This is a genomic window from Paraburkholderia sp. (assembly GCF_028283785.1).
Lineage (GTDB): Bacteria > Pseudomonadota > Gammaproteobacteria > Burkholderiales > Burkholderiaceae > Paraburkholderia.
Genome location: NZ_JAPWKB010000014.1, coordinates 115,344 through 230,686 on the forward strand (window position 1 = coordinate 115,344; position 115,343 = coordinate 230,686).

90 protein-coding genes, 3 tRNA genes, 3 rRNA genes and 1 pseudogene (2 of these 97 cut by a window edge) are annotated in these 115,343 nt (G+C 63.1%); 55 read left to right on the top strand and 42 right to left on the bottom strand.

The window, feature by feature from the left end:
- From trpA to PW947_RS16585, 7 genes are all read left to right on the top strand, one after another.
- Positions 1-228: the end of a tryptophan synthase subunit alpha gene (gene trpA / locus PW947_RS16555; RefSeq protein WP_299633430.1), read on the top strand. Its footprint begins 588 nt before the window's first position; the window shows 228 of its 816 coding nt (coding positions 589-816); the start codon falls outside the window, past its left edge; it ends in the stop codon at positions 226-228.
- An 85-nt stretch (positions 229-313) separates the two neighbouring features.
- Positions 314-1,186 (top strand): acetyl-CoA carboxylase, carboxyltransferase subunit beta, encoded by an 873-nt coding sequence (accD, locus tag PW947_RS16560; RefSeq protein WP_299633431.1) that lies wholly within the window; start codon positions 314-316, stop codon positions 1,184-1,186.
- 235 nt (positions 1,187-1,421) lie between these two features.
- On the top strand, positions 1,422-2,732 hold the full coding sequence (gene folC / locus PW947_RS16565) for a bifunctional tetrahydrofolate synthase/dihydrofolate synthase (protein ID WP_299633432.1): 1,311 nt from the start codon (positions 1,422-1,424) through the stop codon (positions 2,730-2,732).
- Between the two features lie 22 nt (positions 2,733-2,754).
- Positions 2,755-3,672 (top strand): SPOR domain-containing protein, encoded by a 918-nt coding sequence (locus PW947_RS16570; protein ID WP_299633433.1) that lies wholly within the window; start codon positions 2,755-2,757, stop codon positions 3,670-3,672.
- Positions 3,673-3,679: 7 nt separating this feature from the next.
- Positions 3,680-4,174 carry a CvpA family protein gene (locus PW947_RS16575; RefSeq protein WP_299633434.1) on the top strand — a complete coding sequence of 165 codons (495 nt, stop codon included), beginning with the start codon at positions 3,680-3,682 and terminating at the stop codon, positions 4,172-4,174.
- Positions 4,175-4,279: 105 nt separating this feature from the next.
- A complete protein-coding gene (gene purF, locus PW947_RS16580) occupies positions 4,280-5,830 on the top strand; it encodes an amidophosphoribosyltransferase (protein WP_299633435.1) in 1,551 nt (516 codons plus the stop codon).
- 379 nt (positions 5,831-6,209) lie between these two features.
- Complete coding sequence (locus PW947_RS16585; protein ID WP_299633436.1) at positions 6,210-7,394, top strand: O-succinylhomoserine sulfhydrylase; 1,185 nt, start codon at positions 6,210-6,212, stop codon at positions 7,392-7,394.
- Between the two features lie 1,067 nt (positions 7,395-8,461).
- Here PW947_RS16585 and PW947_RS16590 read toward each other — a convergent pair.
- Positions 8,462-9,262, bottom strand: a complete 801-nt coding sequence (locus PW947_RS16590) for an AraC family transcriptional regulator (RefSeq protein ID WP_299633437.1) — start codon at positions 9,260-9,262, stop codon at positions 8,462-8,464.
- Positions 9,263-9,311: 49 nt separating this feature from the next.
- A complete protein-coding gene (locus tag PW947_RS16595; protein ID WP_299633438.1) occupies positions 9,312-9,653 on the bottom strand; it encodes an FKBP-type peptidyl-prolyl cis-trans isomerase in 342 nt (113 codons plus the stop codon).
- Positions 9,654-9,969: 316 nt separating this feature from the next.
- On the opposite strand from PW947_RS16595, the gene PW947_RS16600 reads away from it, so the two are divergent.
- Both PW947_RS16600 and PW947_RS16605 read left to right on the top strand, forming a co-directional pair.
- Positions 9,970-10,689, top strand: a complete 720-nt coding sequence (locus tag PW947_RS16600; protein ID WP_299633685.1) for a HAMP domain-containing sensor histidine kinase — start codon at positions 9,970-9,972, stop codon at positions 10,687-10,689.
- Positions 10,690-10,775: 86 nt separating this feature from the next.
- Positions 10,776-12,122 carry a hemolysin family protein gene (locus PW947_RS16605; RefSeq protein WP_299633439.1) on the top strand — a complete coding sequence of 449 codons (1,347 nt, stop codon included), beginning with the start codon at positions 10,776-10,778 and terminating at the stop codon, positions 12,120-12,122.
- 9 nt (positions 12,123-12,131) lie between these two features.
- On the opposite strand, the gene treY is transcribed toward PW947_RS16605, so the two are convergent.
- The 8 genes from treY to PW947_RS16645 all read right to left on the bottom strand — a co-directional run bounded on the left by treY (position 12,132) and on the right by PW947_RS16645 (position 31,847).
- Positions 12,132-14,987 (bottom strand): malto-oligosyltrehalose synthase, encoded by a 2,856-nt coding sequence (treY, locus tag PW947_RS16610; protein ID WP_299633440.1) that lies wholly within the window; start codon positions 14,985-14,987, stop codon positions 12,132-12,134.
- Positions 14,984-17,179: a 4-alpha-glucanotransferase gene (gene malQ / locus PW947_RS16615; protein WP_299633441.1), complete on the bottom strand. Its 2,196-nt coding sequence runs from the start codon at positions 17,177-17,179 to the stop codon at positions 14,984-14,986. Before malQ ends, treY begins: the two co-directional genes overlap by 4 nt.
- Positions 17,176-19,086, bottom strand: coding sequence for a malto-oligosyltrehalose trehalohydrolase (treZ, locus tag PW947_RS16620; RefSeq protein ID WP_299633442.1), 1,911 nt, complete (start codon positions 19,084-19,086; stop codon positions 17,176-17,178). The genes malQ and treZ overlap by 4 nt, the downstream gene beginning before the upstream one ends.
- A gap of 189 nt (positions 19,087-19,275) precedes the next feature.
- Positions 19,276-21,390, bottom strand: a complete 2,115-nt coding sequence (gene glgX, locus PW947_RS16625; RefSeq protein WP_299633443.1) for a glycogen debranching protein GlgX — start codon at positions 21,388-21,390, stop codon at positions 19,276-19,278.
- A gap of 230 nt (positions 21,391-21,620) precedes the next feature.
- Positions 21,621-23,834 carry a 1,4-alpha-glucan branching protein GlgB gene (gene glgB / locus PW947_RS16630; RefSeq protein ID WP_299633444.1) on the bottom strand — a complete coding sequence of 738 codons (2,214 nt, stop codon included), beginning with the start codon at positions 23,832-23,834 and terminating at the stop codon, positions 21,621-21,623.
- Positions 23,827-27,306, bottom strand: coding sequence for a maltose alpha-D-glucosyltransferase (gene treS / locus PW947_RS16635; RefSeq protein ID WP_299633445.1), 3,480 nt, complete (start codon positions 27,304-27,306; stop codon positions 23,827-23,829). Before treS ends, glgB begins: the two co-directional genes overlap by 8 nt.
- The gene (locus tag PW947_RS16640) at positions 27,303-30,731 is read right to left on the bottom strand and encodes a maltotransferase domain-containing protein (protein ID WP_299633446.1); all 3,429 of its coding nucleotides are present in this window, start codon (positions 30,729-30,731) and stop codon (positions 27,303-27,305) included. Before PW947_RS16640 ends, treS begins: the two co-directional genes overlap by 4 nt.
- Before the next feature lie 450 nt (positions 30,732-31,181).
- Positions 31,182-31,847, bottom strand: a complete 666-nt coding sequence (locus PW947_RS16645; RefSeq protein ID WP_299633447.1) for a DUF1345 domain-containing protein — start codon at positions 31,845-31,847, stop codon at positions 31,182-31,184.
- Between the two features lie 330 nt (positions 31,848-32,177).
- On the opposite strand from PW947_RS16645, the gene PW947_RS16650 reads away from it, so the two are divergent.
- The 5 genes from PW947_RS16650 to PW947_RS16670 all read left to right on the top strand — a co-directional run bounded on the left by PW947_RS16650 (position 32,178) and on the right by PW947_RS16670 (position 36,829).
- Complete coding sequence (locus PW947_RS16650) at positions 32,178-32,822, top strand: sugar dehydrogenase complex small subunit (protein WP_299633448.1); 645 nt, start codon at positions 32,178-32,180, stop codon at positions 32,820-32,822.
- A 70-nt stretch (positions 32,823-32,892) separates the two neighbouring features.
- Positions 32,893-34,494: a GMC family oxidoreductase gene (locus PW947_RS16655; RefSeq protein ID WP_299633449.1), complete on the top strand. Its 1,602-nt coding sequence runs from the start codon at positions 32,893-32,895 to the stop codon at positions 34,492-34,494.
- A gap of 25 nt (positions 34,495-34,519) precedes the next feature.
- A complete protein-coding gene (locus PW947_RS16660) occupies positions 34,520-35,164 on the top strand; it encodes a c-type cytochrome (RefSeq protein ID WP_299633450.1) in 645 nt (214 codons plus the stop codon).
- Between the two features lie 26 nt (positions 35,165-35,190).
- Positions 35,191-36,003, top strand: coding sequence for a cytochrome c (locus PW947_RS16665; protein ID WP_299633451.1), 813 nt, complete (start codon positions 35,191-35,193; stop codon positions 36,001-36,003).
- 88 nt (positions 36,004-36,091) lie between these two features.
- Positions 36,092-36,829: a metallophosphoesterase gene (locus tag PW947_RS16670; protein ID WP_299633452.1), complete on the top strand. Its 738-nt coding sequence runs from the start codon at positions 36,092-36,094 to the stop codon at positions 36,827-36,829.
- A gap of 11 nt (positions 36,830-36,840) precedes the next feature.
- On the opposite strand, the gene PW947_RS16675 is transcribed toward PW947_RS16670, so the two are convergent.
- The 4 genes from PW947_RS16675 to PW947_RS16690 all read right to left on the bottom strand — a co-directional run bounded on the left by PW947_RS16675 (position 36,841) and on the right by PW947_RS16690 (position 39,467).
- The gene (locus tag PW947_RS16675; RefSeq protein WP_299633686.1) at positions 36,841-37,506 is read right to left on the bottom strand and encodes an RES family NAD+ phosphorylase; all 666 of its coding nucleotides are present in this window, start codon (positions 37,504-37,506) and stop codon (positions 36,841-36,843) included.
- A 71-nt stretch (positions 37,507-37,577) separates the two neighbouring features.
- Positions 37,578-38,006: an MbcA/ParS/Xre antitoxin family protein gene (locus tag PW947_RS16680; RefSeq protein WP_299633453.1), complete on the bottom strand. Its 429-nt coding sequence runs from the start codon at positions 38,004-38,006 to the stop codon at positions 37,578-37,580.
- Between the two features lie 204 nt (positions 38,007-38,210).
- Positions 38,211-38,552, bottom strand: a complete 342-nt coding sequence (locus tag PW947_RS16685) for a hypothetical protein (protein WP_299633454.1) — start codon at positions 38,550-38,552, stop codon at positions 38,211-38,213.
- A gap of 63 nt (positions 38,553-38,615) precedes the next feature.
- The gene (locus tag PW947_RS16690) at positions 38,616-39,467 is read right to left on the bottom strand and encodes a LysR substrate-binding domain-containing protein (RefSeq protein WP_299633455.1); all 852 of its coding nucleotides are present in this window, start codon (positions 39,465-39,467) and stop codon (positions 38,616-38,618) included.
- Positions 39,468-39,564: 97 nt separating this feature from the next.
- Here PW947_RS16690 and PW947_RS16695 point away from each other — a divergent pair, with 97 nt between their 5' ends.
- Together PW947_RS16695 and PW947_RS16700 are read left to right on the top strand one after the other, a co-directional pair.
- Positions 39,565-39,948, top strand: a complete 384-nt coding sequence (locus PW947_RS16695) for a tautomerase family protein (protein WP_299633456.1) — start codon at positions 39,565-39,567, stop codon at positions 39,946-39,948.
- 83 nt (positions 39,949-40,031) lie between these two features.
- A complete protein-coding gene (locus tag PW947_RS16700; protein ID WP_299633457.1) occupies positions 40,032-40,874 on the top strand; it encodes a TOBE domain-containing protein in 843 nt (280 codons plus the stop codon).
- Positions 40,875-40,900: 26 nt separating this feature from the next.
- Here the strand turns inward: PW947_RS16700 and PW947_RS16705 are convergent, their stop codons facing one another.
- From PW947_RS16705 to PW947_RS16720, 4 genes are all read right to left on the bottom strand, one after another.
- The gene (locus tag PW947_RS16705) at positions 40,901-41,608 is read right to left on the bottom strand and encodes an ATP-binding cassette domain-containing protein (RefSeq protein WP_299633458.1); all 708 of its coding nucleotides are present in this window, start codon (positions 41,606-41,608) and stop codon (positions 40,901-40,903) included.
- 48 nt (positions 41,609-41,656) lie between these two features.
- On the bottom strand, positions 41,657-42,331 hold the full coding sequence (gene modB / locus PW947_RS16710; protein ID WP_299633459.1) for a molybdate ABC transporter permease subunit: 675 nt from the start codon (positions 42,329-42,331) through the stop codon (positions 41,657-41,659).
- A 20-nt stretch (positions 42,332-42,351) separates the two neighbouring features.
- Complete coding sequence (gene modA / locus PW947_RS16715; RefSeq protein ID WP_299633460.1) at positions 42,352-43,134, bottom strand: molybdate ABC transporter substrate-binding protein; 783 nt, start codon at positions 43,132-43,134, stop codon at positions 42,352-42,354.
- 136 nt (positions 43,135-43,270) lie between these two features.
- Positions 43,271-43,972, bottom strand: a complete 702-nt coding sequence (locus PW947_RS16720; RefSeq protein WP_299633461.1) for a phosphatase PAP2 family protein — start codon at positions 43,970-43,972, stop codon at positions 43,271-43,273.
- Positions 43,973-44,324: 352 nt separating this feature from the next.
- Here PW947_RS16720 and PW947_RS16725 point away from each other — a divergent pair, with 352 nt between their 5' ends.
- A complete protein-coding gene (locus tag PW947_RS16725) occupies positions 44,325-45,497 on the top strand; it encodes a PHB depolymerase family esterase (protein WP_299633462.1) in 1,173 nt (390 codons plus the stop codon).
- A 164-nt stretch (positions 45,498-45,661) separates the two neighbouring features.
- Positions 45,662-45,838, top strand: coding sequence for a DUF3563 family protein (locus PW947_RS16730; protein WP_299633463.1), 177 nt, complete (start codon positions 45,662-45,664; stop codon positions 45,836-45,838).
- Between the two features lie 67 nt (positions 45,839-45,905).
- On the opposite strand, the gene PW947_RS16735 is transcribed toward PW947_RS16730, so the two are convergent.
- The 7 genes from PW947_RS16735 to PW947_RS16765 form a co-directional block, all read right to left on the bottom strand.
- Positions 45,906-46,364, bottom strand: coding sequence for a TspO/MBR family protein (locus tag PW947_RS16735; RefSeq protein WP_299633464.1), 459 nt, complete (start codon positions 46,362-46,364; stop codon positions 45,906-45,908).
- Between the two features lie 125 nt (positions 46,365-46,489).
- Complete coding sequence (locus PW947_RS16740) at positions 46,490-47,989, bottom strand: deoxyribodipyrimidine photo-lyase (protein ID WP_299633465.1); 1,500 nt, start codon at positions 47,987-47,989, stop codon at positions 46,490-46,492.
- Between the two features lie 300 nt (positions 47,990-48,289).
- Positions 48,290-48,709, bottom strand: a complete 420-nt coding sequence (locus tag PW947_RS16745) for an organic hydroperoxide resistance protein (protein WP_299633466.1) — start codon at positions 48,707-48,709, stop codon at positions 48,290-48,292.
- Positions 48,710-48,876: 167 nt separating this feature from the next.
- Positions 48,877-49,335 carry a MarR family transcriptional regulator gene (locus PW947_RS16750; protein ID WP_299633467.1) on the bottom strand — a complete coding sequence of 153 codons (459 nt, stop codon included), beginning with the start codon at positions 49,333-49,335 and terminating at the stop codon, positions 48,877-48,879.
- Between the two features lie 134 nt (positions 49,336-49,469).
- A complete protein-coding gene (locus PW947_RS16755) occupies positions 49,470-50,270 on the bottom strand; it encodes a BPSS1780 family membrane protein (RefSeq protein ID WP_299633468.1) in 801 nt (266 codons plus the stop codon).
- Positions 50,261-51,256: a homoserine kinase gene (locus PW947_RS16760; RefSeq protein ID WP_299633469.1), complete on the bottom strand. Its 996-nt coding sequence runs from the start codon at positions 51,254-51,256 to the stop codon at positions 50,261-50,263. The genes PW947_RS16755 and PW947_RS16760 overlap by 10 nt, the downstream gene beginning before the upstream one ends.
- Positions 51,257-51,467: 211 nt before the next feature.
- Entirely contained in the window at positions 51,468-51,863 is a 396-nt protein-coding gene (locus tag PW947_RS16765; protein WP_299633687.1) for a hypothetical protein, read from the bottom strand.
- Positions 51,864-52,062: 199 nt separating this feature from the next.
- Here PW947_RS16765 and PW947_RS16770 point away from each other — a divergent pair, with 199 nt between their 5' ends.
- Positions 52,063-53,589: an AMP nucleosidase gene (locus tag PW947_RS16770; RefSeq protein WP_299633470.1), complete on the top strand. Its 1,527-nt coding sequence runs from the start codon at positions 52,063-52,065 to the stop codon at positions 53,587-53,589.
- Between the two features lie 775 nt (positions 53,590-54,364).
- On the opposite strand, the gene PW947_RS16775 is transcribed toward PW947_RS16770, so the two are convergent.
- The 3 genes from PW947_RS16775 to PW947_RS16785 are packed head-to-tail and all read right to left on the bottom strand — an operon-like array spanning position 54,365 to position 55,763.
- The gene (locus tag PW947_RS16775; RefSeq protein WP_299633471.1) at positions 54,365-54,661 is read right to left on the bottom strand and encodes a hypothetical protein; all 297 of its coding nucleotides are present in this window, start codon (positions 54,659-54,661) and stop codon (positions 54,365-54,367) included.
- Complete coding sequence (locus PW947_RS16780; RefSeq protein ID WP_299633472.1) at positions 54,658-55,182, bottom strand: chromate transporter; 525 nt, start codon at positions 55,180-55,182, stop codon at positions 54,658-54,660. Before PW947_RS16780 ends, PW947_RS16775 begins: the two co-directional genes overlap by 4 nt.
- A complete protein-coding gene (locus PW947_RS16785) occupies positions 55,179-55,763 on the bottom strand; it encodes a chromate transporter (protein WP_299633473.1) in 585 nt (194 codons plus the stop codon). The genes PW947_RS16780 and PW947_RS16785 overlap by 4 nt, the downstream gene beginning before the upstream one ends.
- A 94-nt stretch (positions 55,764-55,857) precedes the next feature.
- On the opposite strand from PW947_RS16785, the gene PW947_RS16790 reads away from it, so the two are divergent.
- On the top strand, positions 55,858-56,769 hold the full coding sequence (locus PW947_RS16790; RefSeq protein ID WP_299633474.1) for a transcriptional regulator GcvA: 912 nt from the start codon (positions 55,858-55,860) through the stop codon (positions 56,767-56,769).
- Positions 56,770-56,955: 186 nt separating this feature from the next.
- On the opposite strand, the gene PW947_RS16795 is transcribed toward PW947_RS16790, so the two are convergent.
- Positions 56,956-57,699, bottom strand: a complete 744-nt coding sequence (locus PW947_RS16795) for a TIGR00730 family Rossman fold protein (RefSeq protein WP_299633475.1) — start codon at positions 57,697-57,699, stop codon at positions 56,956-56,958.
- A gap of 1 nt (position 57,700) precedes the next feature.
- Here PW947_RS16795 and polA point away from each other — a divergent pair, with 1 nt between their 5' ends.
- The 3 genes from polA to PW947_RS16810 all read left to right on the top strand — a co-directional run bounded on the left by polA (position 57,701) and on the right by PW947_RS16810 (position 62,899).
- Positions 57,701-60,454: a DNA polymerase I gene (polA, locus tag PW947_RS16800; protein ID WP_299633476.1), complete on the top strand. Its 2,754-nt coding sequence runs from the start codon at positions 57,701-57,703 to the stop codon at positions 60,452-60,454.
- A gap of 131 nt (positions 60,455-60,585) precedes the next feature.
- Positions 60,586-61,935 (top strand): NAD(P)/FAD-dependent oxidoreductase, encoded by a 1,350-nt coding sequence (locus tag PW947_RS16805; RefSeq protein WP_299633477.1) that lies wholly within the window; start codon positions 60,586-60,588, stop codon positions 61,933-61,935.
- 88 nt (positions 61,936-62,023) lie between these two features.
- Positions 62,024-62,899, top strand: coding sequence for a dienelactone hydrolase family protein (locus PW947_RS16810; protein ID WP_299633478.1), 876 nt, complete (start codon positions 62,024-62,026; stop codon positions 62,897-62,899).
- Between the two features lie 141 nt (positions 62,900-63,040).
- On the opposite strand, the gene PW947_RS16815 is transcribed toward PW947_RS16810, so the two are convergent.
- Both PW947_RS16815 and PW947_RS16820 read right to left on the bottom strand, forming a co-directional pair.
- Positions 63,041-63,910 (bottom strand): sulfurtransferase, encoded by an 870-nt coding sequence (locus PW947_RS16815; protein ID WP_299633479.1) that lies wholly within the window; start codon positions 63,908-63,910, stop codon positions 63,041-63,043.
- A 160-nt stretch (positions 63,911-64,070) separates the two neighbouring features.
- Complete coding sequence (locus PW947_RS16820) at positions 64,071-65,177, bottom strand: aromatic ring-hydroxylating dioxygenase subunit alpha (RefSeq protein ID WP_299633480.1); 1,107 nt, start codon at positions 65,175-65,177, stop codon at positions 64,071-64,073.
- A 299-nt stretch (positions 65,178-65,476) separates the two neighbouring features.
- Between PW947_RS16820 and PW947_RS16825 the strand changes: the two genes are divergently transcribed.
- The 4 genes from PW947_RS16825 to folE2 all read left to right on the top strand — a co-directional run bounded on the left by PW947_RS16825 (position 65,477) and on the right by folE2 (position 69,623).
- On the top strand, positions 65,477-65,782 hold the full coding sequence (locus PW947_RS16825) for an exodeoxyribonuclease VII small subunit (RefSeq protein WP_299633481.1): 306 nt from the start codon (positions 65,477-65,479) through the stop codon (positions 65,780-65,782).
- Positions 65,779-66,672 carry a polyprenyl synthetase family protein gene (locus PW947_RS16830; protein ID WP_299633482.1) on the top strand — a complete coding sequence of 298 codons (894 nt, stop codon included), beginning with the start codon at positions 65,779-65,781 and terminating at the stop codon, positions 66,670-66,672. Before PW947_RS16825 ends, PW947_RS16830 begins: the two co-directional genes overlap by 4 nt.
- Before the next feature lie 88 nt (positions 66,673-66,760).
- The gene (gene dxs, locus PW947_RS16835; RefSeq protein ID WP_299633483.1) at positions 66,761-68,659 is read left to right on the top strand and encodes a 1-deoxy-D-xylulose-5-phosphate synthase; all 1,899 of its coding nucleotides are present in this window, start codon (positions 66,761-66,763) and stop codon (positions 68,657-68,659) included.
- A gap of 154 nt (positions 68,660-68,813) precedes the next feature.
- Positions 68,814-69,623, top strand: coding sequence for a GTP cyclohydrolase FolE2 (gene folE2, locus PW947_RS16840; RefSeq protein WP_299633484.1), 810 nt, complete (start codon positions 68,814-68,816; stop codon positions 69,621-69,623).
- 77 nt (positions 69,624-69,700) lie between these two features.
- Here the strand turns inward: folE2 and tsaD are convergent, their stop codons facing one another.
- Positions 69,701-70,729, bottom strand: a complete 1,029-nt coding sequence (tsaD, locus tag PW947_RS16845; protein ID WP_299633485.1) for a tRNA (adenosine(37)-N6)-threonylcarbamoyltransferase complex transferase subunit TsaD — start codon at positions 70,727-70,729, stop codon at positions 69,701-69,703.
- Between the two features lie 142 nt (positions 70,730-70,871).
- On the opposite strand from tsaD, the gene PW947_RS16850 reads away from it, so the two are divergent.
- The 8 genes and pseudogenes from PW947_RS16850 (at position 70,872) to PW947_RS16885 (ending at position 78,914) form a co-directional block, all read left to right on the top strand.
- Positions 70,872-72,089: an NAD(P)/FAD-dependent oxidoreductase gene (locus PW947_RS16850; RefSeq protein ID WP_299633486.1), complete on the top strand. Its 1,218-nt coding sequence runs from the start codon at positions 70,872-70,874 to the stop codon at positions 72,087-72,089.
- Positions 72,090-72,166: 77 nt separating this feature from the next.
- Positions 72,167-72,369, top strand: a pseudogene (gene rpsU / locus PW947_RS16855) (30S ribosomal protein S21).
- 243 nt (positions 72,370-72,612) lie between these two features.
- Positions 72,613-73,059, top strand: a complete 447-nt coding sequence (locus tag PW947_RS16860; protein ID WP_299633487.1) for a GatB/YqeY domain-containing protein — start codon at positions 72,613-72,615, stop codon at positions 73,057-73,059.
- 125 nt (positions 73,060-73,184) lie between these two features.
- A complete protein-coding gene (dnaG, locus tag PW947_RS16865; protein ID WP_299633488.1) occupies positions 73,185-75,047 on the top strand; it encodes a DNA primase in 1,863 nt (620 codons plus the stop codon).
- A gap of 108 nt (positions 75,048-75,155) precedes the next feature.
- Positions 75,156-77,549, top strand: coding sequence for an RNA polymerase sigma factor RpoD (gene rpoD / locus PW947_RS16870; RefSeq protein WP_299633489.1), 2,394 nt, complete (start codon positions 75,156-75,158; stop codon positions 77,547-77,549).
- Between the two features lie 174 nt (positions 77,550-77,723).
- Positions 77,724-77,811 (top strand) — tRNA-Ile (locus PW947_RS16875).
- A gap of 293 nt (positions 77,812-78,104) precedes the next feature.
- A complete protein-coding gene (locus PW947_RS16880; RefSeq protein WP_299633490.1) occupies positions 78,105-78,368 on the top strand; it encodes a PepSY domain-containing protein in 264 nt (87 codons plus the stop codon).
- A 15-nt stretch (positions 78,369-78,383) separates the two neighbouring features.
- On the top strand, positions 78,384-78,914 hold the full coding sequence (locus tag PW947_RS16885; RefSeq protein ID WP_299633491.1) for a cytochrome b/b6 domain-containing protein: 531 nt from the start codon (positions 78,384-78,386) through the stop codon (positions 78,912-78,914).
- Positions 78,915-79,164: 250 nt separating this feature from the next.
- Here the strand turns inward: PW947_RS16885 and PW947_RS31260 are convergent, their stop codons facing one another.
- Positions 79,165-79,590: a DUF4148 domain-containing protein gene (locus PW947_RS31260; RefSeq protein WP_366146128.1), complete on the bottom strand. Its 426-nt coding sequence runs from the start codon at positions 79,588-79,590 to the stop codon at positions 79,165-79,167.
- A 695-nt stretch (positions 79,591-80,285) separates the two neighbouring features.
- Between PW947_RS31260 and PW947_RS16895 the strand changes: the two genes are divergently transcribed.
- From PW947_RS16895 to rrf, 5 genes are all read left to right on the top strand, one after another.
- A 16S ribosomal RNA gene (locus tag PW947_RS16895) occupies positions 80,286-81,816 on the top strand.
- Between the two features lie 66 nt (positions 81,817-81,882).
- Positions 81,883-81,959: transfer RNA gene (locus tag PW947_RS16900), tRNA-Ile, on the top strand.
- Between the two features lie 55 nt (positions 81,960-82,014).
- Positions 82,015-82,090, top strand: a tRNA-Ala gene (locus tag PW947_RS16905).
- 340 nt (positions 82,091-82,430) lie between these two features.
- A 23S ribosomal RNA gene (locus PW947_RS16910) occupies positions 82,431-85,311 on the top strand.
- Between the two features lie 220 nt (positions 85,312-85,531).
- Positions 85,532-85,644: ribosomal RNA gene (gene rrf, locus PW947_RS16915) — 5S ribosomal RNA — on the top strand.
- The 16S, 23S and 5S rRNA genes sit together here with 2 tRNA genes alongside, the layout of an rRNA operon.
- Before the next feature lie 70 nt (positions 85,645-85,714).
- On the opposite strand, the gene PW947_RS16920 is transcribed toward rrf, so the two are convergent.
- Positions 85,715-86,491 carry an ABC transporter substrate-binding protein gene (locus PW947_RS16920; protein WP_299633492.1) on the bottom strand — a complete coding sequence of 259 codons (777 nt, stop codon included), beginning with the start codon at positions 86,489-86,491 and terminating at the stop codon, positions 85,715-85,717.
- A gap of 175 nt (positions 86,492-86,666) precedes the next feature.
- Between PW947_RS16920 and PW947_RS16925 the strand changes: the two genes are divergently transcribed.
- Positions 86,667-87,617, top strand: a complete 951-nt coding sequence (locus tag PW947_RS16925) for a LysR substrate-binding domain-containing protein (RefSeq protein WP_299633493.1) — start codon at positions 86,667-86,669, stop codon at positions 87,615-87,617.
- Positions 87,618-87,713: 96 nt separating this feature from the next.
- Here PW947_RS16925 and argG read toward each other — a convergent pair whose 3' ends face one another.
- The 5 genes from argG to PW947_RS16950 all read right to left on the bottom strand — a co-directional run bounded on the left by argG (position 87,714) and on the right by PW947_RS16950 (position 93,527).
- Positions 87,714-89,051: an argininosuccinate synthase gene (gene argG / locus PW947_RS16930; RefSeq protein WP_299633494.1), complete on the bottom strand. Its 1,338-nt coding sequence runs from the start codon at positions 89,049-89,051 to the stop codon at positions 87,714-87,716.
- A gap of 234 nt (positions 89,052-89,285) precedes the next feature.
- Positions 89,286-90,311: a LysR family transcriptional regulator gene (locus tag PW947_RS16935; protein WP_299633495.1), complete on the bottom strand. Its 1,026-nt coding sequence runs from the start codon at positions 90,309-90,311 to the stop codon at positions 89,286-89,288.
- A gap of 115 nt (positions 90,312-90,426) precedes the next feature.
- A complete protein-coding gene (locus tag PW947_RS16940; RefSeq protein ID WP_299633496.1) occupies positions 90,427-91,641 on the bottom strand; it encodes an MFS transporter in 1,215 nt (404 codons plus the stop codon).
- 57 nt (positions 91,642-91,698) lie between these two features.
- Positions 91,699-92,868, bottom strand: a complete 1,170-nt coding sequence (locus tag PW947_RS16945) for an FAD binding domain-containing protein (protein WP_299633497.1) — start codon at positions 92,866-92,868, stop codon at positions 91,699-91,701.
- Entirely contained in the window at positions 92,865-93,527 is a 663-nt protein-coding gene (locus PW947_RS16950; protein ID WP_299633498.1) for a DsbA family oxidoreductase, read from the bottom strand. The genes PW947_RS16945 and PW947_RS16950 overlap by 4 nt, the downstream gene beginning before the upstream one ends.
- Positions 93,528-93,645: 118 nt before the next feature.
- Between PW947_RS16950 and PW947_RS16955 the strand changes: the two genes are divergently transcribed.
- The 14 genes from PW947_RS16955 (at position 93,646) to PW947_RS17020 (ending at position 112,526) form a co-directional block, all read left to right on the top strand.
- Entirely contained in the window at positions 93,646-94,578 is a 933-nt protein-coding gene (locus tag PW947_RS16955) for a LysR family transcriptional regulator (RefSeq protein ID WP_299633499.1), read from the top strand.
- A 203-nt stretch (positions 94,579-94,781) separates the two neighbouring features.
- Positions 94,782-97,025, top strand: coding sequence for an FUSC family protein (locus PW947_RS16960; RefSeq protein ID WP_299633500.1), 2,244 nt, complete (start codon positions 94,782-94,784; stop codon positions 97,023-97,025).
- Complete coding sequence (locus PW947_RS16965; protein ID WP_299633501.1) at positions 97,022-98,524, top strand: efflux transporter outer membrane subunit; 1,503 nt, start codon at positions 97,022-97,024, stop codon at positions 98,522-98,524. Before PW947_RS16960 ends, PW947_RS16965 begins: the two co-directional genes overlap by 4 nt.
- On the top strand, positions 98,514-98,714 hold the full coding sequence (locus tag PW947_RS16970; protein WP_299633502.1) for a DUF1656 domain-containing protein: 201 nt from the start codon (positions 98,514-98,516) through the stop codon (positions 98,712-98,714). Before PW947_RS16965 ends, PW947_RS16970 begins: the two co-directional genes overlap by 11 nt.
- A gap of 43 nt (positions 98,715-98,757) precedes the next feature.
- Positions 98,758-99,717 (top strand): HlyD family secretion protein, encoded by a 960-nt coding sequence (locus PW947_RS16975; protein ID WP_299633503.1) that lies wholly within the window; start codon positions 98,758-98,760, stop codon positions 99,715-99,717.
- A gap of 135 nt (positions 99,718-99,852) precedes the next feature.
- On the top strand, positions 99,853-101,448 hold the full coding sequence (locus PW947_RS16980) for an ATP-binding protein (protein ID WP_299633504.1): 1,596 nt from the start codon (positions 99,853-99,855) through the stop codon (positions 101,446-101,448).
- Positions 101,438-102,103 (top strand): response regulator transcription factor, encoded by a 666-nt coding sequence (locus tag PW947_RS16985; protein WP_299633505.1) that lies wholly within the window; start codon positions 101,438-101,440, stop codon positions 102,101-102,103. The genes PW947_RS16980 and PW947_RS16985 overlap by 11 nt, the downstream gene beginning before the upstream one ends.
- A gap of 174 nt (positions 102,104-102,277) precedes the next feature.
- Complete coding sequence (locus PW947_RS16990; RefSeq protein ID WP_299633506.1) at positions 102,278-103,891, top strand: winged helix-turn-helix domain-containing protein; 1,614 nt, start codon at positions 102,278-102,280, stop codon at positions 103,889-103,891.
- A 59-nt stretch (positions 103,892-103,950) separates the two neighbouring features.
- Positions 103,951-104,136, top strand: a complete 186-nt coding sequence (locus PW947_RS16995) for a LuxR C-terminal-related transcriptional regulator (protein WP_299633507.1) — start codon at positions 103,951-103,953, stop codon at positions 104,134-104,136.
- 110 nt (positions 104,137-104,246) lie between these two features.
- Positions 104,247-104,603: a response regulator gene (locus PW947_RS17000; protein WP_299633508.1), complete on the top strand. Its 357-nt coding sequence runs from the start codon at positions 104,247-104,249 to the stop codon at positions 104,601-104,603.
- Complete coding sequence (locus PW947_RS17005) at positions 104,600-110,224, top strand: ATP-binding sensor histidine kinase (protein ID WP_299633509.1); 5,625 nt, start codon at positions 104,600-104,602, stop codon at positions 110,222-110,224. The genes PW947_RS17000 and PW947_RS17005 overlap by 4 nt, the downstream gene beginning before the upstream one ends.
- 147 nt (positions 110,225-110,371) lie before the next feature.
- On the top strand, positions 110,372-111,343 hold the full coding sequence (locus PW947_RS17010; protein ID WP_299633510.1) for an AraC family transcriptional regulator: 972 nt from the start codon (positions 110,372-110,374) through the stop codon (positions 111,341-111,343).
- Between the two features lie 107 nt (positions 111,344-111,450).
- Positions 111,451-111,819, top strand: coding sequence for a DUF3331 domain-containing protein (locus tag PW947_RS17015; RefSeq protein ID WP_299633511.1), 369 nt, complete (start codon positions 111,451-111,453; stop codon positions 111,817-111,819).
- A 74-nt stretch (positions 111,820-111,893) separates the two neighbouring features.
- Complete coding sequence (locus PW947_RS17020; RefSeq protein ID WP_299633512.1) at positions 111,894-112,526, top strand: sce7726 family protein; 633 nt, start codon at positions 111,894-111,896, stop codon at positions 112,524-112,526.
- Here PW947_RS17020 and PW947_RS17025 read toward each other — a convergent pair.
- The 3 genes in view from PW947_RS17025 to PW947_RS17035 are tightly spaced (at most 37 nt apart) and all read right to left on the bottom strand, a layout consistent with a single transcriptional unit that may run on beyond the window.
- A complete protein-coding gene (locus tag PW947_RS17025) occupies positions 112,483-113,331 on the bottom strand; it encodes a hypothetical protein (protein ID WP_299633513.1) in 849 nt (282 codons plus the stop codon). The two genes, PW947_RS17020 and PW947_RS17025, sit on opposite strands and share 44 nt — an antisense overlap.
- Positions 113,332-113,343: 12 nt before the next feature.
- The gene (locus PW947_RS17030) at positions 113,344-114,333 is read right to left on the bottom strand and encodes a cytochrome d ubiquinol oxidase subunit II (protein WP_299633514.1); all 990 of its coding nucleotides are present in this window, start codon (positions 114,331-114,333) and stop codon (positions 113,344-113,346) included.
- A 37-nt stretch (positions 114,334-114,370) separates the two neighbouring features.
- Positions 114,371-115,343: the 3' portion of a cytochrome ubiquinol oxidase subunit I gene (locus PW947_RS17035; RefSeq protein WP_299633515.1), read on the bottom strand. It continues 461 nt past the right edge of the window; the window shows 973 of its 1,434 coding nt (coding positions 462-1,434); the start codon falls outside the window, past its right edge — the gene reads right to left on this strand; the stop codon is at positions 114,371-114,373.

Consider the following 115,343-nt stretch of genomic DNA (forward strand, 5'->3'; position numbering starts at 1 on the left):
ATCCCGGCCATCAAGTCGCGCGTCCCGCTGCCCGTGGGCGTCGGTTTTGGCATCCGGGATGCTGGAACGGCGCGTGCGGTGGGCGAGGTGTCGGACGCTGTGGTGATCGGCAGCCGGATCGTGCAATTGCTCGAAAAGGCCGCGCCGGGCGAGGCCGCCGAGTCGCTGACGCGCTTCGTCGCCGAAGTGCGCGAGGCGCTGGACAGCATTGCCGCGCCTGCCCGATAACTGTCATTTTTTGTCTGCTGTACGCTGCGCGGCGGGGAATTTTCCCGCCGTCTTTGCGTGCTGACGACATTCAGAAGGAAATATCATGAGCTGGCTCGACAAGCTGTTGCCGCCGAAAATCAAGCAAACCGATCCGAAAAGCCGCAAGGGCATTCCGGAAGGCCTGTGGATCAAATGCCCGTCGTGCGAAGCGGTGTTGTACCGCAACGACGTCGAGGCGAATCTGCACGTCTGCCCGAAGTGCGATCACCACATGCGGATCGGCGCGCGGGAACGTCTGGACAGCCTGCTCGATCCGGAAGGCCGTTACGAGATCGGTCAGGAAATCGTGCCGGTCGACGCGCTGAAGTTCAAGGACAGCCGTAAGTACCCGGACCGTATCAAGGAAGCGATGGAAGATACGGACGAGACCGACGCGATGGTCGTGATGGGCGGCGCAATCTGCACGCTGCCGGTGGTCGTCGCGAATTTCGAGTTTTCGTTTATGGGCGGCTCGATGGGCTCGGTGGTCGGCGAGCGTTTCGCGCGCGGCGCGCAAAACGCGCTCGAACAGAAAGTGCCGTTCATCTGCTTCACCGCTTCGGGCGGCGCGCGGATGCAGGAAAGCCTGCTTTCGCTGATGCAGATGGCCAAGACCACGGCCATGCTGACCAAGCTCGCGGAAGCCAAGCTGCCGTTTATCTCCGTGCTGACCGACCCGACGATGGGCGGCGTATCGGCGAGTTTCGCGTTCCTCGGCGACGTCGTGATCGCGGAACCGAAGGCGCTGATCGGCTTTGCCGGCCCGCGCGTGATCGAACAGACGGTTCGCGAAAAACTGCCGGAAGGTTTCCAGCGCGCCGAATTCCTGATGCAGAAGGGCGCGATCGACATGATCATCGATCGTCGCAGGATGCGCGAAGAAATCGCCCAGTTGATGGCGCTTCTGACGCACCTGCCGGCCGACGCCGTCGCTTAACGCGCGTCCGCGTCACTGCCGCAACGCGGGTCCGGCCGTCATTCCAAACGCCTGTCGGTCTCGCCACTGGCAACCGGGCCAGCCACAAAAAACGCGCCGCGAGATTCACTTCAAGCGGCGCGTTGTCATTTCCGCGATAATCTCGGTCTCGCTTGCCGGTGTCCGGACTCAAGCCGGTCCGCGCGCCGCAGTTGAATAACCCGCATTCGTCGCCACACGCCTACCGATTCATCCGATGACCTCACTTCCCACCCTCGACGCGTGGCTCACGCATCTCGAATCCGCGCATCCGGTCGGTATCGACATGGGGCTCACCCGTATCGGCAAGGTGCGCGATGCGCTGCAACTGTCGTTCACGTGCCCGATCTTCACGGTCGGCGGAACGAACGGCAAGGGCTCGACCTGCGCGATTCTCGAAACGATCCTGCTGCGCGCCGGTTATACGGTCGGCTGTCATATGTCGCCGCATCTGCTCGCATTCAACGAGCGCGCGCGGATCAATGGCGCGAACGCGACCGACGACGAGTTGCTGCCGCACTTCGATGCGGTGGAAACGGCGCGCAACAGTTTCGCCGAACCGGTTTCGTTAACGTATTTCGAGTTCACGACGCTTGCGATCATGCATCTGTTTGCATCTCGTGGTCTTGATGCCGTTATCTTCGAAGTGGGTCTCGGCGGACGTCTCGACGCGGTCAATATTCTCGACGCCGATTGTGCGATCGTCACCAGCATCGACATCGACCACACGGATTATCTCGGCGACACGCGCGAAAAAATCGCCTACGAGAAAGCCGGCATTTTCCGTGCAGATCGACCCGCAATCTGCGCCGATCCCGTCGCGCCGCAATCGCTGATCGATCACGCCGAAAAAATCGGCGCTGACTTGTGGCTGTTCGGCCGCGATTTCCGCTACGAGGGACAAGCGGGCAGTGAGCGGCAGCAATGGAGCTACGTCGGACGGAACATGCGCCGGTCTGCGCTGGCTTATCCGGCGCTGCGCGGCGCGAATCAGCTGATCAACACGTCGGCCGCGCTGGCCGCGCTCGAAGCGATGCGCGACCGCTTGCCCGTGTCGGCGCAGGATATTCGCCTCGGGCTGGCGAACGTCGAACTGCCGGGCCGCTTCCAGGTGTTGCCGGGCAAACCGGCAATCGTGCTGGACGTCGGACACAATCCGCACGCCGCTGCCGTGTTGACGCAAAATCTCGGCAACATGGGCTATTTTCCTTATACGTACGCGGTTTTCGGCGCGATGGCGGACAAGGATATTGCCGGCGTTCTCGAACATCTGAAGGGCGAAGTCGATCACTGGTGCGTGACCGATCTGCCCACGCCGCGCGCCGCATCGGCCGTCGATCTCGAAGCGGCTTTGCGTGAAGCCGGAGTCGAACAGACCGCCGACAGCACCGTGACCCGCTTCGCGTCGCCCGCCGACGCATTCAAAGACGCGCTCGAACGGGCGTCGGAGAATGATAGAATCGTGGTCTTCGGAAGTTTCTATACGGTAGCAGGGGTCATTTCCTACCGTAAATCGCAGCAACACTGAACGCGCGGCCGCTAAGCCATTCATGGGAATTTTCTCGTTCGGCAAGAAAGACGACGATACGCCTACCCGGCGTGGCGCCAATACCCGCACGTCGCGGAATGTCCGTACCGAGCGTGTCGAACGCCGACCGCGCCGCACGGAGCGGACGGCGGACGCCGATGCGATGCTGCTCGACCCCACGCTCCCGGAAAAACAGCGCGCCCGTCGCCGGCTGGTCGGTGCGATTGCACTGGTGATCGCCGCGGTGATCGTGCTGCCGATGGTGCTCGATTCGCATCCGAAGCCCGTCACCGACGACATCGCGATCGATATCCCGAGCCGCCCGGCACCGAAGGTCGCCGCCGCAGACAATGACGACGCGCAAGCCGGCGTCGCTCCCGACAATCCCGCCGCGCCGGAAGCCGCGCCAGCCGCATCGGCTTCGGCTACGGCCAACACCGCCGCAAAGCCCACGCAACCGACGCAAACCGCACAGACATCGGCCAATGCCGCTGCAGCTGCAGCCGCGAAGCCGGGCAAAGCGCCGGCATCGTCCGCGACGGCATCGAATTCGTCGAACCAGACGGTCGCATCGGTGAAACCGGCGGCGAGGCCTGACGTCAAAGCCGACACCAAGTCCGCCAAACCGGCGCCCACGCCCGCTCAAAGCACCGCCCAGACTTCGCCCGACGCCGATTCCGGTTCGCCCGCGTCGCCGCCGGGTAGCCGTTTCGCGGTGCAACTCGGCGTGTTCCCGGACGAAGCGAACGCACGAACCTGGGCGACGCGGTTGAAAGCAGCCGGAGTACCCGCATATACCGAACACAGGAGGTCGGCGGACGGCACGACGCAAACGCTATTGCGCGCCGGACCATTCGCCGACCGGGCGCAAGCCGCGGCGGCGATCGCGAAGGTTCGCGAGGCCGGGCTGACGTCGGGCGCGAACAGCGCGGCACAGTAAGCCAGCGATGTTCACTGCATTCGACTACGCTGTAATGGCGGTTATCGGTTTGTCGGCGCTGCGGGGCACGTGGCGCGGGTTTTTGTCCGAGGTATTCGGGCTGATTGGCTGGATCGCGGCGTTTCTGATCGCGTGCCGCTTCGTCGGGCGCGTCGTGCCGTACATTCCGGACCATTGGCCGGGCGGCGCGCTGACGCAATGGCTGATCGCTTTCGTGCTGATCGCCGTCGGCGTGGTGCTGGTGGCAAGCGTGGCGAATGCGCTGCTGAGCCGGCTGGTCCAGGTCAGCGGCCTCGGCGGTGTCGATCGCTCGCTCGGCCTGATGTTCGGCCTCGTACGCGGGGTCGTGCTGGTGCTGGTTCTGGTCGCCTTCGCAGGCTTGACCGAACTGCCCCAGCAGGAATTCTGGCGCAACGCCTTGCTGCGGCCTTACGCGGTCGAAGGCGTGCACGAACTGAAACCGCTGCTGCCTGAGACGCTCGCTGCCTACGTCCGTGTGTGACGATAAGGCGGGCAATCGAAGGCGCATGCAGGACACCGGCGCACACCGGATGCTTCCCCAGGCACCGGCCGCCGTATCGAATTTCGTACCTTTGAAGGACATGCCATGTGCGGCATCGTAGGCGTAGTTTCGCAAACCCCCGTCAATCAGCTGATCTATGACAGCTTGCTGCTGCTGCAGCACCGCGGTCAGGACGCAGCCGGCATCGCAACCGCGAACGGCAGCAATTTCCACATGCACAAGGCCAACGGCATGGTGCGCGACGTGTTCCGCACGCGCAACATGCGGAGCCTGCCCGGCACCAGCGGCATCGGCCAGGTGCGTTATCCGACGGCCGGTTCGGCGTCGAGCGAAGAAGAAGCCCAGCCGTTCTACGTGAACGCGCCGTTCGGCATCATCCTCGCGCACAACGGCAACCTGACCAACTGGCAGCAACTGAAAGACGAGATGTTCCGCGTCGATCGCCGCCACATCAACACGAACTCCGACACCGAAGTCATGCTGAACGTGTTCGCGCACGAACTGCAACTGTCGAGCTCGGGCCTGCAACTCGATCCGAACGCATTGTTCAAGGCTGTTTCCGGCGTGCATCGCCGCGTGCGCGGCTCGTACGCGATCGTTTCGCTGATCGCCGGTTACGGCTTGCTGGCGTTCCGCGACCCGTTCGGCATTCGTCCGTTGTGTATCGGCAAGCAGGAAACCGCGTCGGGCACCGAATGGATGGTGGCGTCGGAATCGGTGGCGATCGAAGGGATCGGTTTCGAGTTCGTGCGCAACGTGATGCCGGGCGAAGCGATCCTCATCGACCTCGAAGGCAACTTCCACTCGCAGCAATGCGCGGAAAACCCGAGCCTGAACCCGTGCATTTTCGAACTCGTATACCTCGCGCGTCCGGACTCGATCCTCGACGGCGTGCCGGTCTACAACGCGCGTCTGCGGATGGGCGACTACCTCGCCGAGAAGATCAAGCGCGAATTGCCGGACGTCGCGATCGACGTCGTGATGCCGATTCCCGATTCGTCGCGTCCCGCGGCCATGCAGGTCGCGAAAAAGCTGGGCGTCGAATATCGTGAAGGCTTCTTCAAGAACCGTTATGTGGGCCGCACCTTCATCATGCCGGGCCAGGCTGTGCGCAAGAAGTCGGTGCGTCAGAAGCTGAACGCGATGGGTATCGAGTTCAAGGGCAAGAACGTGTTGATCGTCGACGATTCGATCGTGCGTGGCACCACGTCGCATGAAATCGTGCAGATGGCGCGCGATGCCGGCGCGAACAAGGTGATCTTCGCGTCCGCCGCGCCGCCGGTGAAGTTCCCGAACGTCTACGGCATCGACATGCCGACGCGCGGCGAGCTGGTCGCTCACGGTCGTACGGACGAAGAAGTGGCGAGCATGATCGGCGCTGATTATCTCGTTTATCAGGACGTCGACGCGTTGAAGCAAGCCGTGCGCGACATCAATCCGGAACTGGGCGAGTTCGAAGCATCGTGTTTCGACGGCAACTACATCACCGGCGACATCACGACCGAGTACCTCGATCACATCGAATCGGCGCGTCTCGCACCGTCCGCGCAATCGGACCGCGACGCGGCGAGCGAAGCGCTCGATGCCGGTGGCATTGCACGCTCGCAGTTGCATCTGCAATTGTCGGTCGAGTGAACGACGCGTGAAGCTGCGGTGGACGTAGCGGAAACGGGTGGCGTGGAGTGGCACTGCACGCGAAGCGCCACGCGTGATAGCATGATGGCTTGCGTCGATTTGAACTCAGCTTGCGGACGCGGGGCAACCCAAAACAGCTAAAGCGAATGGTGGTGACGCTTCGGCACACTACCGCCGCTCAAAGCTTTCCCCGCATGAAAAGCCCGCTTATGCCGACGCAAAGCGGGCTTTTTTGTTGCCGTCGCAAACGTGACGGACGCAGTTGCGAACGCACGGCACTCTGCGTCATGACGCATCGCCGGCGAACGGAAGACGGCGCACTTACGTGAGTAGACACGTTGATAGACACGGCATAACGGACCACGGAACAACACAGAACATGGACGACTCTCTGAACTTCGACACGCTGGCAGTCCGCTCGGGCACGCTGCGCAGCGACCTCAACGAGCATTCGGAAGCGCTCTTTCTCACGTCGAGCTTTTGCTTCGGCAGTGCAGCGGAAGCGGCCGAGCGTTTCGCCAATTCCGAGGACTATTACACGTACTCGCGCTTCACGAATCCGACGGTCTCGATGTTTCAGGATCGTCTTGCCGCGCTCGAAGGCGGCGAGGCGTGCATGGCGACCGCATCGGGGATGAGCGCGATTCTGGCGGTGATCATGGCGGCGATGCAGGCGGGCGACCATCTGGTCAGTTCGCGGAGTCTGTTCGGTTCGACGCTGGGCATGTTCTCGAACATCCTGACGCGTTTCGGCATCACCACGACCTTCGTCGACGCGACGGATCTCGACGCGTGGAAGAGCGCCGTTCGTCCGGAGACGAAGATGTTCTTCCTCGAAACGCCGTCGAATCCGATGACGGAAGTGGCGGACATCGAAGCCGTTGGCCGGATCGCGAAGTCGTTCAATGCGCTGTTCGTGGTGGACAACAGTTTCGGCAGTCCGGTGATGCAGAAGCCGTTGAAGTTGGGCGCTGACGTCGTGATGCATTCGGCGACGAAGTTCCTCGATGGTCAGGGTCGTGTGTTGGGTGGCGCGCTGGTCGGCTCGAAGAAATTCATCATGGAGAAGGTGTTTCCGTTCGTGCGAAGCGCCGGTCCGACCTTGTCCGCGTTCAACGCGTGGGTGTTGCTCAAGGGCATGGAGACGTTGTCGTTGCGCGTGAACAAGCAGTCGGAGAATGCACTGGAAGTCGCGCGCTGGCTGGAGGCGCATCCGGCCGTGAAGCGGGTGTATTACCCGTGGCTGGAGTCGCATCCGCAGTATGCGATTGCGAAGCGTCAGCAGACGTCGGGTGGCGCGGTGGTGTCGTTCGAGGTGAAGGGCGACACGCCGGAAGAGCAGCGTGCGAACGCGTGGAAGGTGATCGACGGGACGAAGATCTGTTCGATCACGGCGAACGTCGGCGATACGCGGACGACGATTACGCATCCGGCTACGACTACGCATTTGCGGGTGACGGCTGAGGCGCGGGCCGCAGCGGGGATTACCGAGGCGTTGTTGCGGTTGGCAATTGGGTTGGAGGATCCTGCGGATATTCGGGGGGATTTGGGGCGGGGTTTGTAAAGGTTCTGGTTTTGCTTTTTGGTTTTAGGGTCGTTGCTCTGGCTCATCGTGCGTGGCCTGTTTTTGCGCTGGTTTGGTCGGTCTTACGCTGGCGTGCGCGGCCTGTTTTCGCGTCGGTTTGCCTGGATCGTCCCTGTGCGGGACCGGGTGCGTTTTCCGGTTCGCATGGTGTTGGTTTGGTTGCTCTTGGCGTGGCGTGCGCGTCCTGTTTTCGCGGTGGTTTGCCTGGATCGTCCCTGTGCGGGACCGCACCTACTTTTCTTTGCTCGCGCAAAGAAAAGTAGGCAAAAGAAAGCGCGTTTACACCGACACTTCGTAGCGAGTGGCGTCCTTCCGGAACGGGTAGTGGTCCGCGCACGATTTGAGTTGTCGCACCGCCTGACTTGGTGGCGAGGCAGTCATTCGTTCCGGCTGTTCGCTCCGCGACAGCCGACGGGCACAGCCCCGTCTTTTTCTCTTGGCGCCATTCGCGCGCTGCACTCCGTCGGCCACAAAACCCACTTTCCTGGCATGCGCCGGTCTGGTTTCGCGCGCAAAATTCCAGGCCAGGCTTAACGTCGAAACCATCGTGAAGGTGGGTGAACTCCGTGGCGCAAACGGGGTGTTGAGTCGGGCGCGGGAACGGTCGTGAAAGCGGGCGAACGCCGCGGCGCAAACCCGGCTTCGGGCCGAACGCTGGAACCGTCGAAGATGCGGCCAAAGGGCGTGGCGCAAACGGGGTTTTGAAGTGGGCTACCGCCGCGCAGCGGGCGGGATGTGCGGGTGCGGACCACCGGGAAAAACGGACCGGCAACTCAAAACGTGCGCGGTCCACTACCCGAAAAATACTAGACGCCACTCGCTACGAAGCGCGAGGTAAACGCGCTTTCTTTTGCCTACTTTTCTTTGCGCGAGCAAAGAAAAGTAGGTGCGGTCCCGCACAGGGACGATCTTGGCAGACCACCGCGAAACCGGGACAACCAAGCAAAACCAGGCAAACCACCGCGAAACCGGGACAACCGAGCAAAACCAACCAAACCAGCGTAAAACCAAGCCAACGCAGGCAAAGCCAGAACAACCAAAAACAACTACTCCCCCCTCCATCCCCCAGGCGCCACCCCAAACCGCCTGGTAAAAGCATGATTAAACGCACTCTGATCCCCAAACCCAACCTCAAGCGCGACCTCGCTCAACGACAACTTCCGATCAGCAAGCAAAGTCACCGCCACATCGAGCCGAAGCCGCTGCAAATACCGGCCGGGAGTCTCACCGAATGCATCGTTGAATAACTGGTGAAAGCGCCGCATCCCGAAACCGCAATGCGCGGCGAGATCGGCGATTCGAAGCGGCTCGGACAGATGCGCCCGCATCCATCGGTCGATCCGCGCAAAATCGAGCCCGACGCCGTTCGTCGCAGCGCTCGAAGTCGATCGGTCATCGGCAAGAATAGCCGCGCACAAACGCGCTGCCGCATCCCAATGAAAGCGCCGCATGGCGCCTCCAGCAATTCCTGCAAATCCAGCGCTCGCAGTATCGCCACCCGCCCGCGCAGCAATGCGCTGAACCAGTTGCGTGACGGCCGGGTCCACACTCACCGCCCGCGCCCGATCGAACAGCCGCTCAGGCACCGCCACCGATGTCGCCGGCAAATCCAGCACCAGTTGCCGGTTGTCGCCCAACCCCGCGTAATCGTGCCGCGCGCCAGCCGGAATCAGCCACGCGGACCCTGCATCGATCTGCTGGCCAATTCCGTCCACGGTCATCACCATCGCACCGTCGAGACCCAGCACGACCTGATGGAAGTCGTGCACATCTGTCGCCTCGACGGCGCCGTAGCGACGCAAGGCAACACAGGGCGCCGTGACGGCGGGGTGATGATCGATGGTCATAAGACATTTGCACACGGGCCCGCCAATGCGATCCCGCGCGCGTCCGGACTTAAACGTCCAGCAGTTCCACTTCGAATACCAGTGTCGCGTTCGGCGGAATCACGCCACCCGCGCCGCGCACGCCGTAACCGAGTTGCGGCGGAATCGTCAGACGGCGCACGCCGCCCACTTTCATGCCCTGCACGCCTTCGTCCCAACCCTTGATGACCATGCCGCCGCCCAGCACGAAGGCGAACGGATCATTGCGGTCCTTGCTGGAATCGAACTTCTGGCCGTCGGTCAGCCAGCCGGTGTAGTGGACGCTCACCGTCTTGCCCGCTTGCGCTTCAGCGCCGGTGCCTTCGGTCAGCTCTTCGTATTTGAGGCCGGATTCGGTCGTCACAGTCGTCATGGTTTCTCCCTCGTTAAATCTTCGAAACCGTCATTGTAGGCGCGTTGCGTGACGATCGCCCAGCGCGCGCAGCCCATCGGCAGGCGTGCGGTTTGCTGGTGTTTGCGCACGGCCGGATCGCCTGGCCGCGCGTACCCCGCCGTGCCTATAATGGGGGCCTGTGTCACATTCCGCATCCAACTTGATGGCTTTGCCTGTGAGGGCCCCGATTGTGACAACGTCTTCCCCCGGTAACGGCAACGCCGCCGACGCGGCCAGCGCAACCGGCAACGCGCCGGCCCATGCCGGTTCCCCTGTCTCCGAACGCACCGCGCATCTGCGCGCCGAAACCGCGCTGTTCATGCGCGATCACGTGCTGTCCCTCGTCTCGCACGATCTGCGCGGTCCGTTGAATGCAATCCATAGCTGGGCTTACGTCCTCGAACGCAAGCTCGACGCGAACGATCCCACCGCGCAACGCGCGGTCGGCGGCATCCGCAGCGGCGTGGAACAGCAGGTCAAGCTGCTCGAAACCATCGTCGATTCGACGCGCGCGGAAACCAGGACGCTGGCGCTGACGCGCGCGCCGTTCTCGCTGCATCCTCTGCTCGACGAAACACTGGGCGAAGTGCGCGCCGCGCTGGCGGTCGCGCGCAATGTCGAGGTCTCGTTCGACTCGCAACTGTCCACGCAACAGATGAACGGCGACGGCGAGCGTATCGCCGCAGCGGTCTGGCTGATGCTCACGTTCGCGGTCGAAGCCAGCGCGCGCAACACGGCCGTGACGCTCAGTTCGCGTGCCGATGCCTCGATGTGGCACACGGTCGTCACGCTCCACGCCGCCACCGCCGCGCTCGACGATCCCACTGTGCCGCATCTGCTCGAAGCATTCGCCCGCAAACAGGCCGGAGAGCCCCGTGAAGCCGGTCGCATCTCGTGGGTGCTCGCTATGTGCAAGCGCGTTGCCGAGGCGCATGGCGGTACCTTCGAGCAAGCCGAAATGCGTGACAACGAGCCGATGACGCTGACGTTGCATGTGCCTCTCGCGGGAGCCTGACGCGGCATCGTCCGTCGCACAGGTTCGCCTTTCGTCCAGCTTGCGCCGTCTATACTGACAACTTTTCGTTGCCGGAGCCCTCTGCTTTGACCCAGGTTGTCGCCCTCATCGGTGCGCTGTTGCTTGTCGCGCTCAATGGTTTTTTCGTCGCCGCGGAATTCGGCCTGGTCAAGCTTCGGCAGACCCGCGTGCAGAGTCTCGCGACGCAGCACGGTCTGCGCGGGCGTCTGCTCGCCAGGGTGCATGGCCGCCTCGACGCCTATCTGTCCGCGTGCCAGCTCGGTATTACGCTGGCGTCGCTGGGGCTTGGCTGGATCGGCGAGCCCGCGTTCGCCGCGTTGCTGACGCCGCTGTTTGCGCTGGCCGGCATCGAGTCGGAGCACGTGATCCACGCGGTTTCGCTGTTCTTCGCGTTTTCGTGTATCTCGTTCCTGCATATCGTGGTGGGCGAACTCGCGCCCAAGTCGCTCGCCATCCGCGAATCCGAAAAGGTGTCGCTGTGGGCCGCGATGCCGCTCTACGGTTTTTACTGGGCCATGTATCCGGCCATCTGGGTGCTCAACAGCAGCGCGAACGCGGTGTTGCGGCTCGCCGGTCTGTCCTCGGAGCACGGCGGCGACACCCATTACTCGACTGACGAACTGAAGCTGATCCTGCGCGGACGCCGCGCGAACGTCGCGAGCGAACTCGGCGGCGCCGGCGACGGCGCGTATAGCCAAGACGAGTGGAACACGATCGCGCATTCGCTCGATTTTTCGCGCATGACCGTGTCCGACCTGATGCGCCCGGCCCACGAAATGATCGGCCTGCGCCGCGACCTGCCGTTGCGCGACAACATGCAGGTGGTCGCGCGTCATCGCTTCAGCCGCTATCCGTTGTTCGAGGACGAATCGGGCGAGCGCGTCGCGGGAATGATCCACCTGAAAGATCTGCTGCTGGCGCGTCAGGCGGGCAGCACGCTCGACGACCTGTCCGAGTACGCGCGGCCCGTGCAATACGTGAAGCCGAACATGCCCGCGCTCGAACTGTTCCGCCGTTTCCGCAAGGGCGCGCCGCATCTGGCGCTGGTCGGCGACAAACACGCCGCGCCGATCGGTTTTCTGACGCTCGACAATCTGCTCGGCGCGCTGGTCGGCCAGATTCACGACGAGTTCCGTCAGGGCGACGCCGACTGGACGCGAATGGACGACGGCACGCTGATGGGCAAGGGTAGCTTGCCGGTGGTGTCGCTGGAACGCGCACTCGGTATCGACATCGACGAAGGGCGCGCGGAATCGGTCGGCGGTCTTGTGATCCAGGCGCTGAACGACCTGCCGTCCGAAGGCCAGCGCATCGTGTTCGACCGTTTCGACGTGGTCGTTAAGAAAATGAAGGGGCCGCGCATCGTGCTGGTGCGCGTCTACCCGAAAGAGTTCGAAGACGAGGGCGGTTGATCCCGCCCGTCAATCGCGCGGCATCCCTTCCTCGACCAGCAGCGCGATTGGCATCGTCTTCAGCGTATCGCGCAGATACAGCCGCGCATCGCCATCCACCTTCCGCTCGGCGGGACTCAACCAGTCGAACAGCGCGCGCGACTTCAACTCGTCCGGAAGCTCGATCGCCGTATCGCCCCAACGGTCCGGATCGACGTGCGGCACGCCGGACGCATCGCCCATCAAGCCCGCCGCCAGCCGCGTCGCCACGACCACCGCCCACGTACCCGATTGCCGCCGCGCGAACGCGATCACGCTCGACGCGTGTTCGCCATGTACGGTCAGCGGCACATACACGCCTTCGCACAGCAGTCTCGGCAGATGCGCGCGCAACGCCAGCACGCGTTGCACGACCGCCATCTTCACGCGGCCGCTGTGCCACTCCGGCAAGAAGTCCGATGGCGGCGCTTCCGTGAGCCACGCGTTACGCTGCGCGAAGTCCACCGGCCGCCGGTTGTCGGGATCGACGAGGCTGAAGTCCCACAACTCAGTGCCCTGATATAAATCCGGCACGCCCGGCGACGACATCCGCAACAGCGTTTGCTGCAAGCTGTTGACGGCGCCGACCGGCGCGATCCGCTTCACGAAATCGCTCAGTTGCTGCAGGAAACCGTCGCGGCGCTGCGGCGCGAGAATGTCGAACAGGAACGCGCGGCACGCGTTCTCGTACGCTTCGTTCGGCGCGAACCAGCTGGTGTGCAGTTTCGCTTCGCGCAGCGCCTTCAACTGCCAGCCCGCGACGCGTTCGGCCAGCGCCTTGACACCGGCTTCGTCATCCGGCGACAAGGTCAGCGGCCAGCAACCGACCAGCGTCTGATACAGCATCGCTTCGTCGCCCGGATAAGGCGCGGCGTCGTGACCGACCGCCGCCGACGGATCGCTGTGCTTCGCCGCGCCCGCATCCGTCCCGCCCGCGGCTTCGCGCGACGTGCGCCGCAGCGGCGCATTCAACGCCGACCACGCCTTCAACGTCGCGCTCCAGTCGTGCGCAATCTCGCTGAGCACCGCGAGCCGCGCGCGTACGTCTTCCCCGCGCTTGTGATCGTGCGTCGCGGTGGCGAGCATCGCGTACGGAAAATGCCGCGCGCGATCGCGATTGGTCGCATGAAACCGCTCGACCGACAACGCAAACTCGCCCGGATCGGCACCGACTTCATTGCGCGACAAAAGCCGTCCATAGCGATAGCACGCGGTATCTTCGATCGCCTTCGCGGCGACTGGCGCGGTCAGTTGCGCGAACAGGGTTTGCGCGGTGCGTCGGGATGAACCGTTCTGATTCGTCGGCGAGCCGGGCGGCGCTTCTTCGACACCGCGTCCGCCGAGCCATTGCGCGACCCGTTCCAGCAACGCATGATCCGCGCGCGCCAACGCGCGCTTCGCGCCGTCGTAGGCCTGGTCGAAATAGACGTTGTCGGCATCGGTGCGCACACCGTTGACCGGATACACGCGATATACCGGAAAATGCACGACCAGTTCGGTCAGCACGCGTCGCAACGACGTGAAGGTCAGGTCGCGCGTGTTGAGAGAATCGCGTGCAATCCGATGCAGCGCACGGGTCGCGCGATCGAGTTCGGCGGCGAGGTTTTCGGCGAGGATCTTGCGACGCGCAATGGCTGCTTCGTCGGCGAACGACGCGCTGCGTCCGCTCAGTTCCGCCCACGTCGCGGCCAGCGGTTCGGCACCCGCCGGGTCGTGCAGCAACGCGCCGACATCGTTCATGAAATCGTAGCCGGTGGTGCCTTGCACCGACCAGTCGTCGCGCAGCGGCTCGCCGCGTCCGAGAATCTTCTCGACCACGATATACGGCTCGCTGCCGGCGCGCTGATCGTGCATCCGCGCGGTCAGCCGCTGACAGTATTCGCGCGGCTCGGCCAGGCCGTCCACGTGATCGACCCGTACGCCGTCAATCACATTCTCCATATACAGCCGGAAAATCAGCGCGTGCGCCGTGTCGAACACTTCGGGGCGTTCCATCTTGATGCCCGCCAGCGTCGAAATATCGAAGAAGCGGCGCCAGTTGACCTCGTCTGCGGCGGTGCGCCACCACGCGAGCCGATAGTGTTGCCGCTCGATCAGGCGGTGCAGCTTGTCGCGCGTTCCCGGCTCGGTGGACGCGTACGCGTCGAGCACTTTGTCGATCGACGTCTTGCCGTTTTTCGCGACGAAGTCGCGCAACGCGTCACGGGCGTCGGCGGCGCGCGGCTGATCGGCGGGCTGCGTCGTCAGGCCGACGAAGCGTTCGGCCAGCGCGGCGAGATCGGCATGTTCGGCGCTTTGCAGCAGCGTCGCGTAATCGGTCGGACAGACCGGGAACACGTGCGGCCCGTAACCGACGAAGAAGCGGCCTTCGTCCGCGTCGAACTGCAACGCGATGCGCCCGGCCGCGAGTTCGTCGCCGTACGGCGCGCCGAGAAACGGCGCGAGCACCTTGCCGCGCAGGGCAGGATCGGGCGAATGCCAGTCCACGTCGAAATGGCGCGCATAGGCGCTATGGCGTCCCCATTCGAGGATATCGCGCCACCATCCATTGCTCGATCCGCCGACGCCCATATGGTTCGGCACGATATCGACAATCAGACCCATGCCCGCGTCGTGCAGCGCGTCGGCCAATCGCCTGAGCGCCGGCTCGCCGCCGAGTTCCGGATTGACCCGGGTGTAATCGACCGTGTCGTAACCGTGGGTGGAACCCGGTTCAGCCGTCGTTATCGGCGACGCATAAAGATGGCTGATGCCGAGCGTGGCAAAGTAGTCGACGTGCTCGATCGCATCGTCGAACGTGAAGTCACGATGGAACTGGAGTCGTAACGTGGAGCGCGGGACGGTCATGGCGTGTCGGGCACCAGAGAGGTGATGGAGGTGGCACTGCGCGCGCGATCTACCGCGAGCAGCCTGTCGATGAAACTGTCGTCCGCAAACAGGTCGTCCACCGGCAACGACATGCGGCGCCGCCAGTTCGGGTGCTCGTCGATCGAACCGGGCAGATTCGGCTGATCTTCCAGCGCCAGCAGATCTTCGAGCGGGTAAGTCACCAGCGGGGTCGGCGTGGCGGCAACGAAAGCGAGCGCTTCATCGACCGGCGCGCTTTCGGGTTCCGCCAACGGCGGCGGCACGTCGTGCGCGGCGACGCCGGCTTGCTGAAACGCATACCACAGCGCCGCGCGATCAACCGCCCGTTCTTCCATCGCGACTTCGACCGCATCGCGGCCGTCGGCGCGCGCCATCGTCTGACCGATCCGGTTGCGCCACTCGATATCGTGGCCGCACCACCATCCGGCGACGGTCGGCAGATCGTGCGTCGTCGTCGTTCCGACCACGTCGCGATCCCATTGCGCGGGCGACTTGAAACCGCCGCCGTCCGCCTGCTCGCGCTGCTCGAACCACAGCACGCGAATGCCCGCGATGCCATGCTCGGAGAGCCGCTCGCGAAAGCCCGGCGGCACCGTGCCGAGATCCTCGCCGATCACGACCGCGCGATGCCGCCACGACTCCAGCGCGATCAGCCGCAGCATGTCTTCGAGCGGATAGCGCAGATACGCGCCGTCGCGCGCGCTTTCGCCTTCAGGCACGAGCCACAGCCGACGCAAGCCGAGAATGTGGTCGATCCGCACGCCGCCTGCATGCGCGAACGCGGCGCGCACCATGTCGATAAACGCGCTGAAGCCCTGATTGCGCATCGCGCGCGGCGAGAACGTGGTGAGTCCCCACGCCTGACCGGCCTGGTTGAAAAGATCGGGCGGCGCGCCGACCGACACGCCTTGCAGCATGTCGTCGCGATACGACCACGCGTGACTGCCCGCGCTGTCGCAACCCACGGCGAGATCGGCGATCAGACCGACCGCCATGCCGGTGTCGCGCGCCGCATGTTGCGCATGCGACAGCCCTTTCGCGGCGAGCCATTGCAGGAACAGATGAAACTCGACCTCGTGACGGTTTTCGTTGGCGAACGCTTCGACTTCCGGACTCCGTGGATCGCGCAACGCTTCGGGCCAGTTGCGCCAGAAGCCGTCGCCGCCTTGCGCGAGTTGCGCGGCCTGGATCGTTTCGAAGCGCGCGTGATCTTCGAGCGCGCGACCGCCGCGTGTGCAGAAGCCGTGGAATTCGAGTGCGCGCGGCAAATCCTGCGCGCGATCGTGCGCGCAGAAGCGCTCGAACAGCACGCGCAATACCTTCAGCTTCATCGTGACCGCGCGCGGCCAGTCGATCAGCGAGAGCGCTTCGAGTTGCGGCCATGCGTCGAGCGCACCCGCGTCGGTCATTGCGGACCGCGCGAGTTCGTCGCCGAAGACCGCGGCCGGGTCGATATGCGTGACGTTCAGCCATAAACGCGACGACGGCGAATACGGGCTGAATTGCTGCGGCCGCGCGCTGAACATCGCGTGGGTCGGGCTGATCGCAAGCGCGTGCGCGCCACGTTTGGCACTTTCCACGGCCAGATGCGCGAGCGCCGAGAAATCACCGATCCCGCCGTCGCCATTGCGGCGCAAGCCGTACAACTGCGCGGCGATGCCCCACATCGGCGGCGCAGGCCGGTCGCTGACGCCCAGCGATTGCCACGCGTCGGCGATCGTGTAGCTGCGCGACGGCGCGACCGCGAGCGTCACGCGCTGCTCGTTGATCACCAGCGTGTGATAACCCGGCTCGCTGATCGGCGACAGCAATGCCGTTTCGCCTTTAGGCGCGGTAAACCGGCCGTCGATAATCGAGCCGCTTTCGAGTTCGATCCGGTAGCGGCTGCCGGATTTGATCGCGGCGGGCGGCAATGCAATGCCGCGCTCGCATTCGGCGGTCATCAGCAGCGGCAGTTTCTTGCCGGACAGTTCGGCTTCGAGCGCGGCCGCGCTTTGCTTGATCTGCGCGGGGCTGCTGCATGGCAAGCCCATCCGTTCGAGCAGCACGGCGAGCGTGCTGTCGGGTACGCGCTGGATAGTGCGATGCGCGTTTTCCCATTCGACTTCGAACCCGGCTTGCAGCGCGAGCCGCGCGATTGCTTCGGAATGCTGGACGGGAGGTGTACTCACGCGCGCGTCTCCTGCTGGCTGGTCTTGCGTGTGTGGTGATCGTTCGCGTAGGTGCTGATGTCGCCCGTCAGCCACGCGACGAACGCGTTCGACGGCAACACCTGCGTGCCGATTGTGTCGCGCACGCGCGGCGGCGTTTCGAAGATCAGCTTGCCGTCGGGCACGTCGGGAAACGGCAGTGCATCGCCCGACAGATTCAGCGCCACCGACAGCGTTTCGCCGTCACCGAGCCGCCAGCGCGCGACCAGCGCATTCGCGTCGGTGCCGGCGGCGGTTTGCAACACGGTTGCGCCGAGCGATTTCGCATGCGCGAGGCGCGGCGCGATCAGTTTCGCGCGCACGGCCAGCGCCGATTTGTAAAAGTGCATCCAGTCGAGCCGGTCGGCGGCGTCGGGGCCTTGCGTGGGTTCGGCGCGCGGCGACGACATCGCGAAAGTCTTTTCGTCGTTCGGATCGGGAATTTGCGCGCGACGCGACGCATCGTTGAACGCGGAGAACTTCGAGAATTCGCGACGACGTCCTTCGCGAACCGCATCGGCGAGCTGGCCGGTGTAATCGGTAAAGAACAGGAACGGCTGGTCGGAGCCGTATTCGTCGTCCATGAACATCATCGGAATTTGCGGCGACAGCAGCAGCAGGCCGGTCGCGGCGCGCAACGCATCGGGCGCGCACAGCGTGCGCAGCCTCTCTCCAAACGCGCGATTGCCGATCTGATCGTGATTCTGCAAAAACATCACGAATGACGACGGCGACACATGCGCGCTCGGTTCGCCGCGCGGCTTGCCGTCGTGAATCGGCGACGGCTCGCCCTGATACGCGAAGCCCTCGCTCAGCACGCGCGCGAGTTTGTGAATCGACTGGTCGGCGAACGCGTGATAGTAGCCTTCGTGCTCGCCGGTCAGCAGCACGTGCAGCGTGTTGTGCGCGTCGTCGTTCCATTGCGCGTCGAAATGCGTTTCGAGCAGATTGGCGGTGTTGCGCTCGTTTTCGAGCACCAGATGCACGTGACGGCCATGCTGGACCTTGGCGCGCACATGGTCGGACATCTCGCGCAGCCAGTGGTCGTTGTCGATCGCGTGGACGGCGTCGAAACGCAGTCCGTCGAAGCGATATTCGTTGAGCCAGTAGATCGCGTTGTCGACGAAATAGTCGCGCACTTCCGGGCGTTCGAAATCGATCGCCGGACCCCACGGCGTATGCGTGCCCGCCCGAAAAAACGACTCCGCGTATTCGTGCAGGTAATTGCCGTCGGGTCCGAAATGGTTATAGACCACGTCGAGAAACACGCTCAGCCCTTGGCCGTGCGCCGCGTCGATCAACGCCTTGAGTTCGTCCGGCCGGCCGTACGCGGAATCCGGTGCATACGGCAGAACGCCGTCGTAACCCCAGTTATGACGCCCGACGAAATCGTTCAGCGGCATCAGTTCGATGGCCGTCACGCCGAGTTCGGCGAGCGCGGGCAGACGCTGCTGTACGCCCGCATAGCCGCCGAGCGCGCCGACGTGTAATTCGTACAACACGGTCTCTTCCCACGGACGACCGTGCCATTGCGTGTGCTCCCAGCGATACGCGCGCGGATCGATCACTTCGCTCGGGCCGTGCACGTCTTGCGGCTGGAAGCGCGATGCCGGATCGGGCACCACCAGCTTGCCGTCGAGCTTGTAGCGGTACAGCGTACCCGCGCCGCCTTCGGCTTCGGCTTCGAACCAGCCGTTGCCGGTTGGCGTCATGGCTACGGCGCCGGCGGCGGGGCCGTTGTCGATCTCCACGGTCACGCTTTCACACGACGGCGCCCAGAACCGGTAGCGCGTGCGAGGCTGCGCGCCGGATGCGCCGAGCAGTTGCGCGCCGAACGGCAAGCAATGCGCATGATGGCGTGCGTGAGGATCAATCGGCGTGTCGGACATATTCACTACCCTGAAATGTATCGCTAGCGTGCGGATCGGGCGCGGCGCTCGACATACGGTTATCGGTACGGGTCACGTGCGTTGTCTGTCAGTCGTAAGGCTACCTTAGCTGGACGATCGGCGGGAGGCCGGTGTCGTGCAGCGGGACAGCCATTCATTCATCGACGGACTGAACGCATGCGCGACGCGCTATTCGGGCGCGTTCGACTCCGGTTTCGCCACCAGAATCACGAGGCCGTGCGCGCCTACCTCGACGTCGGATGCCGCCAGCTTGCCAGGCGGCGCGTCCGGCGCAACGGTATCGATCAGCACTCGCCATTCCTGAAACGGTGACGGAGGCGTAAAGCGCAACGCGCCGCCCGATGCGTTCAACATCAGCAGCAATACTTCGATGTTTCCGTCGATGCCGGTTCCCGCGCGTCGCAACGTAAACGCGCGGCCTTCCGGGTCCTGCCACGCTTCGATCGTCAGCGGCGTGCCGCGTTCGTCGAACCACGCGATGTCGGACACACCCGGCAACACCTTGCGGTCGCCGAACAGAAAGCGGTTCTCGTGCAGCAGCGGGTGCTGCTTGCGCAACGCGATCATCCGCGCGACGAAATCCGTCATCTGACGACCTTCTTCCGACTTCGCCTGAATCCAGTCCATCCACGAAATCTCGTTGTCCTGGCAATACGCGTTGTTGTTGCCGTTCTGGCTGCGGCCGAATTCGTCGCCGGCCAGCATCATCGGTGTGCCGAGCGCGACGAACAGCGTCGCAATCAGCGAACGCGCGACCTGGTTGCGGGTATCGACGATCGCGGGATCGTGCGTGTCGCCTTCGGCGCCCCAGTTCGCGCTGCAATTTTCGTTGTGACCGTCGTTGTTGTTTTCGCCGTTCACCTCGTTGTGCTTGTGCTCGTAGGCGACGAGGTCCGCGAGCGTAAAGCCGTCGTGCGACGTGACGAAATTCACCGACGCCCACGGCTTGCGGTGCCGGTGATTGAACAGATCGGCCGAGCCGGTCAGCCGCGCGGCCAGATCGGGACGCATGCCGGCGTCGCCGCGCCAGAAACGGCGCACGGTGTCGCGGAAACGATCGTTCCACTCGCCGAAACCGGGCGGGTGATTGCCGAGCTGATAGCCGCCCGGTCCTATATCCCACGGCTCCGAAATCAGTTTGCGCTGCGACAGCACAGGGTCCTGGCGCAACGCATCGAAGAAACCCGAGCCCTGGTCGAAACCGGTGTATTCGCGTCCCAGGGTCACGCCGAGATCGAAACGAAAGCCGTCGATATTGAACGCCGTCGCCCAATAGCGCAGCGAATCCATCACCATTTGCAACACGCGCGGATGCGGCAGATTCAGTGTATTCCCGCACCCGGTGTCGTTGATATGGTGACGCGGATCGCCCGGCACCAACCGGTAATAGCTCGCGTTGTCGAGGCCGCGCCATGAAATCGTCGGTCCGAGTTGATCGGCCTCGCACGTGTGGTTGTAGACCACGTCGAGGATCACTTCAATGCCGGCTGCATGCAGTTGCCGTACGGCAATCCGCATTTCGTCGAGCCGGTGGGTATGCAGATACGACGGTTCCGGCGCGAAAAACGACGCGGTGTTGTAACCCCAGTAGTTGCGCAGACCGCGTTCGACGAGAAAACGGTCGTTCAGAAACGCGTGGATAGGCAGCAGTTCGACGGCGGTGACGCCGAGTTTCAGCAGATGCTCGATAAACGCCGGCGATGCCAGCGCCGAAAACGAACCGCGTTCGTGCGGACGCAGATCGCTGCGCAGCATCGACGCGCCGCGCACGTGCGTCTCGTAGATGACCGTGTCGTTCCACGGTACGTTCGGACGCGTGTCGTGGGTCAGATCGAAGACTTCGTCGATGACGACGCACTTCGGCATGGCCGGCGCCGAATCGCGCCGGTCGATCGACAGATCCAGCCGGTTCGAATGTCCGCGATAGCCGAACAGCGCATCCGACCAGCGAAACTGGCCGACGAGTTTGTGCGCGTACGGATCGAGCAGCAGTTTGTGCGGATTGAAACGGTGGCCGTGTTGCGGCTGATAGGGGCCGTGCGCACGGAATCCGTAGACGGTGCCGGGATGCGCGTTGGGCAGATAGCCGTGCCAGACTTCGTCGGTGCATTCGGGCAGCGCGAAGCGCTCGACCTCCTTGCGGCCGGTGGGCTCGAACAGGCACAGCTCGATCTTGTCGGCGTGCGCCGAGAACACGGCGAAATTCACACCGAGGCCGTCCCAACTGGCGCCCAGCGGATACGGCGAACCCGGCAACAGGCGATCGGGTAATCCTTGCGTCATGATTTCCGGCCCCTTGTTCTGATTGGTGGTGAGCGGAAGCGATGGCTGGCGTGGCAGTCGATGCTAGGGGCAGTGTAGTACCAAGTCGGGGCAGTTGATAAGGACGGTGACACGGCGTGTCCGGCGACGCGAGACGGGCCGACGCGCGGCCCGTCTCCGGCTCGTTGCCGACTCGTCCGTCAACGGATGCGAACCCGCCCGGTGCATCAACCGGCGCAGCACCGGTCCCGTCAATCGGCCCGCAACACGATGGTCGCAAGCGGCGGCAGGATCAGCGACGCCGAGAACGGCTTGCCGTGACTGGCGATCTCTTCCGTGTAGACGAGCCCGCCGTTGCCGACGTTCGATCCGCCGTACATGCCCGCATCCGAATTGAACACCTCGTGCCAGCGACCTGGGCGCGGCAGGCCGAGCCGGTAACCGTGGCGCGGCACCGGCGTCAGGTTGCAGACCACCACGACCTCGCGGCCGCTGCCGTCGGTGCGACGCCACGCGAACACGCTGTTGCCGCTGTCGTCGCCGATCAGCCATTCGAACCCGCCCGGCTCGCTGTCGAGTGCATGCAATGCGGGCTCCTGCACGTACAACGCATTCAGGTCGCGCACGACCTTTTGCACGCCGTGATGGAGCTCGTCGTCGAGCAGATGCCAATGCGGCGACGTGTCGTGATCGAACTCCGCCATCTGGCCGAACTCGCCGCCCATGAACAGCAGTTTCTTGCCCGGATGCGTCCACATAAAGGCGAAGTACGCACGCAGGTTCGCGAAACGCTGCCAGCGGTCGCCGGGCATCTTGCCGAGCAGCGAGCCTTTGCCGTGCACCACTTCGTCATGCGAAAGCGGCAGGACGAAGCGCTCCGAATACGCGTAGACCATCCCGAACGTCATGTTGTGATGGTGATACTGACGGTAGACCGGGTCTTCCTCCATGTAATGCAGCGTGTCGTGCATCCACCCCATGTTCCACTTGAAATCGAAACCGAGGCCGCCGTCTTCGAGCTTCGCGGTGACGCCCGGCCATGCCGTCGATTCTTCCGCGATGGTGATCGCGCCCGGCGCGCCCGGCACATAACGGACTTCGTGATTCAGACGTTTGAGGAACGCGATCGATTCCAGATTTTCGCGTCCGCCATAGATGTTCGGCACCCATTCGCCGGCGGCGCGCGAGTAGTCCCGGTACAGCATCGACGCAACCGCATCGACCCGCAAGCCATCGACGTGGAAGCGCTTCAGCCACGCCAGCCCCGACGCGATCAGGAACGCGCTCACCTCGTTGCGGCCGAGGTTGTAGATCATCGTGTTCCAGTCCTGGTGATAGCCTTCGCGCGGGTCCGCGTGCTCGTACAGCGGCGTGCCGTCGAACTCCACGAGGCCGTGCGCGTCGTTCGGGAAATGGGCGGGCACCCAGTCCAGGATCACGCCGATGCCTTCCTCGTGCGCGCGGTTCACGAACATCGCAAACTGCTCAGGCGTGCCGAAACGGGCCGACGGCGCAAACTGTCCCAACGGCTGATAACCCCACGAGCCGCCGAACGGATGCTCGGCAACTGGCATGAACTCGACGTGCGTGAAGCCCATGCCCTTGACGTACGGCAGCAGCCGGTCGGCCAGTTCGGCCCAGTCGAGCCCGCGATTGCCTTCCTCCAGCACCCGCAGCCAGGATTCGGCATGAACTTCGTAGATCGAAATCGGCGCGTTCGCGGTCTGCTTTGCACCGCGCGCGGCAATCCACGCCGCGTCGGTCCACGCGAAGTTCTCGACGTCGTCCACATGCGCGACCACCGAACCCGTGGCCGGCGGCTTCTCCGTCTGCATCGCGCATGGATCGGCCTTGAGCGGCAACGGATGGCCGTCGCGCGACAGCATTTCGTACTTGTACCGCGCGCCCGCGCCGACGCGCGGCACGAACAGTTCCCAGACGCCCGCCCGATGCCGTAGCCGCATCGGATGACGGCGACCGTCCCACGCATTGAAGTCGCCGACTACCGAGACCCGCTTCGCGTTCGGCGCCCAGACCGCGAAACGCACGCCCGGCACGCCGTCCACCGTGATGGGACGCGAGCCGAGACATTCGAGCACCGCGTAAGGATCGCCGTTGGCCAGCCGTCCCAGCGGTTCGTCGCCGAGCACCGGTCCGAACGAATAGGTATCTTCGATTTCCTGAACCGGTCCATGCCAGTCGATCTTCAGCCGGTACGGTTTCGCCGCGCTGACCGACCCGGCGAACAGCCCGCCCGGATGCACCTGATGCAGTTCGCCGAGCGTCGCGCCGTCGTCGCGCGCAATCACCGACACGCGCGCCGCGTTCGGCAGCACCACGCGCACGATCGGGCCGTAATCGGAATCGTGCATGCCGAGATGCGAGAACGGATCGTGGTGACGCGCCGACACCAGCGCGTCGATATCCAGCGGATTCAGGCCGATGCCTGGGTCATGCTCACTCATAATCGCCCTCGGCCGGAGTGGAAGGAGAGGCGCCGCCGGACGGCGAAGCCTGATCGTGCGTGGCGCCGTGGACGCTGCCATGCGGTGCGCCCGTGTCGCCCAGCAAACGGCTTGCGATGGCGGCGAGGCCGCGTACCGGCAGGCTAAGCCATGTCGGACGATTGGCCGCTTCGTATCGCACTTCGTATGCTGCTTTCTCGATCAGGAACAGATCGAGCAACGACTGTTCCGCTGCGGGTGCGACGAGCGGTTGCGACGCGCTCTGGACTGCCGCGCGGTACTGTTCGATGAACGATTCCGTTGCGTAGGTGCGGAACCGGTCGAACAGCGCGCGCTTGCGGTCGGCGGTTTGCTGCGGCGCGTTTTCCGTGGTGGATTGCGCGGCGGCGCTCGCATACGACAACGATCGCAACAGCCCGGCAACGTCGCGCAACGGACTCGACTTCTCGCGACGTTCTTCGAGCGAGCGCGCCGGTTCGCCTTCGAAGTCGATCAGGAACGCGTCGCCCTGCGCGACCAGCACCTGACCCAGATGGAAGTCGCCGTGAATCCGCGTACGCAACGCGCCGGAGTCTGTCGATACCAGTTTCGACACCGCTTCGGTCAACGCATCGCGACGGTCGAGCAAACTCTGCGCGAGCCCGCGCGTGTCTTCGCTCAGCTGGTCGAGACGCGGGCCGAGCAGATCGAGCGCATTGGCGAGCATGGATTGCGTCCCGTCGATCCACGCCTGCACCTGCTCCGGCTTTGCCGGTTCCGGTGCGAAGGCTGCGTCGTCGGTAGGCGCGGCCAGCGCGACGTGCAATTCGCCGAGCCGCTGCCCGATGATGCCCGCCATCGCCTTGTAACCCTCGATCGCTTCGGTCTCGCTGGCGCGATCCGGCGATTTGTCCTGCGCGTCGACGGCAATGGCGAGTTCGTCCACCGAGCGGCGCAGATAGTCGAGCGCCCAGTTCCACGCGTCGCCCTGGTTGTCGATAAAGCCTTGCAGGATGCACAGCGTGTGCGGCACGCCCGCCGGGTCGATCCGCACCACTTCACCATACAGCGGCGCCGTATTCTTGTAACCGATCTTCGTCAGATGGCGACTGATTTCCGCTTCCGGATGAATGCCGCTGACGAGACGGCGCACCAGTTTCAGCACGGCCGCATCCGCGATGATCAGCGAGCTGTTGCTCTGTTCGGCCGCGAGCCAGCGAATATCCGGACGCTCGCCGAGTTCGCCGAGTTCGCTGAAACGCTCGGTCGGGACAAAGTGAATCTCGCTCTTCTGGAACGTCGGCACGACGGCCTTCTCGCGCATCTTGCGCAACACGCCATGCGCGAACAGCGGCAACGCGAACGCGTCCGTCAGATAGCCGACGGTGCGGCCACGGCGAATCCGCGCCATCGCGAGCTGCACGTAGAGCGGCGTGGTGGTTTCGTCGCCCCACGACAGCGCGATCGGCACCACGTAGCGTTCGGTGTGATCGCCGACGTCGGCTTCGATTTCGGTGAACGCGAAGCCGCCGTTCGGGATCGTCGTCAGCGCGGCGAGGCGCACCGCGTGCATCTTCTGATCCTTCGACGCAAACCAGCGCCGACGGCTCAGCCACGACGGCAGCACTTCGGATTCGAGCAGCCGGACGTTTTCCGGCGTCGGGCCGACCTGACCTTCGCGAATCACGATGGTCACGAATTCCGGCAACGGTTCCGAATGTGCCTGACTCCATGTCGGCCGCTGGCCGCCTTCGCAAAGCAGGAACCACAGGAAGCCATACGGCGGGAACGTCAGCAGATAGGTCAGCTGGCCGATCGCCGGGAATACGGAGTCGGCGGTCATTTCGATCGGCACCGCGCCCGCGAATTCGGACAGATCGAGTTCGACCGCCTGCGGCGCGCGCGACAGATTCGCGACACACAGGATCGGCGGCTCGCCGGGCATTTCGCGCAGATACGCGAGAATCTTGCGATTCGCCGGCTTCAGGAAGCGGATCGTGCCGCGCCCGAAGGTCTGCTTCGCGCGACGCGTCGCGAGCATCCGGCGCGTCCAGTTCAGCAGCGAGTGGGGGTCGCGGCTCTGTGCCTCGACATTCACGGCGTCGAAGCCGTACAGCGAGCCCATCACCGGCGGCAGCACCAGCTGTTCCGGATCGGCGCGCGAGAAACCGCCGTTGCGGTCGGACGACCATTGCATCGGTGTGCGCACGCCGTCGCGGTCGCCGAGGTGAATGTTGTCGCCCATTCCGAGTTCGTCGCCGTAGTAGATGACCGGCGTGCCGGGCATCGACAGCAACAACGAATTGATCAGTTCGATACGGCGCCGGTCACGCTCCATCAGCGGCGCGAGACGGCGGCGAATACCGAGGTTCAGCCGCGCACGACGGTCGCTCGCATAGGTGTTCCACAGATAATCGCGCTCGGAGTCGGTGACCATTTCGAGCGTCAGTTCGTCGTGATTGCGCAGGAAAATCGCCCATTGATTGGTCTCGGCGAGGTCCGGCGTCTGACGCATGATGTCGGTGATCGGAAAGCGGTCTTCGCTCGCGATCGACATGTAAATGCGCGGCATCAGCGGGAAGTGGAACGCCATATGGCATTCGTCTTCGTCGCCGAAGTATTCCTTCACGTCTTCCGGCCACTGGTTCGCTTCGGCAAGCAGCATCCGGTTCGGATATTCGGCGTCGATGGTCGCGCGAATCTTCTTCAGCACCGCGTGCGTTTCCGGCAGATTCTCGTTGTTGGTGCCTTCGCGTTCGACCAGATACGGCACCGCGTCCAGCCGCAGCCCGTCGATACCCATATCGAGCCAGAACCGCATCACCTGCAACACTTCCTTCAGCACGGCCGGATTGTCGAAGTTCAGATCCGGCTGATGCGAATAGAAGCGGTGCCAGTAATACGCGCCCGCGACGGGATCGTGCGTCCAGTTCGACGGTTCGGAGTCGATAAAGATGATCCGCGTGCCGGTGTACTTCTGATCGGTGTCGGACCACACGTAGTAATTGCGATGATTCGAGCCCGGTTTCGCGCGACGTGCGCGCTGAAACCACGGATGTTGATCCGACGTGTGGTTGATCACCAGTTCGGTAATCACGCGAATGCCGCGCGCGTGCGCTTCCTGGATGAAGCGCTTGACGTCGGCAAGCTGGCCGTAATCCGGATGGACGCTGCGGTAATCGGCGATGTCGTATCCGTCGTCGCGACGCGGCGACGGGTAGAACGGCAGCAGCCAGATCGCGTTGACGCCCAGTTCGGCGATGTAGTCGAGCTTCGCGATCAAGCCTGGAAAATCGCCGACGCCGTCGTTGTTGCCGTCGAAAAACGACTTGATGTGCACCTGATAGATGATCGCGTCCTTGTACCACAGCGGATCGTCGCTCAGCATCGACGGTCGGCCGCGCCGCGACGCGTGGGCCTTGCCGGTTGCATGGTCGCGCTCGTCGGCGCTGTGGTCCTGCGTGGTCGTGTCGGCTGTGTCGTCACGTTTCATCGCGCACCTTCGGTATGGGTTGGGTCGCCGTCATGGGTCGACGCTTCGGGATCGGGCGGATCGGCGGGCAGTCCGCCGAGCGGCGCAATCCGCCAGATCGCGAACGGCATCGCGCCGGGGTTCAGACGGATGTGCTGCCAGCGGCCATGCCATTCGAATCGCGCGCCGGTCATCTGATCCGTCACTTCGAGTGCCGCCTGATCGTGCAAATGCCAATGCTGGAACGTCGCCCACGACAACTCGACATCCGCGCCCTGTTCGTTGAACGGATCGAGATTGATCGCGACGACGATCACGTTGTCGCGTGCGGGCGTGGCCTTTTCGAAGAACAGGATGTTCTCGTTATGCGCGGGCAAAAAGGTCACGCCGAGATGCGAGTGCAACGCCGGATTCGCACGCCGGATCCGGTTCAGCGCGGTAATTTCCCCGACGATATTGCCCGGCCGGTTCCAGTCCCACGCACGCAATTGATACTTTTCGGAATCGAGGTATTCCTCGCTGTTCGGCAACGCGGCGGCTTCGCACAATTCGAAGCCGCTATACACGCCCCACAAGCCCGACAAGGTCGCGGCCAGCGCGGAGCGAATCAGGAAACCCGGCCGTCCTTGCGCCTGAAGATGGCGCGGATTGATGTCCGGCGTGTTGACGAAGAAGTTCGGCCGGAAGATGTCCTTGACGAAGGTCTGAGTCAGTTCGGTCAGATAGTCGACGAAGTCGCGTTTCGATTCGCGCCACGTGAAGTACGTGTACGACTGCGAATAGCCGACCTTCGCCAGACGGTACATCAGGCGGGGCCGCGTGAACGCTTCCGACAGAAAGATCGTGCCGGGATGGCGCGCACGCACGTCGGCAATCATCCATTCCCAGAACGGCAGCGGCTTCGTGTGCGGATTGTCGACGCGGAAAATATTCACGCCCGCGTCGATCCAGAACAGGATCACGTCGCGCAGCGCGAGCCACAGATCGGGCTTCGCGTCGTGCGCATAAAAATCAGGATTCACGATGTCCTGATATTTCTTCGGCGGGTTTTCCGCGTAACGCAACGTGCCGTCGGGACGCCACGCGAACCACGTCGGATGTTCCTTCAGCCACGGGTGATCGGGCGAGCATTGAATCGCGAAGTCGAGCGCGATTTCGAGGCCGTGCGCGTGCGCGGCGGCGAGCATCGTCTTGAAGTCGTCGAGCGTGCCGAGTTCCGGATGGGTCGCGGTATGGCCGCCTTCCTTGCCGCCGATCGCATACGGACTGCCGACGTCGCCGGGCAACGCGGTCAGCGTGTTGTTGCGGCCCTTACGGTTCGCCACGCCGATCGGGTGGATCGGCGGGAAATACAGCACGTCGAAACCCATCTCGCAAATGCGCGGCATCTTCGTCGTGACGTCGGCGAACGTGCCGTGCCGCGATTCGTCGTCGCTCATCGAACGCGGAAAGATTTCGTACCAGCTGGCAAAGCCCGCCGCGGCGCGTTCCGCATCGACGCGATAGACCATCGGATCGCGGCCGAGGAACGGCCGGTGACGCGCGGCGGCCATCGCCTTCGCGGTGGTCGGCGCGAGCACCAGTGCGAGCTTCGTCGCCGGATCGGCCTTGGCGAACACCTTGACGATATGTTCGAGCGGATCCGTCACCGCACCTTCTACCGTTTCCACTTCGGCCAGCACCAGCGCGAACAGATGCGCAGCTTCGTCGAGTTCGAGTTCGACCGTTTGTCCGGCCTTCAGCTTCTTCTGCATATGCTCGACCAGCGACGCGAAATCGTCGCGCCATGCGGTCACCGTGAATTCGTGACGGCCGAGCCGTTCGAGCGGAATGTACGCATGCCACATATCGGTGCCGGCGGGCTGCATCGGCGCCATCGGCGCTTCGTGCCACGCGGTTTCGTCGGCGGCGCGCCAGATTACGGCGGCGGCGATCTTGTCGTGGCCTTCCGCGAAGATCGCGGCCGTCACTTCCATCCGCTCGCCGACGATCCGCTTGACCGGAAACTGCCCGTGATCCACCGAAGGCATCACGCTTTCGATCGCCACGCGCGGCGCGGCGATCGCGTCCTGCACGGTGCGTTTGCCGGAGCGCTTGCTGTTCGATTTGTCGATCGGCGGTGCCAGACAGACCGGGGTGCCGGGCACGGCCTTGAACAGGCGCACGCCGCCGGCCGGCAAGGTGAACGGGCTCAGCGCGGCGGGCGCGGCGTTCGATGGCGAATCGAGCGGCACGAAGCGCGTGAATTCGCCGGGCACGCCGCTCAGGAAACGTGCCGGATCGACGCGCAACGGCAGGCCCAGTTCAGGATTCACGACGATCAGCACGGCGTGCTGCGCGTCGCGCAGATCGGCGCGATCGCCGCGCAGCAAGACCGCGACCGGCGAGCCGGGGCCGCTGAGCGCCAGCAGTTCGCCGTTCGCGTGCAGTGTGGGGGTGTCGCGCATCACCTGGTTGGCGTGCTTGACCAGCGCGGTCAGATCGAGTTGCGGCTGTGCGCAGGCGGCGTCGAAGCGGGCGGCGTCGGCATGCGCGTAGCTGATCGGTTCGGTGACGCCGTACTCGAAGCCCATCGGCATCATCCAGCCGCTGCCGGTCGATGCGGCCGTGAACAGCGCGCGTCGATAGGTGCGCTCGACGATCGACGCGTCGTGCACGTCGCCGACGTCGGCGGCGAGCCGCGAGCCGTAAGGCGCTTCCGGAAACCCGATGGGCGGCGCGATCCGCGCGAGCGCTTCGTGTTCCTCGGTCATCCAGCTCGACCGGAAATCCCACCAGCGCACCGATGAAAACACGCTGTCGAAGCCCGCGCCTTCGAGCGCGTGCAGATCCTGGCGAGCGAGTCCCGGCGTGGCCGCGAGCAGGCGCACCTGCGGATGACGCTCGCGCAGCGCGTCGCCGATCCGGCGCCACACCGGCGCCGGCACCCGATGCGGCGAGTCGAACCGGAAGCCGCCGACGCCCGCCGCCACCAGCGCGAGCAGCTTTTGCGTCCACCAGTCGGTCAGCGCGGCCGCGCCATCGCCGTCGAAGTTCGCGTAAGCGACGTTGTCCTCGCGATGCACATGGCGCGGATCGAGGCGGGCTTCTTCGGATTCGAACGGATGGAACCAGTGAGGATGCGCGGAAAAGAGCGGCCCGTCGGCGGCCATGCGATCCAGCGTGATATCGAGCAGGACCGTCAGCCCGAGCTTGCCGGCCGCCGCCGAGACGCTACGCACGGCATCGAGCGTGGGTTGCGACGTGGCGAGCGCCGGGTGCAGGGTGTCGTGACTGGCAACCACCTGGGTGTGACCGGCGCGTCCGGGTTCGAACAGCCCGCCGATCAACAGATGGTCGAAGCCCAGATCCGCCGCGTGCGTCAGACGCGCAGGCCACGCGTCGAGCGCGCCTGCCAGCGGAGCATGGAGAAAGTAAATGCGCGGCGCATACCCATGTTGTTCCATCGGTCTTTTCCAGAGTGGTCCTGCTGCGTGAGGGATGCAACGGATGCGATCAGCACGCTCTAAGGCTTCCAGAGCCGGATGCGCGCGATGCGTGCAGCACAGGGCGCGTATAGGTCAATGTAGTGCATGGTCCCGCATACTGCCGGGCGTTAGCGAACGTTGCCACGCGCAGGCTTCGTTCGCGCGGCGATCGTCCGGGCGACGTGGGTTGCAGCAGCAAGGGCTGTGCCAAGCGGGAGCGCTCGCGGGCGGCGCGAGCGCGGATCGGCGGATGCGTCCGCGCGTGCAAAGGCAGCGCGCGACGGCAGACGCGCCGCGAGGCCGGAAGTGGGCGGCGGCGCGCACGGCGCGGGTGACGCGCGCGCCGTGTAAAAACCGGATGCGGGCGTCGCGCCTTTTACATGGACGGGCGCGGGCGGCGAGGGTGGCGTGGCAGCGGGCGTCGCGCGGTCACGAGCCGACCAGCCCGGCGGCGATGTTCACGCACAGGCCGAGCACGGCAAGGTTGAAGTAGAACGAGAGGATCGATTGCGCGAGCGTCGCGCGACGGATCGCGCGGGAGCGCAGCACGACGTCGGAAGTCTGCGACGCGACGGCGATCGTGAACGAGAAATACAGGAAGTCCCAGTAGTCGGGACGCAGATCGCGATCGGGAAACAGCAGCGCGGTCTGTTGCTCGTCCGAGTAGTAGAGCCGTGCGTAGTGAAGCGTGAAGATGGTCGGGATCAGAAACCATGCGCCGATCAGCGTGAGGCCGGTCAGCAGATAGTGCAGCGCGCTCGATCCCGACGCCGCGCCCGCGCTTTTCGCCGACGCCAGTTCCAGCACGATCGCGGCGATGCTCGCGACGGTCGCGGTGCAGATCATCGCGAGCACGACGCCCGCGTTTTCATCGTCGCGCAACGCGAACTCGCGGACGCGGTCTTCATGCGCGGCCGCCATATGCGTCCAGATCAGCGCGAGATACGCCCACACGGCGACATCCCACGCGAACAGCACGCGGACCGTCAAGGTGCCTTGGACCGGCACGAACAGCGCGGCGACGATGCCGATACACAAGCCCAGCACGAGGCGGGGGCGATTACGAAGAACCTGCGGATAAAGATGACTGGGCATGGATCGAATGGGTCTGCAACATTGAACTGCATAATTGTCGAACGGACGTCCGGCAGCTATAGTCTGTCGCAACGGCCTTGCGCGCGGCTTTCAACGCGTTGGCGGCGGGGCCGTTGTCACGCAGACATCATCGTAGATCGATCATCATCGCGCGTTGTGCGCCCGTGCCGGGATGTCACCGGCGCGCAACCGCATCATGAGACCGCTTGTCGGACCGGTAAAGCGGCAGCACACAGACCAGGTTGTTGGGGCAGAAGAACAGGGTGAACGGCGCATCGGCGCGCCGCGACATCGTGCCGTTTGAAACCAGTCAACATCTGTGGAGTCCCCATGACAGATGCGTACGAGAAAGATGCGCACGGCGACGTGACGCACCCGGTCTCGCGCAGGATGTGGTTGCGCAGCGCGTGCGCAACCGCGGTGGCATTGGCGATCGGTGGTCTGACCGGTGGCCTGGGCGGCGTCCCGCGCTGGCGGGCGGCGCTGACGTCGGGGTCGCTGTTCGGCGTGTCCGACGCGTTTGCGCAGACGCCTCCAGCCAGCGCTGCCGGTGCCGGCGCGGCGCCCGCCAACGGTGGCATCGATGCCTTTCTCGCGCTGTCGCAGCGGCTGACCGGTCGCACCGGTTTCGATGCGACGCTCGGCCGGCGCGTGTTCGACGCGCTCTCCCATTCCGATTCCCAGTTGCCTCAGCACGTGGCTGCGCTCAACGCGTGGCTTCAGACGCATGGCGGCGTGCCGTCCGACGCAGTCACGCCCGCGTTGCAGACCGAGCAGCCCGCGCTCGCCGGCAGCGTCGGCGCGATCATGCGCGCGTGGTATCTCGGCCTCGTCGGCGATTCGCCGCATGTGCAGGTGGTCGCCTACGAACGCGCGCTGATGTTCGACCCTGTAAAGGACGTGCTGACGGTGCCGTCGTATTGCCGCGACGTGCCGTTCTACTGGACGCAAAAGCCACCGGGCGCGGCGGCCTGACCGGCCCGCGAAACCGTCGCGGGTCGCATGCTCCGCTTTGCACCGCAGCAGTCAGAACAAGAGGGCAACAATGGCAGACTCGATTTCAGCCGACATCGTGGTCGTCGGCTCGGGCGTGGCGGGCGGTCTGGTCGCGCATCAGATGGCGCTCGCGGGCGCGTCGGTGATTCTGCTCGAAGCCGGGCCGCGCATTCCGCGCTGGCAGATCGTCGAGAACTTCCGCAACTCGCCGGCCAAGGCCGATTTCGCGACGCCGTATCCGTCGACACCGTATGCGCCGCATCCAGAATATTCGCCCGCGAACGGCTATCTGATCCAGAAGGGCTCGCATCCGTACAACTCGCAATACGTACGGCTGGTGGGCGGCACGACATGGCACTGGGCGGCCGCCGCGTGGCGTTTGCTGCCGTCGGATTTTCGCCTGAAGACGCGCTATGGCGTGGGTCGCGACTGGCCGTTTCCGTACGAGATTCTGGAGCCGTGGTATCAGGCCGCCGAAGTGCAACTCGGCGTGTCGGGTCCGGACCGTACGGTGGATCTCGGTTCGCCGCGCTCGGAGCCGTATCCGATGAGCGCGTTGCCGCTGTCGTACATGGACCAGCGTTTCGGCGACGTGCTGAACGCGAACGGCTTCAAGGTCGTGCCGGAGCCGGTCGCGCGCAACAGCCGTCCTTACGACGCGCGGCCGACCTGCTGCGGCAACAACAACTGCATGCCGATCTGTCCCATCGCGGCGATGTACAACGGCATCGTGCACGCGGAAAAAGCCGAGCAGGCGGGTGCGAAACTGATCGCGCAAGCGGTCGTGTACCGGATCGAGGCCGACAACAAAGGGCTGATCGTCGCGGTTCACTACAAAGACCCGAACGGCAACAGCACACGTGTGAGCGGCAAGCTGTTCGTGCTCGCGGCGAACGGGATCGAGACGCCGAAGCTGATGCTGATGTCGGCCGACGGCAAGTTCGCGAAGGGCATCGGCAACAGTTCGGACCAGGTCGGCCGTAACCTGATGGACCATCCGGGCACGGGCGTCACGTTCGTCGCGAACGAACCGCTGTGGCCCGGACGCGGACCGATGGAAATGACGTCGATCGTCAATTTTCGCGACGGCGCATTCCGCTCGGATTACGCGGCGAAGAAGCTGCATCTGTCGAACGGTGTGCCGACCATGAGCGTCACCGCCGATCTGCTGAAAAAAGGCGTCACCGGTGCCGAACTCGACCGGCAGATTCGCGACCGCGCCGCGCGCACGCTCAATATCAACAGTTTTCACGAGCATCTGGCGGAGCCGGACAACCGCATCGTGCCGTCGGCGGATCACAAGGATTCGCTCGGCATTCCGCAGCCTGAAATCACTTATTCGATCAACGATTACGTGAAGAAAAGCGCGGCCAATACGCGCGATCTGTACACGCAGATCGCGGCGCTGTTCGGCGGCATCGAGGTGTCGTTCGACGATACGTTCGCACCGAACAATCACATCATGGGCACCACCATCATGGGCAACGACGCGTCGAATTCCGTCGTCGATGCGGATTGCCGCACGCACGATCACCCCAATCTGTTCGTCGCGGGCAGCGGCCCGATGCCGACGGCGGCGTCGGTGAACTGCACGCTGACGATCGCCGCGCTGTCGCTCAAACTCGCCGACAAGCTGAAGCGTGAAATCTGACCCGCGCCCCGACGGAGAGCCTGCCATGACGAAGAAAACGTCTCGCGTGCGGTCGGCTGCGGCGGGTGCGCCGGCGCCTGAGCCGCGCGCCGACGGCACTGCCGGGGCTAAGTCCGGTGCAGCGACGGGCGCACGTCGCGCGTTCCTGCGCATCGCGTCGCTGGCGGCGGCGTTCTCGCTGTTCGCGCTGTACATGGCATGGTACGAAGCGCACGAAACGCAGATCCGTCGCAGCGACGAAATGCCGTTCGCCGAGGCGCACGCGGACAACGGCGTGCAACCTGGCCGGACCCCGGCGAGCGCGCCGGCCGTGTTCGCATCCGATCTCATCAGGCGCGGCGAATATCTGGCTCGCGCGGGCGATTGCATCGCGTGTCACACGGCGGACAAGGCACGACCGTTCGCGGGCGGCCTGCCGATCACGACGCCGTTCGGCACGATCTACACGCCCAACATCACGCCCGATCCGGAAACTGGCATCGGTCAATGGACCGAATCGGACTTTCTGCGTGCGATGCACGAAGGCGTCGGCAAGGCCGGCGAGCATCTGTATCCGGCGTTTCCGTACGCGGAATACACGAAGGTCACGAGCGCCGACGTGCTCGCGATCCGCGCGTATCTGAACACGCTGACGCCGATCCACTACACGCCGCCGCGTAACGAGATCTGAACTTCCCGTTCAACCAGCGCTGGCTGATGGTGTTCTGGAACCTGTTCAACTTCGACGAAGGCCGTTTCGTGCCCGATCCGAAACAGAGCGCCGAATGGAATCGCGGCGCGTATCTGGTCGAAGGGCTGGCGCATTGCGAGGAATGCCACACGCCGCGCAATTTCATGCAAGGGCTCAAGGGCGGCGACCGTTTCGCGGGCGCGACGCAAGCCGGTTGGCACGCGTTCAATATCACGCCGGACGAGCGGAGCGGCATCGGCGCGTGGAGCGGCGACGAACTGGAAGCGTATCTGTCGAGCGGCGTGGCGCCGGGCCGCGCGAATGCCGCCGGACCGATGGCGCAAGTCGTCGCGGACAGCACGCAGTATCTGGATCACGAGGATTTGCGGTCGATCGCGGTGTACATGCGCTCGGTGCCTGCTATCAGCGGCGGAGAACCGCGCGCCCGCGATCGATGGGGCCAACCCGCCGACGACGTGACCGCTTTGCGCGGCACCGCCGTCAACAGCGTGAGCGGCGCGCAACTGTTCGTCGCGAACTGCGCGGCGTGTCACGCGTGGAGCGGCCAGGGCGTCGGGGCGAGCGCGCCGGGTGCGTATCCGTCGCTGATCCACAACAGCGCGGTCGGCGCGCGCGACGCGAACAATCTCGCGATGGTGATCCTGCACGGCGTGAGCCGCACGACGAAACAGGCGGACGTCTTGATGCCCGGATTCGGCAGTCAACTGACCGACGATCAGATCGCCGCGCTCAGCAATTACGTGACGAAGCAGTTCGGCGATCCGGCATCGACGTTGAGCGCCGCGCAGGTCGCGGCCTTGCGCGCGACGCCCCAGTAAACGGCGGGTTTCCGCGCGGTCGCGGCGGCGTGTTCGAAAAGAGCGGAACCGCGCATACGCAATGCGCGAGGCGCATTATCATGTCCGTATGGCGACCGCATCTTCTACTGTTGTTGAGCATCATCCGGCCAATACAGCAGGCCGGGATTTCGTCGTCGGCGACCTCCACGGCTGCGTCGACGCGCTGCGCTATCTGTTGCGCGAAATCCGCTTCGATCCGGTGCACGACCGGTTGTTTTCGGTCGGCGATCTGGTCGATCGCGGCAGTCAGTCGCAAGAGGCGCTGGCCCTGCTCGACAAGCCCTGGTTCTATCCCGTGCTCGGCAATCACGAGGACGCGTTGTGCGCGGTCGCGCATGGGCGTCTGAAGCGTCAATGGTGGTATGGGATCGGCGGCGCGTGGGCGGCGGGATTGTCCGACGCGCAATTGCGGGTGTACGCGGAACGGCTCGCGGCGTTGCCGCTCGTGCGCGTGGTGGGCACCGGCGCCGAACGCTTCAACATCCTGCACGCGGAGTTTTTCGGCACCGACGCCGATCTCGACGCCGCCCGGTTTTCCGACGATACGCGCCAGCAAATGTTGTGGGGCCGCGACCTCGCATCGGGCAAGGGCGACACGATGATCCAGCGCGGTCTGTCGATGACGTATTGCGGACACACGCCGGTGCGCGAAGTGCAGCAGATCGGCGCGCAGATTTTCATCGATACCGGCGCGTTCGGGCCGGGCGGCAAGCTCACCGTCGTCGAAGCGCGGCGCTCGAAGCGCTGGAACGTGACGGTCGCGGCGGCCAAAGGGCACGGCGCGGCGGCGATGGCGCTGCCTTGAACGGTGCGCCGTCAGCCGACCTGATTCAACTCGAACACCATATCCACGGTGTTGCCATTCCAGTTGTATTCCAGATACGCCGCGTGACGGCAGTCGCGCAGCAGCGTCGTTTTGAACGCGGCGAGGCATTCGCCGCCTTGCGCGTCGCGCACCGACGGATACGCGATACCCGGCGCGCCCGCCGTGCGTGCCGCCCGTCCGGTGCGCTGTCCGGCGAGGTAATCGGTCGGCGACAGCACGTCGGGATCGCGCAGCGCCGCGTCGCCGCGTAAATCCATCACGTCGCCCTGGGCGATCACCGTGTACAGCCGCATTTGCTGGCGCGTCGGTGCTTCGTGGGTGGCCGCGAGGAAATTGCCGGTGTGATAGCGGGTTTCGGCGATCGCGGTGGCGCGCGACATCGCGCAATAGAACACGCCGTAGGTGCCGTCGGAAAACCGGCTGCCGAGCGGATTCAGATGCGTGAACGCCGCCATGATCGGCCCCCAGCCGGGACCGAAGCGACGCTCGTCGTGCGGCACGAGATCGAGCTCGCCGACTTCGGTGCGCAGACGGTCGTTGGTCATCGCTTCGAGCGCGTACAACGCGTCGAAATCGTCCGGCGACGCGACACGGTCGAACAGGTTCACCGCAGGAAAGCGGGTGGGAATCACGCGATACGCGGGCGTCCAGTCGATCGTGGCGACGTCCCAACGCGACCGCCACGCCGGATCGTTCGACGGCGCCGGGAATTCGGTATTCGGATCGATCACGCCCAGCCGCCTCGCATCGCGTCGAGATACTGGCGCACGGCGACGAGGTCGCTGATATTGCCGGCGAGCATCCGGTCGAGCGCGCGGCGTCCGCCGAACGGCGGCGCGCTGTTCGGGCGCTTGATCCAGGTATCGGCGGCGGTGGGTTGCGGCAACAGAATCTGCAGGGCCTTGTAGATGCCGAGCAGCAGCGACAGGCGTTCGAGCGTATCGCGCCCGAGCTTCGCGGTTTCGGGGGTTTTCTTCCAGTTGAAGTAGGTGGAGCGGCCGGGCGAACCGAGCAGAACGATCTGTTCCTCGGCGCTGAGATCCCAGTCGTGCGCAATGTTGAAGAAGGCGCGCAGACCCGCCGCGGACATTTGCGTGATCGACGGTTCGCGTCGAAGGGGCGATTCTGTAGGTGTCGCGCGAGCAGCGTGTGACATGGAGTAAGAAAGTCCTGACATGTACTTGTTATTGATATTAGTCCATAACTGGATTTCTGCAAGAAGAGTTTGGGTATAATTGCGCGCGGCAACAAAGCCGGGCGAGCGATTGAGCGTGTGAGGGAGTAAAGAGATGGCAGTGCGGGCGATGTGCGTAGCGGCAGTGGTGTGGAGTGCGATAGCAACGGCGGGCGCGGCGACGCATTACGAGGAAGTGTGGAATCCGCCGGAAGCATCGAAGAGCGCGGCGCATGGAAAGCCTGCGGCGCATGCTAAAACCGGGAAGGCAGCACCGGTGAAGCACACGAAGCGCACGACGCCGGCCGCGAAACAGGCGCACGCGAAGGCGCCGAAATCCACCACGGCGAGCGCATCGAAGCAACACGCCACGGTGGCGCAATCGAAGCCGGCGACGCACGCGAAGGCCGCAAAATCGACCGCGCCGAACAGCGCACACACGACGGCGAGCGCGCCGCAACCGAAACCCCAACCGAAGCCGCAGCCGCCCGCGAACCCGGCGACGAATCCCGCGACCGCGCCCAGCACGAACCTGCCGCCGATCCTGCATTGACGCGTTCGTATCGACGCGTCTGAAATTACGCGCCGTGTTCAGGCGCCGCGAAGCCCCGCCACGACCAGCCTCAGACTCCCGACCGAACGGGGATCGCTGACCCGCGAATACATCGTCACGCTGGACGTCGGCAAAGCGGGCAATGCGAAGGCGTCGCCCACCTCGACGAGCCCTCGGGGCGCCACTCGCCGGGCCAGCGGCGACACCGCCAGGCCCGCAGCCGCAGCCGCTCCCACCGCCGCGACCCCGCCGCCGACAAACACCTCTTCCCACGCCACGCCAGCCGCATCGAGCGCCCTGATTGCAGCCGCGCGCACATTGCACGGCGCCGCCAGCAAAGCCAGCGGCAACGGCTCCGACTTCCGCCACGCGAACTCCGCCGATGCCAGCCACGCCAACGGTTCGGAAAATAGCGGCTGTCCGTCGTCGCGCGCGGTGTCGTCGGCTTCCGCGCGGACCACCACGGCATCGACGCGCCGCTCGTCGAATAGCGTCAGCAACGCCGCCGACATGCCGAGATGAAGCTCGATCACCAGTCCCGGATCATGCGCGTTGATTCTCGCCAGCAGCGCCGGCAAATCCGCCCCGGCGACATGTTCGCTCAATCCCAGAACCAGGCGCCGACGTTCGGACGCCACCGCGCGCAACGCCCGCTCGTGCGCGCCGAGCAACTCGCGCGCGGCAACGAGAAAAGCCACGCCGTCCGTGGACAGCCGCACGAGACGCGGCGTGCGCTCCAGCAACTGTTTGCCGAGATGCGCTTCGAGCCGCTTCAGCTTCAGACTGACCGCCGATTGCGTGGTGTCGAGCGCATCGGCGGCACGCGTGAAACTGTTGAGATCGGCCACCAGCACGAACGCGCGGACCGCATCGAGATCGAGGACTTTCATTTTGAATGGAAATGGATGAAATATCTGGCCATATCTGTTCATTATGATCCGCGCATCCTAATCTGTGTACTCACCGATCGAAAACAGGAACGACATCATGCCCTTCACCCGAATTGCACTGCGTGCCGGCAAGCCGGCCGCCTATCGCCGCGCGCTGACCGAAAGCGTCCATCGCGGCTTGCGTGAGATTTTCAGCGTGCCGGAGGACGACATCTTCATGACGATCACCGAGCACGATGCCGACAACTTTTTCTACGGCAAACATTTTCTCGGCGTGAACCGCAGCGACGATCTGGTGATGATCCAGATCACCGTCAGCAACACGCGCTCGATCGACCAGAAGAAGGCGCTGTATCAGCGGATCGTCGATCATCTGGCGGAATCGCCGGGCGTGCGTCGCGAGGACGTCTTTATCAATCTCGTGGACGTGATGAAGGAGAACTGGTCGTTCGGCAACGGCCTCGCGCAATACGCGGAGTGAACGTAGGTCTCGCGATGCGCGTCGCACGCGACACATGTGACAATCGGCGTTCGTTCATTTATCGATATTTCGCCGGGTCCACCATGCCGACTGACACGCCATCTTCTCCTTCCGCGCCGCTCGAACTCGCCGGGTCGCTGTGGTTCCAGGCCGGCGAACAGACGCTCGGCGGCGCGTCGCGAATTGCGCTGCTGGCGGCGATCCGCGAAACCGGCTCGATCACCGGCGCGGCCAAAGCGGTGCGGATGAGCTACAAGGCCGCGTGGGACGCGATCGACGCGATGAACAATCTGGCCGGCGAACCGCTCGTCGAACGATCGACGGGCGGCAAGGGCGGCGGCGGTACGACGCTGACGCCGCGCGCGCTGCGGCTGATCGAGACGTTTCGCGCGGTCGAGCGGGAGCATCGCAAGTTTCTCGAACGCGCCGGTGCCGCCATCGACAACTTCGCCAACGACTGGGCGCTGATCGGCCGGATGGGCGTCAAGACCAGCGCGCGTAACCAGTTGTACGGCACGGTGTCGGCGGTGGTGCGCGGCGCGGTGAACGACGAGGTGTCGCTCGCGTTGCCGGGCGGCCAGACGCTGGTCGCCGTGTTGACGCACGAAAGCACCGAAACGCTCGGCCTTGCAGTCGGCGGGGACGCTTTCGCGTTGATCAAGTCGTCGTGGGTCGTGCTGATCGCTGTGGACGCGACCGCGGACTCCGCGCCGCTCAAACTGTCGACGCGCAACCAGTTGCGCGGCACGGTGTCGGCGGTGAAGCGCGGAGCGGTCAGCGCGGAAGTGTCGTTGACGCTGAACGGCGGCGCGGTGGTCACGGCCGTCGTCACGAACGACAGCGTCGACGCGCTCGATCTGAAAGAGGGCGATGCGGCGGTGGCCGCATTCAAGGCGTCGAGTGTGATTCTCGGCGTCAGCGAGTAACGCGCTTGCGCTACACGCGAGGCGTTTCAGGTGTCGCGGACGCTGCTCGGATAGCCCGCGAACGACGTGTTTTCCTGCACGCAGCCGTCGTTGATCTGTACGACCTGATCGCCGAATGCGGCGACGTCGTCGGGATCGTGCGTGATCAAGACCATCGGAATATCGAGGCGCGTCTGTAGATCCGACAACGCTTTGCGCATGCGCTGACGCAGCGTGTGATCCAGCGCGGAAAACGGTTCGTCGAGCAGCAGCAGACGCGGCTCCGACACCAACGCGCGCGCCAGCGCCACCCGCTGTTTCTGGCCGCCGGACAGTTGCGCCGGATGACTGCCCGCAACCGGACGCAAGTCCAGCGCGTCGAGCCAGTATTCGAGTTGCCGGTCCGCCACATGACGGCGCGGATTCAACCATCCCGTGTGCAATCCGAACGCAATGTTCTGTCGAACGTTCAGGTGTGGAAACAACGCGTAATCCTGAAACAGATACGCCACATGGCGCGCCTGCGGCTTCAGATCGATGCCGTGCGCGCTGTCGAACAGCGTGTCGCCATCGAGCGTGATCGTGCCTTCGTCGGGCCGCAACAAACCGGCGATCGCCTGCAAACTGAGACTTTTTCCCGCGCCGGAAGGCCCGAACAGCACGACGCGCTGACTCGTCGCGACGAACGACACGTCGAGCGTGAAGCGGCGTTCGGCGCTCGTCAGCGTTTTTCGGATGGCGACGGAAAGCGACATGGCGGCGTGTGGCGCGTGGCGTGTGGAAGGAGGGTCGTCAGTGCGGGTTCAGCGCGACGTCAGCAGCGAATGCTGCGGCACGAGACGTCCGGCAACGACCAGGATCACCACGCACGTGATGGACGTGACGAGCACGAGAAAGTTGGCGGTGCTGTCGTCGCCAGCCTGAACCGCCGCGTAGATCGCCACGGACAGCGTCTGCGTGCGGCCCGGCAGGTTGCCCGCGATCATCAGCGTCGCGCCGAATTCGCCGAGCGCGCGCGCGAACGCGAGCAGCGTGCCGGCCAGAATGCCGCGCGCGGCGAGCGGCAACGTGACGCGAAAGAAGATTGCGGTTTCGCTGATGCCGAGCGTGCGTGCGGCGCGTTCGAGTTGCGGATCGACGGCTTCGAAGGCCGAACGCGCCGACTTCAGCACCAGCGGAAACGCGACGATCATCGACGCGATCACCGCGCCTTGCCACGTGAACACCAGCTGGATGCCGAAGCGGTCGAGCCACGCGCCGAGCCAGCCGCGTCGGCCGAGCAGCACCAGCAGGTAATAGCCGAGAACGGTGGGCGGCATCACCAGCGGCAAGGTCAGCAGCGAGTCGACGACATCGCGTGCGCCCGAACGCCAGCGCGCCAGACCGAATCCCGCCGCGACGCCGAACACAAGATTGAGCGCCGTCGCCCAACCCGCCACTTTCAGCGACAACAGCAGCGGAATCCACGCGGCTTGCACGATGCGGTCCGCGCGACGGATCAGTGCGCCGCGCCGGCCGGCTTGAAGCCGAACTTCGCGAGCAAGGCCTGACCGGCCGGCGACAGCACATAGGCGATAAACGCTTGTGCGTCGGCGGCGTGATGGCTGCCTTCGACGACGGCGATCGGGTAGGAGATCGGCGTTTGCGTCGGCACTTCGAGCGCGATCTTCACGCGGTCGGGCATCACGGCGGCGTCGGTGCCGAACACGAAGCCGGCATCGACTTCGCCGCGCGACACGTAGTCGAGGCTTTGACGCACGTTCGACGCCAGCACGGCCTTCGCGCTGACCGCGTCCCACACACCCGCCGATTGCAACGCGCCTTGCGTATAGCGGCCGACCGGCACGGAAGCGGGGTCGCCGTAAGCGACGCGCTTGACGCTTGCCGTCGTCAGATCGTTCAGCGACGCGGGGGCGAAGCGGCTATCGGACGGCACGATCAGCACCAGCGAATTCGCGGCGAAGTCTTTGCGGCTTGCCGGCACCACGACTTTTTCGGCGGCGGCCTTGTCCATCGCCTTTTGATCCGCGGACGCGAAAACGTCGGCCGGTGCGCCTTTGACGATCTGCTGCATCAATACGTCCGATGCGCCGAAATTCAGCAACACCTTGGTGCCCGGATGCTGCTTCTCATACGCTTCCCCGACCGCCTTGAACGCGTTGGTCAGACTCGCCGCCGCCGATACCACCAGCTCGTCGGCGCGCGCGGCGGCGCAGGTCAGAACGGAGACGGCGGTGGCGATCAGCAGCACGTGCTTCAACAGACGGCGGGAAGTGATCATGGTGCGAGCGGGCCGACAAGACCGGCATGATTGGGAAAACGCTATCGTAATATAGGGGCGGGTATAACGGTAGGCTTAATGAAAGGATGCGGGGAAACCCCGTTGCCTGCTCATCGAGGCTGGGGGCGCCGAAACGTCAGGCCTGGTGCGGGACGAAGGAAGACAGCGCGTCACGCGTCTGCGAGACGAGTGCGGCATTGGGGTGATGCGCGCGCGAAGCTTTCCAGCGCGCGCGGATAAACGGCCGCTCGTGACCGGACACTTTCAGCGCGATATGCGTGACCCAGCGTTGCGTCGGCACGTGGACGTTGTGCAACGCCAGCACCATGACGATCAGGCTCACGGCGACCGGCGCTGCGGCCAATCGTCCTGGTTCGAGACGCCACGCAATGCGAACGAAGATCAGTGCGGCGAGTGCGCCGGTGATGCAGCCGGTGATCGCCTCCGAAGGCGAATGCGCGCTCAGCACGACCCGCGAGAAAGCCACGGCCGCGCCTGCGAACAGGCCGATCAGCACGCCGGTGAAGCGGATCGCGGGCCGCGCCGGCAGCAACATCAGGAACAGCGCGACGGGATAGACGGCGGTGGACAGCATGGCGTGACCGCTGACGCCGGTGAAATCCAGCTCGCGAATGCCGACGCCCCAGCCGAGGAAGGCGAGCTTGGTCGCCGTCACGATACCGATGGCCGCGCCGAGCAGCAGCAGCCAGCACGCCGCGAGCTTCCACCGGTAGCCGACCGCCAGCCACAACGCGATGGCGAACGCGAGCGGCAGCGTAATGCCGGCGCCGCCGAAGCTGGTGATGCGATACCAAAGGTGGAAGGGAATGTCGGGCATCTGGTTCGGGTCGAGCCGGTCAATATATAAGCAACGCGGTGCACCCCGTTTTCGCCGACATAGCGCGGCAATTTCGCTCAAAAGTCCACGCGGACGGGGTTCGTGTCCATCAGTATAAGCGTCCGGATAAAACGCCGGGTGTGCGCTATCCGCCGTTTCCGGCGCGTGCCGACACGTGAATACGGGTGTCTGCCGCGACTGCTGCGGCCAGGCGACGCGACAAAAAAAGACCGTCTTATGGCGTTCGGACAGGGTGTCGTGCGTCGGGCAACCGGTCGGAATTGATGATATTGTGCAATGCACAACAGACGTCCAACCCGACGACTCCGTCCCTTTTTGCGAGGTTATCCTGATGGCAAAAAGTCTGACAAAAATCTGGCTAGGCGGTTTGAAACGCCTGATCGCGATTCAGACCGAACACGCGCGCGACACCGCGAAGCGTTCCACGGCCCGCCCTGCGGGCAAACCTGCAACCAAGTTGCGGGCCATGAAACCGACCACCAAAGTGCGTGCCGCCGTGCCGCGCGAAGCGCCGCGTCCCGGCATGCGCGAGTCGCGCGTGCGGCCGCGCGCCGCCGCGTGGGCCGATGGCGCATGGACGCGCTCGTTCCACTCCGCGCCTGCGGCGCCGGGGCGGCTGGTCAATCATCTGCATTACGGTCTTTATATTCCGGGCGGCTGGGCGTCGGCGCGGCTGCCGGTGGTTGTGATGCTGCACGGCTGCGCGCAATCGGTAGACGAATTCGCCGAAGGCACCCGCATGAATCTCCTCGCCGACCGCTTCGGCTTCGCGGTGGTGTATCCGGAACAATCGAAACACGCGCATGCGCATCGGTGCTGGCATTGGTACGGCACCGGCGACAACGCCGGCGAAGTCGAGGCGCGCGCCGTCGTGTCGCTGGTCGATGCGCTGGTCGAGGCACACGATTTCGACGGCGAACGCGTCTATGTGGCCGGTTTGTCGGCGGGCGCGGGTCTCGCAACCGTGCTCGCGACGCACTATCCGGAGCGGTTTGCCGCTGTGGCGCTGCATTCCGGCCCGACCTTCGGCGAAGCGAAGTCCGGCATTGCCGCGATGGACGTGATGCGCCGGGGCGCGCGCCGCGATCCGCTGGAACTGGTCGACGAAGCGATCGACGTCAGCGCGTTTCCGGGCATGCCGGCCGTGATCGTCCACGGCGATGCCGATCACGTGGTCGCGCCGGCCAACGCGGAGCAACTGACCACGCAATTTTTGCGTCTCAATGGCCTCGTCGACGCTAACGGCGAGCGAAAAGCGGGCGAAATGCGCGAAGACCGTAAAGCCGGCGTGGTCACGCGCGACTACGTGCGCGGCGGCCGGCGCGTGGTGCGCCTGTGCCGCGTTCAGGCGCTCGGCCACGCGTGGAGCGGCGGCGACGAAGCGGTGCCGTTTCATTCGGCCAAAGGGCCGGACGCCAGCGCGTTGATCTGGGAATTTTTCAAACACCAACGACGCGTGGGCGCCGTCGCGCAACCGGCCATGATGGCGGCGCGGGCCGGCTAAACAACAGAGGAATCGCCCCGCACGCCGGCCAATAAGGCTGACGCAAGCGGTGGCGACATGTCGCAGTTGCCGCAGCGCAACAAAGTTTGCAAGGTTCTAGGGTTTTCCCTATACTTAGGGTTATCCACTAGGCACAAACGCCTAGATCACTTGCGAGGCCGACCATGTACTTCCTGAGCCGTTTGTTCCTGTTCCTGACGAAATCCCCTGACCAGATCGCTAAAGAACGCAATGACGCGTACCTGGCCGAAGCATCGGATCTGTACGACCTCGAATTTCGCATGAAGAAAATCGACCGCGAAACCAAGACGCGTCACCCGTCGTGGATGAGCCAGCACTAAGCGCTGTCGTTACGCGCAAGCAGTCAGCAGTTTTTGCAGCACACGTCGCGGCGCAATGGGTGGTGCGTCAAGCGGCAGGATTGAGTTGCCAGAGCGCGTAGTTCAGAGCGCAGGCAAAAGCCACCCACGCCAGATACGGCACCAGCAGCAAACCGGCCACGCGGTCCCGTCGCCAGAAGGCGACAGCGGTGATCGCAATAGCCAGCAGCAGCACCAGAATGTCAGCGAACGCGCTTGCCGGCAGATGTTTGCCGAAGAAAAGCCACGTCCACGCGGCATTCAGCAGCAATTGAATGGCCCAGAGCACGAGCGGCGGGCTCATGCCGTCGCGTCGCCAGACGCGCCATGCGGCCACGGCCATCATCACGTACAGCAGCGTCCAGACCGGCGGGAAAATCCAGTTCGGCGGATTGAACGACGGCTTTTGCAGCGCCGCGTACCAGTCGCCCGGATGGAACAGCACGCCGGTCGCCGAAGCGGCCATCGTCAGCGCAAGAAAAACAATCAGCGACTGCACACCGCGCATAGCGCATTCCCCCGTTTGAACCGTGTGATTACCTGAAGCGTCAGCGCGACGCTCGCGGCTTTCGCTCGTGCGTCGGCCGCGCTGCGGGAAGTGCCGCACGTCCTGCTATAAATCCGTACCGCCCATTACTTGCCGAATCGCGCGAGCGTCCGCTGACGCGCCGCCGCGTGATCGACGATCGGCATCGGGTAATCCTGATCCAGCGCGAGCTTCCATTCCCTCAGCCGATCCGCGCCCGCCAGCCACGGCGCGTGAATCCACTTCGGCGGCACGTTTTCGAGTTGCGGCAGATAGCGCTTGATGAACAGCCCTTGCGGATCGAACTTCTCCGACTGCGTCACCGGATTGAAAATGCGGAAGTACGGCTGCGCATCGCAACCCGTCGATGCCGCCCATTGCCAGCCACCGTTGTTCGCCGAAAAGTCGAAGTCGTTGAGCTGGATCGCGAAGTAGTGCTCGCCGAGCCGCCAGTCGATGCCGAGGTCTTTCACCAGAAAACTGGCCGTCACCATCCTCAGACGGTTGTGCATAAAGCCGGTCTGGTTCAACTGCATCATCGCCGCGTCGACGAGCGGATAACCGGTGCGGCCTTCGCACCACGCGGCGAACGCCGCGTCGGCTTCCTGGCCGGTTTCCCAGCGCAAGCGGTCGTATTCCGCCTTGAACGACGCGCCGCTTTGCAATTTCGGATGATGCGACAGGATCATGAAGTAGAAGTCACGCCAGATCAGCTCCGACAGCCACGTCGATGCGCCTTTGCCGTCCGGTTGCAGCGACTGTTCGTACGCGAGCCGCGCCAGGGTGCGGATCGATACCGTGCCGAAGCGCAAATGGACCGACAGGTAGCTGGTGCCGTTCGCAGCCGGAAAATCCCGCTGATCGCCGTAACTGTCGATGCGTGTCTGGAATTCGTCGAGCAACTGGTCGGCGCCGCTCATGCCGGCCGGCAAACCGATTTCCGCGAAATGGCTGGGCGCGAAGCCGAGCGTCTTCAGGTCGGGCATGCCGTGCGCGATTTTCGCAGGCGGTTTTGCGAAGCTCGCCCGATATTTTTCCACCGGATACGGCTTCAGATCGAACGCGCTCAACTGCTTGAGCCACGCGTTCTTGTACGGCGTGAACACCGTGAACGGCTTGTTCTGACCGGTCAGCACTTCGCTGCGCTCGAAAATCACCTGATCCTTGAACGTCAGCAATTCCCGCTGCGCCGTGTTCAGCGTCTCGCGGACGTTTTCGTCGCGTTCGATCGCAATCGGCTCGTAATCGTGATTCGCGAACACCGCTTCGACGCCGAGTTGCGCGGCCAGATCCGGAATGGCATCGCGCGGATCGCCATGCAACACGATCAGACCGCCGCCTTGCTCGCGCAACGCGGCGTCGAGTTCGGTAAGCGTCGCCAGCAGAAAATCGATGCGCCGGTCTTGGGGCGGCCGATCCGGACGCATCGCGCGCCATGTCTGCTGAAGCGGTTCGAGAATCGTCGTGTCGAACACGAACGCGCACCAGACGCGTTTGCAGTGTTTGAGCGCGTAGTAGAGCGCCGCGTGATCGGTCGAGCGTAAATCGCGGCGGAACCAGACGAGGCCGCTGTCGTAATCGGTGCTCAGTTGGCGAGCTTGGGTCATGAGAAAAATGATCGGGTTGGCAGCATGCCGCGTGTCGATGTCGATCACCGGTCGCGGCGGGTAGCCGACGATACCACCGGCACGTCGCGCCGGCGAACGATCCGCCGCAATCATTAGCACGGAGCGCGCCTGATCGCACCAACGGCGAGCGTGCCGCCACGCGCACGCAACGAAAAATGCCGGCTCGTGGCCGGCATTCCGTGTGCTGCTTTCCCGCTATTTTCCGCTGCTGCGTGATGCTGTTCGCAGCGCGCCGACCTGACGCGGATTGCGCGTCAGCGTCGATCGTTCGACATTGCTTTAGACGATTTGCAGGCGCACGTCGACGTTGTTGCGCGTGGCGTTCGAGTACGGGCAAACCTGGTGAGCCGCGTCGACCAGTTCACGAGCCGCTTCCGGTGCGATGCCGGGCAACGAAACGCGCAGATCGATGTCCAGCGCGAAGCCACCGTTGTCGTTCGGGCCGATACCGACTTCCGCCGTCACGGTTGCATCAGCGGGCAGCGCTTGCTTGCGTTGGCCGGCGATGAATTTCATCGCGCTCAGAAAACATGCCGAATAACCTGCCGCGAACAGTTGTTCCGGGTTGGTGCCTGCCGCGCCATTGCCGCCGAGTTCACGCGGTGCTGCCAGTGCTACGTCGAGCACCTTGTCCGATGACACTGCGCGACCGTCGCGTCCGCCCGTGCTGGTAGCCGATGCTTTGTAGAGTACGTTCATTTTGCTGCTCCTGGATAAGGTTGAGAAATGTGTACCGCAGTAAGTGGCGGTGGGTTTGTGTGTCGCGCCGCCATGAACAGAACAATAGTACACTAATCATTAGTGTGCAAATGAATTTGCAAATCGATCCGATAGCCGAACCTTGAATGCGATCGGAAATCCCGCGATTAGCGGTCCATGTAGTCGTTCAGCGTGGCGCGCAGTTGCGTGAGATCGTCACGTAGACGCAGCAGGAATTCCGGCGCTTGCTGGGTCGCGCAGAAGATTTCGGCCGGCACTTCGCGGGCGGCGCGCTTGAGCGTCGTGCCGGCTTTCGTCAGGCGGATATAGACCAGCCGCTCATCTTCGACGCCGCGCACGCGCTCGACATAACCTTGCGTTTCGAGGCGCTTCAGCAACGGCGTGACGGTCGCGGAATCGAGATTCAGACGCGTCGCGAGATCTTTCACGGTGAGATCGTCGCCTTCCCAAAGCACCAGCATCGCCAGATATTGCGGGTACGTCAGCCCGAGTTTTTCCAGCAACGGCTTGTAGGCTTTCGTCATCGCGAGCGACGTGGAATACAGCGCGAAGCACAATTGCTCGTCGAGCGTGAACGGCAGGGAAGGGCGCGAAGTCGTGGTCATGATAGGTCTCTGGCAAATGCGCGCGAATCGTTAGCGCGCAAACTATTGTGCCGCAATCGCGTCGAGCGTGCATAAAAAAGCGGCGCCGTGAGCGCCGCTTCGTGTGTTGCCGGGATCGATGCCGCGCGGGCGAATCAGGCCGCGGGCGTGGTCGGGAGGTCGGACGAGCTGGCGTCTTGCACGCCAAAACAGCCGCGATACGTCGCGTAAAAGGAGCAATAGAGCATGGTCACGATGATGATCGTGACGGGCATCACGGCGGCGATGGCGAATTCGTCGCCGCCGAGCGCCTGCATCAGCGCCGAAATCACGAACGACGCGACGGCCGATACCGCGAACCATAGCGCGCCGAACACCACGAACGCGCCGCGATTGCGCCAGCAACTGACGATGCTGAAGAACATCGCCTTCACCGGCGGGACATCGTGCCAGGCGGTCAACACGGGCGCGAACCAGAACAGCATCGCCACCGGCAGATAGAGCACCAGCGCTGCGAGCACGGCCATGCGCAGGTTGCCGACGACGGCCTTGTCGGGATCGGCGGTGCCGATCATCAGTTGCAGCAGCAGGCCGCCGTCGACCAGCGCCGAACACAGCAGCACCACCGCCATCGACGCGATATACAGCAGGCCGAGACCGAACAGCCGTTTTGCGACGACATTGCCGTAAGACCGGAAACCGTCGACGAGGATGGTCGGAAACACCGGCTTGCCCGCGATCGTGTCACGGCACGCGGCCATGAAGCCAACCGCGACGCCGGGGATAAACACCAGCGGCAACACACCGCCGATCACCGGCACGTGCGCGATGACCGTCATCACCACGAGGTACGTGAAAAACAGTGTCAGAAAAGCGAACGGGTTCTTGCGAAACAGCCAGATGCCTTGCCGGAACCATACATAGCCGGTCTTCGCGGGAACTTCGATCAGTTGCATGAGGTGTGGGTGCCAGATTGTGCGACGTCGTTCAGGCGTTCGCGCAGAATGCGTTCGAAGTGGCCGGGATCGTGCGGTTTGAGGAGTTCGGCCGCGCGCGGACGGTAGAAATCATACAGGCGCGACACCCAGAAACGGTACGCGCCGGCCCGCAACATGTCGTCCCAATGGCGGTTTTCTTCAGCGGTGAACGGGCGCACGGTCTGATAGGCGCGCAGCATTGCTTCCGCACGCGCCGGGTCAAGCTTGCCGGTGGCCAGATCCACGCACCAGTCGTTGACAGTGACGGCCACGTCGAACAGCCATTTGTCGCAACCGGCAAAGTAGAAGTCGAAAAAGCCGCCGAGCCGCACTTCGTGGCCGGAGTCGGGCGCGGCGTGCGCGAACAGCACGTTGTCGCGGAACAGGTCGCAATGACACGGGCCTTCGGGCAAGGCCGCGTAGTCCGCCGACGCGAAGAACGCCTGTTGATGCGCGAGTTCGGATTCGAGCAGGGTGCGCTGCGTGGCGTCGATGAACGGGACGATGGCCGGGACGGTTTCCTGCCACCACGGCAGGCTGCGCAGATTCGGCTGATGGTCCGCGTAATCGCGACCGGCGAGGTGCATGCGCGCGAGCATCTGTCCGACTTCGATGCAATGCTCGACGCCCGGCGCGAGTTCCGGCGCGCCGTCGAGCTTCGTGACGATCACCGCCGGTTTGCCGTTCAGCGTGCCGAGCAGCGCACCGTCGGTGCGCGGCATCGGATCGGGCACCGGCACGTTGTGCGCGGCCAGATGCTGCATCAGGTCGATATAGAACGGCAGTTGCTGCGCGGTCAGGTTTTCGAAGATCGTCAGCACGTACGCGCCGCGCGTCGTCGTCAGAAAGAAGTTGCTGTTTTCAATGCCGGACGCAATGCCGCGAAACTCGACGACATCGCCGAGATCGTAATGGCGCATCCATTGGGCAAGCTGGGATTCGGTGACAGCAGTGAAGACGGCCATGCGGATACGTCGGAACTCGAAACAGGTTGGTCGGACCCGACGCGTGACGGCCAGGACAGCGGAATCGGGCGCCGCCGACGCCGGCAGCGGGCGCGTTGCGCATGCTTCCCGGACGTGGAAACGTCGCCGTGGGGTGAAGCGGCGCAACGGTTGCGCGCGCCGCTTCGGTGAAACCGGCCGGATGCTGCGGAGCCGGTGACGCGTGTCAGGTTCAGTAAGTCAGATGCACCGACGGCAGGCGCGTACTCGCGCGGCCGTTGTCGCGAACCGCAGGCGCGGTATCGAGCGGCGCGGTCATTTGATAGCGGGTGCCGAAGTTCGACTTCACGTTGATTTCGACGGGCTTGCCTTTGTCGCGATACTCGGTGATTTCGGTGCCGTTGCTGCTGGTTTCATGATAGCTGGGCAGGCGCGGCTGGTTGATTTCAACCTTGGAGCTGACTTCGGCCGCCGGCCGGTTGATCGCCTTCAGGTCGGGCAGACCGGCGCGCTCGTTGGCGGATTGCGGGACGCCAGCGGGCGGCACGTCGTCGACGGGCTGGGCAGCCAGCGCGGCGTTGCCGAAGGCGAACGCGAGCACGGCGACGACGGGAAGGAGCGGCTTCATGGTGATTCTCCAATAAGGTGCCCAGATTCTAGCAAATCCAGCCGGAACGCCGGGCGCGAACGCCTTATTTTGCGCCGCTTTCGCGCGCTTGGGGCGCGATGTTGCATTGCGTGACGCAGCGGCGCCGATGGTCATTGCCGCTTCATTGACGCGGGCGGGTTCCGTGGTAATGTCATTCCATCAACCGAGGCGAACGAAGATGAACAACGATACCAATCAGCGCGCGGTGCAGACACCCGCCAGCGACTTCCCGACCGAGGCATTCGACGACGCCACTCAGGCCGTCACGCACCTCTCCGCGCTCTACGAAGCGAACACCTCTTTTTTGCGCGATGCGTTCGCGCGCTACCGCCGCAACGAGCCGTTCGCGAGTCGTGTGCGTGCGTGCTATCCGTTCGTGCGGGTGCAGACCGAGGTCAACACGCATATCGACTCACGCCGTTCGTACGGTTTCGTGGCCGGTCCGGGCGTGTTCGAAACCACGGTTACGCGTCCCGATCTGTTTGGCGATTACTACCGTGAGCAGTTGCGATTGCTGACGAAGAACCATCACGTGAAGATCGAAGTGGGCGTATCCGCGCAGCCCATTCCAATTCATTTTGCTTACGCGGAAGGTATCCATCTGGAAGGCGATCTCGATCGCGAGCGGCTGTTCCTGATGCGCGACGTGTTCGACACGCCGGATCTCGCCTTGCTCGACGACCGGATCGTCAACGGCACGTATGAGCCCGCGCCGGGCGCACCGCATCCGTTGGCGTTGTTCACGGCGGCGCGGGTCGATTTTTCGTTGCATCGGCTAAAGCACTACACGGCGACATCGCCGACGCATTTCCAGAATTACGTGCTCTACACGAACTATCAGTTTTACATCGACGAGTTCGTGAAGCTGGGCCGCACGATGATGGCGCGTACGGACGATCACGACGAGCGTGCGTATCGCAGCGAGTACACGTCGTTCGTCGAGCCGGGCGACGTGGTCACGTACAACGCGAATCTCGGCGAGCAGGCCGACGAAGGCACGGCGCCGCCGCGATTGCCGCAGATGCCCGCGTACCACCTGAAGCGCGCGGACGGCAGTGGCATCACGATGGTGAACATTGGCGTGGGGCCGTCGAACGCGAAGACGATCACCGATCACATTGCCGTATTGCGGCCGCATGCGTGGGTGATGCTGGGGCACTGTGCGGGCTTGCGCAATACGCAGCGGCTGGGCGACTACGTTCTGGCGCACGGATATGTGCGCGAGGATCACGTCCTCGACGACGATTTACCGTTGTGGGTACCGATTCCGGCGCTGGCTGAAGTGCAGGTCGCGTTGGAGCGCGCGGTCGCGCAGGTGACGCAGCTGGACGGAGTCGAGTTGAAGCGGGTGATGCGGACCGGGACCGTGGCCAGCGTGGACAACCGGAACTGGGAGTTGCGGGATCATCGGGAGCCGGTGTTGCGTTTGTCGCAGAGTCGCGCGATTGCGCTGGATATGGAGAGTGCGACGATCGCGGCGAACGGGTTCAGGTTTCGGGTTCCCTACGGGACGCTGTTATGCGTTTCTGATAAGCCGTTGCATGGGGAGTTGAAGTTGCCGGGGATGGCGGATCAGTTTTATCGCGCGCAGGTGGATCAGCATTTGCAGATTGGGGTGAAGGCGATGGAGCTGTTGAGGATGAATGGGTTGCATCGGTTGCATAGCCGGAAGTTGAGGAGTTTTGCTGAAGTGGCGTTTCAGTGAAATTTTTTGGTTTTGGTTTTTTGATTTGCTCTGGGTTGGTTTGGTTGTCCCGTTTTCGCGCTGGTTTGCCTGGATCGTCCCTGTGCGGGACCGCACCTACTTTTCTTTGCTCGCGCAAAGAAAAGTAGGCAAAAGAAAGCGCGTTTACACCGACACTCCGTAGCGAGTGGCGTCCTCTCAGAACGGGTAGTGGACCGTGCACGATTTGAGTTGCCGCACCGCATGTCTTGGTGACAAGGCAGTCATTCGTTCCGGCTGTTCGCTTCGCGACAGCCGTTGGGCACAGCCCCGTCTTTTTCTCTCGGCGCTCTTCGCGCGCTGCACTCCGTCGGTCACAACACCCGTTTTCCTGGCATGCGCCGGTCCGTTCGCGTGTGCAAAATTCCAGGCCAGGCTTAACGTCGAAACCATCGTGAAGGCGGGTGAACTCGGTGGCGCAAACGTGGTTTTGGGTCGGACGCTGGAACGGTCGTGAAGGCTGGCAATCGCGTGGTGAAAACCGGGCTTTGAGCCGACGCCGGAACAGTCCAAACGACAGGCGGATGCTGTAGAGAAACCGCACTTCGGGCCGGACGTCGGAACCGTCGAGAGGGCTGAAAAATAGCGTGGCGAAAATGGGTTTTTGAAGTGGGCTACCGCCGCGCAGCGGGCGGGATGTGCGGGCGCGGACCACCGGGAAAAACGGACCGGCAACTCAAAACGTGCGCGGTCCACTACCCGTTCTGGAAGGACGCCACTCGCTACGAAGTGGTGGTGTAAACGCGCTTTCTTTTGCCTACTTTTCTTTGCGCGAGCAAAGAAAAGTAGGTGCGGTCCCGCACAGGGACGATCCAGGCAGACCGACGCGAATACGGGACAACCAGCCCCAAGCAACCCCAAAACCAACCCCAAAACCAACCCCAAAACCAACCCCAAAACCAACCCCAAAACCAACCCCAAAACCAACCCCAAAACCAACCCCAAAACCAACCCCAAAACCAACCCCAAAACCAACCCCAAAACCAACCCCAAAACCAACCCCAAAACCAACCCCAAAACCAACCCCAAAACCAACCCCAAAACCAACCCTCACCTTATCCCCACCACCCCCACCAAACTCCCCCCCGCCAGCAACCACAACGGATGCACCTTCGTCCGAAACGAAACCACCGCACAACCCGCAGTAATCCCCCACGCCAGCAACGAAGTATCCGACGCCTCGGTAATCAGCATCGCGCTAGCGGTCACAATCCCCGCCGTCACCGGCACCAACCCCATCTGCGCGTACCGCCGCCACGGCCGGTCCTTGAATCGGTCCCACGCATGCAACGCCAGCACCGTCACCACCGACGACGGCCCAAACTTCGCCACCGACGTCACCAGCATCCCCGCCCATCCCGCGACATGCCAGCCAATCAACGTCACGACCATCAGATTCGGCCCAGGCGCGGCCTGCGCCAACGCAAACAGTGCGCTGAACTCGCTGGCCGGCATCCAGTGATGAACCGTCACCACCTGTCGCTGCATCTCCGGAAGAATCGTGTTGCCGCCGCCAAATGCCAGCAACGACAACTGACTGAAAATCTGCGCTAGCGCGATTAATGTCTCCTTCATTTCGCGGCTCCCTTCGATGCACGTGCGGCCAGGTAAATGCTGACCGGTGTCAGCACCAGCATCGTCGGTAGCAGCGGAAAGCGCACCAGCGCAATCGCCACGAAACCCAGCGCGGCAATCGCCGCGCCCGGCAGGCTATGCCGCAACGGCAACAGGATCTTCACGGCCATCGACACCAGCAAGCCCGCTGCCGCTGCGGCCAGTCCGGCGAACAGATGCTGCACATGCGGATCGCTTTGCGTGTGCTCGTACAGCACGCCCAGGCCGATCACCACCACCGACGGTCCCGCGATCAGGCCGAGCAGTCCGGCCAGCGCGCCCGCAAGTCCGCGAAACCGCATGCCGACCGCTACCGATAGATTGATCACGTTGCCGCCAGGCAAAAACTGGCACAAGCCGAGAAGATCGGTGAATTCGGCGGCGCTCAGCCAGCGTCGCTGCTCGACGATCGCCCGTCGCGCAAGCGGCAACGCGCCGCCAAACGACATAAAACCAAGACCCAGAAAGCCACCGAAGATTTGCGCGACCGACGGCGGCGCTGAAAGCGGATTGTCGGTTTGTGGGGAATCGTTATTCGTCATGCTGTCGTCCTGTTCAAGCATGGGAGATTAGCGCTGTCGAGCGTCGGCGCAAAACGATTTTTACGACGTTCCTTTGTGATCTAGAATCACAAGCATGGCCCGCAACCTTCCTCCTTTTCCAGCGCTCCGCGCGTTCGAAGCCGCCGCGCGGCACGACAGTTTCACCGCTGCCGCCAACGAACTGAATGTGACCCACGGTGCAATCAGCCGTCAGGTCGCCGCGCTCGAAGCGTGGCTCGGCATGCAGGTGTTTCATCGTCTCGGCAAGCGCGTGCGTCTCACGGAAGACGGCCGTCGCTATCTCGCGTCGATCGGCGCGGCGTTCGATTCGATCGCGCTCGCCACCGATCGCTTGCGCGATACCGGCGTCGTCCACGTGCTGCGCGTCAACGCGCTCCCCACGTTTGCGATGAAATGGCTGCTGCCCAGGCTGAACCAGTTTCAGCGCAAGGCGCCCAACGTCGAGTTGAGGTTGTCGACCTCGAATGCGCCGGTCGAGACGCTCGAAGGTTTCGATGTCGCGGTCAGACGTGGGCCGGCACATTGGCCGAATTGCGTGGCGGGGCATTTTCTCGGCGAGAGCGAGGTGCCGGTTTGCAGTCCGGCGCTGTTGCAACGTTCGCCGATTGCCGTCGCCGACGATCTGTCGCGTCACGTGTTGCTGCATTCGGACACGCGGCCCGGCGCGTGGCGCAACTGGCTTTCGGCGGCAAACGTCAAGACGAAGTGCCGCAAAAAGCAGTCGTTCGATCACTTTTATCTGGCGCTGCAAGCGGCGGTCGACGGGCTCGGCGTCGCATTGGGTCCGTTGCCGCTGCTCGACGACGAACTCGCGTCCGGACGTCTCGTCGTGCCGCTGGCGGGGCCGCGCATCGATGCGCGCGGCTACTGGTGGGTCGCGCGTCGCGAGGTGGCCGACACGCCGCTCGTCGCGCAATTCTGTCGCTGGTTGCAGGAACAGGGCGATCAACCGGACCGCGAGCGCGCGTTACCGGAAACGGCGTAAGTCTGGATTTCAACGCGCTTCAAGCGCCGTAACCGGGACGCCACGCGCGTGCCCAATACGGCACGCCTCAAAGCAAAAAAGCCGCACGGGACGCCGAATGTGGCGCCTCGTACGGCTTTTTTATCTGCGCACCCGGCGAGTGATTCCGCGAGCGATGCCGCGCGACGCGGCTCGCTCACACCGGACTCACAGATAGAACATCCGGTCTTCGTCCGACTTGGTGGGTTGCGGCTCGGCCTCTTCGCGGTCTTCGTAGAACTTCAGCACCGCTTCGAGCACCTGGTCGGGATCGTCGATTACCTGCATCAAGTCCATGTCGTTCGGATTGATCAGGCCCATCGGCACCAGCGATTCCTTGAACCAGCCCAGCAGACCTTCCCAGAACTCGCCGCCCACCAGAATGATCGGCACGTGGCGCGACTTCTTGGTTTGAATCAGCGTGAGCACTTCGGCCAGTTCATCCAGCGTGCCGAAACCGCCCGGCATCACGATGACCGCGTCCGAGTTCTTCACGAACGTGACCTTGCGCGTGAAGAAGTGACGGAAGCGCAGCGAAATGTCCTGCCACTGGTTGCCCGATTGCTCGTGCGGCAGTTCGATGTTCAGACCCACCGACGGCGCCTTGCCCGCATGCGCGCCTTTGTTGGCCGCTTCCATGATGCCGGGGCCGCCGCCGGAGATCACCGCGAAGCCCGCATCGGACAGTTTTCGCGCGATTTGCGTGGCGAGTTTGTAGTACGGCGAGTTCGGTTTCAGACGCGCTGAACCATAGATGCTGACAGCCGGGCGGATCTCCGAGAGGTACTCGGTCGCCTCGATAAACTCTGCCATAATCGTGAACATCTGCCACGATGCGCGGGCCTTTTTGGCTGTCGCGCGCTCTTGATCTGCGAGCGATCGCAGACTCGGAATCACTTTTCTCTTTGTCATAATGCCTGAAGAACAAGTCCTGCGAACTAAGCTGGAAGGTAAGACCCTGCTATTGGTCGACGGCTCAAGCTACTTATACCGGGCTTACCACGCGATGCCCGACCTTCGTGGCCCCGATGGACAACCCACCGGCGCGCTGTACGGCATCATCAATATGCTTCGTCGCATGCGCAAAGAAGTTACTGCAGAGTATAGCGCGTGCATATTCGATGCAAAGGGCAAAACATTTCGTGACGACTGGTATCCAGACTATAAGGCCAACCGTCCGTCGATGCCTACCGATCTCTCGCAACAGATCGAACCGATTCACGTCGCGGTGCGCGCGCTCGGCTGGCCGTTGCTGATGATCGAAGGCGTCGAGGCCGACGACGTGATCGGCACGCTCAGCACGCAAGCCGAAAAACTCGGCATGAACGTGGTCGTGTCGACCGGCGACAAAGACCTCGCGCAGCTCGTCTCCGATCATGTCACCCTCATCAATACGATGACCAACGAAACGCTCGACCGCGCCGCGGTGCTCGCCAAATTCGGCGTGCCGCCGGAGCGCATCGTCGACTATCTGTCGCTGGTCGGCGATACGGTCGATAACGTACCGGGCGTCGAGAAATGCGGGCCGAAAACGGCGGTCAAGTGGCTCACGCAATACGACAGCCTCGATGGCATCGTCGCACATGCGGCCGAGATCAAAGGTGCGGTAGGAGACAATCTGCGGCGTGCACTCGATTTCCTGCCGATGGCGCGCAAGCTCGTCACCGTGGAACGCGAATGCGATCTCACGGGTCACATGATCTCGATCGACGAGACGCTCGAAACGCGTGCCGAGTCGCGCGAGGAACTGCGCGACGTGTTCACCCGCAGCGGCTTCAAGACGTGGCTGCGCGAAGTGGAAATCGCCGATGCGGTGGAAGGCCCGGAAACCGACGTGCCGCCCGCACCGACCATCGAAGTGGAACGCCATTACGACACGGTGCAAACGTGGGAACAGTTCGATGCGTGGCTCGCGAAAATCGAGGCCGCCGAACTCACCGCGTTCGATACCGAAACGACCTCGCTCGATCCGATGCAGGCGCAACTGGTCGGCTTGTCGTTCGCTGTCGAAGCGGGCAAGGCTGCGTACGTGCCGGTCGCGCATCGCGGGCCGGACGCGCCGCAGCAACTGCCGCGCGACGAAGTGCTGGCGAAGCTGAAGCCGTGGCTCGAAAGCGCTGCGCACAAGAAGGTCGGTCAGCATATGAAGTACGACGAGCAGGTGCTCGCGAATTACGGCATCGAACTGGCCGGCGTGGAGCACGATACCCTGCTCGAATCGTACGTGGTCGAGTCGCACCGCACGCACGATATGGACAGCCTCGCGCTGCGTCATCTCGGCCTGAAAACCATCAAGTACGAAGAGGTGTGCGGCAAGGGCGCAAGCCAGATCGGCTTCGATGAAGTCGCACTCGAACAGGCGTCGTCCTATGCGGCGGAAGACGCGGACATCACGCTGCGTCTGCATCAGACCTTGTATCCGCAAGTGTCCAAAGAGACCTCGCTCGATTACGTCTATCGCGAGATCGAAATGCCGACCTCGCGCGTGTTGCGCAAGATGGAGCGCACCGGCGTGCTGATCGACACGGAGAAACTGCGCACGCAAAGCACGGAGATTGCCGCGCGTCTGATCCAGCTGGAAAGCGAAGCGTACGTGCTGGCAGGCGGCGAATTCAATCTCGGTTCGCCGAAGCAGATCGGCCAGATTTTTTTCGAAAAGCTGGAGTTGCCGGTCGTCAAGAAGACGCCGAGCGGCGCACCGTCCACCGACGAAGAAGTGCTGCAAAAACTCGCGGAAGACTATCCGCTGCCGAAGATCCTGCTCGAACATCGCGGCCTGTCGAAGCTCAAATCCACGTACACCGACAAGCTGCCGCGGATGGTCAACGCCGCCACCGGCCGCGTGCATACGAACTATGCGCAAGCGGTAGCGGTGACCGGGCGGCTCGCGTCGAACGATCCGAACCTGCAAAACATTCCGGTGCGCACCGGCGAAGGCCGCCGGATTCGCGAGGCGTTCATCGCGCCGCCGGGATTCAAGCTGGTGTCCGCCGACTACTCGCAGATCGAGTTGCGCATCATGGCGCATATCTCCGGCGACGAATCGTTGTTGCGCGCATTCGCGCAAGGCGAGGACATTCACCGCGCCACCGCCGCTGAAATTTTCAGCGTGACGCCGCTCGAAGTGTCGAGCGATCAGCGGCGGGTCGCGAAGGTGATCAACTTCGGGCTGATCTACGGGATGAGCGCGTTTGGTCTCGCGGCGAATCTCGGCATCACGCGCGACGCGGCGAAGCTGTATATCGACCGCTATTTCGCGCGTTATCCGGGCGTTGCTCGTTATATGGACGAAACGCGTTTGAACGCCAAGGCCAAGGGTTATGTCGAAACCGTGTTCGGACGGCGTCTGTGGCTGCCGGAAATCAACGGCGGCAACGGTCCGCGTCGTCAGGCGGCGGAGCGCGCGGCCATCAACGCGCCGATGCAAGGCACGGCCGCCGACCTGATCAAGCTGTCGATGATCGCCGTGCAGAAGTGGCTCGAAGACACGCCGACCGGCGCACGGATGATCATGCAGGTTCACGATGAACTGATCCTCGAAGTGCCGGACGCGGAGTTGTCGAACGTGCGCAAGCGCCTGCCGGAACTGATGTGCGGCGTCGCCACGCTCAAGGTGCCGCTGGTCGCGGAAGTGGGCGCGGGCGCGAACTGGGAGGAAGCGCACTGATCGTGATCTGCGCGCCCGCCCCGCGAGCAGCGTTTTACCCGGCTTGTCGCAACCGGTGCTGTTCGCGGACAATCGTCGGGACGGCTTGGCCGTCCCGATGCAGGTAACGATCGACCGACACGGAGAATCTCATGCACCGTTTTATCGTGGTTGGTGGGGGCGCAGGTGGATTGGAACTCGCGACACGGCTTGGCGACAGGTTCGCGCCGCGCAAGAGCAAAGGCTTCGCACGGGCGCAAATCACGCTCGTGGACCGCAACCCGACGCACATCTGGAAGCCGCTGCTGCATGAGGTCGCGGCGGGCAGCATGGACCCGTTCACCCATCAACTCGAATACGCGGCGCAAGCGCGCTGGCACGGCTTCGAGTTTCAGCAGGGCGAACTCGCCGGCATCGACCGCGCGGCGAAACGCATCACGCTGGCGGCCGTCGCGGACGACGACGGCGCCGAACTTCTCCCCCGACGCGAACTGGAATACGACACGCTGATCGTCGCGATCGGCAGTACGACGGCGTTTTTCGGCGTGCAGGGCGCGCCCGAATATTCGCTTGCGCTCGATACCGTCGGTCAGGCCGAGCGCTTTCGCAAACGTCTGATCGCGGCGTGCATGCGCGCCGAGCATCAGGTCCACGAACCGGTCGAATCGGTGCCGGGCACGGCGGTCACGAGCGAGCCGCGGATTCAGGTGGCGATCGTCGGCGGCGGCGCGACCGGCGTCGAACTGTCTGCGGAATTGCGCAATACGGCGCAGGTGCTGGCCGCGTACGGGCTGCATAACCTCGACCCGCGTCACGACGTGGGCATCGTGCTGATCGAAGCCGGGCCGCGTATCTTGCCGGCTTTGCAGGAGCGGGTATCGACCGCGACGGCCGAGTTGCTGACCAAGCTCGGCGTCAAACTGATGATCGGCGAAACGGTCGCCGAAGTTGCGCCGGGCGTGGTTCGCACCAAGAGCGGCAAGGTCGTGCGCGCCGATCTGACGGTATGGGCGGCCGGTATCAAGGCGCCGCCCATTCTGGGTCAACTGGACGGCCTGACGGTCAACCGGCTCGGCCAGCTCGACGTGCGCCGCACGCTTCAAACCACGCTCGACGACAATATTTTCGCGCTCGGCGATTGCGCCGCCTGCGCGTGGCCGGGCAACGAGCGCAACGTGCCGCCGCGCGCGCAAGCCGCGCACCAGCAAGCCAGTTTTCTGCTGAAGGCGCTGACCTGCCGCCTCGAAAACAAGCCTTTGCCCGAGTTCACGTATCGCGATTTCGGCTCGCTGGTGTCGCTCGGGCATTTCAGCGCGGTCGGCAATCTGATGGGCGGCGTGATCGGCGGGAACATGCTGATCGAAGGGCTGTTCGCGCGTTTCATGTACATGTCGCTGTACCGGCTGCATATCGCGGCGCTGCACGGCTATCCGCGGATGATGCTCGATACCTTCGCCCACTGGCTGCGGCGCACGACGTTGCCGCGCGTGAAGTTGCATTGACGTTGCATCGACGTCGCATCGCCGCTCCGGCGTATGCTGACGCCTTTACGTTGCTGTCCGCTTTCATTGATCATTCGAGGAGCGCTGCATGCTGAAGCCCGAAGTCGACGTTCTCGTTCCCCACGTGCCGTTCGATCGGCGCACGTTCATCAAGGCCGCGCTCGGGACCGGCTTCGCGGCGGCGGTACTGCCGGTGTCCGCGCAAACCGTCCATACCGATAGCGACGGTCTCGAAGCCGGCGAAATCGGTATTCACGCGAAAGACGGCGTGCTGGTGCCGGCGTATCGCGCGCAGCCGAAGGGCAAGATGCATTTGCCGGTGATCATCGTGATCCATGAGATTTTCGGGGTTCACGAACATATCGCCGACGTCTGCCGGCGCTTCGCGAAACAGGGTTATCTGGCCATTGCGCCAGACCTGTACACGCGTCAGGGCGACGCGTCCGTTTATCCGACCATCCAGCAGTTGAGCGAGCAACTGGTCAGCAAGGTGCCGGACGAGCAGGTGTTGTCCGATATCGATTCGACGGTTGCATGGGCCGGCGAGCACGGTGGCAATCTGGACAAGGTCGGAATCAACGGCTTTTGCTGGGGCGGCCGGATCACGTGGCTGTATGCGGAGCGCAATCCGCGCGTGAAGGCGGGCGTGGCGTGGTACGGGCGCGTGGTGGGGGCGAAGAATGCGATGACGCCGGCCAATCCGCTCGACCGAGTTGCGGATCTGCATGCGCCGGTGCTGGGTCTGTACGGGCGCCAGGATCAGAGCATTCCGCAAGACACGCTCGAGCAGATGAAGGCGGCGATTGCGCAAGGTCCGCAAGCGGGGCGCGGGTCGCAGTTCGTCGTGTACGACGACGCGGGGCACGCGTTCTTTGCGGATTACCGGCCGAGTTACAAGAAGGCCGATGCAGAAGATGGCTGGCGTCGCGCGCTGGCGTGGTTCAGGCAGCACGGCGTGGCCTGACGGGAGCTGAGTTGGGTTGACGCGCGTTGACGCGTGGTGGAACGAGAAAGGGCGCATCGACGATGCGCCCTTTCTGTTTGTTCTGCCGGTACGGCTCGGGGTTGACGCGGAAAGCGGATTCAACCCGGCCGCGCCTCGACGTTAGGGCGTCGGTCCGGTTGCGACCGGACGCGACGGATCGGACGTCCATTCGCTCCACGAGCCGGGATACAGCGCCGCGCCATGCAGCCCGGCGACTTCCATCGCCAGCAGGTTGTGACATGCGGTCACGCCCGAACCGCATTGCAGAACCACGCGTTCGACCGGCGTATCGGCGAGCACCACGCCGAATTCCTCGCGCAGCGAATTCGCAGGCTTGAAGCGTCCGTCGGCGGCGAGGTTGTCCTTGAAGAAACGGTTGCGCGCGCCCGGAATATGGCCGCCGACACGATCCAGCGTTTCGTTCTCGCCGCGATACCGGTCGGCCGCGCGCGCATCGACGATCACGCGTTCGCCGCTGGCCAGATTGCGCTCGACCGCTTGTGCGTCGATCGTCACCGCGAGCGGCGCGGCGGCCTTGAAGTCGCCCGCACGCTCGACGGGGACGTCTTGCGTCAGCGGCTGGCCGGCCGCTTCCCACGCGGCCAGTCCGCCGTCCAGCACCGCGACCGCGTCGTGACCCAGCCAGCGCAGCATCCACCACAGGCGTGCCGCGTACATGCCGCCTTGCGCGTCGTACGCGACCACTTGCTGCCCGTGCTTCAAGCCGTGCGACGCGAACGTTTCCACCAGCGTGGCACGTTCCGGCAACGGATGACGGCCGTTCGTGCCGGACTTCACGCCCGACAGATCGCGATCGAGATGAAGATAGTGCGCGCCGGGCAGATGACCCGCGCCGTACGCGGTTTCGCCGGCCTGAAGGTCCGCCAGATCGAACCGGCAATCGACGACGAAGACGCTGTCCGGCGCGGCCGCGAGCCGCTCGGCGAGGTTCGTCGCGGAAATCAGAGTGGTGTAGTGAGTGTGAGGCATGACGGCTCCTGATGCGGGTGCGTGCCTGTGCGCCTGTGTGGGAGTTCCGGGCGCAGCCGACCCTTGTGGTAAGTCTAAACAAAAAAAGACGGGCTTAAAGCCCGTCTTTCATTGGACAACCCGGCGTGCGCAGCGCTGAGCCGAAGCGCCGCGCGACACCTCAAATGTGGCCGAGTTCGCGCCGCAAAAACTCGTGGAAGTGCTGCATGCCGTCTTCCATCGGGCTCTGATACGGGCCAACCTGCGATTCGCCGCGCATCATCAGCGCACGGCGACCGGCGTCCATCCGCTCGGCGATTTCGTCGTCTTCGCGGGCGGTTTCCATGTAGGCGGCACGCTCGGCTTCGACGAATTCGCGTTCGAACAGCGCGATTTCTTCAGGGTAATAAAACTCGACGACGTTCGTGGTCTGCTGCGGGCCGCGCGGAATCAACCACGACACGACCAGCACATGCGGATACCACTCGATCATGATGCCCGGGTAGTAGACCATCCAGATCGCGCCGAACTCGGGCGGCTTGCCGCCACGGAAGCGTAAGACCTCGTCGTGCCATTTACGGTACGTCGGGCTGCCGGGCTTCTCGAGATCCTTGTGGACACCGACCGTCTGAACGCTGTACCAGTCGCCGAATTCCCACGTCAGGTCGTCGCACGAGACGAAGCTGCCGAGTCCTGGATGGAACGGCACGACGTGGTAATCCTCGAGATAGACCTCGATGAAGGTCTTCCAGTTGTAGTTGCATTCATGGACCTCGACGTGATCGAACATGAAGCCCGAGAAGTCGAAGTGTTGCTTGGTGCCGAGGCGCGCGAGGTCGTGCGCGACATCGCGCCCCTGGGCTTCGAACAGCAGGCCCTGCCAGTTCTGCAACGGCGTGGCGCCGAGGTTCAGACACGGATTGTCCGCAAAATGCGGTGCGCCGAGGAGCTGGCCGTTCAGGTCATACGTCCAGCGGTGCAGCGGGCAGACGATGTTCTCGGTCTGGCCGCGGCCGTTGAGCATGATGGCCTGCCGGTGACGGCACACGTTCGACAGCAATTCGACTTGCGACTGCTGGTTACGGACGAGCACGCGCCCCTCGCTTTCGCTGGGCAAGGCAAAATAATTCCCCGCTTCCGGCACCATGAGATCGTGCCCGACATAACGAGGACCTTTTTTGAAAAGGGTGTCGATTTCGCGCTGTAGAAGCGCTTCGTCAAAGTAAGCCGTGACTGGCAGCTGGCTGTGGACAGACCGCAACTGCAATGCATTGCTCAGATTGGACATTCCCACTCCCGTGAAGACGTGAAAGCAGTGAACAACCCAACCATCGATGGATTCGATTTAGGGAGCCCGCGATTATACCCGTTTCCCCTTGTATGGGGCGCTTAGGTCGTTGATAAGTGCCTGATTTGGGTCCGAAATGGCCGGTAAGTTCGCGGTTTCTGCAAGATGGCCCCAAGTTTTTTCGGCGGAGGTCGGGCGGTGGCCGGAAAGCGTTACCAGTAGGGAATGCGCCGCCGAACGGATCGGAAATATCTCTTTTGCCGTAGAATGTCCGACTTGTTTTAATTTTGCGATCGTTCATGGCGAAGACTGCACCCAAGGATCCTGCTGCCGAGTCGGCTACCGCCGACACCGCGCCGCTGCCCGAGAATTACGAATCAGCGCTCGCGGAGCTGGAAGGGCTCGTCGCCCGTATGGAAGGCGGCAGCCTGAGCCTTGAGGAATCGCTCGCGGCTTACCGGCGCGGTGCGACGCTGGTGGCGTTTTGCCAGCAGCAACTGGAGAAAGTCGAGCAGCAGGTTCGCGTGCTCGACGGCGAAACCCTGAAGCCGTTGCCCATGAACACCGCAGCCACAGCCGCTGATGACAGCGGGGATGACCTATGACTTTCGAACAATGGACGCGTGCCGTGCTGGCGCGTGTCGAGACGGCCCTCGAACACTATCTGCCGACCGCCGAAACGGCGCCGGCAACGCTGCATGAGGCGATGCGCTATGCCGTGCTCGGCGGCGGCAAGCGCGTTCGTCCGCTGCTATGCCACGCGGCCGGCGAGTTGACCGGCGCGTCGGCGGAAAGTCTCGATGCGGCAGCGGCGGCGCTGGAAATGATCCACGTGTACTCGCTGGTGCACGACGACATGCCCTGCATGGACGACGACGCGCTGCGTCGCGGCAAGCCTACGGTACACGTCAAATATGACGAGCCGACGGCATTGCTGGTCGGCGACGCGCTGCAATCGCAGGCGTTCGTGGCGTTGACGTCGGACGTGCTGGCGCCCGCGCAACAGGCTGCGCTGGTGCGGGAACTGGCGCTCGCCAGCGGCTCGATCGGGATGGCCGGCGGCCAGGCGATCGATCTCGCGAGCGTCGGTCTCAAACTGACGCGCGAACAGCTCGAAACGATGCACCGGCTCAAGACCGGCGCATTGCTGCGTGCCGCTGTGCGCATGGGCGCGCTGGCCGGCGCCGGATCGAACGACGCGCCCGACGCGAATGCGATGCGTTCGCTCGACGCTTATGCTGCCGCCGTGGGTCTCGCGTTCCAGGTCGTCGACGATATTCTCGACGTGACGACTGATTCCGCGACGCTCGGCAAAACCGCAGGCAAGGACGCGAAGGACGGCAAGCCGACCTACGTGTCGATCATCGGTCTCGATGCGTCCCGCGCGCTGGCTGCGCAGCTCCGCAGCGATGCCCATGCCGCGCTCGCGCCTTTCGGCGACCGGGCGCAGCGACTTGCCGAACTGGCCGATCTGGTAGTTAACCGGGTTAGCTGAACGCGAAAGCCCGCCGCCGCACGCGCTGTCCCCACAAGGCCGTGTGAATGAAGTGCGGGCGCGTGAGTTTTCCTACAATGGAACGACGATGTACGACTTGCTGAAAACCATCGACGACCCGGCGGCCTTGCGCCGCCTCGATCGCCGCCAACTGCAGCCCCTCGCGGACGAGCTGCGCGCCTTCGTGCTCGACAGCGTGTCGCAGACGGGCGGCCATCTGTCGTCCAATCTGGGCACGGTCGAACTGACCATCGCGCTGCATTACGTGTTCGACACGCCGCGCGACCGGATTGTCTGGGACGTCGGCCATCAAACCTATCCGCACAAGATCCTGACGGGTCGCCGTGACCAGATGCATACGCTGCGTCAGCGCGGCGGCATCTCCGGCTTCCCGCGCCGCGACGAGTCCGAATACGACACGTTCGGCACCGCGCACTCCAGCACGTCGATTTCGGCTGCGCTCGGCATGGCGGTCGCCGGCAAGCTGCAAGGCGACAACCGGACGGGCATCGCGGTGATCGGCGACGGCGCGATGACGGCCGGCATGGCTTTCGAAGCGTTGAACAACGGCGGCGTCGAAGACGACGTGCCGCTGCTGGTGATCCTGAACGACAACGATATGTCGATCTCGCCGCCGGTCGGCGCGCTGAATCGCCATCTGGCGCGTCTGATGTCGGGCCGTTTCTACGCGGCCGCACGTGCCGGCGTCGAACGCGTGCTGCGCGTCGCGCCGCCGATGCTCGACCTCGCGCGCAAGCTCGAAGAGCACGCGAAGGGCATGATCGTGCCGGCGACGCTATTCGAAGAGTTCGGCTTCAATTACATCGGCCCGATCGACGGTCACGATCTCGACTCGCTGATTCCGACGCTGCAAAACATCAAGGAACTGCGCGGTCCGCAATTCCTGCACGTCGTCACGAAGAAGGGTCAAGGCTACAAGCTGGCCGAAGCCGACCCCGTGCTGTATCACGGCCCGGGCAAGTTCAATCCGGCCGAAGGCATCAAGCCGTCCACCGCGCCGTCGAAGAAGACGTACACGCAGGTGTTCGGCGAATGGCTGTGCGACGCCGCTGAACTGGATGCACGCGTGATCGGCATTACGCCGGCCATGCGTGAAGGCTCGGGCATGGTCGAGTTCGAAAAGCGCTTCCCGGACCGCTATTTCGACGTCGGTATCGCCGAACAGCACGCGGTCACCTTCGCGGGCGGTCTCGCGGCCGAAGGCATGAAGCCGGTCGTCGCGATCTACTCGACGTTCCTCCAACGCGGTTACGACCAGTTGATCCACGACGTCGCGCTGCAAAACCTGCCGGTCGTGTTCGCGATCGATCGCGCGGGTCTGGTCGGCGCGGACGGCGCGACGCACGCGGGTGCGTACGATCTGGCCTTCCTGCGCTGCATTCCGAACATGACGGTGATGGCGGCGTCGGACGAAAACGAATGTCGTCAGATGCTGTACACGGCGCTTCAGCAGCCTAATCCGACGGCGGTGCGTTATCCGCGCGGCGCGGGCACGGGCGTGGCGACGGTCAAGCAGATGACCGAAATTCCGGTCGGAAAGGGCGAAATTCGCCGCGAAAGCACGCAGCAGGCTGGCAAGCGCATCGCCATTCTGGCGTTCGGTACGATGGTCGCGCCGTCGCTGGCCGCTGCCGAGCAACTGGATGCAACCGTCGCGAACATGCGCTTCATCAAGCCGATCGACGCCGATCTGGTCCGCGAACTGGCTGAATCGCACGATGCGCTCGTCACGATCGAAGAAGGTTGCGTGATGGGCGGCGCGGGCTCCGCGTGCGTCGAAGCACTGCTGGCTGCCGGGCTGTCGAAGCCGGTGCTGCAACTCGGTTTGCCCGACCGCTTCATCGATCATGGCGATCCGGCCAAGCTGCTCGCCGAATGCGGCCTCGACGGCGCGGGTATCGCCAAGTCGATCCGCGACCGTTTCCCCGACAACGCCGCAGGCAAGTCGGTCAAGCGCGTCGCCTGAGTCAGACGGTGATGTCGTATGCGCCTCGCGGCGGGTACGGCGTTTCGCAACTCGAATTTGAACCGATGAACCCACGGGTTCATCATGCGACGCCGGCTTTTGCCGGCGTTCGACTTTCCGGGCCCAGCTATCGCGGTCCGCGAGGAACACAAACATGAACCAGATGAATCCCGCTTTCGTGATGCCCGACGTGCAAAGCACGCCCGATACGCGTCAGATTCCGATTCAGCGCGTGGGCGTGAAGGCCGTCCGTCATCCGCTGACGGTGCGCATGCCCGACGGTTCGGCGCAACCGAGCGTCGGAACCTGGAATCTCGACGTGCATCTGCCTGCCGAAGTGAAGGGCACGCACATGTCGCGCTTCGTCGCGCTGCTCGAAGAAAACAAGGCGCCGCTCGAACCTGCAACTTTCCGCACGATGCTGGCGTCGATGCTCGACAAGCTCGAAGCGGAAGCGGGTCGGATCGAAGTGTCGTTTCCGTACTTCGTCAACAAGACCGCGCCGGTGTCCGGTGTGCAAAGTTTGCTCGATTATGAAGTCACGTTGACCGGCGATACGCGCAATAACGTCACGCGCGTGTTCCTGAAAGTGCTGGTGCCGGTGACGAGCCTGTGCCCGTGCTCGAAGAAGATTTCCCAATATGGCGCGCACAACCAGCGCTCGCATGTGACCATCAACGCCGAGTTGATTGACGACGTTCCGGTCGAAGATCTGATCAAGATCGCCGAAGAAGAAGCATCTTGCGAACTTTGGGGCTTGCTGAAGCGTCCGGATGAGAAGTTCGTGACCGAGCGTGCGTACGAAAATCCGAAGTTTGTCGAAGATCTTGTTCGCGATGTCGCGGTTCGCCTGAATGCGGATGCGCGGATCGTCGCGTACACCCTCGAAGCCGAGAACTTCGAGTCGATTCACAATCACAGCGCATACGCGGTGATCGAGCAAGACAAGCGTTTGGCGCAGTAAGCCGCGTTATCGCAGCATGTTGACGTGAAAACGGCCGCGAAAGCGGCCGTTTTTCATTTCGAGGCGAGTTGTTCAGCCTAGCGCGCGAGCGACGTCAGATCCCAGCGCGGTTTGACCGTGAACGCGTAATCCTTGTCGGCCTGATCGGGCCAGCGTTGCAGACGCAGCGCGCCCGCGAGCGCGATCATCGCGCCGTTGTCGGTGCACAGCGACAGATCCGGGTAATGCACGTTGAAGCCACGGCGTTTCGCGGCCGTCGACAACGCGTCGCGCAACTGACGGTTCGCGCCGACTCCGCCCGCGACGACCAGCCGCTTCAACCCGGTCTTCTTGAGCGCCGCCAGCGACTTCGCGGCCAGCACATCGACGGCTGCATCGACGAAACCGCGCGCCAGATCGGCCTTCGACTGGTCGCAGATGTTGGCGCCCCCGAGCTTCTTCACATGGGTCAGAACCGCGGTCTTCAGTCCGCTGAAGCTGAAATCGAGATCGCCGGAATGCAGCATGGGGCGCGGCAGATTGACGACGCCGGGCGTGCCGAATTCCGCCATCCGCGATACTTCCGGTCCGCCGGGATAGCCGAGGCCGAGCAGTTTCGCGGTCTTGTCGAAGGCTTCGCCTGCCGCGTCGTCGAGCGTTTCGCCGAGCGTTTCGTACACGCCGACATCCGTGACGCGCATTAATTGCGTGTGTCCGCCCGACACCAGCAACGCGACGAACGGAAACGGCGGCGGTTCGTCGACCAGCAACGGCGACAACAGATGCCCTTCGAGGTGGTGAATGCCGATAGTCGGTTTGTCCCACGCCATCGCCAGCGCGTTCGCGACGCTCGCGCCGACCAGCAGCGCGCCCGCGAGCCCCGGACCTTGCGTGAACGCGATCGCGTCGATGTCGTCGCGCTGCGTGCCGGCGCGTTGCATCACTTCTTCGAGCAGCGGCAACGCGCGCCGGATGTGGTCGCGCGACGCCAGTTCCGGCACCACGCCGCCATATTCGCGATGCATCGCAATCTGCGAATGCAACGCGTGCGCGAGCAGGCCGCGCTCGGTGTCGTAGAGCGCGAGACCGGTTTCGTCGCAGGAGCTTTCGATGCCGAGAACAAGCATGATCGGGGAACGGAATCCAGGGCTGGCAGGCGTTCGCGAGGTGTAAAAAGCCCGTCGCAACGCGCCTGCAAAGTGAAAAGGCAAGCCTGAAAGTATAGCAGCGCGGGCATCGTGCCGCTGGTCGGCAGGTACAATGCGCGCCATGAAATCCTTCGATATCGCGGTGATCGGCGCAGGCGCGGCCGGCATGATGAGCGCGGCCGTGGCCGGCCAGTTGGGCCGGCGTGTCGTGCTGATCGACCATTCGGCCCGCCTCGCGGAAAAAATCCGCATCTCCGGCGGCGGTCGCTGCAACTTTACGAATCTGTATGCGGGGCCGGCGAACTATCTGTCGGCGAATCCGCATTTTTGCCGTTCCGCGCTGGCCCGCTACACGCCGCGCGATTTCATGGCGCTGCTGAAAAAGCATCGCGTGACCTGGCACGAGAAACACAAAGGCCAACTGTTCTGCGATCAGTCCAGCGACGCCGTGATCGATGTGTTGAAGGCCGAGTGCGACGCGGGCGGCATCGAGTGGCGTCGTCCGCTGGCGGTCGAGCAGGTGCGTCACGACGATGCCGCCGGTTTCACGCTCGATACCCAAAGCGGCCCGATTCACGCGCGCGCGCTGATCGTCGCGACGGGTGGCCTGTCGATCCCGAAGATCGGTGCAACCGATTTCGCGTATCGCCTCGCCAAGCAGTTCGGCCACAAGCTGATCGACACGCGTCCGGCGCTGGTCCCGCTAACCTTCTCCGCCACCGACTGGGCGCCGTTTTCGGCACTGTCGGGCCTGTCGCTGGAGACGCAACTGGCCACGGGCAACAAGAAGAACGGCGCCGAGTTCGTCGAGGATTTGTTGCTGACGCATCGGGGGCTGTCCGGCCCCGGCGTGTTGCAGATTTCGAGCTACTGGCAGCCGGGCGATCCGGTGCGCATCAATCTTTTGCCGGAGAAGGATGCGACATCGGCGCTGATCGAAGCGAAAGGCGGCACGAAGCGGCAAATTGCCAATCTGCTCGCAGAGTGGGTGCCGTCGCGGCTCGCGCACGTGTGGCTCGAAACGCATCAGGTGCCGCTCGATGCGCGCGTCGCGGATTTGCCGGACAAGACGCTTCGGAAGATCGGCGACGCGCTGTCCGGCTGGACGCTGACGCCGAACGGCACGGAAGGCTACAAGAAGGCCGAAGTGACGCGCGGTGGCGTCGATACGCGCGAACTGTCGTCCGCGACCATGATGAGCGCGCGCGTGCCCGGCCTGTTCTTCGTCGGCGAGGCGGTGGACGTCACGGGATGGCTCGGCGGCTACAACTTTCAGTGGGCCTGGGCATCGGGCGTTGCGGCCGGCCAGGCGGCTGTGGAGCACGTCCGGCAGGCCTGACGGGCCGGTCGCTGTATGGGAAACGTCTGATATACTCATTAACGGTTACGAAGTTCCGTTATTGAAAAACAACGGCGATCCGCGTAAAAGATAACGAGGCTTTTGAAGTCGCCATCCGACATTTCAAACGCCCGATCGAAAAGACAGAACGGGTGTCCGACTGTCGTGTGCGCAGGTTCTGCGAAAAACCGGTCGCCGCGCGGAAACGCAATAAGCGGCAGCGGTAAGGCGTCATTTCAGGTGTCTGCGCAGCCAGATGCTGCGCAGGAAGTTTTGCTGATTCTGTCGTGCCGCATGCCAAATGCGTACTGCGGCGGCGCGACTCAACCGGTGCAGCGCGGTCCGTTGCATCGTACGGAAACCAGGCCGTCAAGGCCGCCCCGGTAAGGCCGCATCCACACCGCGAATACGCGCAACCCGCTTGAGGAGGCTGTCCCAAGCGGGTTTTTGTCTTTTATCCCGAGACGTCGCGGTGTGTGCAGCCAGTGCCGGTTTTTTCAAATCCAACGTATTCAGGTGAGTGATGAGTCTCAAAGACCGGATCAACGACGATATGAAAGCCGCCATGCGCGCCCGCGAAACCGGCCGCCTCGGCACGGTCCGCCTGCTGCTCGCGGCAGTCAAGCAACGTGAAGTCGACGAACGCGTGACGCTCGACGACGCCGCGATCACCGCTGTCATCGACAAGATGATCAAGCAGCGCAAGGACTCGATCAGCCAGTTCGAAGCCGCCGGCCGCGCCGATCTGGTCGCGCAGGAGCAAGCGGAACTCGAGGTGCTGGCCGCGTATATGCCGGCCCAGCTGTCCGACGCGGAAGTCGCCGCCGAGGTCGATGCGGCGATTGCGCAAGTGGGCGCGAGCGGTCCGCAAGACATGGGCAAGGTGATGGGCGTGCTGAAGCCGAAGCTCGCCGGCCGCGCCGACATGACGGCGGTATCCGGTCTGGTGAAGGCCGCGCTGTCGAAATAAGCGCCACGCGCGGAGCATTCCGCGCGCTTTTCTCAGGGTTCGCAAACCCACGTTTCTTCCCAGGTCTGGGCGGCCGCGATTTTTGCGCTCGTGCAGACTGACGTTTTCAAGGCAGCGCCGTCAACGTGATTCCGCATTCGTTCCTTCAGGATCTGCTCAACCGCATCGATATCGTCGATGTGGTGGGGCGGTATGTGCAGCTGAAAAAGGGCGGCGCAAACTTTATGGGCTTGTGCCCGTTCCATAACGAGAAAAGCCCGTCGTTCACCGTCAGTCCCACCAAGCAGTTCTATCACTGCTTCGGTTGCGGCGCGCACGGCACGGCCATCGGCTTTCTGATGGAACACGCGGGGCTGAGCTTCCCCGAAGCCGTCAACGATCTCGCCCAGGGCGCAGGTCTGACGGTGCCGAACGAGCCTTCGTCGATCGGCGGCGGGGGCGGCGGCTATGCGCCGGCTGCGTCGAAAGCCGTCACGGTTGCGTTGTCCGACGTGATGCAAACCGCTTGCGACTTCTATCGCAAGCAATTGCGCGGCGCGCCCGGTGCGATCCAGTATCTGAAAAAGCGCGGCCTGACCGGCGAAATCGCGCAGCGGTTCGGCCTCGGCTATGCGCCGGACGGCTGGCAAAACCTCGAAACCGCATTCCCGAATTACAAGGACGACACGCTGGTCGAATCCGGACTCGTGATCGTCAGCGAGAAATCCGACGCGCAAGGTCAGAACCGGCGTTACGACCGGTTCCGCGAGCGGATCATGTTCCCGATCCGCAATGTCAAAGGGCAGGTCATCGGCTTTGGCGGGCGCGTGCTGGACAGCGGCGAACCGAAATATTTGAATTCGCCGGAAACACCGCTATTTAACAAGGGTAGCGAGCTGTACGGCCTGTTCGAAGCGCGTCTCGCGATTCGCGAAAAGCAGTACGCGCTGGTGGTCGAAGGCTATATGGACGTCGTCGCGCTGGCCCAGCTCGGGTTTCAGAACGCGGTCGCGACGCTCGGAACAGCGTGTACGCCGGTTCACGTACAGAAATTGCTGCGTCAGACGGATACAGTCATTTTCAGCTTCGACGGCGATTCGGCCGGACGACGCGCTGCACGGCGTGCGCTCGACGCGTGCCTGCCGCATGCCGCGGACAATCGCGTGATCCGTTTCCTGTTTTTGCCGTCCGAACACGATCCGGACAGCTACGTGCGCGAATTCGGCACCGACGGTTTCGCCGAACAGGTCGAGCGCGCGATGCCGCTGTCGCAGTTCATGCTGAACGAGGTGCTGGCGGGCAAGGAACTGGATCAACCGGAAGGCCGGGCGCGCGCGCTGTTCGACGCGAAGCCTTTGCTGCAGGCCTTGCCGGCGAATGCGCTGCGCGCGCAGATCATGCATATGTTCGCGGATCGGCTCGACGTCCCGTTCGACGAAGTCGCCGCGTTATGCGAAGTCGATTCACGTATCGCGGCGGTCGCGCGGAAAGCGCCGGCGCGTAAAGACCGGCGCAGCGTGACCGGCATCGAGGAAAAGACGCTGCGCAATCTCGTGATGCATCCGCGAACGGTCGCGATGCTCGACGAGGAAGCGGAGCACGCATTGCTGAGCGTGACGCGTCACGGCGAACTGTTTGAAGAAGTGACGACGCATGCCCGCGCGCTGGGCGATGCAGCGGAATTCCAGTTGCTGTCGGACCTGTTGCGTAATGGCGCAAACGCCCCGACTTTCGAGGAAATCTTTCGCAAAATTCTGGACTATGATGAAAACGTTCGGGATTTACTGCTGAAAGACCCGGAGGATGCGACCGTTATCGAGCAACGGCACGAGCAGGAGAGGATTGTCGGCGAGGAATTAATCGCCGCTATTCTGAAGATGCGATATGACGCTTATTGCGAGCGTCTGGACCAGCTTTCGCGGCAATCGCGGCATACGCCTGAGGAATTCGCGGAACTGGCGGATCTGAATCGCAAGCGGGCCGAGATGAAACGGCAGCTCGGGCTGTGATCTGGAAGGCTTGGAGGCGGATGCTACAATAAAAAGTTCTCAGCGGTTTGTTTTTCAGATTTTCCAGGTTTCCAGATTTTTGCAGGCAAATGGCTAAAGGCGATTGCAATGGCAAAGACGGCAGGCGGGAAGAAAGCGACAGGCACGCGCTCCGACGAGCAGACCACTTCGGTCACCCAAGCCACGTCAGCTTCCACTTCCTCTAAAAACACGTCTCCCGTTTCGGCCAGAACGATCGCCCGTAAACCATCCTCGACCACTTCGGCTACGAAAGCGGCGCCGGTAACGCAGGCGCAAGCCGACTATTCCGAAGCGGAGGGGGCAGGTGCGAGAAGCGCAAGGGAAGCCACTGCCGCGCAGGACGATGCGGCAGTGAGCGATACTTTTGTATCCACGGTTCAAACGGCTGTCGTCCAGCAGCCGCGAGTCGAGACTACAGCCGGTACGGCGAACTCCATGACGAAAAAGCTGAACGAAGCACCCGTCGATGACGACGCAACCACCCAGAGCGAAGAAGCTGTGGCCGTTCCGGGCAAAGTCGAAAAGGTCAAGGCACGCGACCGTCGCGCGAAGGAAAAGGCCCTGTTGAAAGACGCGTTTGCGTCGAGTTCACCGGGCACGGTCGAAGAGATCGAGGAGCGGCGCGGCAAACTCCGCGCGCTGATCAAGCTCGGCAAGGAACGCGGTTTTCTGACCTACGCGGAAATCAACGATCACCTGCCGGACAACTTCACCGAAACCGAGGCGATCGAAGGCATCATCAGCACGTTCAACGACATGGGCGTGGCTGTGTACGAGCAGGCGCCCGATGCCGAAACGCTGCTGCTGAACGACAACGCGCCCGCTGCTTCGTCGGACGACGAAGTCGAGGAAGAAGCGGAAGTCGCGCTCTCTACCGTCGATTCCGAATTCGGCCGCACTACGGATCCCGTGCGCATGTACATGCGTGAAATGGGCACGGTGGAACTGCTGACGCGCGAAGGCGAAATCGAAATTGCCAAGCGCATCGAAGATGGCCTGAAGCACATGGTGATGGCCATTTCCGCGTGCCCGACGACCATCGCCGACATCCTCGCCATGGCCGAGCGCGTCGCGAACGAAGAGATCCGTATCGATGAGTTGGTCGACGGTCTGATCGACGCCAACGCGGAAGATGCGGACGGCTTCTCCGAGCAGGAAGCCGAAGCGATCGAGAGCGAAGGCGAGGAAGAAGAAGAGTCCGAGTCCGACGAGGAAGAGGAAGAAGACGACGGCACCGCGCAGGCCACCGCCAACGCGGCGCAGATGGAAGCGCTGAAGCGCGCGTCGCTCGAAAAGTTCGCGATGATCAGCGAATGGTTCGACAAGATGCGTCGCGCGTTCGAGAAGGAAGGCTACAAGTCGAAGTCGTATCTGAAGGCGCAGGAGACCATCCAGAACGAGCTGATGTCGATTCGCTTCACTGCACGTACCGTCGAGCGTCTGTGCGACACGTTGCGCGCGCAGGTCGACGAAGTGCGTCAGGTCGAACGTCAGATTCTGCATACGGTGGTCGACAAGTGCGGCATGCCGCGCGCCGAGTTCATCGCGCGTTTCCCGGGCAGCGAGACGGATCTGGAATGGGCGGACAAGATCGTCGGCGAAGGTCACGCATACAGCGCGATCCTCACGCGTAACATCCCGGCCATTCGCGAGCAGCAACAACGTCTGCTCGACTTGCAGGCGCGCGTCGTGTTGCCGTTGAAAGACCTGAAGGAAACCAACCGTCAGATGGCGGCCGGTGAACTGAAGGCGCGTCAGGCCAAGCGTGAAATGACCGAGGCCAATCTGCGTCTGGTTATTTCCATCGCGAAGAAGTACACGAACCGTGGCTTGCAGTTCCTCGACCTGATCCAGGAAGGCAATATCGGCCTGATGAAGGCGGTGGACAAGTTCGAATATCGTCGCGGCTACAAGTTTTCGACTTACGCCACGTGGTGGATCCGTCAGGCCATCACACGTTCGATCGCGGACCAGGCGCGTACCATCCGGATTCCGGTTCACATGATCGAAACGATCAACAAGATGAACCGTATTTCGCGTCAGATCTTGCAGGAAACCGGTCTCGAACCGGACCCGGCAACGCTGGCTGAAAAGATGGAAATGCCGGAAGACAAGATCCGCAAGATCATGAAGATCGCGAAGGAACCGATCTCGATGGAAACGCCGATCGGTGACGACGACGATTCGCATCTGGGCGATTTCATCGAGGACAACAACACGGTCGCGCCGGCCGACGCCGCATTGCACGCCAGCATGCGCGACGTGGTGAAGGACGTGCTCGACTCGCTGACGCCGCGTGAAGCGAAAGTGTTGCGGATGCGTTTCGGTATCGAGATGAGCACCGATCACACGCTCGAAGAAGTGGGCAAACAGTTCGACGTGACGCGTGAACGGATCCGTCAGATCGAGGCAAAAGCGCTGCGCAAGCTGCGTCACCCGAGCCGTTCCGACAAGCTGAAATCGTTCCTCGAAGGCAATTGATCGCGCGTCGATCATCCTTCGATCAACGATGTGCGCCGCGTGATTCGATGCGGTAAAAATAAGGGCTTCCAGTTCGTTTCGCGCCAGCGAAGCGGTCCCGGAAGCCCTTTTTTCGTGTAGTATGTCGGCCAGTTTTAGCGAAAGGGCCCGGCCTTGCTGTCGGGTCTTTTTGTTGGGCCGGACGCCGTGCTGGTTGCAGGCAGCGGACTCATAATCCGCCTCCGAAAGGACACCGTCGGTTCGAATCCGACCCGGCCCACCAAGAACGACGAAGCCTGGTGCTGACTGTCGTTCACCATCTGATCAACGGGCACGTTTCCCGTCGTCAGGTGATCAGGTTTGACGTCTCTACGGCTTCGTCTGAAGCCACACTATCCGCCCGTCCTGTTGTCTTGACGAGCCGCGTCATGCGTCGTCATGTGCGGTCGCTATCCGCGGTGTCTACGTCGTTTCCTACAGTCAACTGGTCCATTACTTAAAACTTACATCAATCTTGCGATTGCATTTCGCTGCAAGTACAGTGGGCATTCGACCAATCAGTTGACGAGGTGGCGAATGTTCCGGTTTCTGACATTACTGGTGGCGCTGGGCATGTCCGGCGTGGCGTTTGCGAAGGCCGATTGCACAGCCCATCCCAAGGACGAATGGATCAAGGAGTCCGACGCGCGTGCGCAGCTTGAAGCGCAGGGCTACAAGATCAGGAAGTTCAAGGTCGACGGCCACTGCTACGAGATCTATGGTCATAACAAGGAAGGCAAGAAGGTCGAGATTTACTACGACACCAAGACGCTCGCCGTCGTGAAGTCGGAAATCGACTAAAGCCGGGTCGACGCGATGCCCGTTAAAACCTGGGACATTAGCGTGCGGTTCACGCACTGGACCGTCGCGGGGATCGTCGTATGGAACCTGTTTGGTCCGACAGATCAGGCGCATCGCGTCCTCGGTTATATCGCCGCGGGGCTCGTTGTGTTTCGGGTCATTTGGGGATTTGTCGGCACGCGGTATGCGCGGTTTTCAGCGTGGTGGCCTACGGCCGCGCATCTCGCGGAATATCTTCGGTCGCTCGCCGTGGGCAAGCCGATACGTCATCTATCGCATAACCCGCTCGGTGCATTGATGGCCATTGCGCTATGGCTGCTGGTCATCGGGTTGGCGGTGAGTGGATGGATGATGCGGCTGGACGCGTTCTGGGGTGAAGACTGGCTGGAGGGGCTTCACACCGCGTTGTCCGTGGCGTTGCAAGTCTGCGTGTGTGCGCATATCGTCGCCGCGATCGTGATGAGTCTATGGACGCGGGATAATCTCATTGGTGCAATGCTGACTGGTTTCAAGCGTGACGTTGACGATAACAATACGCGGCGTTAGCGCGTCGTTTATCTGTCGGGGCGATTGTTATTTTGCGCACTAAAGACTTTAAGACTGGAGTCTTAGGCTGGCGGGTTTGTTGTTTGCATCACGCGTCGTTTCGGGTTGCGCTGCTAAGCGAATAACTTTCTTAACGTGACAGTCTCGCGAGTCCACAAACTGCAAGCGGGTCGCGCCAGTGTCTGCATTGAATCGACCTTTAGCGTGATTCACCGGCATGCATTTATCCGGCGACGTTGCGGCTTCGTTATCACACACCAGATGTCCGGCGTCCGGAACATCGAGCGTCCGCGTCCACTGAGATAGCAGTTGCGGACGCGCTAGAGGCGGCGTAGCCGGCGCTTACGTCGCCAACGATCTGTGGGGTCAATGGCCCGAATACAGCGTGGTGCGTCGTCGTCACGGCTTGGAAGCCCGACTGCGACGAGCCGCTCATTACGCCGCCATAAGCGTTCGACGTGATGGTCTGGTGTGTTGCGACTTTCGCTTCCGCGGCCTGGATGTCGGCCGGATAGTTCGCTTCCGCGGCACTCGCTCGATAACCGACCTGTTCGAGTCGGACAAGATCGGCGCGGACTTCTGCGTGTGTCGGCGAGACGCTGGAGACTTGTGCGCTGACTAGCATCGGGAGCGCCATAGCGCAGCTAAGAGCGATTGCCTGGATCAGTGCTTTCATGATGTGACCTCGTGAAGAATGGTTTGCGTGGATACGGCACCTGGCTGTGTCGTCCACTGCATCCGGCGTGATGTCGCCGGCTTGTGATGCAAATGCGGTGAACGTGAAGCCATTCTGCGCGGCCGCTGCTGTCCGGACTCTGACTCGTCGATTACAGGTTTGTTATCCGCGCCGTGTGCGTTGCACACGGGCGAGCGCTGTCGAAGACAGGCGCGTGTGCCGCTGCGTCGTATGGCTGATGCGAGTCGCTTCGCATGTGGCGGAGCGGGTGCTTGATCTGCGCTCTGGTGCCGTTGGGAGTCGACGTTCTTTGGATGCCGGGAGCCTTAGGCGCATCGCTAGACGCGAGTGCGCTTAGGCCTAAAGAAGGCGCTCAGAATTATTTTTCAAAAGACGCTTGACGAAGTCTGAGCCAGTATTCATAATTCGCCTCCCTTCTGCTGAGGGGCGAACAAAAGGAAGTAGCAACGCAGTACTTTTGTGTCGAATTGATCTTTAAAAATTAACAGTCGATAAGTGTGGGCGCTTGATGGCGACGCTGGCCGGATTCTTCGGAGTCTGGCGTAAAAGCGAAAGTATCAAGTCTCACACAGTAATGAAAGGAAGGTTTGGCCGTCGCAAGATGGCTGGATCATTCGTCAGTACGTTGAGTGAGCGACCGGTTCTTAACGGAACCGAAAAACAGTAACAGGTTTGAACTGAAGAGTTTGATCCTGGCTCAGATTGAACGCTGGCGGCATGCCTTACACATGCAAGTCGAACGGCAGCACGGGAGTAATCCTGGTGGCGAGTGGCGAACGGGTGAGTAATACATCGGAACGTGTCCTGGAGTGGGGGATAGCCCGGCGAAAGCCGGATTAATACCGCATACGCTCTACGGAGGAAAGGGGGGGATCTTAGGACCTCTCGCTCAAGGGGCGGCCGATGGCAGATTAGCTAGTTGGTGGGGTAAAGGCCTACCAAGGCGACGATCTGTAGCTGGTCTGAGAGGACGACCAGCCACACTGGGACTGAGACACGGCCCAGACTCCTACGGGAGGCAGCAGTGGGGAATTTTGGACAATGGGCGCAAGCCTGATCCAGCAATGCCGCGTGTGTGAAGAAGGCCTTCGGGTTGTAAAGCACTTTTGTCCGGAAAGAAAACCATTCGGTTAATACCTGGGTGGGATGACGGTACCGGAAGAATAAGCACCGGCTAACTACGTGCCAGCAGCCGCGGTAATACGTAGGGTGCAAGCGTTAATCGGAATTACTGGGCGTAAAGCGTGCGCAGGCGGTCCGCTAAGACAGATGTGAAATCCCCGGGCTTAACCTGGGAACTGCATTTGTGACTGGCGGGCTAGAGTATGGCAGAGGGGGGTAGAATTCCACGTGTAGCAGTGAAATGCGTAGAGATGTGGAGGAATACCGATGGCGAAGGCAGCCCCCTGGGCCAATACTGACGCTCATGCACGAAAGCGTGGGGAGCAAACAGGATTAGATACCCTGGTAGTCCACGCCCTAAACGATGTCAACTAGTTGTTGGGGATTCATTTCCTTAGTAACGTAGCTAACGCGTGAAGTTGACCGCCTGGGGAGTACGGTCGCAAGATTAAAACTCAAAGGAATTGACGGGGACCCGCACAAGCGGTGGATGATGTGGATTAATTCGATGCAACGCGAAAAACCTTACCTACCCTTGACATGTACGGAACCTGGCTGAGAGGTCGGGGTGCCCGAAAGGGAGCCGTAACACAGGTGCTGCATGGCTGTCGTCAGCTCGTGTCGTGAGATGTTGGGTTAAGTCCCGCAACGAGCGCAACCCTTGTCCCTAGTTGCTACGCAAGAGCACTCTAGGGAGACTGCCGGTGACAAACCGGAGGAAGGTGGGGATGACGTCAAGTCCTCATGGCCCTTATGGGTAGGGCTTCACACGTCATACAATGGTCGGAACAGAGGGTCGCCAACCCGCGAGGGGGAGCCAATCCCAGAAAACCGATCGTAGTCCGGATCGCACTCTGCAACTCGAGTGCGTGAAGCTGGAATCGCTAGTAATCGCGGATCAGCATGCCGCGGTGAATACGTTCCCGGGTCTTGTACACACCGCCCGTCACACCATGGGAGTGGGTTTCACCAGAAGTAGGTAGCCTAACCGCAAGGAGGGCGCTTACCACGGTGGGATTCATGACTGGGGTGAAGTCGTAACAAGGTAGCCGTATCGGAAGGTGCGGCTGGATCACCTCCTTTCCAGAGCTTCAGCATCAAAGTTGAGCGCTCACGCTTATCGGCTGTGAATTTGAAAGACAGACTCAGGGGTCTGTAGCTCAGTCGGTTAGAGCACCGTCTTGATAAGGCGGGGGTCGATGGTTCGAATCCATCCAGACCCACCAATGTCTTGTCTGGTGTGGCTGATCGGCGAAGTTCCCCTGTGTGATGTATGTGACTGGGGGATTAGCTCAGCTGGGAGAGCACCTGCTTTGCAAGCAGGGGGTCGTCGGTTCGATCCCGTCATCCTCCACCAATCTTCAATGCTGGTTTATCTGGCGCAGGCATTTAAACGTGCTGGCGGTTCAGTGAAACAAGCATTGGCGATTGAGCCAGTCAGTAAAGATAGGCGGTTATAGCAACCGCATTATCGGCTGTCGTTCTTTAACAATCAGGAAGAAGTAGTAAAGAGATTCACGAAAGGACATCTAGAGATGGGTGGCCGAGTAGGTGAATCAGGGTTGTGATTGTATCAATGTATGAAAAGGTGATCGAAAGATTGCCTTGGAATACGGCGCAACACGAATACTCAACCTGTAACGATGTGGCTCGCGCGGTCTTCCCAGTGAAGACGGCCAGAGACGCACCCGTTATAGGGTCAAGCGAACAAGTGCATGTGGTGGATGCCTTGGCGATCACAGGCGATGAAGGACGCGGTAGCCTGCGAAAAGCTACGGGGAGCTGGCAAACGAGCTTTGATCCGTAGATGTCCGAATGGGGAAACCCACTCCGAATGGAGTATCCATGACTGAATACATAGGTCATGCGAAGCGAACGCGGTGAACTGAAACATCTAAGTAACCGCAGGAAAAGAAATCAACCGAGATTCCCAGAGTAGTGGCGAGCGAAATGGGACCAGCCTGTACTCTTTATCTTCATTGTTAGTTGAACGCTCTGGAAAGTGCGGCCATAGCAGGTGATAGCCCTGTAGACGAAAACAGCGAGGAAGAACTAGGTGTACGACAAGTAGGGCGGGACACGTGAAATCCTGTCTGAAGATGGGGGGACCATCCTCCAAGGCTAAATACTCGTGATCGACCGATAGTGAACCAGTACCGTGAGGGAAAGGCGAAAAGAACCCCGGGAGGGGAGTGAAATAGATCCTGAAACCGCATGCATACAAACAGTAGGAGCCTCCTTGTGGGGTGACTGCGTACCTTTTGTATAATGGGTCAGCGACTTACATTCAGTGGCAAGCTTAACCGATTAGGGCAGGCGTAGCGAAAGCGAGTCCGAACAGGGCGATTCAGTCGCTGGGTGTAGACCCGAAACCAGGTGATCTATCCATGGCCAGGATGAAGGTGCGGTAACACGTACTGGAGGTCCGAACCCACTAACGTTGAAAAGTTAGGGGATGAGCTGTGGATAGGGGTGAAAGGCTAAACAAACCTGGAAATAGCTGGTTCTCTCCGAAAACTATTTAGGTAGTGCCTCGTGTATCACCTTCGGGGGTAGAGCACTGTCATGGTTGAAGGGTCCATTGCGGATTACTTCGCCATAGCAAACTCCGAATACCGAAGAGTGCAATCACGGGAGACAGACATCGGGTGCTAACGTCCGGTGTCAAGAGGGAAACAACCCAGACCGCCAGCTAAGGTCCCCAAATATTGCTAAGTGGGAAACGAAGTGGGAAGGCTAAAACAGTCAGGAGGTTGGCTTAGAAGCAGCCATCCTTTAAAGAAAGCGTAATAGCTCACTGATCGAGTCGTCCTGCGCGGAAGATGTAACGGGGCTAAGCAATATACCGAAGCTGCGGATGCACATTTATGTGCATGGTAGGAGAGCGTTCCGTAAGCCTGCGAAGGTGCATTGAAAAGTGCGCTGGAGGTATCGGAAGTGCGAATGCTGACATGAGTAGCGATAAAGGGGGTGAAAGGCCCCCTCGCCGTAAGCCCAAGGTTTCCTACGCAACGTTCATCGGCGTAGGGTGAGTCGGCCCCTAAGGCGAGGCAGAAATGCGTAGCTGATGGGAAGCAGGTTAATATTCCTGCACCATTGTTAAATGCGATGGGGGGACGGATCGCGGAAGGTTGTCCGGGTGTTGGAAGTCCCGGTCCTTGCATTGGAGAAGGCGCTTAGGCAAATCCGGGCGCGGAATTCAAGGGTGTGAGGCCATTCACCTAGGTGAAGAAGCAACTGGAAGTGGTTCCAAGAAAAGCCTCTAAGCTTCAGTTTAACAAGACCGTACCGCAAACCGACACAGGTGGGCGAGATGAGTATTCTAAGGCGCTTGAGAGAACTCGGGAGAAGGAACTCGGCAAATTGGTACCGTAACTTCGGGATAAGGTACGCCCCTGTAGCTTGACTGGCCTGCGCCAGGAGGGTGAAGGGGTTGCAATAAACTGGTGGCTGCGACTGTTTAATAAAAACACAGCACTCTGCAAACACGAAAGTGGACGTATAGGGTGTGACGCCTGCCCGGTGCCGGAAGATTAAATGATGGGGTGCAAGCTCTTGATTGAAGTCCCGGTAAACGGCGGCCGTAACTATAACGGTCCTAAGGTAGCGAAATTCCTTGTCGGGTAAGTTCCGACCTGCACGAATGGCGTAACGATGGCCACACTGTCTCCTCCCGAGACTCAGCGAAGTTGAAGTGTTTGTGATGATGCAATCTCCCCGCGGCTAGACGGAAAGACCCCATGAACCTTTACTGTAGCTTTGCATTGGACTTTGAACCGATCTGTGTAGGATAGGTGGGAGGCTATGAAGCGTGGACGCCAGTCTGCGTGGAGCCGTCCTTGAAATACCACCCTGGTTTGTTTGAGGTTCTAACCTTGGTCCGTAATCCGGATCGGGGACAGTGCATGGTAGGCAGTTTGACTGGGGCGGTCTCCTCCCAAAGTGTAACGGAGGAGTACGAAGGTACGCTAGGTACGGTCGGAAATCGTGCTGATAGTGCAATGGCATAAGCGTGCTTAACTGCGAGACCGACAAGTCGAGCAGGTGCGAAAGCAGGTCATAGTGATCCGGTGGTTCTGTATGGAAGGGCCATCGCTCAACGGATAAAAGGTACTCTGGGGATAACAGGCTGATACCGCCCAAGAGTTCATATCGACGGCGGTGTTTGGCACCTCGATGTCGGCTCATCTCATCCTGGGGCTGTAGCCGGTCCCAAGGGTATGGCTGTTCGCCATTTAAAGAGGTACGTGAGCTGGGTTTAAAACGTCGTGAGACAGTTTGGTCCCTATCTGCCGTGGGCGCTGGATATTTGAAGGGGGCTGCTCCTAGTACGAGAGGACCGGAGTGGACGAACCTCTGGTGTACCGGTTGTCACGCCAGTGGCATCGCCGGGTAGCTATGTTCGGAAGAGATAACCGCTGAAAGCATCTAAGCGGGAAACTCGCCTTAAGATGAGATATCCCCGGGGCTTCGAGCCCCTTGAAGGGTCGTTCAAGACCAGGACGTTGATAGGTCAGGTGTGGAAGCGCAGTAATGCGTTAAGCTAACTGATACTAATTGCCCGTAAGGCTTGATCCTATAACAGGTGTGTCTCGACCCGCGTTGGCGCTTTAGCGCTTACGCGGGTCCGATCCCCGCAGGGGATGCGTGTGAACTCCACAGGGGTTTGCAGACACACAGGTTGAGATCAGTGTTGTGCACTACAAGCACAGCCCAAAGTAATACCGAGAGGCATCCTCTCAGCTACTTCTTCCAGATTGGTTGTGCCGCCCAACAGGCGACACGACAACAAGTCATGCCTGATGACCATAGCGAGTCGGTACCACCCCTTCCCATCCCGAACAGGACCGTGAAACGACTCCACGCCGATGATAGTGCGGATTCCCGTGTGAAAGTAGGTAATCGTCAGGCTCCCAAGCAGAAACAGAAACCCCACCTCCCTAAGAGGTGGGGTTTTTGCGTTTCAGGGCGGGAAAACGATTCAATCGCCATAAATATCGAAGTTGAAGTACTTCGTCGCGACCTGCTGATACACGCCGTCCTGACGAATCGCGGCAATCGCCTGATTGATCTGCTTTTCTAGCGGCGCGTCGCCTTTTCGAATGCCGATCGCGACATCGCCGGCAACGCGGCTGTCGTTGACGGGCTTGCCGATCATCGCAAACCCCGCGCCCTGAGGCGTTTTCAGGAAACCGAAGTCGGCTTGCACGGCGGCCTGAAACGCCGCATCGAGACGATTCGTCACGAGATCCTGATAGATCAGATCCTGCGTCTGATACGACTCGATCGTCACGCCCTTCGGCGCCCATTCCGCTTTCGCATAACTCTCCTGCGTCGAGCCTTGCACGACGCCCACGCGCTTACCCTGCAACGCTTGCGCCGTCGGCTGCAAGTTCGACCCTGCGCGCGCGACCAGCGCCGAGCTTCCCTTGTACAGGCGGTGACTGAAATCGATCTGCTGAAGCCGCACGGGCGTAGCCGACATCGCCGACAAAATCGCGTCGAACTTGCGCGCCTTCAACGCCGGAATCATCCCGTCGAAGTTTTGCTCGACCCACACGCATTTCTGATGCAACTGCGCACACAGCGCGTTGCCAAGGTCGATGTCGAAGCCCACTAACGACCCGTCCGGCGCCTTCGATTCGAACGGCGGATAGCTCGGATCGACACCGAAACGGATCGTCTGCGGATCTTGTGCGAGTGCCGAAAGCGGCAGCATCGCCAGCGCGCAGAAAGCGGAAAGCATCACGTGTTTCATGGGGTTTCCTGTCTGTGTTGTGTCGTGTGAGCGCGGCTCGCAAGCGGAACGCGGCTTGACGCGCCACGCGAACTCATCGCTACCGTAGCCCGACAGAAAGCTATCCGGGAGAGCTAGAATCGTGAACGTGGCAACCATTGGCGAACACGGGTCGATCGTCTCTCAACGGGAACGCATGAAACTTCATCAACTTCGGACACTCGTAGCCGTCGCCGACGCAGGGGGCGTGCGCGGCGCAGCGCGCGCATTGAACGCGTCGCCCGCGGCAATCACCAAAAGCCTGCGGCAACTCGAAGAAAGCGTGCAGATGTCGCTGGTGTTGCGCACGTCGTCGGGCGTGACATTGACGGAGAACGGTCAGGCGTTGCTGGTGCATGCACGATTGATGATCGGCCAGATGGCGCGCGCTCAGGACGCGATGAACGCGCTGCGCGGCGCCACGCACGGCAAGCTCACGGTCGCGGTGACGCCGTGGATCGCCATGACGTTCCTGGCCGATACCGTCACCCGTTTTTGCGCGCGCATGCCGGATATCCAGCTGGAGTTCTTCGAAGGTTTGCTGTCGATCGCCAATCCGCGTTTGCGCGATGGCAGCCTCGATTTCTTTATCGGCCGGCCCGCGCCTGGCGGCCTGGGCGTCGAGTTTCATTACCGTCCGCTGTTTTCGTCGACGTGTGCGCTGGTCGCGCGTGACAACCACCCTCGCGCGAAATGCCGTTCGCTGGCCGAATTGACCGATCTCGACTGGGTGCTGACCTGGGATCCGATCGGCGACAATCCGCTCGCCGACACGATGTTTTCGCTGCACGGTGTGCCGGTGCCGCGAAACATCCATCTGACGCACTCGCTTTCCATCGCCATTTCGCTGCTTAAAAAGACCGATATGGTCAGCGTGTTTCCGTGGCCGCTGGTCGAGGTCAGCGCGGCAAAAGAAGGGCTGTGCGCGATTCCGTTGCGTGAACAGCTGGAAGACGCGATGGTCGGCGTGGTGTCGCGCAGCGGTCACCCGTTCAACGCGGCGTCCGAGTGCTTTATCGAATGTCTGATCGAAACGATTCGCGATGGCAGCAGTTCGACATCGCCGGAGACGCGCAACGTGTTGCGGTCGGTGGAACTGTTGATCTAGCGGATTTTTCAGCGCGAGCCGCGCCGGAAGAGGGTGCCGCCATGCAACCGGAGCCGGTTACATGGCGGTGGTTACTGCACCTGCATCGGACGACGCTTACTTCTTGCTGTCGTCCTTCAGTTGCGGCAGCGTCAGCGCTTCGCCCGGCGTCAGCAGACCGACTTGCGAGTAAATGCGCAGCTTGTCGCGCGTATCGGTGATGTCGAGGTTGCGCATCGTCAGTTGACCGATACGATCGCGAGGCGAGAACGTCGATTCGACCTTCTCCATCGACAGACGCTCCGGCTGATACGTCAGGTTCGACGACTTCGTGCTCAGGATCGAGTAGTCGTTGCCGCGACGCAGTTCGACCGTCACTTCGCCGGTGATCGCGCGTGCGACCCAGCGTTGCGCCGTTTCACGCAGCATGATGGCTTGCGGATCGAACCAGCGGCCTTGATACAGCAGACGGCCGAGGCGACGACCGTTTTCACGGTATTGCTCGATCGTATCTTCGTTGTGAATGCCCGTGACCAGACGTTCGTACGCGATGTGCAGCAGCGCGAGTCCCGGCGCTTCATAAATGCCGCGGCTCTTCGCTTCGATGATGCGGTTTTCGATCTGGTCGCTCATGCCCAGACCATGACGGCCGCCGATGCGGTTCGCTTCGAGCAGCAGTTCGACCTGATCGGTGAACTCGACGCCGTTCAGCGCCACCGGACGGCCTTCCTCGAAGCGGATCGTGACTTCTTCCTTCGCGACCGGCACGTCGTCGCGCCAGAACGCAACGCCCATGATCGGGTTGACGATCTTGATGCCGCTTTCGAGGCTTTCGAGATCCTTCGCTTCGTGGGTAGCGCCGAGCAGGTTCGAGTCGGTGGAATAGGCCTTCTCGGCCGACATCTTGTACGCGAAGCCCGCCTGACGCATGAACTCCGACATTTCCGCGCGGCCGCCGAGTTCGTCGATGAACGCCTGATCCAGCCACGGCTTGTAGATCTTCAGATCCGGATTCACCAGCAGACCGTAGCGGTAGAAGCGCTCGATGTCGTTGCCCTTGTACGTGCTGCCGTCGCCCCAGATGTTGACGCCGTCTTCCTTCATCGCGGCAACCAGCATCGTGCCGGTCACGGCGCGGCCCAGCGGCGTCGTGTTGAAGTACGTCACGCCGGCCGTCGAAATATGGAACGCGCCGCTTTGCAGCGCGGCAATGCCTTCCGCGACCAGTTGCGCGCGGCAGTCGATCAGGCGTGCGCCTTCTGCGCCGTACAGCGTCGCGCGACGCGGAATTTCGTCGTAATCGGCCTCGTCGGGCTGGCCCAGGTTAGCCGTGTAAGCATACGGAAGGGCTCCTTTGAGTCGCATCCAGTGCAGCGCGGCGCTCGTGTCGAGGCCGCCGGAGAAGGCGATGCCGACCTTCTGGCCGGTGGGGAGACTTTCAAGAATTGTGCTCATAAGGAAAACCGTTAAATCGAGGCTTGGAGGGGGATATGGTGCAACTTTCCAGTATCAGCCATGCCCGGCCATGAGGCAAGCGCCAAGCGCAGGTTGGAGGCGGTTGAGCGGGCGGGAGGCGGCAACGCGGTCTGCGCGTGCGTTGCGGAACCGGTCGCGCAATCGTGCGGTCCGCTATTTTGCCAGATCGGGCGAAATCGCCGGTTTTTTGGGGGCAGCGCCGCGTGCGCGTGCTTATCGGCCGGCAGCGAGATAGTTGCGCGGCGCGATACGGCGCGCGTCGGTTTGGCCCGTCTGACGGACGTTTCGCGCGGCTCCATCGCGTGGCTCCGCGTCGCGCACATCGCCGCGCAAATCGAGTTTGTCGCGCAGCGACGTCACCACGCAATCGACGAAGGTTCTGACCTTCGCGTCGAGCAGCCGCCGCCCGGGATAGACGACGAACAGGTTCACCGACGGAATCGCGCACTCGGGCAAAACGCGCAGCAGACGGCCGTGTTCGAGGTCGTCGTGAACCGCATGCGCCGGTAATGCGCCGACACCCGCGCCAGCCAGCAAGGCCGCGCGCACCGCTTGCGCATCGTTGACGACGAAACGCGCCGCCGACGCCCGCGCGCCGTTGCCGCCATCCGGATCGTGGGCCAAGGCCGGCAACCAGTCGCTCGCGGGATCGGGCGAATCGGCGGTCTGCATCAGCGCGTGAGTCGCGAGATCGTCCGCGGACACGACCGGATGGCGCGCCAGATACGCGGGCGACGCGACCAGCACGCGCTCGCATCGGCCGATCAGGCGGCTGACGTTGTTCGAGTCGGGCAGCGCTTGCGCCGATAAGATCGACACGTCGAATGCGTCGTTGATCAGGCTCGCCATCTGCGGCGCGACGACCAGATCCACCGATACATCCGGAAAGCGTTGCCGGTATTCGACGACCGTCGAGGCCAGCGGCGCGAGTCCGACGTCCGGCACCGCGTGCACGCGTAACGTGCCGCGCGGCACGGTGCCGGCGTCGCTCGCTTCGGCGTCGGCGTCGTCGAGATCGGCGAGGATTTTCTTACACCGCTCGTAGTAGCGCTCACCGGATTCCGTCAACGCGACGCGGCGCGTGGTTCGCTGCAACAACCGCGTGTGCAGCCCTTCCTCGAGCGACACCACCGCGCGCGACACGTTGCCCGCGCTACAGGCCATCTGCCGCGCCACGGCGCTGAAACTGCCGGTTTCGGCGATTCGCGAAAACACCCGCATGCTGAAGATCTTGTCCATCGTCGTCAGGTCCTGGTTCGAGCGCCGGCCCCATGACGACGCTCAATCAGCGTAGCGTCGGAGGTCGCGGATTTCCTGAAACGCGCTTCAAACTTCTGAAATCGCGACGCATCGATCAAAGCGTCTTCGCCGCCAGCGCGCGTCCCGCCGACAGATAGTGGATCAACGCGATCAACGGAAAGGCCGTCGCGACGCAGGCCACCAGTTGCCAGCCGCCACGTTCGTACAACGGGCTCGCCAACGCCGATCCAAACGCGCCGCCGACGAAGATGCTGGTCATGTAAATCGCATTGAGCCGGTTGCGGCTGGCTGCGTGCAACGCGTAAATCTCGCGTTGACCGAGCACCATGTTCATCTGCACCGCGAAGTCGAGCACGATGCCCGTCACGACCAGCCCGATCACGCCAGTGGCCGGATGAAGCAGGCCGGGCAAGTAGGCGAGCGCACCCACGACCAGCGCGATCAACGTGGCGCGCACCGTGTGGCCGGCATCGGCCAGTCGTCCGGCGAGCGGCGCGGAGGTGGCGCCGATCGCGCCGACCAGCGCAAAAATGCCGATCGAGGTTTGCGACAAGCCGTAATGACGCGTCAACTCGACCGGAATCGCGGTCCAGAACAGGCTGAACGACGCGAACATCAAGCCTTGATACAGCGAGCGGTGACGCAGCACCGGCATGGTCCGCACCAGATGACCGAGCGAGCCGATCAACGTGAAATAGGTGGCGCGATGCGTGGGTTGTCGCGGCGGAATGGTCAGCGCCAGCACGACGGTCACGATGGTCATCAAGACCGCGGCCGAACCGAAAATCGCGCGCCAGCCGAAGTGTCCGGCCACCACGCTCGAAATCGGCCGCGACAGCAGGATGCCGAGCAGCAGGCCGCTCATGATCGTGCCGACCACCTTGCCGCGCGATTCGTCCGGCGCGAGATGCGCGGCGAGCGGAATCAAAATCTGCACCGCGACCGAGCTGAAACCGATCAGCAGCGAGATCGCCAGAAACGCGCCGGGATGATGGGCGAAGGTCGCCGCGATCAGACTCCCGATCGACACGATCGCGGTTGTGATCATCAGCTTGCGGTTTTCCAGCAGATCGCCGAGCGGAACCAGAAAGAACAGCCCGAGCGCGTAACCGATCTGCGTCAGCGACACGATCAGGCTCGCGGTGCCGCTCGACATGTGAATGTCCGGCGCGATCAGTTCGGTGATCGGTTGCGAGTAGTACAGATTGGCGACGATGGCGCCGCAGCAGAACGCGAACAGCGCGATCAATCCGCGTGTCAGCTTGACCTGCCGTTCGGGGACGACGGTCGTGGGTGCGTTGGATGACATGACAACTCCGTAAGTGAGCGACACAGACAACAATAAAAAGACGGGATGGAAGCGTGTTCAGCGGCCGAATTTCATCAGCCGGTCGCCGAGCGACACGCCGAGATCAGTCATCCGTTTGCCGAGTTGCAGCTGCTGGTTTTCCCAGCGCGCCAGCGCGGCGTCGAGCGCGAGACCGTGCGGTGCGCTGTCTGAAAAGGACGCGGCATACGACGACAGCGCCAGCGCGAGCGCATGGGCATTCGCAGCGGCTTTCGCCGTGCTGCCCGCCGTATGCGGACGCGGCACCGAAGCCGCATCGCCGAGCAGCAGCACGCGGCCGAACACCATGCGCGGCGCGCGCAGATCGACGATCGGTTGCATGAACGGTTCGCCGGTCGCATCGACCAGCGCGCGGAAGGTCGGCGCGAGCAGCGCGTGCGCTTCGTCGCGCAACATGGCGATGTCGGCCGGTTTGGTGGTACCCGGTGGCAACGAAAACGCGCGCTGCATGCCGTGTTTGTCGATCAGCAACCGGTCGAGCGCGGCCTGGTCGTACTTCCGGTACCAGACCCAGTTCCACCGACGCTCGCCCACGGCGGTTTCATCGTGTTCACCCGGAATCAGATAGGCCAGCGACGAATGGCTGTCGCCCTGCTGAAACGTGAAGCGGTCGCGCAACGTGTCGGCGGCGAACGACGGCAGATCCGGTTCCGGCACGAGGCCGCGCCACGCGACGTAGCCGGCATACGCGGGCCGCACGTCGGGCAGCACCTGATGGCGCACCGTCGAGCGAATGCCGTCCGCGCCGATCAGCAGATCGGCCCGTTCGACACGACCGCTTTCGAAGTCCGCAAGCACGTGATCGCCGTCCGTCCGGAAACCGGTCAAGGTCTCGCCAGCGTGCACCGTGTGCGCGGGCAGCGCGCGTTTCATCGCGTTGTAGAGGAGACCCCAAGCGGTTTGCATCTGCGGCATGAACATGTGCTCGATGTGCCGGTCGTGACGGTCGAGGTAAATCCGCTCGCCCGATGCAACGCCCGGCGGATCGGGCAGCGCGACGCCGGCGAACCGCAATGCGTCGAGCACGTCCGGTTGCAGCACGATGCCGCCGCCGCGGCTGTCGAGTTGATTCGGCGATGCTTCGAACAGATCGACGTCCCACCCGGCCGCGCGCATCGTGGTCGCGGAAAACAGTCCGCCGAGCGAGCCGCCGATCACGATCGCGCGGGGTTTGACGATGGCGTTCATGCTGCGCTCCTTGCGATGACCGCACGCAGCGCCGTCGCGAACACCGTCGGCGGCTGCGCGCCGCTGACCACGTCGCCGCCGATCACGACGCTGGGCACGGCGTGAATGCCATGCGCTTCGGCGTCGCGGCGAGCGTTTTCCGTCGCGACGAACGACGCGTCGGCATCGGCCGATTGCAGATCGGCGCGGACCGCTTCCGCGTCGAAACCGTGCGCCGCAGCGAGTTCGACCAGCGTGTCCACGCGGCCGATATCGCGGCCTTCCGAGAAATACGCCACGAATAGCGCCTCATATAACGCGTCGGTCTGTTGCGGCGCATGACGGCTTTGCGCGAACGCCATCAGCCGATGCGCGAGCCGGGTATTCGGCGTGCGCAGGACGCGGCTGTAATCGAATGGCGCCCCGACCGCGCGCCCGGCCGTGGCGACCTGCGCATCCATCGATTGCGAACGCGCCCAACTGCCGAACTTCAGCGTCCGGTACTCGCGCCGGTCCATGCCGTCCTTCGCCATCGACGGATTCAGTTCGAACGGCAGATAACGGACGGAGACTTCGACCTCGGCGCGTAGCGGGTCGAGCGCGGCCGCGAGGTTGCTATGCCCGATCCAGCACCACGGGCAGATGAAATCCGAATACACGTCAATCTCGATGCGCTGCATGTTGCACTCCTCGATACGGGATGCATGCAGGATATCCGTTGCGTTGAACGGTTTGAATGGGTCTAAAATGCAAGCTGGCGTTGCGTTGCGCGCAACCAAACCGGTAATCAGGCCGTTCATGGACAAATTCCTTGCGTTGAATACCCTGCTGGAAGTCGCCGATGCAGGCGGCTTTTCGAAAGCGGCGCAGCGGCTGGGCGTCGCGACGTCGTCGGTGACGCGGCTGATGGATTCGCTCGAAGCGTCGCTCGGCACCGCATTGCTGACGCGCACGCCGCGCAAGGTCAGCCTCACCGACGCCGGCATCGCGTACGTCGAGCAGATCGGCAAGGTGCTCGACGATCTCGCCGAAGCCGACGAAAGCGTGTTCGACAGCGGCGCGTCGCCGATCGGGGCGCTGCGCATCGCGGTGCCGTCCACGTACAGCCGGCTACGTCTCGCGCCGCATCTCGCGGCCTTTCTCACCGACCATCCACGCGTGATGCTCGATGTCGTCGTCGCCGATCACTACGCCGATCTCGCGCTCGACCGGATCGACGTGGCCGTGCGGATCGGCTCGCCGGACCGCGACGGCAATCTGATCGTCAGAACGCTGTCGGCCAATCCGCGCTATGTCGTCGCGAGTCACGACTACCTCGAACGCGCCGGCCGTCCGCCGCATCCGCAGGCACTCGACGCGCACGAATGCCTGCGGTTTTCCTACGGTGGCGGCTACCGCGCGCGGCAAGCGTGGCTGTTTCGCGCTCATGCCGACGACGCGCACGACACGTTCGGCGTGGACGTGCGCGGCCATCTGCAATCGAACAACCTCGACATCCTGCTCGAAGCGGTACTGGGCGGACGCGGTATCGCGTTGCTGCCCGAGTGGCTGGTCGCCGACGAAATCCGCGCGGGTCGCCTGATGCGTCTGTTCGAGCGCTTCGACGCGAGTCCGCATATCGGCGAGGCCGTCGTCTACGCCGCCTATCTGCCGAACCGCCGTCATTCGAGCAAGGTGCGCGCGTTCGTGCAGTTCCTGGAATCGCGTCTGGCGACTGCGCTCGAAGGTTGAGCGTGCTTTCCGTCGATCGATTCAGCCGGAGTGTAGGAGTGCGCCGCGATGAAAGTCCTGCAAAAAATATGAAATTTTCCAAACGGCGAATCGTCCGCCCGACGCGATCCGGCGAACTGGAAAAAACCGTGCGATTCCGATAAACGGCCGTGCCCGATTCGCCGACACTGCGGCTGAGCCAATTCAGCCCCGGTGAGCGCGCGATGAACCTTTTGACGGACAGCACGGCGTCGCTGCGATGGCGGGACGCATGGCGTGCGTACTGGCACGACGATCTGCCGCGCTTCCTGCATATCGCGAAGGTGGCGATGGCCGTGACGTTGTCGATGGGACTGTGCATGCGGCTCGAATTGCGCACGCCGTCCACGGCGATGGTGTCGTGCGTGATCGTGATGATGCATCAGCAAAGCGGCATGGTGATCGCGCGCGGGTTCTATCGCGGGCTCGGGATGATCGGCGGCAGTCTCGCCGGACTCGTGCTGATCGCGCTGTTTCCGCAGCAGCCGTTGCCGTTCTTTATCGCGCTGGCCGCGTGGATCGGCGTATGCGTGTTTTGCGCGTCGTACTTCCGCAATTTCCAGTCGTATGGTTTCGTGCTGACCGGCTATGCAACGGCGATCACCGCGATGCCCGCATGGGCGAATCCGTATGGCGTGTTCGATACGGTCGTCTTCACGATCAGCGAGGTGGTGATCGGCGTCGCGTGCGCGAGTCTGGTCAGCGCATGCTTTTTCCCGCGACGCGTGACGCCCGCGCTCTACGCATCGAGCCGCAAGAACCTGACCCATCTGCTGGACGCGATTCATCGTTCGCTCGATAAGGGCGTGACGTTGACGGGGTTCGACACGTTTCTCGATCTGATCCGCGAACGCGCGGGTGTCGAAAGTTTGCGCGCGGGCGCGGTGTTCGAAGACCCGTCGATTCGCCTGCACAACCACGTATTTCAGGATCTCGACCGCAGCTTTCTCGATAGCGTGGCGTGGATTCACGCGCTGCATCAACTGAAGGTGCGTGTCTGTGCCGACGCGGATGCGCGCGCGATGTCGGCGATCGACGCGCTGATCGGCGCGCTGCTCGCGATCGTGCCGAACCAGACCGCCGACGCCGCCGCGGACACGCCCGGCGTGACGCTGGAGCAGGTCGAAGCGCTGTCGGCCGGACTGACCGCGCTCGAAGCGCAACTGCCCGCGCGCATCGCCCGGTCACTGCATGAACTCGCGGATCTGCCGCCGCCGCAACGCCAGTTCGTCGCGACCACGGGTTCCGCGCTGTATTTCTCGATTGCCGATTTGCGGAAGGTGTGCGACCGGTATATCGACGCCCGCACGGCCGACCGTCGGCCGTGGTCGCGCTCGGTGATCCAGGCGATCGCGCGGATCGGCCGCACGCGCGCGACCGCGAATCGCACCGCCGCGACGATTGCGGGCCTGCGCGCGGCGCTGGCCGTGCTGGTGGTCGGCGCGACGTGGCTCGCATCCGGTTGGGTGGGCGGCTCGACCGCGATCGTCGCGGTGGCGATTACGAGCGCGCTGTTCGCGCTCGCGCCCGATCCGGCAGTCGCGAGCCGGCAGATTTTCTGCGGCTGCCTGAGCGGCTGGCTGGCGGGATTCGCGTTCAACTTCTTCGTGTTGCCGCTGTTCGACAGTTTTGCGTTGCTCGCGCTGTCGGTGGCGATCGTCGTGATGACCGGCTGTTATGTGAACACCTTCGCGAACACCGCGTTGCTCGGTCTCGGCTTTAGTCTGTACTTCTGCTTCATCGTCGCGATCGCGAATCCGGTCGTCTATAACCCGAGTGCCTATCTCGACACTGGTTTCGCGTTGCTGCTCGGCATTGCCGCGGCCGCGGTCGCGTTTTCGGTGCTGGCGCCGCGCGCAGGCGATTTCATCTCCGCGCAGTATCTGAAGCAGATTCGCGCGCTGGTCGCGAACACCGCGCGCGACGGCGATCTCGACGACGATCTGCTGTATCGGTTCGAACTGCATCTGCGCGATTTCATCATTCAGATCGCATCCGCGCCGAAGGACGCGCGCGTGAACCGCAATACGCTGATCGGCTGGGCCTTCGCCGCGCTCGAAATCGGCCGCGCGATGATCCAGATGCGGCTCGACACCGCGCAATCCGGCGATGCGTTGCCGTCAGCGTGGCGCGCGATGCAGGACGACTGGCTCGCCGCGCTGGCCGACGTGTTCGACGATGCGACACCGGCGCGTGCGCAACGCGCGCTCGACGCCACGCGCCGCGCCCTCGACGTGTTGCCCTGTCCAGCCGACGCGCCGGACAAGCCGGACGCCGTGCTCGGCGGTCCGTTGCTGATGCGTTTCCGGATGCGCGCGTTGCTGCATTTCACCGGGCTCACGTTGCTGGATGAGAGCCTTCCGCTCTGGCAACCGTTGCAGCACGCGCGCGCCGACGTGAGTGCCGCCGTCAGCCGGAGCGCGACATGAGCGCGCTGCGATCCGCGGGTGCCGCATTAGTGACGGCGTTGTTGCTGGGCGGGTGTATCGGCAGCGGCGGCATCCGTCCGCATGAATCGCCGATCGACCCGGCGACGCTCGATCCGGGCGTGGCGATCCGCGACACGCAGCACGACGCGCAATGGCCGTCGGGCGACTGGTGGCGTCGCTGGGGCGATCCGCAACTCGATACGCTGGTCGATGACGCGACCGCCGGCAATCCCGGTTTGCGCGTGGTGCAGGCGCGTCTGGACGCCGCGAATTTTCAGGCGCAGATCGCGGGTGCGGCGCAGTTGCCGCAACTCGGCATGTCGGGCAATTTCGAGCGCCGCCGTTACGCGCGCTACAACACGCCCGCGCCGCCCGGTGGCACGACGGTGTGGAGCAACAGCGTGTCGGCGGATCTGTCGTACGACCTCGATCTGTGGGGCAAGTCGCGCGCGATTCGCGAAGGCGCGCTCGACAACGTGCACGCCGTCGCCGCCGACGCGCGTTTCGCCGAGGTCGAATTGCAGACCGCGATGGTGCGCGCGTACGTGCAGCTGTCGCTGCAATACGCATTGCTCGACGTCTACGGTTCCGTGCAGGCCGACCAGCAACACACCCTCGATATCGCGACGCGGCGGTTGCAGGCGGGCATCGGCAGTCGGCTCGACGTCAGCGAAGCATCGACGCAGCTTGCGTTGAGCACGACGAGGGTGCAGCAGGCGCAGCAGCAGCTCGCGTTGAGCCGGATCGCGATTGCCGGACTTGCGGGCAAGGGACCGGGCTTCGGCGACGCGCTGCAACGGCCGCGCCTCGCGCTCGATGTGCCGGTCGCGTTGCCCGCGTCGCTGCCAGCCGAACTGATCGGTCACCGCCCGGACGTGGTCGCCGCGCGCTGGCGCGTGCAGACCGCGAGCCAGGACATCGACGCCGCGCATGCCGACTTTTATCCCGACATCGACCTGCTGGCGACCGCATCGCTCGGGTCGGCGGCGACCTTCGGCGGTTTTCTGAACCTGGTGAACAGCGACGGCGTCGGCCACGGTTTCGGCGCGGCGATTTCGCTGCCGATCTTCGACGGCGGACGGCGGCGCGGCCGGTACGGCGTCGCGGTGGCGTCGAAAGATGCGGCCGTCGATTCGTACAACCAGACCGTGATCGACGCGATGCAATCGGTTGCGATGCAAGTCGTGAGCTTGCGATCGCTCGACCAGCAACAGGCGTCCGTCGAAGCCACGCTCGATTCCGCGCGCCGTTCGTTCCGTCTCGCCGATACCGGCTACCGGAACGGCATCACCGAATTCCTGAACGTGCTCGCCGCGCAGAACGTGCAGTTGCAGGAGCAGGAAAGTCTCGCGGCGGTTCAGGCCAAGCGCCTCGACGCGTGGGCACTGCTGATGAAGGAACTCGGCGGCGGCACGGACGGCGCGACGGTGGACGCGCCGCCCGGTCCCAACCCGAACGCCGCGACGCCCGATCCGACGGAGACCGCCGATGCCCGGTGAAATCGACCTGTTCTCGCTGCTCGTGCCGGGCCTGCTGCCGATCCTCGCCGGTTGCGCGCTGCTGTTCGTGGTGCTCGATCTCGTGCTCGCGCGGCTCGGCGTCTACCGCTACGCATGGCATCCAGCGCTGTTTCGCGTCGCATTGTTCGCCGCGTTGTTCAGCGGCATGTCTCTGGTGCTACGCCAATGAATCCGATGATCGATACAACCCATGCCGGGCCCAGGTGCCGACGATGAAAATCCAATCCCTGCTGCGGCTCGGCGTGACGCTGGCCGCGTTGCTGATCGCGGTCGTGCTGGTCCGGCTGTTGTGGCTCGACTATATGTATTCGCCGTGGACACGCGACGGACGGGTGCGCGCACAGGTCGTCCAGGTCGCCACCGACGTCTCCGGTCTGGTCTCCGAAGTGCGCGTCAAGGATAACCAGCTGGTCAGCAAGGGCGACGTGCTGTTCGTGCTCGATCCGGCGCGTTTCCAGTACGCGGTCGCACAAGCCGACGCCGACGCGATCCGCGCGCAGGCGCAGATGGACCAGGCCAAAGCCCAGATGGCGGGAAGCGAATCCGGCTTCGCGATGAAGCGCGCGCAGGCCGCGCGCCGGGCCGAGCTCGCGGGCGACGTGATTTCCGACGAAAGCCGCGCCGATTCGGTGTCGCTCGCGAAACAGTCGGCGTCCGTGTATTACGCCGATGTCGCCGCGTACAACGCCGCCGAGGCCAGCTACAAGGCGGCGCGGGTCGCGCAGCAGACCGCCGCGCTCAATCTGACGCGCAGCGTGGTGCGTGCGCCCGCCGACGGCTACATCACCAACCTGAACCTCTATCCGGGCGACTTCGCGACGGCGGGCGTCGCGCGGATGGCGCTGATCGACTCGCATTCGTTCTGGGTCTACGGCTATTTCGAGGAAACCAAGATTCCGCACGTGCACGTGGGCGACCGCGCGACGGTCCGGCTGATGTCGGGCGGCACGGCGATTCAGGGGCATGTCGACAGTCTCGCCAGCGGTATCGCGGATCGCGACAATCCGACCAGTAACGGCGATCTGCTCGCCGACGTGAACCCGATTTTCACGTGGGTCCGGCTCGCGCAACGCGTGCCGGTGCGCGTGCATCTGGACCGGATTCCGGCCGGCATGCACCTCGCGATGGGCATGACCTGTACCGTGACGGTTCAGCCGGGGAGCAGCAGGTAATTAGTAAGGATTAAGATTAAATAAGTATCCGTTTGACGGCGCGTCGCCGATCATGACCTTTCAGATCGAGAGCCGCCCGGCTGCCTGAGTACGTCCCGATTCTGCCCGAGCGTCCCGCCGTTGCGGCGCGACGCCATGCAGACCGACAGGTCGCCGGTGCCCGTCAACCGCCCCTGCCCGAACGACTATGTGCCTTTTGCGCCAATCCGCCGGTCGTTGCCGCGCGTCGCGCCACACGCGGCGCCGCACCGCGACCCGGCCGTGACCGACATCCGCGTGAACGCGCTCCGTACCGCGCGACGCGATCCGCGTGTGCTGCTGAGCCTCGCGGCCGGCATCGCGCTGGTGGTGTTCGCCATCGACGCGCTGACGCCGCTCGATATCGCCATCGCGGTGTTCTACGTGACGGTCGTGCTGATCGTCGCGTACACGCGGCATCGCGCGGCCACGATCGGCGCGGGGTGGGCCTGCGTGGTGCTGACCTTGCTCGGCTTCATGCTGTCCCACGACGACAGCTACTCCGGCGGCGCGATCGCGCGCTGCGCGGTCAGCCTGCTGGCAATCGTCACGACCTCCATCCTCGCGCTGCGCAACCAGACCGCCACCAACCTGCTGCGCGAACAGGTCGATCTGCTGAACCTCGCTCACGATGCGATCGTCGCCTACGATATGAACGACCGCATCACGTTCTGGAATCACGGCGCGGAAGCCTTGTACGGCTGGACTTCGCAGGAAGCGATCGGCCAGCCGGTCCACCGGCTCACGCATACGTCGTTTCCGGCGCCGCTGGAAGAGATTCGCGCCGAGTTGCTGCACACCGATCACTGGCAAGGCGAACTGCAACGCTTGCGGCGCGATGGCAGCGTGGTGATCGTGTCGAGCCGCTGGGCGCTGTGGCGCGACGCGAACGGCACGCCGCGCGCGGTGCTCGCCACCAACAACGACATCACGGGACGCAAGCAGATGGAACAGGCGCTCGCGCGCTCGACGGCGGAACTGGCGCACGTGACGCGGGTGACGATGCTGGGCGAACTGGCTGCGTCGATCGCGCACGAAGTCACGCAGCCGATCGCCGCGATTTCCACCTGCGGCTCGGCGGCGCTGCGCTGGCTGACCCGCCCGACGCCCGATGTCGCCGAGGCCCGGCAATCGGTGGCGCAGATGGTGCGCGACGCGCAACGGGCAGGCGACGTGATCCAGCAGATCCGCTCGATGGCCACCAAGCGCGACCGTCAGCCGAAACGGCTCGACCTGAACGCAGTGGTCGGCGAATCGATCGAACTGGTGCGGCGCGAACTGGAACGGCATCGCGTCGAACTGAGCGTCGATCTGACCGCGCACGCGCCGATGGTGTGCTGCGATCGCGTGCAGTTGCAGCAGGTGCTGATCAATCTGCTGATGAATGCCGCACAGGCGATCGCCGACGCGAACCGCGAGCTACGGCAGATTCACGTGTCCACGGCGATACTCGACCCGGACCAGGGCGACGACGCGAACCTCGCGCAGGTCACGGTGCGGGATTCCGGCAGCGGAATTCGCGCAGAAAACGCCGGCCGGCTGTTCAGCGCATTTTTTACGACTAAAACAGAAGGCATGGGTATGGGACTGTCGATCTGCCGGTCGATCGTCGAGGCGAACGGCGGCCGGATCTGGGCCGAATCGCCGGACGGCGGCGGCGCGATCCTGCGTTTCGTGCTGCCCGTCGATGCAGGGAGTTGCGATGAACAGTGAAGCGGAAAGCGGCGCGAATCCGTCGATCGTCTACGTGGTGGACGACGATCCGTCGATGCGCGAAGCGGTCGGCATGTTGTTGCGTTCGGTCGGATTGCGGGTGGAGAGCTTTGCGTCGGCGCAGGAATTTCTCGCGTTCAGCATGCCGGACGTGCCCGCGTGCCTGATCCTCGACGTCCGGCTGAAAGGACAGAGCGGCTTCGCGGTGCAGGAACAGATCGCCACCAGCAAATTGGGCCTGCCGATCATCTTCATGACCGCGCACGGCGATATCGCGATGACAGTCAAGGCAATGAAAGCCGGTGCGAAAGACTTTCTCGCCAAACCGTTTCGCGATCAGGACATGCTGGACGCCGTCGCGCACGCGCTCGCCGCCGACGAGCAGCGGCGCGCGGCGAACCGGTCGGTGGCGGGCTTGCGGCGCTGCTACGAATCGTTGACGCCGCGCGAACGCGAGGTGATGTCGCTGGTCGCGTCGGGTCTGATGAACAAACAGATTGCCGCCGAACTGAATCTGAGCGAAATCACCGTGAAAATCCATCGCGCGCAGGCAATGAAAAAGATGGAAGCACGCTCGTTCGCCGAATTCGTGCTGAAGGCCGAAGCGCTCGGCGTCAAGGCGGAACGTCCGCCGGTTCAGGCGCCGCGCGCCTGAGCGCGGAACCTGCCGCGTCATCCCGCGCGCTGCGTTGGGTATGGCGGCGGTATATCAATGGATAATGGTTTCAAAGGTTTGACCCGACTACCATGGTTGTGAGGGCGACTGTGCAGCGACGCGGCGTCCCGAAAGCGTGCGTGTTCCGCTAATCAACCAGGGCGTCAGTTCAGCATGATTAAAATCGGTCAGGTTTCGGTGTCATTGGAAATGCGCGAAGCGCATATCGACGGTGAGCCGCTGCAAATCGGTTCGCGTGCGTTCGATATCCTCGAATTGCTGATTCGCGCGGGCGGCAACACCGTCACGAAGGACGATATCCTCCGGCAGGTGTGGCCGAAGTCGATCGTCGAGGAAAACAATATTCATGTGCAGATGTCCGCGCTCCGGAAGATTTTCGGCGCTGACAAACACGTGATCCGCACCATCTCCGGACGCGGCTACCGTCTCGCGATGCCGTCGCCGGCAGCGCCGACGCCAACACCGAAGCCGTCCGCGCCGGACGCATCCGCGCCGTTCGTTTCGTACGCGAAGTCCGCTATCGCGGCCATCGCCGCAAAGCCCGCATTGCCGGGCGACGCCGCATCCGCTCACTCCACGTTCGCCGCCAGCACCGCATCGCCGGACGCCGCGCGCCCGAACGGCCTGCCGATCTCACACGCGCCGCTGATCGGTCGTGACGGCACGATCGTCGATATCGGCAACGCGTTGCAAAAGACGCCCATCGTTACGTTGCTCGGCCCCGGCGGTATCGGCAAGACGCAACTCGCGATCGCCGTGGCGCGCGCGGTGTCGGCGGCGTCGAGCGTCGAGGTGTGTTTCGTCGCGCTGGCATCGGTCGATAGCGCGCACAGCGTGGTCGGCACGGTCGCGCAGGCACTCGGTCTCGCCGGGCACGACGACATCTCCATCCACACGCTGGTCGCCGCGATCAAGGATCGCGATCTGCTGCTGGTGCTCGACAACTGCGAGCACGTGATCGAATCGGCGGCGACGGTGTGTGAAGTGCTGGTTCAGGCCAGCGCGACCCTCCGCATTCTCGCCACCAGCCGCGAGCCGTTGCGCACCCGTGAAGAGCGCGTCTACTGGGTCGCGCCGCTCGATACGCCGGAGTCCGGTGCGACGTCGCAGACCATTCTCGCGTGCAGCGCGGTGCAGATGTTTCTCGCACAGCTGAACACGCTGCATACGGAATTCACACTGGATCGCGCCAGCATCGACATGGTCGCGACCATATGCCGTCGTCTCGACGGCGTGCCGCTCGCACTCGAACTCGCGGCGGCGCGCGCGAGCGTGTTCGGTATCCGCAAGCTGCTGACCGAACTCGACGACCGTTTCCGCTCGCTGACGGGCGGCCGCCGCACTGCGCCGCCGCGTCAACAGACGCTCGAAGCGACGGTCGACTGGAGTTACCGGCTGCTGAGTCCGATCGAGCGCATCGTGTTGCGCCGGCTCAGTGTGTTTTCGACCCGCTTCGAACTGGATGCCGCGTGCGCGATCGCAACCTGCGCGCGGCTGACGTCGGCCCAGGTGACGGAAGCGATCGTCGGACTCGCGTCGAAATGCCTGATCACGACGACGTTCGACAGCAAGGTCAAGGAGTACTTCCTGCTCGAAACGACCCGCGAATATGCGTTGCGCAAGCTCTACGAATCGGACGAAGCCGACGCGGTGCTGGCGAGAAAACGAGCCTATGTCGTACCGCTTTACGGCCACGTGTACGCACCGGGATTCAGCGCGGCGGCGATGTCGCACGCACGTGTGACGGCGTCGGCCGGATCGTCGTAACGGCGAGTGGCGCAGACACGGAACGCGCGCTGGAAGCGGGGCGGAGAAAGTGGAAAACGGTGCGGAACGGACCCTGGGAAGTTTTCCAACTGGCGGTGCAAGGCAGGATGATCAAGCAGATCGCGCACGAACTGGGCACGCAGGAAGTCACGGTCAAGGTTCACAAAGGACGGGTGATGAGCAAGATGCAGGCAAAAACGCTTATCGAACTGTCGAAGATGTGGGACGTCGTCCTTCGCACCTGACGTCGCGGACACGAGCCGTCCGGACACGGCATGAATATCGCGCCGGTTTTTTCATCTGACATCACGTCGGCGCAATGGGAGTATTGGCAGCTATGAGCTTTGTTTGCATCGTGGATGATGACGCATCGGTACGAAGCGGTCTTGGGAACCTGCTGAAGGCCGTGGGTTATGCGACCGTGTCGTTTTCATCGGGCGAGGATTTCCTCGCATCACCCGTCGTCGACGATGCGTTGTGCGTGTTGCTCGATCTGAAGATGCAAGGCATGCAAGGTCTCGAAGTGCAGCGGCAACTCAACGCGGAACACCGGAATATCCCCATCGTATTCATGTCCGCGCACGGCGACGACGAAGTGCTCCGCCGCGCGATGCTGCATGGCGCGGTCGGTTTTCTGCGCAAACCGTTCGCGGAAGAAGTGCTGCTCGATTCGATCGAACTCGCGATCGGCCGCAAGGGAGCGGCGCATTGACAGCGCCGCCGCAATTCGACTTCACCGCATCCCCACCACCGGCCGACACCCGCGCCAATCCGCATTTCGATCAGTCGTGGTTCGACACGCTCGTGCTGGAAGCGCTGCTCGTGGACGGCAATATCGTCCGGTATCGCGCATCGACGCCGGACGGCGCGCATGCGTGGCTGATCGTCACCGCGACGGATCATCCGTCCGACACCGTGGTGCGCCGTTTGCAGCAGGAACTGGCGCTTGCTCCCAAACTCGAACCCGCGTGGGCGGTGCGGCCGGTCGCGCTGGTGCGCCTGTCGCGGGGTCCGGTTCTGGTGTGCGAAGACCCTGGCGGCGCGTTGCTCCATCACGCAGCCGACGGCAATCTGCCGGTCGCGCGCTTTCTTCGCATCGCGGTGGGCGCGGCGCGCGCGTTACGCCTCGCGCATATGCGCGGCATCCTGCATCGCGATATCAAACCGACCCATCTGCTCGAAAGCGATGACGGTACGATCCGGCTGCTCGGCGTGCGCGCTCAGGCCGCGCTGCCCGCCGATGCGCATGTCGAAACGCCGGATACCTTGTACGGCACGCTCGCGTATATGTCGCCCGAACAGGCGCGCCGCGCCGAGCGTCACGCCGACGAACGCAGCGACCTGTACTCGCTCGGCGTCACGCTGTTCGAACTGCTGACCGGGCAATTGCCGTTCGATGCCGCCGATCCGGTGGAATGGGTCTATAACCACGTCGCGCGACAACCGGCCGATCCGCGCAGCATGCGTGCAACGGTACCGCCGGTGCTGGCGTCGATTCTGCTGAAGCTGCTGGAAAAGAATCCCGCCGCGCGCTATCAGAGCGCGTCGAGTCTCGAAGCGGATTTGCGGCGCTGCCTCGCCGACTGGAACGAAACCCAGCACATCGCGCCGTTCGAACCCGCCGCCGAAGACGACGTCCGCAATCTCGCGCTCACGCACCGGTTGTTCGGCCGTTCGCGCGAATACAACGCGTTGCTCGATGCATTCCGGCGCAATGCGCAGCAGTCGGTATCCGAACTGATCCTCGTGTCGGGTTATTCGGGCGTGGGCAAGTCGGAGCTGGTTCGCAGCGTGCATCGCGCGACCGCGCAAACGCCGACGCTATTCGCATCCGGCAAGCTCGAACAGTACGGCCGCAATGCGCCGTACGCGCCGTTGATGCAGGCGGTGCGGTCGCTGTTCCAGCGCATTCTCGGCGAGCGCGAACGGGAACTCGCGCATTGGCGCGACGTGTTGCGCGACGCGCTCGCGTCGCAGGGCAAGCTGCTGGTCAGCTTTATTCCCGAGCTGGAACTGGTGGTCGGGGCGCAGCCCGATGTGCCGGAGATTCCGGCGCTCGACGCGCAATTGCGCTTTCAGGCGTTGCTGACACGGCTGATCTCCGCGTTCGCGACCGCGCAGCATCCGCTGATCCTGTTTTTCGACGACGTTCACTGGTTCGACGACGCCACGCTGAATTTCATCGCGGGTTTCGTCGCGTCGGTCGATATCCGTCATGTGCTGCTGATCTGCGCGTATCGCGACAACGAGGCCAGACGATCGCCGCGCTTCACCGCGTTTCTCGATTCGCTGCCCGATGGCGCCACGCGAATCACCCATCTGAACGTCGCGCCGCTCGATCCGGCGCACGTCGCGTTATTGCTGGCCGACGCGCTGCATTGCGACTCCGCACGCGCGTTCGAACTTGCGGAGATCGTCCACGACAAGACCGGCGGCAACCCGTTTTTCGTCAAGCAGCTACTGCTCGCGCTCGCCGATACCCAACTGATTCGCTACGACAGCGGCGCGGGTGGCTGGACGTGGGATCTGGCGGGGATCGGCGACTATCACTACTCGGATAATGTGGTGGACCTGATGGTCGCGCGCGTGTCGCGGTTGCCGGGCGACGCGCAGGCCGTGCTGCGCCACCTCGCATTCATGGGACGGCGGGTGGACCGGACTACACTGGCGCGCGTCGATCGCAGCAACGAGAGCGATCTCGACCGCCGCCTGCAACCGGCGGTCGATGCCGGATTGATCGTCACCGACCGCACCGGTTTCGCGTTCACGCACAACCGCGTGCAGGAAGCCGCGTATGCGCTGACCGATGCGCAGACGCGCGGCATCGAGCACGCGCGCATCGCGCGTATCCTGCTGGCCGACCTGCAGACGTCCGCGCAAAAATCCGCGTTCGAGATCGCGTATCACATCGACCGCGCGATGACGGCGGGTGCGCTCGGGCGTCTCGACGCCGACGAAACCCAGCGCTTCGCGAACCTGTGTCTGGACGCCGCGCGTCTCGCGAAAGAAGCGGTCGCGATCCAGTCCGCGCTGAATTATCTGGTGGTCGCACAAGATCTGCTCGATGCGAGCGGCGACGACTATACGACGACGCTCGGCTACGAAACCGGCCTCCTGCAGGTGCAGTGCCACATCCTGCACGCCAATTTCCGGGCGGCCGGCATGCATATCGAAAAGCTGCTGCGTCAGCCGTTGCCGGTGCTGGCGCGCGCGCCGGTGTTCAAGCTGAAAGTGGACATGCTTCAGCATCTGTCCAGCTACGAGGCAGCCGTCGACACCGCGCTCGACGGCATCGAGCTGTTCGATACGGATCTGCCGCGCTATCCGGACGCGACCGACGTCGATCGCGCCTACGGGCGATTGCGCGCGTCACTCGGCGATCGCAGCATTGCGTCGCTCGCCGCATTGCCGCCCATGCGCGACGCGGTGATCGAGTCCGAAATGAACCTGCTGGCGAGCCTGTTCGCGCCGGCGTCGTTCGTCAACGAACGGCTCGCGTTCATCGATCTGTGCCGGATGGTCCAGCTGACCGTCGATCACGGCGTCACGGCTGCATCCGCGCATTGCCTCGCGTGGTTCGGCGTGTACATCGCGGAGTTTTTCGACGGTTACGCGGACGGCTTCGAGTACTCGCGCGTCGCGCAAACGCTGGTCGCGCAGCGCGGCTATCGGGCGGTCGCGACGAGCACGCTGGTGGCCCTCGATCAGGTCAGCGTGTGGACGCAGCCGCTGTCGTATGCGCTCAAGGCGGCGCGCGACGCATTCGACTCCGCGCGTCCCGGCGCCGATCCGACGATGAGTTGCTATGCGTGCAATCACATCGTGTCCGACCTGCTGATCCAGGGCACGCATCTGGACGAAGTGGACCGCGAGATCGACGTCGGCCTGGCGTTCGCGCGGCGCATCCGCTTCGAAGACGCCGAGAACGTGCTCGCGTTGCAGAAGCGGTTCGTGCAAAGCCTGACCGGCGTGTCGACGATTCCCGGCACGTTCGGGCATCTCGTGAATGGCCGGATCACGTTCGAATCCCGTCTGCTCGACACGCAGAGAACGTCGCTGCGATTCTGGCTGTGGCTGCTCAAAGGCGTGTCCTGCTATTTTCAGGGCGAATACGCTCACGCCGCCTATTGCCTGGACGAAGCAGGCGAATCGCGCTGGGCGACGCCCGCGCATATTCATCTGCTCGACTATCACTTTTATTCCGCGTTGACGCACGCGAAGCGCTGCACCGGGAATGACAACGTCGCGACCACGCTGGCGAGAATCGAGCCGCATCTGGCGCGATTGCGCGGCTGGGCGGCCATCAATCCGGACACGTTCAGGGACAAATTTCTGCTGGTCGAAGGCGAACTCGCGCGGCTGAACGGTGCGCCGCTGGCGGCGTTGTCGCTGTACGAGCAGGCGGCCGCGGCGGCCGCGGAACACGGCTTCAACCATTGCAATGCGCTCGCGCACGAACTGGCGGCGCGGTGTTGCGAGGCGAACGGCTTGCCCAGCGCCGCGCGTCACCATAGCCGCAGCGCGGTTGCCGCGTACACGCGGTGGGGCGCACTGGCCAAGGTCGAACAGCTTGAACGCATCGAGCGCGCCGAAAGCGCCGCATGGCCGACCCGTCCGGCGATGACATGGCCCGCGCGTGCGCGGCCGTCGGTGGAGATTCCCGCCGCGCAGGAACAGTTCGACATGCTGTCGGCGTTGAAGTCGTCGCAGGCGCTGTCGGAAGAGATGGTGCCGGACAGACTGATCCGCACGCTGGTGACGCTCGCCATCGTTCATGCGGGCGCGCAGCGCGGCATGCTGATCCTGTTCGATGACGATGTGCCGGTGCTCGAAGCGCACGGCCAGGAAGAGGCGACAGGCGTACACGTGACGCTGGCCGGCGAACGGGTCGCGGCCGATTCCGTGCCGCTGTCGATCGTCTACACGGCGATGCGCATGCGCAAGCCGGTGGTGGTCGAAGATGCACAAAGCGACGGCCGTTTTTCGTTCGACATCGCGTTCGCGAGCCGTCCGGCGCGGTCCGTGCTGTGTCTACCGCTGGTCAAGCAGGGCAATGCGACCGGCGTGCTGTATCTGGAGAACAACCTGACGGCGGGCGTGTTCACGTCGAGCCGCACGTCGGTGCTGGAACTGCTCGCGTCGCAGGCGGCGATTTCGCTGGAAACGGCGCGGCTATACGAAGCACTCGTCGACGAAAACACGCGTCGAAAGCAGACCGAACAGGCGCTGCGCATGAGCGAGGAAGCGCTCGCGCTGGGCCAGAAAATCAGCCGTTCGGGCAGCTATATCTGGAACAGCACGACCGGCGAGCGCTACTGGTCCGACGAGTTGTACAACGTCTTCTGCGTGCAGCGCGACGCGGGATGCCCGAACACCAGCGCCGTTCTGGAGCGGATTCATCCGGAAGACGTGGCGGCCTATCGCGACGCGATCGAACACGCTGCGCAGCAACGGATCGCGTTTCAGCACGCGTTTCGCGTCGTCACGCCGGACGGCATGATCAAGCATCTCGAAGTGTTGGGCGAGCCGTCGGGCGTCAGCAGTTTCGTCGGCGTCGTGACGGATTTCTCCGAACGCCACACCACGGAACTGGCGCTGCAAAACGCGAAGATCGAACTCGCGCGGGCGTCGCGCGCGACGACGATGGGCGAGCTGGCGGCGTCGATTGCGCATGAGATCAATCAGCCGCTGGCGTCGATCGTGTCGAATGCGAGCGCGGGCGTGCGCTGGCTGAACCGCCCGGTGCCGGACATTCCGGAGGCGCTCGCGGGCTTGCGCGACATCGTCAAGGACGGCAAGCGCGCGGGCAATATCATCCGGGCGTTGCAGTCGCTCGCGAAGGAGTCGCGGCCGAGTTTCGTCCCGACCTTCGTGGATCGCGTGGTGCGCGAAACCTTCGTGCTCGCTGCGGCGGAAATCGAGCAGAAAAGCCTGGCCGTCCGGCTCGATCTCCGGTCGGAGCGGCCGGTTCTCGCCGACCGCGTGCAATTGCAGCAGGTGTTGTTCAACCTGATTATGAACGCCGCCGACGCGATGAGCCATCTCGATCCGCGACAGCGCGTGCTGAGCGTCAAGTCGCGGCTGGACGGACGGGGATCGGTCGTGGTGTCGGTGCAGGATAACGGGTCGGGCATCAGCGCCGAGATCGCCTCGCGGATTTTCGATGCGTTTTTCACGACCAAAGATAGCGGCATGGGCATGGGGCTGGCGATCTGCCGGTCGATTATCGAGGCGCACGGCGGCACGCTGACGGCCGCGTCCGTCCAGCCCGCCGGAACCGTCTTCGAATTCACGCTGCCCGCCGCCGACCACGCGCCGTTTAGTCCCGGTTAAACCTTGGTATGAGTCGCCTAGACTTATTGACGGCGACGGCCACGCCTATGTAGGGCTAGTGGCTGAAAGTCCGTTCGGATAACTTTGAGTCATCGCGGCGCCCCTGATTGACTGTGCCGCTTCCTCATCGTTTCGGACAGAACAATCATGACTAGCGAGTCCCTTGCGTATCCCGCGCTGGTAGTTGCCCATCGTGCCGGCAAGCCGGCGATCGATCCCGTCGATCTCGAACGGCAGTGGCGGTGTCCGGGCCATCCCGACGTGTCGGCTGCTTTGGTTTCTGCGCGACTGCCCAGCGTGACGGTATCGCGCTGGACCCGTCACGACGACACCCCGATCGACGTAGTCAATCCCGGCAGCGATGCGTTGCATTGCGTCGCGCTCAATCTTAAATCCACGTCGCTGACCTTCGTCCATGCAGGACGGACGCTGGTGAGCGGCCGCGTGACAGCGGGCGCGGTGCAGGTGACGACGCCCGGCGTCGCGACCGGCGCGCGCTTCGAATCGTCGAGCGACGTGCTGCATCTGTTCGTCTCGCAGTCCGTGCTGCACGAATGCTACGAAGACCTGTTCGACCGGCGTCATAACGGCGATCTGGCCTTGTCCGAAGCGCGGCTGATTCGCGATCCCGCGATCGAGCGTCTCGGTCAGGCGCTGGCGGTATCGCAGACACACGACGCGGCCCTGGGCAAGGTGTTCACGGACAGCGTGAGTCTCGCGATCGTATCGCGGCTGGTCGCGACGCAGTTCGCGGCAGCGCCCGCGCAGTCGCGCGATGCCGCTGCGTTGCCTGCCTGGCGCGTGCGCCGCGCGATCGATTACGTGGATGCGCATCTAGCCGAGCCGATCGGTCTTGCCGAAATGGCCGAAAGCACCGGGCTGACGCGGATGCATTTTGCCGCGCAGTTTCGTCGGGCGACGGGAATGCGGCCGCACGAGTATCTGTTGCGTCGCCGGATCGAGCATGCGCAGAGCTTGTTGCGCACGTCGCCGCACAACGTGCTGGATGTCGCGCTCAGTTGCGGCTTTCGCTCGCAGGCGCATTTCACGACGGTGTTCAAGCGTTTTACCGGCGATACGCCGCATTGCTGGAGGACAAAAGCACATGTCGAACGATAAGCACATCCAGTCGTTTCTCGCCGTCAGCGATGCCTTTCTGCGTCGTCAGGCGAGGGTGACCGTTATGTCGATGGCTGGTCCGATTTCTCTTTTTCAGGAGCCGCAGCATGCTGACGAACATCAACACGACCGATCCGTGGATGCAGACCGTGGGCTGGCTGTCGTCGCCGCCGGATGAGTGCGCAGCGCGACCGCAACCGTCGCGCCTGCCGGTGCTGGGCGAGCGCTTCAACGTAGCGGTGAACGTGATCGACCGGCCTTCGGCGACGACGGCGACGCTGTCGTGGCGCGATCCGACGCGCTGTTCGTATGGCGATCAGGTATGGCACACGGCGCGGGCGCGCGTGGCGGGCGTGTGTGCGATGAGCGGCCGCGCGATCCGCGTCGGCGACGCGGTGTTCAGACCGCGCGCGAGTCGGCCGGCGCCGCTGAATGCGGGGGCGATGGTGCTGGCGGTGGTGTTGAGGGCGGTATAACAAAGGTAGCCGCGGAACAGCGCCGGGCGAGATTGCGCCGTGTTAACATTCGCGACGTATTCGAGGAGCGAACCGTGGCTGTGACGACGCCGACCAAGACACCATCATCCCGTAAGCCGGCGTTGACGCGCGATCGCGACGTGCGGGCTGCCGTCCGGCGCAAGGTCCTTGCCGACCATATTGCGGATCCGGCCGTACTGGTGTTGGACGAACTGGGACTTGAACACGGCGCCTGCCGCGTTGACATCGCCGTCATCAACGGCTCAATTCATGGTTACGAATTGAAAAGCGACGCCGACACGCTTGCACGTCTGCCTCAGCAGATCGAGATCTACTCCCGGGCGCTAGACCGGGCGACACTCGTTGTCGGTGAGCGTCATCTGGACGCCGCTAAACGGCTTTTGCCGGATTGGTGGGGGATCAAAGTGACAAGCACGGGCGTGCGCGGGGCCGTTTACGTCGAAAGTGAACGATCGGCTGTATCCAATCCCGGTGTTTCGCCATTTCACGTTGCGCATTTGCTGTGGCGAAATGAAGCGGTTGAAATTCTCGCCGCGATGGACGTGACCAAGAAAGACCTGAGGGGAAGCCGCGCGGAGCTTTATGCGTTGCTTGCGCGGCTGTTGCCGTTGGCGGAACTGCGTTCTCAGGTTAGGAGCACACTTAAACAGCGTTCAAACTGGCGACGTCACTCACTACCTTTGTGATGTGGTGATTACTGGCAACCGTCGGCCATGTCGATGCGCCGCCCGTGCTTCCGCCGCGATTTGCGCACTCGTCGATATATTCGTCACCGTATGAGAAGGCCGCTCCATAAAAAATCGGCGGCGTGGCATGGGTGATGATCCTGCATACATCGGCGTATTGCGCTCTACCAAATTTCTTGACCTGAACGCCCATCGCAATGAACCAGGCGTCGTCGATCGTATATTTTATTTTCGCGTTGGGATCGAGCATTCGCGGGTCCATCAATTCTGTGCGGGGATGTGCAACCGCATAGTCGCTGAATGTCGGCTTTCTATACCCTTTTGGCAGCATGCGGATCAGGGCTTTATAGCCAAGCCAGTCGGATCGCGGCGACGTGCCGTGAGGCCTGTAAGCCGCAGCGGGAAGTGCGGCAGGAAAGGCCGCCGCAGCGACCGTCAGGCTACGCCATTCATTCATTGCCGGCAGTTGGTCCAGGAGTGCCTTCCACACGAGGCCCTGAGCAGTGGCCGATGATGCTACGTCTTCCGCGCAGTCGATTATCAGATCACATGCGTGGGTGCCTAGACCGATTTGTCCCAGCAGTGCCGCAATGCGGGTGCTGAGGTCAGGCGTAAAGTCGTCTACGACCAGACGGATGCATGCGCCCTTGCCATCAACTGCCGCGATCGCGGCGACCGCAACGATATAGTCCGCATCGCGGTCCAGACCGACGACCGGGATTGCATTTGCGTCGTTCGCGCGTACCCAAATCGGTCGTTGATTATTTGTGTTTTTTTGAAAATATTCGTCACTCGTAACCCGCAAACCCCAACCCCCTCACTCCCCCATCTCCGCCCGTCCCACCACCTTGCCCCGGAAAATAAAATACTGATACAGGTTGTAGCCGATCATCACCGGAAACACGAGGCCGATCCCGACGAGCATAAACACCAGTGTCGGCGAATCCGATGCCGCCTGAACGACTCCAATCTTGCCCGGCACGAAATCGGGAAACAGGCTCACGGCAAGGCCCACGAACGACATCAGGAACAACGCCACCGACGCCCGGAACGGTATCGTCGAACTGCCCAGATACAGCGTCCCCATGACCACGGCGAAACACAACGCCGCGCACGCACCCAGCGCCATCAACAGATGAAACACGTGCGGTTGCGACCAGCGGTCGTGACCCACCGAGCTATACAACCACGTCGCCGCGGTCAGCAACACCGCCGCGCCGACCGTCACCACCGCGCTCAACAACGCCATGCGCCGCGACCATTGTTCGATCGCGCCGACGGTCTTGCCCACCAGATAGGTCGAGCCGAGCAACGCATAGCCGGCCACCACGCCGATTGCCGCAATGACGATGAAAATCACGCTTAGCGGCCCCGGCACGAAACCCGTAATCACCGTTCCGAGTATCACGCCTTGCGACGCGGCCGCGACCAGACTGCCCGTTCCAAACACCGCGTCCCACACCTTCCCGTGCGTCGCGCTATGACGAAACTCGATCGCGGCGCCGCGCATGATCAAACCCGCAATCAACGCCATCACCGGCAAATACAGGTCTTGAAGCAGCGTTGCATAGGCGAGCGGAAACGCGCCGAACAAAGCCCCGCCGAGTACCACCAGCCACGTCTCGTTCGCATCCCACACATGACCGATCGATTCGATCATCACGTCGTGATCCGAACGCCGCTTCGTCAACAGACTCAGAATGCCGACGCCGAGATCGAAGCCGTCGGTGACGACGTAAATCACCAGCATCAAACCGATCAGGCCGAACCAGGTCACGGCGAGCATCGAGTGAACGGAATTTTCCATGAGACAACCTCACGTTTCAGGATCCAGAAGGACGGGTTCAGTATTCGGTCGCATCGACGCGGTCACGGGCGTCCGCGCTTGCCTCGCGCGTCACGTCGGGAGCGGACAACGGAGACGGAGCGGGCGTGATCGTCAGGTCGGGACCGGTGCGCAACCACTTGCGTGCCAGCACGAAGAACGTCGCGATCAGCACCACGTAGAACGTGAAAAACATCACCATGCTCAGTGTGACCGACGATGCCGCGACCGTGGACGCCGCATCGCGCGTCCGCAGCAAGCCATAGACGACCCACGGTTGACGACCGACTTCGCGCACGATCCATCCGGCTTCCACCGCGACATACGGCAGCGGAATACACAGCACCCACGCCAGCAACAACGTGCGCTGCGCGAGCAACGCGTCGAGCGCGCCGCGCGTTTTGCGCAACGTCCATGCGGTCCAGAACGCGAGCCCCATAAACGCAAAGCCGATCCCGGCCATCACCCGAAACGCGTAGTAGAGAAGCGGTAGCATCGGCGGTTGATCGGCCGGTGCGAAGTCCTTCAGACCCTTGACCTCGCCGTGCAACGAATGCGTGCCGAGAATGCTCAGCATGCCCGGCACTTCGATCGACCAGTCGTTGCGCTGTGCATCGCGGTTCGGCCATGCCAGCAGCGACCACGACGCACCGGTGCCGGGCGCATTGGTGGTCCAGTGTCCTTCGATCGCCGCGCCTTTCGCCGGTTGCGTCGCGAACACGCTGCCGCCGCTCGCGTCGCCGAGCCAGATCTGCAACGGTGCGACGACGACCAGCACCGTCAGCGCGAGCTTGAACGAGCGGACGAAAAAATCAGCACTGCGTTTGCGCAGCAGCATGTACGCGGAAATGCCCGCGATCACGAACATGCCGGTCTCGATCGCGGCGACCCACATATGCGTGACGCCCCACACCATGTCCGGATTGAAGATTGCCGCGACGTAGTCGGTGACGACGATCTTGCCGTCGATCACGCTATAACCGGCAGGCGTC

Excerpts from the sequence above, each read along its gene's own strand:
- PW947_RS31260 (WP_366146128.1), bottom strand. The coding sequence starts at position 79,590 with ATGAAAGCACTGATCCAGGCAATCGCTCTTAGCTGCGCTATGGCGCTC.
- PW947_RS17010 (WP_299633510.1), top strand. The coding sequence starts at position 110,372 with ATGACTAGCGAGTCCCTTGCGTATCCCGCGCTGGTAGTTGCCCATCGT.
- PW947_RS16705 (WP_299633458.1), bottom strand. The coding sequence starts at position 41,608 with ATGTCGCTTTCCGTCGCCATCCGAAAAACGCTGACGAGCGCCGAACGC.
- folC (WP_299633432.1), top strand. The coding sequence starts at position 1,422 with ATGACCTCACTTCCCACCCTCGACGCGTGGCTCACGCATCTCGAATCC.
- PW947_RS16720 (WP_299633461.1), bottom strand. The coding sequence starts at position 43,972 with ATGCCCGACATTCCCTTCCACCTTTGGTATCGCATCACCAGCTTCGGC.
- PW947_RS16815 (WP_299633479.1), bottom strand. The coding sequence starts at position 63,910 with ATGCCTCACACTCACTACACCACTCTGATTTCCGCGACGAACCTCGCC.
- PW947_RS16825 (WP_299633481.1), top strand. The coding sequence starts at position 65,477 with ATGGCGAAGACTGCACCCAAGGATCCTGCTGCCGAGTCGGCTACCGCC.
- PW947_RS16735 (WP_299633464.1), bottom strand. The coding sequence starts at position 46,364 with ATGCGCGGTGTGCAGTCGCTGATTGTTTTTCTTGCGCTGACGATGGCC.
- PW947_RS16820 (WP_299633480.1), bottom strand. The coding sequence starts at position 65,177 with ATGTCCAATCTGAGCAATGCATTGCAGTTGCGGTCTGTCCACAGCCAG.
- PW947_RS16790 (WP_299633474.1), top strand. The coding sequence starts at position 55,858 with ATGGCCCGCAACCTTCCTCCTTTTCCAGCGCTCCGCGCGTTCGAAGCC.
- PW947_RS16645 (WP_299633447.1), bottom strand. The coding sequence starts at position 31,847 with ATGCCCAGTCATCTTTATCCGCAGGTTCTTCGTAATCGCCCCCGCCTC.
- PW947_RS16985 (WP_299633505.1), top strand. The coding sequence starts at position 101,438 with ATGAACAGTGAAGCGGAAAGCGGCGCGAATCCGTCGATCGTCTACGTG.
- glgX (WP_299633443.1), bottom strand. The coding sequence starts at position 21,390 with ATGACGCAAGGATTACCCGATCGCCTGTTGCCGGGTTCGCCGTATCCG.
- PW947_RS16655 (WP_299633449.1), top strand. The coding sequence starts at position 32,893 with ATGGCAGACTCGATTTCAGCCGACATCGTGGTCGTCGGCTCGGGCGTG.
- PW947_RS16650 (WP_299633448.1), top strand. The coding sequence starts at position 32,178 with ATGACAGATGCGTACGAGAAAGATGCGCACGGCGACGTGACGCACCCG.
- PW947_RS16860 (WP_299633487.1), top strand. The coding sequence starts at position 72,613 with ATGAGTCTCAAAGACCGGATCAACGACGATATGAAAGCCGCCATGCGC.
- PW947_RS16665 (WP_299633451.1), top strand. The coding sequence starts at position 35,191 with ATGGTGTTCTGGAACCTGTTCAACTTCGACGAAGGCCGTTTCGTGCCC.
- PW947_RS17030 (WP_299633514.1), bottom strand. The coding sequence starts at position 114,333 with ATGGAAAATTCCGTTCACTCGATGCTCGCCGTGACCTGGTTCGGCCTG.
- PW947_RS16760 (WP_299633469.1), bottom strand. The coding sequence starts at position 51,256 with ATGGCCGTCTTCACTGCTGTCACCGAATCCCAGCTTGCCCAATGGATG.
- PW947_RS16885 (WP_299633491.1), top strand. The coding sequence starts at position 78,384 with ATGCCCGTTAAAACCTGGGACATTAGCGTGCGGTTCACGCACTGGACC.
- PW947_RS16575 (WP_299633434.1), top strand. The coding sequence starts at position 3,680 with ATGTTCACTGCATTCGACTACGCTGTAATGGCGGTTATCGGTTTGTCG.
- PW947_RS16730 (WP_299633463.1), top strand. The coding sequence starts at position 45,662 with ATGTACTTCCTGAGCCGTTTGTTCCTGTTCCTGACGAAATCCCCTGAC.
- modA (WP_299633460.1), bottom strand. The coding sequence starts at position 43,134 with ATGATCACTTCCCGCCGTCTGTTGAAGCACGTGCTGCTGATCGCCACC.
- PW947_RS16805 (WP_299633477.1), top strand. The coding sequence starts at position 60,586 with ATGCACCGTTTTATCGTGGTTGGTGGGGGCGCAGGTGGATTGGAACTC.
- PW947_RS16740 (WP_299633465.1), bottom strand. The coding sequence starts at position 47,989 with ATGACCCAAGCTCGCCAACTGAGCACCGATTACGACAGCGGCCTCGTC.
- PW947_RS16585 (WP_299633436.1), top strand. The coding sequence starts at position 6,210 with ATGGACGACTCTCTGAACTTCGACACGCTGGCAGTCCGCTCGGGCACG.
- PW947_RS16935 (WP_299633495.1), bottom strand. The coding sequence starts at position 90,311 with ATGGACAAGATCTTCAGCATGCGGGTGTTTTCGCGAATCGCCGAAACC.
- PW947_RS16940 (WP_299633496.1), bottom strand. The coding sequence starts at position 91,641 with ATGTCATCCAACGCACCCACGACCGTCGTCCCCGAACGGCAGGTCAAG.
- PW947_RS17015 (WP_299633511.1), top strand. The coding sequence starts at position 111,451 with ATGCTGACGAACATCAACACGACCGATCCGTGGATGCAGACCGTGGGC.
- PW947_RS16700 (WP_299633457.1), top strand. The coding sequence starts at position 40,032 with ATGCCGACTGACACGCCATCTTCTCCTTCCGCGCCGCTCGAACTCGCC.
- PW947_RS16945 (WP_299633497.1), bottom strand. The coding sequence starts at position 92,868 with ATGAACGCCATCGTCAAACCCCGCGCGATCGTGATCGGCGGCTCGCTC.
- polA (WP_299633476.1), top strand. The coding sequence starts at position 57,701 with ATGCCTGAAGAACAAGTCCTGCGAACTAAGCTGGAAGGTAAGACCCTG.
- PW947_RS16850 (WP_299633486.1), top strand. The coding sequence starts at position 70,872 with ATGAAATCCTTCGATATCGCGGTGATCGGCGCAGGCGCGGCCGGCATG.
- treY (WP_299633440.1), bottom strand. The coding sequence starts at position 14,987 with ATGACCGTCCCGCGCTCCACGTTACGACTCCAGTTCCATCGTGACTTC.
- PW947_RS16980 (WP_299633504.1), top strand. The coding sequence starts at position 99,853 with ATGCAGACCGACAGGTCGCCGGTGCCCGTCAACCGCCCCTGCCCGAAC.
- PW947_RS16695 (WP_299633456.1), top strand. The coding sequence starts at position 39,565 with ATGCCCTTCACCCGAATTGCACTGCGTGCCGGCAAGCCGGCCGCCTAT.
- dxs (WP_299633483.1), top strand. The coding sequence starts at position 66,761 with ATGTACGACTTGCTGAAAACCATCGACGACCCGGCGGCCTTGCGCCGC.
- folE2 (WP_299633484.1), top strand. The coding sequence starts at position 68,814 with ATGAACCAGATGAATCCCGCTTTCGTGATGCCCGACGTGCAAAGCACG.
- PW947_RS16780 (WP_299633472.1), bottom strand. The coding sequence starts at position 55,182 with ATGAAGGAGACATTAATCGCGCTAGCGCAGATTTTCAGTCAGTTGTCG.
- purF (WP_299633435.1), top strand. The coding sequence starts at position 4,280 with ATGTGCGGCATCGTAGGCGTAGTTTCGCAAACCCCCGTCAATCAGCTG.
- PW947_RS16970 (WP_299633502.1), top strand. The coding sequence starts at position 98,514 with ATGCCCGGTGAAATCGACCTGTTCTCGCTGCTCGTGCCGGGCCTGCTG.
- PW947_RS16950 (WP_299633498.1), bottom strand. The coding sequence starts at position 93,527 with ATGCAGCGCATCGAGATTGACGTGTATTCGGATTTCATCTGCCCGTGG.
- PW947_RS16670 (WP_299633452.1), top strand. The coding sequence starts at position 36,092 with ATGGCGACCGCATCTTCTACTGTTGTTGAGCATCATCCGGCCAATACA.
- PW947_RS16570 (WP_299633433.1), top strand. The coding sequence starts at position 2,755 with ATGGGAATTTTCTCGTTCGGCAAGAAAGACGACGATACGCCTACCCGG.
- PW947_RS16765 (WP_299633687.1), bottom strand. The coding sequence starts at position 51,863 with ATGAAGCCGCTCCTTCCCGTCGTCGCCGTGCTCGCGTTCGCCTTCGGC.
- PW947_RS16785 (WP_299633473.1), bottom strand. The coding sequence starts at position 55,763 with ATGACGAATAACGATTCCCCACAAACCGACAATCCGCTTTCAGCGCCG.
- PW947_RS16960 (WP_299633500.1), top strand. The coding sequence starts at position 94,782 with ATGAACCTTTTGACGGACAGCACGGCGTCGCTGCGATGGCGGGACGCA.
- PW947_RS16830 (WP_299633482.1), top strand. The coding sequence starts at position 65,779 with ATGACTTTCGAACAATGGACGCGTGCCGTGCTGGCGCGTGTCGAGACG.
- PW947_RS16920 (WP_299633492.1), bottom strand. The coding sequence starts at position 86,491 with ATGAAACACGTGATGCTTTCCGCTTTCTGCGCGCTGGCGATGCTGCCG.
- PW947_RS16955 (WP_299633499.1), top strand. The coding sequence starts at position 93,646 with ATGGACAAATTCCTTGCGTTGAATACCCTGCTGGAAGTCGCCGATGCA.
- tsaD (WP_299633485.1), bottom strand. The coding sequence starts at position 70,729 with ATGCTTGTTCTCGGCATCGAAAGCTCCTGCGACGAAACCGGTCTCGCG.
- PW947_RS16965 (WP_299633501.1), top strand. The coding sequence starts at position 97,022 with ATGAGCGCGCTGCGATCCGCGGGTGCCGCATTAGTGACGGCGTTGTTG.
- PW947_RS16725 (WP_299633462.1), top strand. The coding sequence starts at position 44,325 with ATGGCAAAAAGTCTGACAAAAATCTGGCTAGGCGGTTTGAAACGCCTG.
- PW947_RS16880 (WP_299633490.1), top strand. The coding sequence starts at position 78,105 with ATGTTCCGGTTTCTGACATTACTGGTGGCGCTGGGCATGTCCGGCGTG.
- PW947_RS16745 (WP_299633466.1), bottom strand. The coding sequence starts at position 48,709 with ATGAACGTACTCTACAAAGCATCGGCTACCAGCACGGGCGGACGCGAC.
- PW947_RS16595 (WP_299633438.1), bottom strand. The coding sequence starts at position 9,653 with ATGACGACTGTGACGACCGAATCCGGCCTCAAATACGAAGAGCTGACC.
- PW947_RS16975 (WP_299633503.1), top strand. The coding sequence starts at position 98,758 with ATGAAAATCCAATCCCTGCTGCGGCTCGGCGTGACGCTGGCCGCGTTG.
- glgB (WP_299633444.1), bottom strand. The coding sequence starts at position 23,834 with ATGAGTGAGCATGACCCAGGCATCGGCCTGAATCCGCTGGATATCGAC.
- treS (WP_299633445.1), bottom strand. The coding sequence starts at position 27,306 with ATGAAACGTGACGACACAGCCGACACGACCACGCAGGACCACAGCGCC.
- PW947_RS16990 (WP_299633506.1), top strand. The coding sequence starts at position 102,278 with ATGATTAAAATCGGTCAGGTTTCGGTGTCATTGGAAATGCGCGAAGCG.
- PW947_RS16750 (WP_299633467.1), bottom strand. The coding sequence starts at position 49,335 with ATGACCACGACTTCGCGCCCTTCCCTGCCGTTCACGCTCGACGAGCAA.
- PW947_RS16680 (WP_299633453.1), bottom strand. The coding sequence starts at position 38,006 with ATGTCACACGCTGCTCGCGCGACACCTACAGAATCGCCCCTTCGACGC.
- PW947_RS16640 (WP_299633446.1), bottom strand. The coding sequence starts at position 30,731 with ATGGAACAACATGGGTATGCGCCGCGCATTTACTTTCTCCATGCTCCG.
- PW947_RS16795 (WP_299633475.1), bottom strand. The coding sequence starts at position 57,699 with ATGACAAAGAGAAAAGTGATTCCGAGTCTGCGATCGCTCGCAGATCAA.
- PW947_RS16755 (WP_299633468.1), bottom strand. The coding sequence starts at position 50,270 with ATGCAACTGATCGAAGTTCCCGCGAAGACCGGCTATGTATGGTTCCGG.
- treZ (WP_299633442.1), bottom strand. The coding sequence starts at position 19,086 with ATGTCCGACACGCCGATTGATCCTCACGCACGCCATCATGCGCATTGC.
- PW947_RS16590 (WP_299633437.1), bottom strand. The coding sequence starts at position 9,262 with ATGACCATCGATCATCACCCCGCCGTCACGGCGCCCTGTGTTGCCTTG.
- PW947_RS16770 (WP_299633470.1), top strand. The coding sequence starts at position 52,063 with ATGAACAACGATACCAATCAGCGCGCGGTGCAGACACCCGCCAGCGAC.
- PW947_RS16690 (WP_299633455.1), bottom strand. The coding sequence starts at position 39,467 with ATGAAAGTCCTCGATCTCGATGCGGTCCGCGCGTTCGTGCTGGTGGCC.
- argG (WP_299633494.1), bottom strand. The coding sequence starts at position 89,051 with ATGAGCACAATTCTTGAAAGTCTCCCCACCGGCCAGAAGGTCGGCATC.
- PW947_RS16925 (WP_299633493.1), top strand. The coding sequence starts at position 86,667 with ATGAAACTTCATCAACTTCGGACACTCGTAGCCGTCGCCGACGCAGGG.
- accD (WP_299633431.1), top strand. The coding sequence starts at position 314 with ATGAGCTGGCTCGACAAGCTGTTGCCGCCGAAAATCAAGCAAACCGAT.
- PW947_RS16660 (WP_299633450.1), top strand. The coding sequence starts at position 34,520 with ATGACGAAGAAAACGTCTCGCGTGCGGTCGGCTGCGGCGGGTGCGCCG.
- rpoD (WP_299633489.1), top strand. The coding sequence starts at position 75,156 with ATGGCAAAGACGGCAGGCGGGAAGAAAGCGACAGGCACGCGCTCCGAC.
- PW947_RS16810 (WP_299633478.1), top strand. The coding sequence starts at position 62,024 with ATGCTGAAGCCCGAAGTCGACGTTCTCGTTCCCCACGTGCCGTTCGAT.